The organism is Paraburkholderia sp. EB58 (genome assembly GCF_050436665.1).
Lineage (GTDB): Bacteria > Pseudomonadota > Gammaproteobacteria > Burkholderiales > Burkholderiaceae > Paraburkholderia.
The window spans coordinates 1-110,550 of sequence record NZ_JBNDMQ010000010.1 but is presented as its reverse complement, the minus strand read 5'-3'; the positions used below and the strand labels follow the sequence as shown (position 1 = coordinate 110,550).

The following is a 110,550-nucleotide window of genomic DNA, read 5'->3' as shown; positions in this document are numbered from 1 at the left end:
CGCCGCCGTGCGCAAGGAGTCACAGCATGAGCGACACGAAACAAGCCCGACGACCCGACCCGGCAGAGGTGGAGTCATTTCAGCGCGTGAGTCTCGGCCTGCTTGAGGCGATTATTCGGGGCCGCCAAGAGCATGTCGTCGGCGACGATTTCATGAACTCGTTGCGCGAACTCGTCATCAACCCCGTTCGTAAGGATCTGCGATGAGCGAAGTCAGCGGCGTGGCCTGGGGCAAATGTGCGGCGTACGGCTGTCCTTTGGCCGGCTCGATGGGCAGCGATGGCAAGTGGTACTGCTTTTGCCACGTTGGGCGGCCGTCATCGGATAACGACCGCATTTCGCGGGCGATTCAGGATCTCGATTTCATCGCGCAGAGCACGCTGGACATTCGAGGCGGCCGAGGCACGCGCGACTGGGCGACGATCTACCGGAACATCCAGCAGCGCCTGATTCGCGCTGGCCGTGATGACCTTCTGTTCAATCCCTCCAAGGACATCCCGGGTCTGACGGGCTGGCTGATGCGCCTCGAGCGCGAACTGATCGAGGCCACGAACTCCAAAGACGGACGGAAGGTAGGCGCGACCGTACCGACGGCGACCGTGATCGGACCGACGCATTCGGATTCCTTCAACCCGTACGCCGGAGCCGATGCATGAGCCCAATCAAATTCACGATCCTCGGCGAACCTGCATCAAAAGCGAATAGCAGGGACATCGTCAAGATCGCCGGACGGCCAGCCAGCATCAAGAGCGAGAAGGCGCGCGACTTCGAGGCGAACGCATTGCGCCAGATCCCGCCGGCGGCCCGCGTGCGCATCGCCTGCCCAGTGCGCGTCACGCTGCACATCTTCTACGCGAGCGAGCGGCCCGACCTCGACGAGTCGGTCGTGCTCGATGTGCTTCAGGACCGCCACAAGTCCATCAAGTTGACCAAGGCGGACCGCGAGCTGGGCGTCAAACCGCAGCGCTTGCTGATCCAGAAAGGCGTGTACGTGAACGATAGATTGGTGCGCGAGAAGCACGTTTATCACGGCATCGATAAGAAAAATCCGCGCGTCGAGGTGATGGTCGAGCCGATCGACGGCCGTCAAGGCGAGTTATTGGGAGCGTTGGCATGAGCGGCAATCACTGGAGCCCTGCGCACCTCGAATACCTCTCGAAGCACTACGAGACCGCGCCGACGATTGAGGAGGTTGCGAAGGCAGTAGGCCGCACGCGTGCGGCCACAAACCATAAGGCGTGGACGATGGGACTGAGCCGCCCCGACCAGGGCGATGAATGGGCCGCGCGCCTGTTAGCTGCGCTTGGCAACGAGCCCAAAACATCGGGCGAAGTCGCCGCCATTCTCGGCATACACCAATCTTCGGCGTGCGGTCTTTTGAGGCGCAATGCCGACCGCGGGATTTGCCATATCGCCGGCGCGCAGCCGCGTAAGGGAGCCGGTCGAGCTACCCCTCTGTGGGCGGCCGGCAAGGACGTTAAAGAGACCGTAAAGGTAGCGGCCGGCAAGAAAGCGGCCGAGGCGCCCGCAAAGCCGCAAACCGTGGTGATCGTGCGTCGCGACCCGCTGCAGGAAGCCCTGTTCGGCCCCGCGCCACATATCAGCGCGTCGGCGGTACCGGGCCGCGTCATCGCGCAATCGATGGAAGTCACCGAAGACGAAGTGGAGGTCGCTTGACCGAGCTCAACAAACTAAGCCGCCAAGCGCTTTCGGCGGCGATGCGCGGCGGTACGGACGGCTGGGGGCAGTTCGGCTCATCCGTCGACCACGTGCGGTACAGCGAGCCTATGAAGAAGCGCCCAGGACGGCCTAAGCGGTGTTGGTGCGGATGCGGAAATGCCCGGACCCATCTCGGTAAGGCGAACGGCGTTGCGCTTACCAGCGCTTGCGAGCTTGGCATTGCGCGCTGGGTGAAGACGGGCAGCGTGAAGGCACTGACTACAACACCGAAGGCGAAGGCATGAGCGAAATCACCCTCGTGAAGCGCACCGACCTACAGCTCAACGACGAGCAGCGCGCGACGTTGCGCCTCGCATTGTTCGAGATGATCGACGGCCTAGCAGAGACCGATCAGAAGTCATGGCGTCGCTTCTGGCAATGGATCACGCGCGCGGGCGCCGGCGAGATATTCAGCATCGAGACGTGGACGGCCAGGCACGGCGGATTCCATCGTCGGCACATGGTGCTCGAGACATCGGTCTTCAAATCTCAGGAGCGGATTCGCAGCTTCGAACAGTTCCGCACGTGGCTGAAGATCGGCGCGGGCTTCGTCGACTGGATGGCCGGGCCGAAAGGTGGCGTCGTGCCGGTGCCACGCTCGATCAGCTTCAAGAAGTGCGACGAAGACGCGATGCGCCAGTTTCACGATGACGCGATTGCGTTCCTGCGCACGGAGCACGCGACGAGATACCTGTGGCCGCACCTCGATGCCGCTGGTGGTGAACGGATGATCGAAGCGATTCTCGGGGAGTTTGGCGAATGAAGCGCACTCCAATCCAACGCCTGCGCGCCACCGGAAAGCTGACTGTCGATGACTTTTGCGAGGTCTGCGGATATTGGCGCGGCCATCTTATCTGGGTCAAGCTGGAAGATACCGACGGCCTTTGGTATATCCGCGTCAACCATCCGGACGGCGGTTACCTGTACGACGGCTATTGGCGCACGTACCGCGATCGCACTACCGCTGATGCCGTGGCTGAAGCATTTCGCGGCGCTGAATTGGGGGGATCCGAGTCATGAAGCGCTCCGCACCCCCTGAAGCGTACCGGCTTCTCCCGAAAAGGCTCACCCAAGCCCTTCGCGCTCGCCGACCGCGCGACAACGTTGCGCCGCACGGCGATCAAATCGCGCACGAAGAAACCCACCGTCGCCGAGGGATCGAAGTATCTGGCGGCATGTCGTGGTGAGCCGTGCTACGCGCGCATCGTCGGCGTGTGCTGGGGTGATACCGAAAGCGTAGTCCCGGCGCACAGCAACCAGGCCAAACACGGTAAGTCGATGGGCCGCAAGGCAGATCACATCTTTACCGTGCCAATGTGTTTCGCGTGCCATCAATGGACCGACCAGGGTAAGGCGACGCGCGAGCAGAAGTTTGCGGCGTGGGATGCGGCGTATGCCGAGTGGGAGCCGGTGCGGGCGCGGAAATTGGGAATTGAGGTCAACCAACTGGAGGCAGCTTGAACACGTTCGTCAAACGCTTCGCCCGAAACACAGTGGGCCGCGACTTCGCCGTCGGCGACATCCACGGCCATTTCTCGCGCCTCGCCGCCGCGCTCGTAGAGATCGGCTTCGATGAGTCGACGGACCGCCTGTTTAGTGTGGGCGATCTGGTTGACCGCGGTCCCGAGTCGCACCTCGCGCTCGACTGGATCAACAAGCCCTGGTTCCACGCCGTGCAGGGTAACCACGAAGACATGGCGGTCCGGTGGCCGAACGGCAACATGGACGCGGTCAACTACACGGCCAACGGCGGCGCATGGAACGTCGCCAATACGCCGGATGTGCAGCGGCAGTTTAGCGATGCGTTCGGGGCCCTGCCGGTTGCCAATCAGGTTGAGACCGAGACTGGGCCGGTGGGCATCGTGCACGCCGATTGCCCGTTTCCAACGTGGCGCGATTTTGTTGTATCGCTTGAAGATCCAGGTGTCTCCAAGGGCATGCACGGGCGCATCACGGACGCGGCGATGTGGTCACGCGAGCGGATTCAGTCCGAAGACCAAACCGGCATCCCTGATGTGCGTGCCGTGATCGTCGGCCATACGCCACTCAAGCGCCCCGCCGTGCTCGGGAACGTCTATCACATCGACACCGGCGGCTGGCTGCGGGACGGCTATTTCACCTTCATCAACCTAGCGACGCTGGGGACCATTTCGGCGGTGCAACAGAAGATCGATTGGAGCGAAGCGTGAACCAAGACACCAAAACCTGTGGCGACTGCGAATACTTCGACCGCTTCACCGACGACTGCCTCAACAGCAACGGCACGCGATTCCAGACGACCGGTGCGAATGAGGCGTGTATCGCGTTCTATCCCGATACGACGGCGCGCACGTGTCTGGCTTGCGGGTCGCCGGCGGACGTCAATCACTGTGGGCACTAATGAGCTTGCAAATCGTCCCGATCAGCCTCGCCGAGGCGAATGCCTTTGTAGCCGAGCACCACCGCCATCACGCGCCGGTCGTCGGACACAAGTTCAGCATCGCGGCCGCGCGCTACTACGCGCCTGAGGTCGACGATCCGGTGATCTGTGGTGTGGCAATCGTTGGCAGGCCTGTTGCGCGCGGCAATGACGACGGATGGACGCTTGAAGTGAACCGTTGCTGCACCGACGGCACCCGGAACGCGTGCTCGATGTTGTATCGCGCAGCTTGGCGCGCCGTAAGCGCAATGGGCTATCGCCGCCTCATCACGTACACGCTGCCAGCTGAGGGCGGCGCGAGTTTGCGCGGTGCCGGTTGGCGGCTCATCGGCGAGCGCGGCGGCGGCAACTGGAACACGCCGGCGCGGCCGCGCATTGATACCGACGCCACGCTGCGCGGGCAGAAGCTGCTCTGGGAGGTGTCTTGAGCGCCAATTGGCCCGCAGCTGATGACCCGGTGATCGTCCTGCAACGCAAGCAGCGCGAATGCTGCCACGGCTGCCGGTTCAACGATCAGGACCGCACGCCGGGCTTTGAGAAATTCGTTTGCAGGAAAGCAATGAGAAAGGCAGTGACCGACCTATATGAGTCGGAACGGTGTTTGAAGTACAGCGAAAAAGAAGCCGCCAATAAGGCGGCTAAAAAGTCAAAGCGCCCATATTCTACCCGAAAGGACTACTAATGGACGCGATCGAATTTAAATCAGCCTTTGATGCAGTGCGGTTCGCTCTTTGCTATTCGTCGCAACAGTATGGCGAGACGCCGATGGCAAAGCGATTGCGCGGTGAGTCAACCGGCACAGGAATGGGACTGGTTGGATTGGACGGCGCCGGGCAGGCGGGCATCATCCGGCGAGAGCTGTGGGAACTGTCCGACCTGCAGCTCGCCGTCGTCGTCGCTGGAGCGGCATTGCCGGATGTGCCGTGCGACTGTAGCCGGGCCTGCTGTTCCGGGCGCACGCCTAACCCGGAATGGAACGCGGCCATCACCTACCTGACCGAAATCTCGCGCGCGTACTGCGACGGCTTCTCTCACTATCGCGTTCGGTGGGCTATCGTTGAAAAGGTCTTTGGGGTGAAACGCTCGCTTGAGGATGTGGCGAAGGATTGCGACGCCGCCGTCAAGACGGTCAGCAACCATCACGCATCCGTGCGGCGGTGGATCGATGGGAACAAGAAGACCGACGAGAAAGGCATCCGCGCCGGGATCTGGGAGATAGTCGAGCAGCGTCTCGACGAGATCGGCCTCATCAAACGGGAAATTGCGGCCACCGCATGATTTTTCTTGAATTTTCCGGAAAAACCGGTAAAAATCGGCCTTACTCGATACACGTCGAAATTGTCTCCAAGCCCCGCCCTCACCCGGCGGGGCTTTTCCGTTTACGCCCTTTGATGGAGGAAAGCATGACCGTCCGAGCAAAGTTTCGTCTCAGCGATATCACCGAACATCACTGGCCGTGGACTAAGGCACCCGCGAAGACGCTGAAATTCACCGCCGATTACGATCCGTCGATTCCTGAAGATCAACGCTTTCAGGAAGCTACACCGACCGGTCAGTTCGAGATGCTGTGCACGAACCCCGTCGCGCTCGCTCAATTCGAGCTTGGAAAGTCGTACTACTTCGACATGACGCCGGCCGAGTAACCACCGTGGATGACATCGCTGAAGCATTCGCAGGCGGTCTCGCCCTGGCGGCGCTTTGGCACCTTGCTTGCGGAACGCTGCTTACGGAATGGGCCGACTGGCTATTGGAGTTGTGATCTATGAAATTCACGCATCAAGCTAATCCTGTTCGCGTCAATGCGAAACGGATCGTCGAGTTGGAAGAGCGGGACGATTATTCGATGGACGTGCGCCTGGATGAGGGCAATGGCCAGTTCTCCGCGCAGCATCTGACCAACGTGATGCTCTCGCGCTACAAACCCGTCATTGGCGATTATGTGGTTACGCAGGAAGATTTCTACGTCTATGTGAATCCAAAGGATGTATTCGAGCGCAAGTACAGCGCAATCGACTGATGTCCCGCTTTCGCCGTCACGCGCAGGTTGGCTGCGCAGAGTAGATCCGGACGGCGGGAGCACCCTCGCGCATTGCGCTCAGCTTAATCTGCTGAGGGGTCGTTCCGGAGCGGCATTAACCTGGGGCTGCTGGGCGCAATACGTGAGGGCACGCACCCCGAAGAGCGCCCCACCGGGTCAAACAGGCTGCCGCCATACGACTTGTCGGGGTGCGTGGCTCTCTTCATATTGGAAAGACGCATGCACGGAATGATCCTCAAGCCAACGGACATCGATTACTCCGATCTGGAGGAATTCGGCCGAATCACGATCGATCACACCTCGCGTGGGGTTGAGATCACGGTCGACGGATTTCAGTTCGCTGGCGCTGGCACCTGTCGGCAGCACAACACGAAGGCGCTTGCATGGGCACGTGACGTGCTGGCCGCCAAGATCGAGGCAAACGCGCTGGTGCCGGGCGGCTTCATCATTTCGATCGCCGATATGGATCAGGGGCAACTCGACGAAGAGCGGTCCGCGAAATAGTTTCCCTGTTGCGGGGTGGCGCAATTGGCAGCGCGCCGGGCTCATAACCCGGAGGTTGGAGGTTCAAGTCCTCCCTTCCGCAACCACCCTGTCTCCTCCAGCGATCCTCGCGCTGGATTCGCCCGCATGGCTTCGGCCATCGCGGGCTTTTTTATTACGGCTTCTGGCGTTGCATAATCGCTGCTGTCTCGTGGGGCAGACCTCCAAGCCTTAGATTCATCAGTTCGGCGTGCAGCTTCAGCGCCTCGATGATGAGTTTTGTGTCCAGATTCCCTCCCTTGGCGATTAGATCGTCGAAGCGTTTCCAGATGTCCTGAATTTGCTGGGTCATGACAACTCCTTTTGTGTGTGGAGTATTCATCCTAGAAGAAAACCGGCAACCGTGTTCCAAGTAGTTGGCGTCGTGAAATTTCCGGCGAAATAACTTAGTTGACAAACATTGCTTTCATCCCGCAAGCCGTGAGTGCGGACAACCGCGGCAGCCAGCCGACAGTTTTGGAAGCCCACCTCCTTTCCCGGCGCAATGCCGGTTTCAAGCGGCGCTGGGCGGCTGGCAACCATTCAACCTCAACCAAAAGGTAAAAGCGCATGAGCAAGTCTCTACTGGGTTTCACCTTCCGCGATTCCGTGACGGGCTTCGAAGGCGTCGCAACTGGCCACGTCGAGTACATCACCGGTTGCGATCAACTTCTGTTGGTGCCGAGCGTCGACGAGAGCGGAAAACTCCGCGACTCGAACTGGTTCGATACGCAACGATGCGTCATGGTCCCGGCGAAAGAGCGGGTCGTCGTCGACAACTCGGAATTCAACGGCCCGGACAAAGCTGCGCCCAAGCGCTGAGCGGCGGCCCACAACCCTTTAACCTCCAACCAAAAGGTAATTGTAATGAGCTAAGCAGCCATTGAGAAAGAGATTCAGGACAAGGGGCTGAATGCGCCGCGCGTCACACCCGCCAGCATCGATGCACTAATCATCGACGAGTTGTACTTCACGGCATATGAGGCGTCGATCGGTCAGGATGTCTCGCCCCAAGAGCGCCCGCTAGTCGCCATGCAGGCTCACGGCCTTCTGACGTTCTGCGTCCTCACGCTGCGCAACGGCTTCACCGTGACCGGCGAGAGCGCGTGCGCGTCGCCTGAGAACTTCAACGCCGAGATCGGCCGCAAGATCGCGCGTGAGAATGCCCGCGCGAAGGTTTGGCCGCTCGAAGGCTATCTGCTGAAGCAGCGGTTGGCGGACGCACTGTAGAGATGGATCATGGGCCGCAAATCAGTTTTGACGCCCGAACAATGGGCTGAGATTGAACGGCGACATCTGGTCGATGGTGAGTCAATCAACTCCCTCGCAAAAGAGTTCGGAGTTAATGAAGGCACGATTCGGAAGAAAATATATCCGAATAGATCCGAACGGCCGAAAGCAGAGAAACCCTTATCGGATCTGGCTCGCGAGAAAGTTGAGGCCGATAAGCGAGTCAAGGATATTTCCGAAAAGATCGCCGAACTTCCGATATCGCGCCAGCAGATCGTGAATGATCTGGCTCGCAAGCTGACCAACATCAGCGAGCATCTCGCATCGGCGGCTGAACACAGCGCAGCTTCTTCGCATCGCCTCTCGATCCTCGCCAACCAGCAGCTCGAGAAGGTTGACGATGTGAATCCGATGGCGAGCATGGCCGAGTTAGGCCTCGCTGTGACGCTCCAGAAGATGGCGAACACATCGAGCGAGATCGGACTAAATCTGCTGCGCGCGAACAAAGACACGGTTGACGAGCTCAATCGCCGCGGCGCGGATCCTGATACGGGCTCCGGCGTCGCCATCTATGAGTTACCGAACAACGGACGCGGATAAATGGCTATCAGGCCGCAAGCTGGGCCTCAGACAGCCTTCCTATCAACGCCCGCGGATATCGCCATCTATGGGGGTAGTGCCGGCGGCGGGAAAACCTGGTCGATCCTGCTCGAGCCGCTTCGTCACATAGGCAACGGCGACTTTGACGCGGTTATCTTCCGGCGCAACCTGACGCAGGTAACGAACCCGGGCGGCTTGTGGGATGAGGCCGGGAAGCTGTACCGAGCCATACGCGGCACCGACTCGGTAAAGAACCCGCTTCAGTGGACATTCAAAGCTGGCGCACGCGTGCGGTTCGCGCACCTGACGAATGAGGACACGGTTCTCGATTGGCAGGGGTCGCAGATCCCGCTGATCGCGTTCGATGAACTGACGCACTTCACGCGCGCGCAGTTCTTCTACATGCTGTCGCGCAACCGCTCGATGAGCGGCGTCAAGCCGTACATTCGCGCGACATGCAACCCGGACGCGGATAGCTGGGTCGCCGAGTTCATTGCGTGGTGGATTGACCAGGACACGGGTCTGCCGATCCCCGAGCGCTCCGGCGCGCTGCGCTATTTCGTGCGCGTGAACGATGCGCTGATCTGGGCGGACACGGCCGATGAGCTAACCCACCATCTGCCGCAGATGGATGAGTTGCCGGAAGGCACGGAACTGAGCGACCTGATCAAGTCGGTTACGTTCATTCCCTCGAAGCTGACCGATAACCGCGCGCTGATGCATGCGGACCCCAGCTATCTCGCTAACCTGCTGTCGTTGCCTACCGTCGAGCGCGAACGCCTGCTCGGCGGCAACTGGAAGATCCGGCCCGCTGCCGGCATGTACTTCCAGCGCTCATGGTGCGAAGTGGTCGACGCGGTGCCTGCGGGGCTCTCTGTCGTGCGCTACTGGGACCGGGCGGCCACGGAGAAGAAGGAGCACAACGACCCGGACTGGACCGTTGGCACGAAGCTGGGCTATGACGCCGAGCACGGCATCTATTACGTGATGCACGTTGAGCGCATGCGTGTTGGCCCGTTCGAGGTCGAGAAAGCCCTCAAGAACACCGCGTCGGCTGACGGCTCATCCGTGCGCGTAGGCAGTGCGCAGGATCCCGGGCAGGCCGGCAAGTTTCAGGCGCAACACACCGCGAAGCTGCTCGACGGTTACGACAGCTGGTCGGAGCGCGAGACGGGCGACAAGGTGGTGCGCTTTGGTCCTGTCAGCGCTCAGGCGAAGGCCGGCAACGTGAAGGTGCTGCGCGGGACGTGGAATGACGTGTGGTTCTCGTCGCTCGAAGCCTTCCCCGAAGCCGCGCACGACGACGACGCGGACAGCCTGGCCGGTGCGCACCGCATGCTCAGCACCGGCTACAGCGGCGAGGCAATGACGCGCCATTACGCGAAGCTGATGGAGCAACGCGCGCAGAAGTCGCCGGACGCACCGAAGGCGCCCGCGCTGCCGTGGCACAAACCTGCGGCTGAAGAGCCCGAGCCGAACGAAGCGCTCGACGCGTATCTGAGCACCACGAACCGATACACCGGAGTCTCGCTGATGTGCGCGCGTTGCGGGCACCCGCTCGGTGATACCAAGATAAGCGACGGCGTGAGCGCGTGGCACCCCGAATGCAGATAGGACATCCATGCGCAAGAGCAAACATCGCAACCTGACGAAGGGCCCGGCAGTGACGCCTGGCTCACTGTCAGGTCCAGTGAACGCCAATTTTGGTCAGCCGGGACGCGTCGGTGCGCCCGGTTCGATCCCGGTGGCCACTGAATCGCGATCGCAGTATGCAAACCTGCGCCCGATCCAGCCGCCCAATGAGATTAATGATGTCGACATCAATCTCAACTGGTTCAGCCCGTTCCAGCCGATCACGCCATTCGGGCCGCCATACGTCGATAGTCCCAGGGAATTCGACTACGAGGTTGGCTATAACCTCCAGTACGTCCCGGCCCGCATCCAGCTATTCGGTGCGCTTCAGGCGATGTCGACGTGGGGCATCCTGCGCGGGCTCATCGAGCGCCGCAAGGATCGGTTCCTGCGCCAGCCGTGGGAGATTCGCCTAATCGGCAAGGAAGGTGTGCACGACCCGCGCATCGACGAGTTGAACAAGTTCTTCCGCAAGCCGGACGGGAAAAACCGTTTCAGCAAGTGGGCGCGTCTGCTGCTCGAGGACCTGCTGGTGATCGACGCGCCGTCTATCTTCCTGCCGCAGACCCGCGGCGGTAAGCCGCTGCGTGCCGAGATTCTCCAGGGCGACAGCATCTTCCCGCTGATCGACGATCTGGGGCGCCGGCCGGACTACCCGCAGCCCGCGTTTCAGCAGCGCGTTAAGGGGTTGCCTATGGTCAACCTCAACGAGCGCGAGATGATCTACGCGCCGATGCGCCCGCGCCCGCAGATGCCGATCTACGGCTATTCGCCGGTGGAGCAGGTCCAGCAAGAGATTCTGCTGGGCATCCGGCGCACGGTGTACCAGAACAACTTCTACACCGAAGGGTCGATGCCGGAGACGATCATCGGTGTGCCCGAAGCATGGACGCCGCAGCAGATCGCCAACTTTCAGGGGTTCTTCGACGCCCTGCTCGCCGGCAACCAGCACGACAAATCGAAGGTGCGCTTTGTGCCGGGCGGCATGAAGCCGTACGACATCAAGAATGCCAACGGCGAGTCGTTGAAGTGCGAGATCGACGAATGGGTCGCGCGTATCTGCTGCTTCGCGTTCTCGGAGTCGCCTGAGCCGTTCATTCGCATGATGAACCGCTCGACCGCGGAGACCGCCGACGAGGCTTCCGAGGAAGTTGCGTTGCAGCCGCTGAATCAGTGGTTCACCGAAGAGGTGATGAACGAGATCATCCAGGATCGTTTCGGCTATGACGACATGGAGTTCGCGATCAAGAGCGCGCGACAGGTCGATCCGAAGCTGCAGGCTGAGACGCACGTGATGAAGGTCGACGCTGGCCTGATGACCCGTAACGAGGCACGCAAGGAAGACAATCTGCCGCCGATGAATGGCGGCGACGACCTGACCGTGACCACGAGCAAGGGCGTGTTCCGCCTCGAGGACTCGATCGCCACCGGCGAGGCGCTGGCCGATCAGGCAGCCAACCCACCGGAACCCGCCGGCAAACCGCAAGGTAAATCCAATGAGTGACACGATCAACGTCTTCGTTCCGATCCGCAAGATCGACGAAGAGAACCGGCTTGTCTATGGCGTGGTGACTGAGGAAGTCCCTGACAAGGACGATGAGATCCTCGATTACGCGTCGTCGAAGCCGTATTTCCAGCAGTGGTCCGACGAGATCTCGAAGGCCACCGACGGCAAGAGCCTCGGCAACATCCGCGTGATGCACGGACCGAAAGCGGCCGGCAAGATGATCGACCTGCAGTTCATTGACGCTGACCGGCGCATTGAAACGTGCGCGAAGATCATCGACGACGAGGAGTGGCAGAAGGTCAAGGAAGGCGTGTACACCGGATTCTCTGTCGGCGGCCAGTACAAGAAGCGCTGGGACGACCCGACGCAGCCGAAATTCACGCGCTTTACCGCCGTGCCGTCCGAAGTCAGCCTTGTTGATAACCCGTGCGTGCCCACTGCGCATTTCACGGTGATCAAGGCCAACGGCATCACTGAAGACCGCCTGTTCAAGACGCAGGCGCCCGCCGAGGTGACGCCTAAAGCACCAGCCGTGACGATCGACGAACAGGAAATCGGCCTGCTCGGCAAGCTGCTGCGCAAGCTGTTCGGCAAGAGCGCCGACGACTATGCGCGCGATGGTTTTAGCCGTCCGGCGCCTGACGTTGAAAAGCGCGAGTTCTCGAGTGCGGAGCGCCAGCACGATGCATCGACGGGTGCCGCGCTGCCTGACGGTTCATTCCCAATCGAAAGCGAAGGGGATCTGAAGAACGCGATCGATGCCTACGGCCGCGCCAAGGATAAGGGAGAAGCCAAGGCGCACATCGAGGCGCGCGCCAAATCGCTCGACCTGACCCACCTGCTACCCGAAGACTGGGGCAGCAGCACGAAGGCCGCACACGACGAGCTGGAAAAGTCGCTGCGCCTGCTCTACCCGCTTGCCAGTGCGTTCGAAGGCATCCGTGACGCACAACGTGACCGCCTCCGCGAGGGGCAGGTCGAAAACGATGCAGGGGACGACGCCATTGCTAGAGACCTTGGTGACGTCGCCTCGAAGCTGGCCTCCGTAATGGGCCAGATTGCGGAGCACGAGGGCGCTGAAGCCACCGCGTTGACCGACGCGGACGACATTGTCTTCGCTCAACTCTATGGTCTAACCCTTAACGGAGCATCAAAGATGACCCCCGAAGAAGAACTGCAGAAGCGCGCCAGCGGCAAGGCGAATATCGAAAAGGCCAAGGGCCACCTCGCGAAAGCGATGGGCTGCCAGAAGGACTGCATGTCCGCAATGGCGAAGCTCGCGGGCCTGCACGTCGAGCACCACAAGGCCGCGAAGGCTGACGGCAAGAGCGAGTTCGATCACGGCACGGCCGCGAAGCTCATCGCCAAGGCGCACGGTCACCTGACTGAAATGGCTGATCACCACGAACTCGCGCACAGCGCGCTCGAGCGCGCACATTCGGCGGGCGGCAATGCTGCCGATCATGGCGGCCAGGGTGGCGGCACGCAAGCCAATAGCCCGGCACCCGGCACGAAGGTACCGGAAGGCGAATTCACCGACCTCGACCTCGCGCGTCTGACTGAGGGTTTCGTGCCTGACTACGACGCCACGCAGCCCTACGCCGGCAAGGCCGCGGGCTCGAACGACGAGCTGATCAAGGCGCTGACCGACGCCGCATACCTGCGCGGCAAGGTCGAGGCGCTGGAAAAGATGCCCGCCACCACCGCGCAGCCGTCGCGCTTCGTCAGCAAGGGCGCATTCCCGGCCTTCGGCGAAACGGTCGACGACAAGACCGCCGCGCTGATGAAGGGCGTCAACTTCGATCCGAACGACGAAGACTCCCGCAACAACGCAGCAGGCAAGGCGATCGGCAACATGATCGGCAACCCGGCGATGTTCGGTAAATCGCTGCTGGACCCCAGCTTTAACGGGCAAGCCGGCGCCAAACGGTAGTCCGGTCTCCAACTCCCAAGAGGGCGTCTTCGGACGCCCTCTTTGCTTTTATCACCAGCGCCCCGAGCGGGCGTCTTCTTCGCCAAAACCGGGCCTCCGGTGAGGCATTGCCACACGGAGCAAAAAAATCATGGGTATGACGCAGAACGACTTCCTGAACGCATTGTTGAAGAACGATGAGTTCATGAAGGGTCTTGGTGACAAGCTTGGCCACCTGGCCAAGGCCGACACGATCTCGAACGCAACCAACCTGCTCTGGTACGACCTGCGCCCTGTGGTGCAGATGCTCTACCCGTTCAAGGAACTGATTCCGCTGATCTCGCGCCTGCCGCGCACGCCCGCTGACGGCGGCAATGCATTCCACTGGAAGCGCATCACCGGCGTGAACGTGAATAACGTCGCGCTCGGCGTTTCCGAAGGTAACCGCGGCGCGCGCATCGCGGTGTCCGAACAGGACCAGATGGCGACGTACAAGACGCTCGGCCTGGAATCGAGCGCCACGTTCGAAGCGCGCCTGGGTTCGAAGAACCTGGAGCCGGAAGCGCTCGGCATCGCGGTCCAGTCGACCCTGCGCTCGACCATGATCGGCGAAGAACAGACCCTGCTGCTGGGCAACGCCAACACGGCACTGGGCACGACGCCGACGCCGACGCTGGTTGCCAGCGGCACGACCGGCACGATCCCGACCGGCAATCTGTATGTGCGCGCCGTTGCGCTTTCAGGCTTCGGCTTCCTGCAAACCACGCCGTACAACAGCACGACGCAGACTGGCGGCGTGCCGGCACAGATCACCAAGAACAACGCCGACGGCAGCGTCGACACGTTCGGCGGTGGTTCGGCCGCACCTTCGGCAGAAGCCAGCGTTGCGGTCACTTCCGGTCAGGTCGTGACCGCCAGTGTGGCCATTGTGCCCGGCGCTGTCGCTTACGCGTGGTACGCGTCGACCGCAACCGGCACGGAAAAGCTGGCAGGCCTCACGCGCGGCAATCAGGCAATCATCGCCTCTGTGCCCGCCAGCACCGCGCAGCCCGTCACGGCCCTGCAGGTCGGCGGCAGCTATCAGGACAACTCGACCAACACCCTGCTGCCCGACGGCATCCTGAGCCAGATCTACGGCAATCCGTACGGCACGGCGTACAGCACCAGCATGGGCACGAATCCGACGTTGCCGAACAACGTCAGCGTGTCGAACGGCGGCTCGCTGATCTACTACTCGCCCACCGGCAACACGGGCCTGACGATCAGCGGCACGAACATCGCCGAGTTCGACGCGATTCTCGAAGCGGCGTACGACCAGTACAAGGTCGGCTACAGCCGCATCCTGATGTCCTCGCGCGATATCTCGGCCTTCATGGGCTCGTTCTTCGGCGAAGGCGCTGCGTCGCAGTTCAAGATCCTGTTCGACGCCGAAGCGCAGACCGGCCGCATCGTCGCGGGCCGTCGCGTGACGTCGTACCTGAACAAGTTCTTCGGCAACACACTCGATATCGACATTCACCCGTTCGTCCCGCCTGGCACGGTCATCTTCTGGTCGGACCGCGTGCCGTACGAACTCTCGGGTGTCGCGAACATCCTCGAAGCGCGCGTGCGGCAGGACTACTACCAGATCCAGTGGCCGCTGCAGAGCCGCCGGTACGAGTACGGCGTGTATGTGGATGAAGTGTTTGCGAACTACTTCACCCCGGGTTTCGCGGCCATCACGAACCTGAACACGCCGAACGGTACGCCGACGATCTAAGCGGCAAGCCGACGATGCAGATGGCGCGCTGTTTAGCGACGGCGCGCCGATCAAAAGGAGTCAGAGATGTCCACATTCAAGGCGCCGGAAGGCGCTACAAGCGTGTCCACCCAGCAGCAGGAATTCGAAGTAGTCAACGGCGTGTTCGCCGTGCCCGATCAGTTCGACGTCCATCTGCTGGCCGTGGGCTTCAAGCGTACCGCGCCCGTCGCGGTCGTCGAACCGGTTGATCCGGTCGAGCCAGTCGAGCCGCTCGATCCGGCTGCGGAGCCGCAAAACACTACCGGCACCACGCCGGCAAAGAAGAAGGGTTGACATGCTAGGCGACCTCACCACGCTCGGAAACGTCACGGCCTATCTGCAGGGTGGCGACAGCGCCGTGCAGACGTCAGACCAGGCGATGGTGCGGCGCCTCATTTCAGCGGCGAGCCGCGCGGTGCTCGGGTATCTCAACCGGGCATCTCTCGTCTCAAAGACATACACCGAGGTGCGCGACGGTACCGGCCAAAGCTCCATGATGCTGCGCCAATGGCCCGTCACGTCGTACACGTCGCTGACGATCGAGAGCACCCCTGTTCCGGCGTCGCCTCCGCCTGCGCAATACGGCTGGCGCGTTGCGACATGGGACGGGGAACTGCCGGGTGCACCGTCGATCCTGTCATTCGTGAGTGGCTATCTGCGCCGCGGTGCGCAGAACATCACGCACGTGTACACGGCAGGCTATCTGGTCACTGGCGAAGCGCAGACGGTCCCGAGCGCGGCGCAGTACCAGATCCCGACAACGTCGCTCAACCAGCAGTTCGCGGCGGATGCAGGTGTGACCTATGCGAACGGCGCGCCACTGGCGAAGGTCACCGGCACGCCAGCGCAAGGTCAATACGTCGCGCCGACAGACGTCGATGGCAACTATGTGTTCGCCGCAGCGGACGCCAGCGCAGGTGTGCTGATCAGTTACAGCTTCACGCCGGCGGATATCCAGCAGGTCGCGATTGAACTGGTCGCGGAACGTTATGCCTACCTGCAGCGCATCGGCGTGTCTTCGCGCGCGGCTGGCGACACGAAAGAGACGTACTGGCCGGTCAAGTTTGACGACCTGATGGCCGAAACCCTGCAGCCTTACCGCAACGTGGCGCCGATATGAGTTTTCTCTATCCCCGCACGATTGCGATCACGCGGCCGAACAACGCCGTACAGGCCGGTTACAACCCGTCCTATAGCGGACTGTCGCCATCGCAGGAAACGCCGATCGCCTCAGATTTGCCCGCGTCGATCCAGTTAAAGAAGGATCGTGGCCGACCCGATACGGGGTTGCCCGGTGACACGTCGGCGAAGTCGCAATGGACGATCCTGATTCCACGGAGCAAGGCTGCGCTCGGCACGATCGAGACGTGGGACGTGATCACGGATGACCTGAATGTCCGGTATCAGGTGCTGGCGCCCTACTGGAATTCGCTCGGATACGCCCTCCTTGCCGAGCGGCTGGAGGTGTAATGGCGAGTTCCCTTGATGTGATGAACGTGATCGCCGAGCAGGTGGCCGCGTTCGTCTATCCGAGTGGCACATCTGAGCCATCGGTTACCGGCGGACTCGTTTCGTGCGTAGCGGGCTGGCCGATAGCGGAGCAACTCGAAAACGGCGTCGACTCGACGACGAGCATAGTCTCCGTCTACTGCCTGCCAGGCGGCCAGAACACAACCCGGTACCCGACGCGGAACCATCGCATCGGCACGACGCCGGTCACGCTCAGCTGGGCGGTCTCCGGCATCACGGCGACGCTCTCAGGCACGGTCTCGACGCCGCAGAACGTCGCGATCATCGTCGACAACGTTGCGTATGTGTACGGCGTGCAGGCCACTGACACCCTGGCAAGCATCGCCGCGGCGCTGGCCGCGCTGATCGTGGTCGACCGGCCGTGCACGTCGTCGGGCGCCGTCATCAGCATTCTGAACGCGCGGACCATCGTCGCGCGCGCGGGCTCTGTATCGAACGTGGCCGCCGAATGGTCGCGTCAGAGGAAGCGGTTTCAGGTCCGCGTGTGGTGCGCAAGCCCGACGTCTCGCGCGCAGATCGTCGACGCGATATTGCCGGGCTTCGCGCCCATGCACTTCATCACGATGCCGGATGGCTACGGTGCCCGGATCCGTTATCAGGACGACGCGCCGATTGATATCACGCAAAAGTCGCTCCTTTACTGCCACGACCTTTTCTACGAGGTCGAGTACGCAACGACCGTGAGCGCGACGGTGCCGCAGGCGATCGTCTGGACCGTCAACGCGTATGGCGGTTCGGCTGTCGACCCGGGCGCCGAGCAGAGCGGCTCACCCAGCATCACCTTCAACTTCTAACGACGCTCCGCGCCACATCACCAGCCACCTTTTTCGGGTGGCTTTTTTATTGCCGCCTCGCAGAGGACCTGAATCGTGAGTACACAATACAGCTTCACTGGCGCGTTCAACGCCGCAACGCTCTCAGTGCCCGGGGCGTACATCAACATCCAGCCGCCGGGCCAGGGACTCATCACGCCGGCGCAAACGGGCCTCATGGCCATCGCCGGCGTCGCGTCGTTCGGGCCAGTGAATCAGGCGACGCCTACTAGCGCGAACTCGCTCTCGCTGTTCGGCAACCCGGTCGTGCGCAATAGCGATCTGGTCACGCACGCGTCGGTCGCACTGCAGGCGCAACAGGCAGCAGGTGCCGGTAGCCTGCTGCTCACCCGCGTGACCGATGGCACCGATACGGCGGCAACCAGCTCGGTTCCGGTCTCCGCGACGGCGGCAACCGGCTCCATTGCATTCTCCGGCCAGCCAAGCCCCGGCGACACCATCACGCTGGGGGGCACTGCGGTGACGTTCGTCTCGGCGCTGACGACCGGCAACCAAGTCCTGATCGGCGGCACGCTTCAGGCGACGCTTGCCGCTGCGGTTGCGTTCCTGTCGGCTTCCGAAGACACCAACCTGGTCAAGTTCACGTATTCGGCCAGCGCGACGCAACTGAATCTCGCCGCGGCAGCGACGGGCACCGCCGGTAACTCGCTGACGCTGGCGAAGACGGGCACCGTCGAAACGGTCTCCGGCGCAACCCTGTCGGGGGGCACCGCAGCCACGACTGGCATGTCGCTGGCCAACAAGTACACCGGCACGACCGGCAACGGCGCCACGTGGAACATCACTCCGGGCTCGAGCTCGACGCCCAGCACGCCGACGTGGAAATTGACGCTGCAGGTCGGCGGCTTCCAGTCCGAGGTCTACGACAACATCGGCGGGACCGGTGCCGCGTTCTGGACGAACGCCGTCAATGCAGTCAACAACGGCAATTCGATCCTGCGCCCGAAGTCGCAATTCTTCGTGGCAACAGCCGGTTCGAGCACGGTGACGCCGACCGTCAGCAACGGCACGTTCAGCGGCGGCACCGACGGCGCGACGACGGTCACGTCTTCCGTGCTGGTGGGCGTCGATACCGCAGGCGCTCGCACGGGCATCTACACGTGGCGCAACAGCGGCGCCGCAGTGGGTGTCGTGGCCGACCTGTGCGACAACACCCAGGAAGCCAACCTGATCGCGCTCGGGCAATCCGAGGGCATTCTTGTCCACGGTGCGGGTGAACCGGGAGAAACAGCGGCGGAAGGCGCGACGAACAAGCAGGCAGTCGGCACGAACAACGTGTGGTATCGCCGGTGGCTCGGTGACTGGGCCTACTGGATGGACAACTACAACGGCCAGCTGCGCCTCATCTCGCCGGCGACATTCGAGGCGGCCCTGCAATCGACCCTGCAGCCGCAGCAATCGACCCTGAACGACGCGACCTACGGCATCGTTTCAACGCAGCGCAGCCAAACGGGAATCCCGTACGCCAGTGACGAGCTGGGCATCCTGATGTCGAACAGCATCGACGTGATCGGCACGCCGTGCCCGGGCGGCTCGTACTTCGGCAGCCTGATCGGCCGCACGTCGTCGTCGGACGCCACGCGCAACACGGACAACTGGCCGGTGCTGACCAACTTCCTCGCGCGCAGCGTGGGCGGCCCAACGGGTGTTGGCACGCTGATCGGCCAGGACATCACGACCGACTTCTGGACCGACGGCTACGACATGCTGCTCGACTGGGCTGAGAACCTGGCCGAAGACAATGTGATCCAGGCTTACCAGATCATCTTCGGGCCGACCGCTTCGCAAAATCCGCAAAGCCAGACCGCACTCGGCGAGGTCGTCGCGCAGGTGAATATCCAGTACTTCGGTATCGCCTCGGTGTTCCTCGTGAACATGCAGACCGGCGCCACCGTCGTCATTCCGCCGACCACCACGACCACCAACGCTTCGTAATCCACCGCAACGCAGATCAAGCCGCCTCGGGCGGCTTTTTTATTGCCTATCGCAGGGAGCTTGAGCCATGCCTCCAGTCAATGATTTCAACGTAGGTAGCGACACTACCATTTCGATCATCAACAGCGGCCAGATCATGAGGTCGTCGATCCTAACCAGCTTCGAGGCTCGGCAGATTACCGCGAGCCTCAAGTCGACAGCCATCGACGGCGTCAACCGCTACGACGAGATCGAGCAGGGTTGGGAGGGCACGCTAGATTTCGACCGCGCCGACTCGATCCTCGATGACTTCTTTGCCGCCAAGGAAGTCGCGCGGTACGCGGGCAATACGCTGCCCACCATCTCCATCACGGAAACCACGACCAACGTCGATGGGACCGTCGTGAAGTACCGCTATCCGCGCTGTGCGCTCAAGTTCGACACCATCGGCGCGCGCAAGGGCGATTCGAAGGTCGAAGAGCGCGTGAGTTGGCGGTCTGGGCGGCGGATCAAGGTGCAGTAAGCACGTCTCTATGCGTGCATTAGGACGTATATGAGAAAGCCAAAAACTGTGAGCGCGCCCACCGAGATGAACCCAATGAAGGCCCAAAACGCCCTCCGAACAGCCTTGCGGTGCTGATATGCGCCACATGCTGGACAGGTCGCGGCGTCCGTGCTGATTTGCCTGCTGCAGTCGATACATTCCCTGAGAGCCACCACACTCCTCCTTCGCTGTTTTCAGATCTTAATTCGGCGCCAGTTTAACGCGGGGCGCACATAGCCACGCCTGACACCCTCTTTTACGTCCAATACGGACAGGAATCGTCAGTAATTGACAGGAATTGACATGACAGAACCGAAACTCAAAAACGTGCGCACTGGCGCGGCCCAAGCCGGCGATGCGCCCAAGCAAGCCGTCGCTGCGGCAAAGAATCAGGTCGAAGTGACCGACAAGAGCGGCCGGAAGATTGTCGTGCGGCGCCTCAACGCGCTCGAAAAGATGCGTCTGTCGAAGATCGCAGGTGCTGACGGGGCTGCCAATCCTACCTATTTCGGTTACGTGATCCTCGCGGCGTCTGTCGCGTCGATCAACGGTGAGCCCGAAGAGTTTCCGATGACGCCGCGCGCGATCGAGGCGCTCATCAGCCAGCTTGATGACGATGGCCTTGCCGCTGTGAGCGAGGGAGTTGCCGAGTTGAACGGCACAACGACCCCGGCGAAGGAAGTCGAACACGCAAAAAACTAGCTGGCTCCGCCGAGTTGCGTGAGCTGACGATGCTCATGATGAACGGCTTCGATCCGGACTTTGCATTGGGCCTAGATCGAGCGGAGCGGCTGGCTTTTTGCGTGATGGTGGGCGAACTCAACGGCGGCCAGTACAACTGGGTGAAGCGCAAGTGGGATAAGTGATGCCTGATTTCAATTCCTTCGGCGATCTGGCGAAACACCTCGAGCGCGTGGCGAAGGCGATGCCGAAGGAAACGGCCAAGACCCTCGAGAAGATCGGCAAGCACGTCGAGCAGGTCGCCAAGGAAAAGATCGGCCACATCCAGGACGCCTCCGGCGAGTTCAATGCGTGGGAGGACCTCGCGTACGACACTCAGGTGGAGCACTTCAGGACGATCGAGCGCGGAGATGCGGCGCCGGATGCTGACGTCAACTCCGCGTTGCTCCTCAAAGGTGATTTGCGCGAGGGTATCGGGCACTCGGTAGAGAAGAGCGGACACGAGCAAACGCTAACGGTGGGCTCCGAATCCGATATCGCGTACTGGCAAGAGATGGGCACCGAAAAGATCCCGCCGCGTCCCGCGATCGGGCCGGCGATGTTCGAAAGCGAGCAGATGGGCCGCGATCTGTTGGGCGAAACGGTTGAATACGTGTTCCGAAAGGCAGTTTAAAAATGACCGTCAACTACAGCATTGCCTCGACGCTCACCGTCAAGGACGAGCTCACCGCCGTCCTGGAAAAGATCGCCTCGATCGGCCGGCAGGTCAACGCCGAAATGACGAATCTGACGAAGAATCTCAGCAAGCTGGGCACCGTCTTCGAGAAGTCGTCTACCAGCGCTGGCAAGTTCGCGGAGACGCAGGGCAAGGCGTTTTCTGACTTCACTGCTGACGCGACAAGAGCGGCAGCTGCGGCAAGCAACCTGAATCAGGAACTGTCGGCGCTGAGCCGGCAATCCGTGCAGCCTATTCGCGCGCCTAACGTTGGCGGTCTCGTGCCGACCAGCGGCGTGCTCCTGCCGCAGCAGCCCCGCCGCATTGACGACGAGGGCAACATCGAGAGCGCGCCGCGGCGCATGATCGATATCGGTGGCCACTCCACCACTGATCCGTACTGGGTGCCTCCTAACGGTGGCGCGGAAGGTGGGCGAAGCGCTGGCTTCGTCCCGGGTCTGCCTGGCGCAGGTAGCGGCTCGGGCGGTGGTTCGGGTGGCGGCCAGAACGTCGGTTTTCTCCCTGGTCAGGGTGGCAATGGCGGGTCGGGTGGCCCGGGCATTGTTCCTCATGGTGGCGTGCCCGGCGGCACTCCGCCTGGCGGTGCTGGCGGCGGCGGTGCGGGTGGTGGCACGCCAGGTGCTCCCGGTGGTGCTGGTGGTGCCGGCGCAGGCGGAGCGGGCGGCGGTAATTGGGCCATAAATGGGATGGCCGCAATGTACGCTGGCGGCATGATCCGCAACTTCGGGATGGAGGTTGGCGGCGTACTCGCTGAGGCCACGAAAGACGCATCCGAATACACGCATCAGCTCGAACTGATGAGAGTCGCCGGCATGTCCGCAAAGGATGTTGCAGAGGCGACAACCGCTGCATGGAAAACGTCGCGCGAGGTCACAACGACCACCGCGACGTCCAACCTGCAGATGATCGGGGAACTACGTTCGGTGCTGCCGGACGTGAATATGGGCATCAGCGAGGCCGTCCGCTTCCTGCCGCAGATCGCTCACCTGAGCGCGGTAATGGCATCGGTCAACGGCGGCAAGGCCCCGGAAGGCCTCGCGTACACGACGATGCGCGCCGTGGAAATGTTGGGTGGCACGGTTAATCCGCAGACCCACCAGCAGGATCCCGAGCGCGCGGCCAAGATGCTTGACGCGATCACGCAGGCCACGATCATGAGCCACGGCAGGCTCACGCCAGCCCAGTTGCTCGGGTTCGCGCAACAGGCCAGCGCGGTCGTGAAGAACATGGACCCGACGAAGGTCATCAGTCAGAACGCGCCGCTCATCATGGAAATGGGCGGCAACCGCGCCGGTACTGCGCTGACCTCGATGAATCAGCAAATCGTCGGCGGCGTGATGCCGCAACGCGTGATTGCCGACTGGGAAAAATACGGCCTCATCGATCCGCACAAGGTTACTGCGACGCGCACAGGCGTTCGTCTCGAGCCCGGCGCGGTCAAGGGCGAAGATGTATTCAGGGGTCAAGGCGGCGCGCTCGACTGGCTGGAGAACGTCTTTATCCCCCAACTGCAAAAGGCGGGACTCAATAACACGCAGATCTCGGACAACATCATTCGGCTGTTTGGGCGGCAGACCACGCAGCGCGAAGCGGGGCTGATGGTCACCCAGCAGCAGCAGATCCGGCGCGACATTGAAATGCAGAAGCGCGCGTCGAACGCCGGCAGCGGGTACGCGGAACTTGTTCAGCAAGACCCGGATACGCTGAAACGAGCCTACGACGCCCAGAAGACCAGTATGATGACCGCCATCGGTCTGGTCGCAATGCCGATGGTTATCCCGATGATGCAGAGCATCACCAGGTTGTTCACTGCGATTGCGGAATTCGCGACGAATCACCCGGACGCCACCAAGGCCATCGTGATGGCGACCGCCGCCGTCGCGGGGTTTGCTGTTGTGTTTGGGTCGATTCTGGTTGTGGTGGGGACTATTGCGGCGGCGGTCGGCGCAATTGCAGCTTTAGGTGGCGGCGCTGCGGTGGCGGCAATAGCGGCAATTTCAGCCGGCATCGTGGCACTCGGCGCGGCCGTTGCTGGCATCAGCTGGAGCGGCATCCTTTCCACTGTCACCGGTTGGCTATCGAGCATCACGTCAGCCGTCTCCAACTGGATCTCGAATCTGGTCAATGTGGTCCGGTCGCATCTGCCCACGTGGCTCGGTGGGGTCGACAAGCCAACGACGCCCGGCGCCGCGAGCCCGGTCGCATCAGCCATTCCCGACGCATCGCGCGGGAGCGGGCTTGCGCAAAGCGACCGGAGCTCGAATGCGCAACTTGCCTCGATGCTTGCCGACAAGCTGAGCGGCCTGAAGGTCTATCTGGATGGCCAGGTCGTCGGCAGTTTCATGATGGATCACCTGAACCGCGAAGCGTCGCGCCCCTCAACCGGGCCTAGCGGCTTCGACACGCGCCTCTCACCGCTTCGTCCTGACTACGGCTCCTCATGAGCGACTTCACCCTCTATCTGGACTCGGTTGCTTTCCAGCACTTCGAGATCCCGGAAAGCATCAAGGCGGGCGGCGCGCAGGCGCTGTTCAAGCACAAGTACCCGGGCGGCGCGCGCACCATCGACACGCTGGGGCCGGACGACGACGACATCACCTGGTCGGGCACGTTCCTCGATGGCAACGCGCAGGACCGGTGCATGCAGCTTGACGTCATGCGCAAGCAGGGCAATCAGGTCGTCGTGACGTGGGGCGCCTATCAGTACCTGGTCGTTGTCGCCGAGTTCAAATGGGATTTCCGGCATGTCTGGGAGATCCCCTACACGATCACGCTGGCCGTCGTGCAGGACGAGACGCAGCCGCTGCAAAGCGATGCGCCGGACGTTGACAGCCAGACGAATTCGGATGCGCTCACCGCGGCGTCGGATACGGGTTCGATCAGCGATTCGGTCGCGACGCTGACACCATACCTCACCGGGGCGGTAACCGGTGCCGTGCAGAGTTCGCTTTCCAGCGCCGCGGCCGCGCTTTCGAGTGCCGTGGGCAGCGTCACGAGCGCGCTCAGTTCAGTCACGTCCATATCGAACGCCACTGTCGATGTTCAGGCGAGCATTGGCGGTCAGGTGCAAACGGCGCTCGCCGCTTCACAGTCCCTGCAGACTACGCTCGACACGACGCTGACTGCGGCCGGCAACCCCGCACTCTTTGCCAGCGGAACGCCTCCACAGGACATGATCGCGTCCCTGCAAAACCTCGCGGGCCTGTCAGGTGCGATGGCGGCAAGCGTCGATTGCTCGAACACCCTCGGGCGCATGTCCATCAACATCGGCCAACTGGGCAGCTAATGGCAATCACATCAGTCACGGTCTCGCCTGGCGACGACCTGTACCGGCTCGCCGCGCAGTATTACGGCGACGCGACGGCATGGACGCTGATCGCGCGCGCGAATGGCCTGACCGACCCGCTGATCGTGACGGATTCGACACTGGACATTCCAGCCTATAACGCCCCGCAGGCTAACGACGGCATTCTGGCATCGCAATGACGCTTCGCACCTCATCAGCGCGCCGGCCGCGCGGAATCGTCAAGGTCAATGGCACACCGATCAGCTTCCTGAAGGCGAGCGTCACCAGCAAATCGCACTTCGCGGCGGACACGTGGAGCGTGACGCTCGAGGCTTGGGGGCAGCCGCAAGGCTACGGCATGTCGTACTGGGCCGATGCGGCGAATGTGCAAGTCGAGATCCTGTATGGTTCGCTCGCCACCGGCGACGACGTTAGCGCCGCAGCCGGTAACCCGACATCGATCATTCTCGGTGTGGTCGACGATGTGGGTATCGATCCGCTCAGTCAGGACTCGCTGATCATCACGGGTCGCGACCTCTCGGGGCAACTGATCGACACGAAGACGACGAACAAATGGCCGGACCACGTGTCCAGTTGGATTGCAACCACGATCGCGCAGCAGTTCGGCCTGACGCCGGACGTGACGCCCACCACGACGCCGGTCGGGCAGTACTACAACGAGTCGTACGCCAGCATCACCCGCGATATTCCGACATGGGATCTGCTCGTTTTCCTCGCGCAGCAGGAAGGTTTCGACTGCTACGTGAGCGGAACCACGCTGTATTTCGGGCCGCCGCAGGCCGACAACGACGCGAATCCGCTCGTGATCACGGTGCAGCAGACGGACGGCATCATTCAATCGAACGCGACGCGCCTCAAACTGCACCGCTCGCTGACACTGGCCAAAGACATCACGGTGACGGTGCTGAGTCATCACGTGGGAAGCGGAAAAGCCATCAAGGCAACCGCGACGCGCTCCGGCACGAAAACCGCAAACTCATCGGCATCGAGAGCCGCCAGTAATACGCTGTCGTACATCATTCCCAGGCCGAACCTGACGCAGGAGCAGGCGCAGATTCTTGCCAACCAGACGCTGGCGGATATCAGCAGATTCGAGCGCGAGTTTGACGCGACGATGCAGGGCGACGAGCTACTGACGACACACAAAAAGGCCGTCATCCAGGGCACGCAGACGTCCTTCGATCAGGCTTATTACATCCAGCAGATCGCGCGAACCTTCGATTTCGAGGGTGGCTTCGATATGACTGTCACGGGCAAAAACATTCCGCCCGAACCTAATCCGGAAGTCTGAGGTATGGAGATACTCCAGAACAATATGCGTGCGCAGGCCGCGCGGCAGGCGCAGCTCATCGCCAATTCACGCATGGGTATCGTGACCAGCTACGACCCCGTCAAGTACGCGTGCATCGTCCAGATCATGCCGGAAGGAGCTTACCCGGCCGAGGGCGAAACCGGCTTGAGCGGATGGCTTCCCGTTCAGACCATCTGGTCAGGGCCGGGCTGGGGCGTCTACTGCCCGCCGTCCGCTGGTGATCAGGTGTTTGTTTCGCACGTCGAGGGCGATCCGGGCTCCGGGCAGATCATCGGGCGCGTGTATGACACCTCGCATCTGCCGCTCGCGGTAGAGAGCGGTGAATTCTGGCTGGTGCACGCGTCGGGCGCCTTCATCAAGTTCACCAACGACGGCAACGTCTCGATCAACTCGCAGGCGAAGCTGCTCATCACGGTCACATCGGACTGCGACCTGACGGTGGGCGGCAACGTCAATGCGGCCGTCGAGGGAAATGTCTCTGCGACCGTGAGCGGCAACCTGACCGGGACCGTGACCGGCACGACCACCGTTAACTCGACTGGCGACGCGACTATCCATACGGACGGCAACGCGACAATTACGGCCGCCGATGACATCAATCTGTCTGGTGCTAACGGGAGCGTTTCGACGTCCGGGGGAAATATGGCCATAACAGCTACGGGCACGATGAGTTTCGCAGCCCCGATCATCGTTATGCAGGCAACGCAAACCATCGGCCTGACAGCCGCCACGCAGATCACCAACTCGGCACCCGAGATAGAACTGGACGGCGCGGTCACCCAAGGGATTGGACCGAACGGTGGCGCAGCCACCATGCAGGGTCCGCTTGATGTCAACACCGACGTGGTGATTGCTGGCAAGTCTGTTGGCGGCCACTACCACACGCAGCCGAGCGATAGCCACGGCGATGCGGAAGAGCCTACCAGCACGATGGTTAACTGACCATGGCAGCCCTTTGTGATTTGTCTCACCTATATGGCGAGGACCTCGGCACGACCCCCTCCGGTGACATCGCCGTCGTCAGCGACCACGACCGGACTGTGCAACGCGTCATCCGGCGACTGCTCACCGCGGGGTATGTCTGGGAAAAGGGGTACGGCGCCGGCCTGCCGAAGTTGATCGGCGAGGAAGAGATCGACCCGGGCCAGGTGCAGGCCATCGTGCTGTCGCAGTTACTCATCGAGCCCACCGTGGCGCGCAATCCGCTCCCCACGGTCACCGTGACTGAGGCCCAGGGTACGGGCGTGACGACGATCACCATCGTCTACACGGACCTGAGCGGCACCCCGCAATCGTTCGCCTTCGACCTGGCATAGGACAGATATGGCAGCCATCTCATGGCAGGGATTTACCGACTTCGTTGCCGACAACGTCGCAGCGGTCCAGGCGGCCGCGACATCGATCATCGACGCGACCACCGGATCCATCACGCTGGCGTTCGCGCAGGCCGTTTCGGGTGTCGCACTGTGGTTGCAGGCGTACATCATCCAGGTGCTGCTGCTCACGCGGGCGGCGACGAGCAACAATACCGACCTCGATAGTTTCGTCGGCGATTTCGGCATGACGCGCATCGCCGCGAAGTTCTCGGTGCAGACGGCGACCTTCGCGAGCTTCAGCTACACGACGCAGCGACTGGTGACACCCGGCCAACTGATTTCGACGGGGCCTGGCGGCATTCAGTTCATGGTCACACTGGACGCGACCAATACGGCGTGGAATGCGACCCTGCAGGCCTACGTGGTGCCGGCTGGTACGCAATCCGTCACGGTGCCGATTCAGGCTGTTGTGGCGGGGACCTCTGGCAACGTTCTGAGCGGCACCGTCACATCGTTCGTGGTCCCGATTGTGGGCATCGACACAGTGACGAACTTCGCGCCGAGCCCGCAGACCGGATATAACGCCGAGTCGGACCCGGCTTTGCGGCTGCGCTTCGTCGCGTTCTTCGCGACCCTTTCGAAGGCGACGAAGACGGCGATTGGGCTCGCCATCATGTCGGTGCAGAACGGCATCACCTATTCGCTGGTCGAAAACCAGACGTATGCCGGCGCCTCGCAGCCTGGGTACTTCTATGCTGTCGTCGACGATGGATCGGGCGATCCATCGAGTTCCCTGATTTCAGCCGAATACGCCGCCATCGACGCGGTGCGGCCTATCTGCTCGACGTTCAACGTGTACGGCCCGAACGTCGTGAGAGCGGCTGTCTCGGCGACGCTGATCACGGGCCCGACATACACGCACTCGCTGGTCGTCGCGGCGGCCGTGACGGCGCTGACGAACTTCCTGAACACGATACCGGAAGGCACAGGCCTGCCGTACGGACAAATCTATTCGCTGCTCTTCTCGGTGCCGGGTGTCACGAACGTCACCCTCCTCCTGCTCAATGGCGGCACATCTGACCTGACGGTCACCGCCCAGCAGGTCGTCAAGGCAGGAACCATCTCGCTCCTCTAATGGCCAATCTGAACGTTTCTCTTGCCTCCGCAAATGCAGAGGCGGCGGCTATTGCTGCGCTCGCGTCCGGCGGCTCCTGGGTGATCTATGAGGGCACGCAGCCGGCCACGAACGAGACGACCATCGGCGAAAGCGTTGCACTCGCCACATTCGCACTCGGCTCCCCCGCGTTCAGCGATCCGGTCAGCGGGCAGATCACGCTGAACACGCCGACGCCCGCGACGATCACCACTAGCGGTACCGCGCAATGGTTTCGGGTCTACGCATCCGATGGCACCACGTCCGTAATCGACGGGGATATTGGCACGACGGTCGGCAGCGAATGGCTACCTGACACCCAATACGCTATCGGTGCGATCGTGAGCGCGAACGGCAATGCCTATCTTTGCTCGGCAGATGGCGAATCGGCCAGCAGCGGCACCGGTCCAAGCTCAACCGGCAACAACATCACCGACGGCACCACCGCATGGTCGTACCTTTCCATCGCGAATGGCGTGATCAATTTCAGTTCGGTCGCTTTCAATGCGGGCGGCACCGTCGCGCTGTCCTCGTACACGTACCAGATTCCCGGGGTCTAACTTGCTCAAATCCAGATTATTCGCAGCGTTTGCGCTGCTGTGCTTCTGCACGTCCGTATGGGCCGCCGGTTCGACCGTCAATCCGGCTGTCCCGGCATTTGGCTCCCTCATGTCATCGGCGCCGATCCGCAGCAATTTCGCGGCGGCGTATAACGACCTCACCGGCCTGATCGGACAGAACAACAGCGCGGCTGCTCCGGCTTCTCCGGTGCTCGGTCAACTCTGGTTGAACACGTCTACCGCACCGTATGTGCTCAACGAGTGGGATGGCGCAGAGTGGGTGGCGCGAGGCACACTGAATGCAAGCACGCACGTGTGGTCGTTTCCGCTCACTGGTGTGGTCCCGTGGGCCACGCTAACCGGCACGCCGACCACACTGGCCGGCTATGGCATCACGAACGGCGTGAGCAGTGTCGGGCTCACGATGCCGTCAGCCTTTTCCTGCACCGGAAGCCCGGTCACGTCATCCGGGACAATCGCGTGCGCGTTCGCCAGCCAGTCTCCCAATCTGTTTCTCGCATCACCCAATGGCTCGAGCGGTGCACCGACGTTCCGCGCGATCGTCCCGGCTGACATTCCGACGCTCAACCAGAGCACGACGGGCAATGCCGCGACGGCCACGACGGCTGCGACAGCGACCACGGCTCTTGCGGTCACCGGCGAGACATTCCCCTCCAGCGGCCAGATCGTCGGCACGACCGACGCGCAAACGCTCAGCAACAAGACGCTCGTCTCGCCCGCGCTCGGTACACCCGTTTCGGGTGTCGCTACGAACCTCACGGGTACGGCAACGGGTCTGACAGCCGGAAACGTGAGCGGCGTCGTTGGCATCGCCAATGGAGGCACCGGAGCGACGACGGCCGCCGCCGCGTACAACGCGCTGTCGCCGATGACGACGACCGGCGATACGGAATATCGAGGTGCCTCAGGCACGGCGGTTCGTCTCGGGATTGGCTCGAACGGCCAGGTATATACGGTCGTGGGCGGCCTGCCCGCGTGGTCTTATTCGTCGGCTGGGTTGACCGTCGTTCCGGGGTACATCAACGGCTACACCCTGTCCAACGACACCACGACTCCGAATACGGTGCTTGACGTGGCAGCGGGAGCGGCGGCGGACAGCACGAATGCCGCGATGATCAATGGCACGACCTTCACAAAATCGATCAGCAGCACGTGGGCGGCGGGCAGTGGTAATGGCGGCATGGGCGCCGGCCTCGCTGTCGCGGCATCGACCTGGTATCACGTTTTTGCCATCATCAACAATGGCTCGTTCGATGTGTATTTCGACACGAGCCCGACGGCAGCGAATGCGCCATCCGGCACGACGTACCACCGGTACATTGGCAGCATCAAGACGAATACCAGTTCGCAGATCACGGCCTTCACCCAGACCGGGCAATTATTCCAATGGGCTTTACCGACAACGGATTTAAGCGGCGGGACTGCTACATCGAACACCAACGTTACGCTGTCGACGCCGCCAGGCATAGTCACCTACGCGAAGTTGCTGGTTTCATTAACTTCCACGGCTGCTGGCGCTGCAGTCTATATCTGGAACACGGCAGAAACTTTCATAACGTTCAAGCTAAGCAACAATGTCGCCAGCCAGACTATCGAATCGCCATACGAGGCGGTGACAAGCACAAGTAGCCAGATTATCTACTTTGTAACGGGCACGAGCCCATCGGCAACCATACAGACCAACGGCTATATCAATCCCCACGTTGCTCCGAACTGGTAAGGACAGGAAATGAAAAATTGGGATGACGGTGTATCTCAGTGGGACGACGGCGCAAGCCGCTGGGATGAAATTTCTGGATCGGGCGCGAGTGTTCAGGCAGCGCCGGCCAGTTCCGGCGTAGGCCTCAATTCGAACATCGTGCTGCGGCTGCAGAAGTGGCTGCCGGACGGCTGGTTCCCGAACAACATCGGCACGCGCATTTTCGCGACGCTCGCCGGCTTCTCGGCGGACCTCACGCCGGTCTGGGCCCAGATCATTTACACGAAGCTGCAGACGCGGATCAAGACCGCGACCGATGGCTTTCTCGACCTGATCTCGTGGGACTTCTTTGGTCCCACACTGCCGCGCAACACGAACGAGATCGACACCGCGTTCCGCGCGCGGATCCTCGCAAACCTACTCCGGCCGCGCGTGACGCGTCAGGGGATGATCACCACACTGACGCTGCTTACCGGCCGCGCGCCGCGCGTGTTTGAACCGAGACGTCCTATGGACACGGGCGGCTGGGGTGGCAATCCGTTTGGCGGGTATGGCGTGGCAGGCGGCTATTCGAATCCGGCGATCCAGCCTTTTCAGGCCATGATCACCGCGTACCGCGGCAACAACGTGCCGGACGAAGCGATCTACGCGGCCATCGACGAGGCAAAACCGATCGCCACGATCATGTGGACAGCGCTGAGCGATTGAGCGGCACAACCAGCATTCACAAGGGCACCTCTCGGGGTGCCCTTTTCTTTTGAGGGCCTATGGATCGCGTCACAGTTCAATTCGGGGCGAATCCCCTCGATACCGACATACTGAATTCCAATCGCTATCCAATGATTGGTCTCGGTATGGCGCTGCAGGCGCTGCTCGGCGCCGGGCCGAATGTCGACGGACTGCCCTGCGCGCCGGGCACCGGCCTCGCCGTCAATATCGGGCAGGGCTCGATCTACGTTTCGGCGCCGATCGACGAAACCGATTACGGCAGTCTGCCCGCCGACACTACCGACATGATCGTCCAGCAGGGCATCACGTTCGGTGAAACCTCGCTGAGCGTGCCCGCCCCGACAACGGCCGGCCAGTCCATCGCCTACCTCGTCGAGGCGCAGTTCCAGCAGGTCGACTCGGACCCGGTCCAGCTTCTCTACTACAACTCGACCCCCGGCCAGCAGTTGCAGCCGATTCTTGGCACCGCGACCAACACGAAGCGCGGCGGCGTGTGCGCGCTGCAGGTCAAGGCCGGGACACCCGCGACCACCGGCACACAGGTAACGCCGACGGTCGATGCTGGTTGGACCGCGCTCTACGTGGTCACGGTCGCCTACGGCGCAACTTCGATTGTCAGCGGCAACATCGCGCTTGCGGCCGGCGCGCCGTTCGTGCAGGCAAAACTCGGCAATCTGATTCAGGTCTGCTCCGGCAATCCGAACGGGGTGCTGGCTGGCAGCGCGGGCGTCGTCGGGCTCTCCGCACCGTCGCTCGCGTGGGACGCGGCCGAAAACACCATCTGGGTTTGCTCGACCACCGGCACCGCTTCGGCCGCCGTGTGGGTGCGCAACTCGCTCATGCAGGTCTACGCAGGCAACCCGAACGGCAATGTCGCTGGCAGCGCTGGCACGCCGGCCGGGCCATCGCCCGCGATGGTATGGGACACCGCTGAAAACGCGCTGTGGATCTGCGTGACGACCGGAACCGCATCGACAGCGGTGTGGTCCCGTAACTCGTTGCTACCGGTGTACGCAGGCAACCCGAACGGTCACGTTGCAGGCACTGCCGGGACAGCGGGTGGTGCATCGCCTTCGATGATCTGGGACACGACCGAAGCGACGCTCTGGATCTGCACCGCCTCCGGCACGACCACGACTGCGGTCTGGTCGCGCAACTCCCTCATGCAGGTGTATGCGGGAAACCCCAACGGGGTGGTTGCAGGTTTAGCGGGTGTTGCTGGGGGCGCCTCACCGTCGATGATCTGGGACACCTCTGAGTCTGTTCTGTGGATCTGCACGACGGCAGGGACCGCGACCACGGCGGTATGGTCCCGCAGTTCGCTGATGCAGGTCTATGGCGGCAATCCGAATGGCGCAGTCGCGGGTAATGCGGGCGCGATAGGTGGCGCATCGCCCTCAGTGATCTGGGACGAGACCGACACTGCGCTCTGGGTCTGCACGACGACTGGCACGGCGACAACGGCAGTCTGGACCAAGATAACCGGTCCCCTTTCTGGACTCGGCATCGGGCTCGGTCTCTACGACAACGCGGGAAATCTCGCGGTCTTAATCGCCGATAGCAGCATTCGCGCCACCACTGCAGGTCTGCAGACGAGCGGGCCCGTTGTGGCTCTCTCGGGGACGGTCGCCGTCGCCGCAGCGAATAACGCACAAAAGTTCGTCGGGATAGGAACGCTGATGCTGCCAGCAGCCGCGTCGCTGTGGAACGGCTTCCGCATTTCTGCTGCCGCACTCGGCGGCGGTATCACGCTGACACCTAACGGCACCGACAAGATATCTGGCGGTACGCCCGGTGCGGCTTACCCTCTGGCCAACGGAGTCAGTGCGGAGTTTGTCTGCGACGGCGTAAGCAACTGGAATGTGCTTTTCCTGACGCCTGTGGGTGGCGGCTCGAGCATCCAATACATCAATGCCGCCACCGTCCTGACGAAGGGCGATTACCTGGTAGATACCTCTGCCAGCCGGTTCACCTGCCTGCTACCCGCCAGTCCGACGCAAGGGACGATATTGACCTTCGCCGACGCGAACGCGAGCTGGGGGCGAAACCCGTGGGTGCTGGGCAATAACGGCGCAACGATTATGGGCCAAAACAACAGCCTGACGGTCAATGTCGCGGATCAAAATTTCACTATCTGGTTTAACGGCGCAACCTGGAGGCTGGATTAATGCAACTCAGTGACTTCTTCTCAACCGGGATGGGAAACATCCCGCTGGGCGGCTTTGCCTCTGTGTTTGAGAGTGGTTCGTCGTTCGAGGCGACCAAGACGCCAGTCGCGCGGGCTGTGTACACCGCTCTGTCGGCGCTCTACCCAACCAATGCCACGACCTACGAGGCGATCTATAACGCCACGCCCTTCGCAGGCGTGTATGCGTCGGCGATTGAATCCGGGAACGGTATCTTTGTGGCGGTGGGTGCCACCGGCTCGGCCCAGACGAACTGTCAGGTCAGCGTAGACGGCTATAACTGGCGTCAGTACCAGATGCCGAGCAGCCAGCAGTGGTCGAACATCGTATTCGGCAACGGCTACTTCGTCGCATTCTCCTCGAGCGCGGCGGTCTGCGCGTACAGCCCGGATGGTGTGAACTGGACGCAGATCGCGACGCCCGCGATTCTCGCCAACGTCACCTACGGTAACGGCATGGTGGTCGGCACGATCGCGACGGCTTCCAGCTCCGCGTATTACCTGCCGGTTGGTCCGGGCGCGTCCTTTACCTGGGCGACCGCCACTTTGCCGAACTCGTGCATCTGGACGGGCGGCGCATATGGAAATGGACTCTTCACGCTGATTGGCAACGGCTCGTCGAGCGGCATGTTTGCTGCCTACAGCACCACCGGCACGACCTGGAGCGCGGGTAATATCCCGAGCACATTCCTGAGCTTCGCGGCGGTGCAATACGGCAATAACATCTTCGTCGCCGTCTCGACTACGGGCGCGATCCTGCGCAGTCCTGACGGCATCACGTGGCTCGCCTACACCGCCATCTCTGGTGTGACGGGTACGCCGATTTCGATGGCGTACGGCAATGGCCTGTTTGCCTTCGTGGCAAGCGGCACCGCCAATGCGACCATGTACACGAGCCCGGATGGCATCACCTGGACCTCGCGCACCCTGCTGGCCTCGGGGCTCTGGACCTCGATCACATTCGGGCTGGGCCTGTTCCTGCTGACGCAGTGGACGGCGGCCACACCCGCTGCGACGATCGCTGCTGTCTGGGCTGAATACACGTCGACAGTGACGCAGGTCGTGCCGTTCACCTCGACGACGGCTGAGACGATGGCGACGTCGGCCACGTGGCAGGACATCGCGTATGGTAACGGCGTGTGGTGCGCGATCGCGGGCGGACCGGTCAACTCGACGGTCTCCAACTACAGCGCAAACGGCACAAGCTGGACCGCATCAACGCTGCCGAGCTCGCAGAAATGGACCTCGATTGCCTTCGGCAATGGCGTCTTTGTGGCGATGGCGGCTGGCTCGACAGCCTATGCAACCTGTACGGACGGCCACACCTGGACGGCAGGCACGCTTCCCGTTGCCAATGCATCGGGATATGTCGCGTACGACCCGGCGACCTCGGCGTTTTACTATGTCACGGCCTATTCGTCAGGGACGGGGAACCAGATCTATAGCAGCTCGACAGGAGCAACCTGGGCGGCTGGCAGCCTTTCCCAAATTGGCCTGCCGCTGGACGGTAACGGCTTGCCGGACTACTCAGCCGCAGAAGGCATATGGACCTGCAGCAACGGCAGCAAGTACATACTGGACACGCTTCACGGGTCTCTCTACGGTTTCGACCAGACAACACTGCTCCCTCCGGCGACCCCTTGGACGACACAGACAAGCAACCTGTACGATTCCTACGGCAACTACGCGAATGAGATTGCGGCCGGTCCCCTGATCAGCGGCATTACTGGCATTGCATACGGCAACGGCGTGACCGTTGCAGTGGCCAACCAGATCACCACGACGTCGTGGTCATCTTCCGCCCACCCAGCGTGTGCGACAGCAGCCAGCGGCTACCGCACGAGCGGTAACTTCATGTACCGCCTCGACCCGACCCAGATCTTCGTCGGTACGCCGAGCGCATCGACCGATGCTCAGAACGGCGGCTGGCAAGTGGGAACATTGCCGGCGAATGCGGCATGGACCGACATCATCTTCGCCAATGGGCAGTTCATGGCGGTCGGCACATCGTTGACGGGCGGCGGCAATGCCGTGGTCGCGGTCAGCACCAACGGTATTAACTGGTCCGCCGTCGCAGTCGCATCAGCATCCTGGACGGGCGTCGCAAGCAGTGGCACGGTCGCAGTGCTGGTGTCGGGTCTTTCGACGGCCACCACCGTCGCCTCGATCATCACCGGCGCTGTGTGGACGGGCGCCGGTCCCGTGAGCCAGTATGTGTACCTGACCGGCAACGCAGGTCAGTTCGTTCGTATCCAGTGAGGTAGACCATGCCAGTCCAGTACATTTACGATGCGAACGGGTATCTGACGGGGGTCGTGGACAGTTCCTATATCCACGACAACAGCACCGAACTCGTGCCCACTATCACGCCGGGTGTGACGCCCCAGTTCGTCGACGGTGCATGGGTAGGCGACGGCTCCTATGCGACGCTCACGCCGATCCAGTTTTATCTGGCGTTCACGACGAGCGAGCGGATGCTGCTGAAAGCGATCGCGACGACCGGCGTAGCTGTGGGTAGCACGCTCGTCACCCCCGCGCCGACAACGGCCATCCCCGTCGATCCGGTCATCGCAGAGTTCTGGGCGACGTATCAACTCGCGGTGCAGTCGAATGCGAAGATCGACCCTAACCTCGATTCGATCCAGGAGGGGCTGACGTATCTCTCGGCACCGACTGCGCCGACACCGCCCATCATCGCAGCGTCGCGGATTCCGCAGATATCGGCGGGCATCGCCCAGTAGCTCCCGAGCACTCAGCCATCAAGCCACCTTCGGGCGGCTTTCTTTTTTCTGTGGAGCATCTGTGACGACCCACGACAACACACAGGCCATCGCCGAGAACGAGAAGCGCATCGAGGTACACGAAGCCGTGTGCGCGGAGCGATACAAAGGGATTCTCGATAGCTTCAGGCGCGGCGACAAGCGCATGCAGCGGATTGAATACCTCATCTATTTCCTGCTGCTCGTGGCGCTGCTCGGGCCAACGGGAGCCCTGAAAGCGCTTGAGGCATTCATCAAATGAACCTCACCGCTCAAATCATCGCGGCCGGATGCGGCTCGTCTGCGCCGCTCGCGCAATCGTGGCTATCGCCGGTTCAGGCTGCGTGCGATCGCTTCGAGATCAACACGCCGATACGCGTAGCCGCGTTCCTTGCACAGGTCGGCGTCGAGTCTGCCCGGCTCACGGCGGTGTCGGAGAACCTGAACTACAGCGCGGCGGCATTGCTCACCGAGTTCTCCGACCACTTCACCTCGGAGGAGGCGCAGCAATATGCGCGGCAACCACAGCGCATCGCGAATCGCGTCTACGCCGGGCGCGAAGGCAACGGCGATGAGGCGAGCGGAGACGGTTGGCGTTTCCGCGGCCAAGGTCTGATCCAGATCACCTTCCACGACAACTACGCGGTGTGCGGACCCGGCATCGACCTGCCATTGCTGGAGCATCCGGAGTTGCTGCAGCAGCCAGCGAATGCGGCAATGTCCGCCGCATGGTACTGGAGCAACCGCAACTTCAATGCACTGGCCGACGCCGGTAATTTCCTCGGCATCAGCAAGGCGATCAACCTTGGCAGTGCGACCAACCCCGGCACGCCAGGTGGCTACTCTCAGCGCCTCGCGCTGTACGGAGCCGGAAAAAGAGCGCTCGGCTTTGCATGACTTGCCTATCAGGGATTCGAAATGACAGATTTTTCGTTGATGTTTGCGGCCGGCCGAGACTACTCCGCCAACAAACCGGCGCTGCCCGCCGTCGGCGCCGCGTTCGGCGGCTCGGGCCCGTATGCAAATTACGTGCTGGTCTCAACCATTCCCGCATCCACGGGCCGCAACAACGTCGATATCGAGAACACCAGCGGCGCGCAGATCGCTGTGGTGCGCGATGACGGGACGGCCGCCGCTGGTGCTGCGCCGAACAATGCGAGCGTGTTTGCACTCGTCGGCGGATCGGCTGCCGGTGCGCAGGGTGGTGCGTGGTCATCGGCCACATTCAAGGGGCGGCTGCAGATTTACGCGCCCGTCTCGACGGCAATCGTCTCTGTGATGGTGGACTGATATGGCATCTTCACTTCCTCCGGTAACACCCTCCGTCATCCAGCAAGCAGCAACGCCCACCTATCAGGGCTTCACCCCTCTCGCATTTCCGCGCTGGCGCAAGGCAATGGGCGGCGTGCGTTCGGGTACGGCCCGCGCGCGCCTGTGCTGCCTCGGCGACTCAACGACATTCGGGCTAGGCTCCGTCGGTACCCCTGCGAGCTATTCGAATGCCAAAGCGTTTGGTTATCCGACGCAACTCGCACAGGCCCTCGGCGCGCAAAAGAATCTTGCGGCGCACTGGGATTCGTTCTGGTGCGATAACGGACTCGATTCTGTGGCCGGCGCAACGCTGCCGCTTGCGGATCCACGAATTGCACTCGGTACCGGATGGTCCAACACCGGACAGACGTCGATGGGCGGCCTATCGCTGTTCAATAACACGACGACTAACCCCGTATCGTTCACGCCTATCAATGCGTTTGACACGTTCGATATCTGGACCGTGTGCAATAGCGGGCTAGGAACTGTCACGGCAGATATCGGCGGCGCCGTTCTCGCGACAATTAGCACGTCGACTGGCACGCATGGCGCTACCAAGACGACCGTTTCGACGGGCGCCGCGCCCGCGACGGGAACAATCAACGTCAGGCTAAGCGGGACGCTTGCATCGGTGTTCCTTATCGGCATCGAGGCATACAACTCGACGTTGCCGAAAGTGAGCGTTTGGAATCAGGGTTGGTGCGGCGGCACGACGGCAAACATCACCGGCAACGCATCGCCCTGGTCAACGCTCCCTGCACTCGTCGCCGCCGCGCCCAATCTGGTGATGTGCGGTATCGGCATCAACGATTCACGCACGGGCGTGACGCTGGCGCAATACATCGCGAACTATCAGGAACTGATCACGGCTATTACAGCGGTGTCCGACATGGTTCTGTTTGTCGAGAACCCACCAGAAATTTCTGTTGTGACCACTGCGTTGTGGACGCAGTTTCAGCAAGCCGTCTATCAGCTCGCCGCGGCGAACAACCTGCCACTGATCGACCTAACGCAGCGCTGGGTATCGTGGGCGTACTCGAATGCACTGGGGTACTACTACGATGCGCTTCACCCCTATGCAGCGGGCTACGGGGACATCACCCAAGCCTTTCTGGACGCGCCCCTCCTGTTCTGATCACCAGCTGCTGGTGTTCGCCCATTCGAATTTGTCCCATTCGTCCTGCCAAGCCTTGTGACGCGGCGTCCCAACAGGAAATGGGTTGATTCGATCGCCCTTATGCCACGCCGCGTAGCCCAGTTCTGCGGCCCGCTTCTCTTCTTCGGAGAGAGCATCGTCGGCATCTTGGCCTGAGCGGGGCGTCGAGGGAAACAGCGCGGAAAAGATGCGCGCAAGAGCTTGCATGACTGGGCCTTGATTCGTTCTGCGAGATAGGGTCGATTCCGCACAGGATACGCATACCGATTTGTCCTAATCCGCCGAAAGATTGACTGATTCGGACGACGTGAAGCCCGAATCCCTCCCGCTCCAACCACACAAACCCGCCTTGTGCGGGTTTTTTTACGCCTGTCGAAAATGACCGTTGAAACCACACACGAACTCAAAGACACGTTGACTGCGGATTACTTCGTCCCCGGCCACGACGAGCGCGAGACCACCGCGCTATTCAGGCACACGAAGCAACTACTGATCGAGCGCGAGGGCGGCCGGTGCTTCGTCACCAACATGACGGCCGAAGAACTCGGTGCACCTCTGCAGGCCCATCACCATCCCGTCGAACGCTGTTTCGCAACGGCATGGGACTGGCCGCGCTTCGCTGAGGACTGCAAGAAAGGCATGTGGGGGCCGCACGCGCAGGCATTCGACTGGGATTCGTTCCTGTCGGCGCAACCCTTCGACCCATACCGCTTCGTCGACGACATGACGGTCAACGGCATGTTGCTCGGCCCAGGCCAGCACATCGGCAAAGACGAGGGCCTGCATCGGCTTCCGCTCCCCGTGTGGCTGTTCACGAAGTACGCGATCGAGGGCTATCAGTTCTCTCCCACCGAAGTGATTCACCACGACCCGGAGCACTTATGAACGAAACCTCGCCTATCGCGACTGGCACTGCCACCGCAGCAATGACGATCGTCGTCCCGATCCTCTCCTGGGTCGCCGATAGCTTCCACGTCTCGATCCCTGAGAACGTGCAGCTATCGCTCGCCGTGGTGATCGTGACTGGCGCTCACTGGCTATCCCGTACGCTCGCCGCGCGCGCCGCTGCAAAGCATGCGACTGCGCCTACGGTGTCGGCACCGTGACCCGCGCCCTCCTCTGCCTGCTGCTGGGTGGATGCACGGTGTTTCCCGAGCATCTTCAGGTGCTGCCTACGGTATCCGAGGGCGCGCAAATCGGGTGCTGCGTTATCGAGGCTGAGCTGCCGCCCTCAACCAATCTGTCTCTCACCGTCACAAAGCCATCAACGTCGCTGGAAATCAAGGCCGGCGCCAAGTGGAAGTTCTAAACCCCTCCGCAGTTCATCCCTGAAGGAAATCACCATGAAGAAGCTCTTTGCCGCTATCGCGGTAGGTATCGCTGCGCTCGCTCTTTCCGCGTGCTCGACCTCACAAATCCAGACCGCATCGACCAACGTCGCCGCCGTGAATAGTGCAGCAGTTGGTGCGCTCACGACTACCGCGGCGTCGGTGGCTGCTGCGTGTCCGGTCGGTCAGGCCGTCGTCACCGCGGCGGCTGCGGCAGACCCGTCGCTGACCGTCGTCGAGGTGGGGAACGGCGTGTTTTGTGCCGCGAACAAGGCTATCGCGGCGGCGGCTCCGGCCGCCCCGTCGACGCCGCTCGCAGGCGCGCCGCTGCAATGACCCCGCGCGACTACGCGGCGCTGGCTCAAGAGGCCTACGACGCGCCGCCCGACATCGGGGAGGCAGATAGCGCCTCGCGCGCTATCGTGCGCACGACTGAAGACGGGTTGTGCGTGGCCTTTCCGGGTTCGAATGACCTCGACTGCTGGCTTGCGGACCTCGATGCTATTCCGGTGTCGGTGCCGGGAATGGGCGACGTGCACAAGGGCTTCTACGGGGCATGGGAAGCCATGTCGGCTGATGTGCTGGCCGCGATCGGCGATAAGCCGGTGACGCTGGTCGGTCATTCGCTGGGAGGCAGCCTGGCATTGCTCGCTGCTGCGGCGCTCACCCTGGCAGGCAAACCACCTGTCGCCGTCTGGGCGTTTGAGCCGGCCCGCGTGAGTTTCGACCTCACCTTGCGAAACCTGCTCGCCAAGGTGCCGAAGCATCTGTATCGCAACGGTCTGGACTTGGTCCCTGATCTGCCACCGGGCGGCGTGCATCCGGGCTTGCTGACGCACATCGGGCCAGAGCTTCTGCCTATCCCAAACGTCCAGGATCACCTGTTGCCGCGCGTCACTGAAGATTTGCCGCAGGCTTGAAGCGGTATCCGGCGGCGCAGTCTATCGGCTGTGCTGCCCACCCCTCTCCGCGCCTACTGGCGCACATCAATCAGCCCGCCCCGGCGGCGCTTCATCATCACCGGCCGTCTCGCGCATCCAGAACGCACATCCGCGATCGGGAAACGAATGCATGATCACCGTCTTCCCATACAGACATGCTGCGCTACGTGGGCGCGGGTATTCGACTTCCCAATGCGTGCAGGTCCAGCAGCAACGTGCGCTATCCTGCTTTGCGAGGGAACCGAAGCCGGAGCCGATGGGGGTATTCATCCCCGCAGTTTATCAATCTATGACGACGCGGAGACGTCATCCAAAACCCGCTTGTACATCGTTGATTTTACTACTCCTACCAACTCCGAAATTATACATTCAGAAGACTATTCCCAAGTGACGTAACCTTTTGAATGCACGATAAAAACGGCAGTTTAGCCAGATATACTTCTGACTGACGTGAAGCGCGAAAACTGGGCAACGGGTGGGAAGCTTTGGAGTGAGGCATAGGGCGGCAAGCGGGTGCGCCCAACATAAGAAAGGACTCCGGCACGGCGTCACGGCAATGCCCGAGTATCATGAAGATGCGTACGGTCAAAAGTTTTCGTAGCGCTTTTCGATCAGGTTCGCGTTCTTGAAGAAGAACATGACATGAAGCTGCCCGGATACGCCACCGACATAGTCCCATCGGGTGAGGTCTCCAGCGGATTTCTCGCCGAACGGACTGCCGAGTTTTTCCAACACCTGCGCCTTCGACGTCCCTGATGGGAACCGTTGGTCCATGCTCTCACGCGTCCAGTTACGCGTATGTATCTGGTCATAGGAGTACGTTGGTGTCACGCAGCCACTCAGTCCAACCAGGCAGGCGGCAACCACCGTCAGAACCGCTAACTTTTTCATCTTTCTCTCACTCGGATCGGAATACGCTTACGATCACACGCGCAGATTTGAAGGACGATCAGACACATCCCAATCCGCCCCGAGCGTGGCAATTTGGCGCACGAGCGATGCCTGTGTTGGCCGGCGCGTCAGAACACACCGGAAAACAAGGCATAAAAAAACGGCGTCAGCGCCTTGAAGCAGGACGCCGCGAGAACCACACTCGCATGTCGGGGTCGATCACACGAGAGACCCGACAATATCCGCTGCCCGCGCGTTCCTCAAGATGAAAAAGCTGCGTTTGTAACCGCGGAGCAGGTACTCCTTACGTCCGAGGAAAGCAAGCCGAAGCGCATCCCGTGTCGCGCGGACCTGCCTGCGCCAGGTTGTATTGTCCAGACGTATTGTCAACTTACAGATTCAAACATCTCTTACGAACGCGTAGGACAACACACTGCGCAGAAACCCGTTCTGACCCGCTTGATGCCGCCCCAACCCGGCCATTCGGTCGATGCCTAGGGCGAATTCAATCCGTTATCCTCACTTTCGTCCGGTAGCACAAAGCGCTGCGCTGCGCCGCGCCGTCCCCTACGCATGCCATGTGCGCCACGACCCCATGTTGTCACCACGATGCCGCTGCGATCGCGATTCGATCGGCCATACGGTGGCTTGCTGATAAATAACATATTTGTTATGATGGAATCCAATGGCATTTGAGATCGACTTTTATAGCGAGAAGGTCAAAATCCAGGTCGCTTCGTTGCCCAAAACCCTACTGGCGCGCTTTATTGCGCTAGCTGATCGCATGGAGCAATACGGCCCGAATCTCGGGGAACCGCCCACTAAATCAGTGGGCGGCGGCCTCTTCGAGATGCGGCTAAAAGGAGCCGAAGGGATCGCCAGAGTGTTCTATTGCTCGGTCATGGACTGTCGGATCGTCATGCTTCACTCCTTCGTGAAGAAGTCGCAAGACACGCCGCGAAACGAGCTCGAGGTGGCTCGTACAAGATTGCTGGAGGTTAAACGTGTCAACGTATAAGGAATTGCGGAAACTGGCCCTGGCGGACCCCGAAGTCCGCGCGGAATTTGATCGGCTGAATCGCGAGGAATTCGCCCTGCTCGACCAGATGCTCGCGGCGCGTCACGCCGCTGGGCTGAGCCAGGCGCAAGTCGCCGAGCGCATGGGTACCCAAGCGCCAGCAGTAACGCGGCTCGAGCGCGCACTCGCCTCGGGTCAACATTCACCGTCCATCGAAACCTTGCGTAAATATGCCGCTGCGTGCGGCAAGAAGCTCGTCATTTCGATTGCATGATTTGAAACGGCCTGCGTGCAGCCCCTGCTGCAGCGCGGTGTATTGACGCAGCGTTTGTTTCGGGAGCCGCATGGTCGTGTGCAGCGCTCCCACAAAAACTTGATGCTGATCAACGATTTAGCATCTCTAAATCGCCACATCAGCATTTTCCGCGCGTCTTTTCGACGCACGGCGCAACGCAACAAAAAGCTGCGCATTCCCCTACTCTTGCGCCATCTGCAAATCGCAGAGCGCGTCGACAGCGGTCGACGCGCGTTGGTTGTTTCCCGCATCAACGCTATGAACCCCGCACCCGCAATCTCCGCATTTGACCTGGCGCGCATCCAGTTCGCGTTCACGGTTTCGTTTCATATCGTCTTTCCCGCACTGAGCATCGGACTCGCCAGCTTCATCGCAGTACTCGAGTGGCGCTGGCTCAAGACCCGTAAGGCCTACTACAAAGTTCTGTGTCTGTTCTGGTCGAAGATCTTTGCAGTGGCATTCGGCATGGGCGTCGTTTCCGGCGTCGTGATGAGCTACGAGTTCGGCACCAACTGGTCGGGCTTCTCCAGCTTCGCCGGTCCGATCACCGGGCCGCTGCTGATGTACGAGGTCATGACCGCGTTCTTCCTCGAAGCCGGCTTCCTCGGCATCATGCTGTTCGGCTGGCAGCGCGTGGGGCCGCGTGCGCACTTCGGCGCCACGCTGATGGTCGCCATCGGCACGTTGATTTCGACCTTCTGGATTCTCGCCTCGAATAGCTGGATGCAGACGCCGCAAGGCTTCGCTGTCGAGAACGGCCATGTCGTGCCGCTCGACTGGTTCAAGATCGTCTTCAACCCGTCGTTCCCGTACCGGCTCGCGCATATGGTGCTGGCTGCATTCATCGTCGCTGCGCTGGTGGTGGCTGCCGTCGGAGCATGGCATTTGCTCAAGGGCCGGCGTGATCCGGCCGTGAAGAAGATGTTCTCCATGGCGCTCTGGATGCTGTTGATCCTCACGCCGATCCAGGCCTTCGTCGGCGACCAGCACGGCCTGAATACCCGCAAGTACCAGCCGGCCAAGATCGCGGCCATCGAAGGTCTGTGGAACACCGAAAAAGGCGGCACGGCGCTCAACCTGTTCGGCATCCCCGACATGAAGGCCGAGACGACCCGCTATGCGGTATCGGTTCCTCACCTGGGCAGCCTGATTCTCACGCATAGCTGGGACGGCGAGATCCGCGGTCTGAAGGAATTCCCGCCCGAAGACCGGCCGAACTCCACCATCGTGTTCTGGAGCTTCCGCGTGATGGCGGGGCTCGGCGTGCTGATGATCTTGATGTCGATCACCGCCTGGGTGCTGCGCCGGCGCGACAAGCTGTATGACTCGAAGTGGTTCCAAAAGCTCGCGGTGGCCATGGGTCCGAGCGGTTTCATCACGCTGCTGGCCGGCTGGGTGACCACGGAAGCCGGCCGCCAGCCGTGGGTCGTCTATGGCGTGCTGCGCACCTCGCAAGCCGTGTCGCCGCTCACCACGCAGCAAGTGGGCATCTCGCTGATGGCGTTCGTGATCGTCTACTTCCTCGTGTTCGGCACCGGTATCTACTACATGCTCAAGCTGATGCGCTCGGGCCCTGCGTTGCCCGGCCAGACGCCGCATGGCGCGCCTGATGCCTTACCTGGCACACCCGCGGGCACACCCGCTGGCACACTCGCCAGCCGCGCTGCGCGCCGCCCCATGTCGGCCGCCGACCAGTTGGTCGATGCAACCTGAACCAAACCCTACCGAGGTTAGAAAATGGATGTCACCGTAGTGTGGGCCGGGATCATCGCGCTGGGCCTATTCATGTATGTGGTCCTCGACGGCTTCGATCTGGGCATCGGCATCGTGTTTCCGTTCTTTCCTGATGAAAAAGAGCGCAATCTGATGATGAACACCGTCGCGCCCGTCTGGGACGGCAATGAGACCTGGCTAGTGCTCGGCGGCGCCGGGCTGTTCGCCGTGTTCCCCGTGGTCTATTCGACCGTGTTGTCGGCGTTGTATCTGCCGTTGATTTTCATGCTCGCCTGCCTGATCTTTCGTGGCGTGTCGTTCGAGTTGCGCGCCAAGGCGAACCGGACCAAACATCTGTGGGATCTGGCGTTTATCGGCGGCTCGACGGGGGCAGCGTTCTTCCAGGGCATCGTGCTGGGGGCGTTCCTGCAGGGCATTCCGGTCGTGGACGGCAGCTATGCCGGCAGTGCCTTCGACTGGCTCACGCCGTTCAGTCTGTTGACCGGTCTCGGACTCGTTGTCACCTACGCGCTGCTCGGCTGCTGCTGGCTGGTCGCCAAAACGGAAGGCGATCTGCAACGCCGCCTGCATCGGGTCGTGTGGCCGCTGACGATTATCCTGCTCGCCTTCATTGCGATAGTCAGCCTCTGGACGCCGCTGCAAGACCCGAATATCGCGCAGCGCTGGTTCGCGTCGGGGCTGCTCTATCGTCTGCTGCCCGTGCCGCTCCTCGTCGCCGCGTGCGCGTTCTTCATGCATCGGGCGGTTCGCGACCGGCATCACAAGACGCCCTTCGTGCTGGCGCTCGCGCTGGTGCTAATCGGCTATCTCGGCTTGCTCGTAAGCCTCTGGCCGTACGCGATCCCGTCGAGTATGACCCTCTGGGAAGCGGCCGCGCCGCGTTCGAGTCAGATGTTCACCCTCGCGGGCGCCGCAGTGATCATTCCCATCATCCTGACCTACACGACGCTGGGCTACTGGGTATTTCGCGGCAAGGTGAGCCATGACGACCAACATCACTATCACTAAGCCGCAACAGCCACCCGCCACGCCCATGCGGCGCACGCTGCCTGGTTGGATCTGGTTTATCGCGCTGTGGTGCGTCGGCGTAGGCGGTGCAATGTCGCTCGGCTTCGCGTTCAAGATCCTGATGAACCTCACGCTCTTCGCCGTGAAGTGATGCACGCCCGGCCGCCATGCGGCCACGTGGGCGGCGAGGCGATTGTTAAACCTTGCATCCCGCGCTTCAAAATCGGGCGGCCGTGCACGTCTATGTTGCAGACTGCAGCAACAACAGTCGTCAGATGAATGGAGGCGAGCCGGCGTGCGGAAGAACGCACGATTGTGCCGACCCAGGGTCCGCACTGGAGACCTCCTCGGCGCCGACACTGTTCGCTGCTCCGCGGGCAACCGCGCATGAGTCAAAGGCGCCGCCCGAGCGCCCTGAGGGACACCCGTTGGCGCCGATCAAGCATATGATCGCGACATCAGGTGGTGTAACACCGGCAGTGCACAATAAGCCTTGCAGTCAGGGAGGCACGCGGTAGACGGCCTCGCTTGCAGAGGCGGTCTGACGGGACGGATGGCGTAGGACGGGGGACGCGCCATCCGCGTCCGGCACCGGCGAAATAACGGTGGGAAATACCAACGCGCAGGGCCGACACGCGGAGACATCATGAAGTTTCTTGTGGCCGACGACCATGAACTGATCCGCCAGGGCGTCAAGGGATTGCTCCGCGGACTCGACCCGGATGCGCAATTCGACGAAGCCGACAGCTGGGAAACCCTCGCCGCCGCCGCGCGGCCCGACGCCGATCACGATCTGGCGATCGTCGATCTGCACATGCCCGGAATGAGCGGCGCGGCGTCCCTCGAACTCCTGCTGAAAGAGCATCCGGCGCTGCCGGTGGTCGTGCTCTCCGCCGAAGAATCGCCCGATGAGATGCGTGCGGTACTCGCTGCCGGCGCGCTCGGCTTCGTGCCGAAACGCCAGCCTGCCAGCGTCATGCTGAAGGCTATCGAGCTCGTGCTGTCCGGCGGCGCGTACGTGCCGATGGAAGCATTGAGCCTGCTCGGCACGCGTGAAGCGGTGGCGCAAACCTCGCCCGGCAATGCGGCCAGCGCATCCGCCGCGACGGCAGTGACCGAGCCGATCGTCCAGCTCACGGTCCTGCAGCCGCATCAGCAGCATCTGCTGGAAAACCTCGCGCCGCGGCAACAGGACATCATGCGGCTGGTGCACCGCGGCTGGACCAACAAGATGATTGCGCGTGAGCTGGGTGTCGCGGAGGGAACCGTCAAGGTGCATCTGTCGGTGATTTTCCGGGCGCTTGGAGTTCACAACCGGTCGACTGCGATTGCGGTCATCAACGGATGGCTGGAGGCGGGGAAGACGTTATAGCGGCGAACTAGACCGCCGCCCTGGCCCCATCCCGCTCCGCCTGCTGCCACAGCGTTTCCAGCGTGCGCCGCAAGCGCGCCGGCGTGACCGGCTTATGCAGCACCGGAATCCCCTGCATAGCGAGCGTCGCCAGTTCGCCCGATGCCATGTCGCCGGTAATCAAAAGCATCACCGCGCCTTCATGTCCGCTGCGCTGCAACGCGTCGCGCACCGCGGTCAGCGCCTGCGCGCCGGTGCGGTGGTTCGCTAACTGGTAGTCGCATAGCACGGCGTCCGGTACAAAGCCCTCGGCTAGCGCTCGCAGCGCCAGCCCTTCGTCCCGCACACCACGCGCCACACAGCCCCAACGCCCAAGCAGGCTCGTCAGCCCTTCGAGAATCGATGGATCATCGTCGATGCACAGCACGTGCCGTCCTTGAGCCGACGGGCCACCCACCGCCGTGTCGCTCAGGATCGCCACAACCCCACCCGGGTCGCCCGCCCGCACCGGAAAGCGGAACACCGAGCCGCGTCCCGGCGCCGAGCGCAAGCTCAACTCGCCACCCAGCAATCCGACGAGCCACCTGACCGTCGGCAAACCGAGACCGTGTCCCTGGCGTGCGTCGCGCTGCGGATTTGCGACCTGATAGAACTCCTCGAAGATGCGCTCCTGCTCGGCAGCCGGAATGCCGATACCGGAGTCCCGCACCTCGACATAGCCGCCGCCCCGCCGGCCGGCGCGTCGCAGGCCCACCCAGATCGCCCCCTCCTCGGTATATCGCACCGCATTCGAGAGCAGGTTGCTCAATACCCGTTCGAGCAGCACTGGGTCGTCATACACCACCATCGTGGTAGGCGCGATGCGCAGCGCCAGCCCCTTGGCCGCCGCCTGCGGCCGGTAATGGCTGCCGACCCGCTCGAACAGTTCATCTAGCCGGAAATGCAGCCGGATCACCTGCGTGACACCGCTTTCGAGCCGCGCCAGATCGAGCACCTGATTGAACAACTGGTTGAGCGCCTCGACGTTGTTGACGATGTGATCGACGGTTTTGCCGTGTTGCGCGGACGTCACGGAAGCGTCGTTGAGCGACGCCGCGAGCAGGCCGATGGCGTGCAGCGGCTGGCGCAGATCGTGGCTCGCCGCGGCAAAAAAGCGTGTCTTGGCGAGACTCGCCTCCTCGGCGACCTGTTTTTGCTCGGCCAGCGATTCCGCCAGTTGCTGCTGATCGACGCGTGCCTGCACCACGCGCTGGAACAGCTTGCGGTAGCTCACCGCATAGATGTTGATGGCGCAAAAGAAGAACGCGAGGACGATCGCCAGAATGGTGCGGTCGAAATTGTGGCTCCCGAACAGCAGCACGATGGCCGGCAACAGGACGAAGGTGATGCTGGTGGAAAAGTTGAGTACGTCGAAACCGTTCGACATGAACACGCCCGCCGCCAGCGTCACCAGCATGACGGTGTGCAGCACTGGCAGATCGGCCTGGTGGGTATGGAACGCGAACCAGATCGCGAGCCCCGGCGCGCTATACAGCAGCGCGCCGCGCAGCGCGTGCAGCCTGATCCAGTTACGTGCGGTCAGCGCATCGGGCCAGCGGCGCCGGCAGAGCCACAGCCCCAGTGCGGCGCAGTTCGCCACGGCGTAGAAGACGAAGCACGCGACGAACCGCTGCGGATACGGCATGTCGTCCCAGTAGATCGAGACGAGCACGACGATCGCGAACCAGTGCGTAAAGAAAGCGATGGCGTCTTGTGCATACAGCACGCGCACCAGGTCTTCGTCGATCGCTCGCTGGATGGGATCGTCCCGCATCGTGCGGTCTCCTTGGTCAACCGGAGTTGGCGCTTCACGCTGCCGACGATGCCCAACGTGGTGCATGGAACCGCAGGCGATGGCGAGCTTGGCGAGATTGGTTTACCCGGCAGTTTACCTGTCAGCTATCACTTAATCCATATAGGCGCAGGCACCTACAAAAACCATACTGAAGTCACTTTCCAGCGCGACCAAGGGTCTCTCCAGACTGCCTTCGCCGCCCCGTTTGCGGGGTTTGCCGCGCTCCTTGCCCCATCCTTCGACGGAGGCTTTCATGGGCGCTGTACCGAGCCGCGAGTTCGTCCGCAATCTGGACAATACGATCCTGCCAGATCTGTGGCGCCGTCGCACCCGCCTGTCCGGCGACGAAATGGTATCGATGGTCGAACTGGTGAAGCGGGCGCTGCGCACCTACCATCCGCTCGAATTGCAGGCGCTCGGCGAGGACAAGGAAGAACTCGTCGCCCAGTTCATCTTCTCCCGGGTGCTGCGCCTCGCCCCCGGCCATTCCGACACGCACGCCTGCCCGGAAAGCGCGCCGTCCAACGGTTACGCCCTCTGCGCGTATTTCCGCCGTTACCTGATCGACTGCCTGCGCAGCGCCGGCCATCAGCGCAACGTCTCGATGGAAAACGAAGGCATGGAACAGGAAATCGACCTGCACGCCCATGCGCTCGAAGACCCGGTCGAAAGCGTGCTGATGCAATACGGCCTCGACGAAGCACGCGTGCGCCTCGCTGCGCGTACCTTCATCGACGGGCTCGACGAGCCGGAGCGGATCGTGCTGGCCGGCAGCCTCGGCTGGTGCTCGGAATGCAAAGGTGGACTTTCGGCCGTGGCTGCACAGCATCGCGTGCCCTCGTATCACTATCGCGCCGTCAAACTGGGCGTCACAATGAAAAAGACGGGCGACGCCGGCGATTTTTCCAATACGAAGATCGGCCGCTGGCTGATCGACGTGCTCGGCATCGAGATCGAGGTCGAAAATCGCGCGGCCATTCTGATTGCGCTGAACCTGCTCGCCGCCGAATCGAGCGATAGCGAACTGAATGAAGCGGCTGCCTAATTGCGCATAACCGCGCTCGCGAGATGGTCATGATGAACCGCTTATCCAGCGCCATTGGAGCGCTGCAGCCCCACTACGAAATCGTGATTGTCGGGTCCGGCTACGGCGGCGCCATTGCGGCCAGCCGGATGGCGCGGGCGGGGCGCAACGTGTGCCTGCTCGAACGCGGCCGCGAATTCATGGCGGGTGAGTTTCCTTCCACGCCACTCGAAGGCGCAAGCCACGTGCAGTACAACACCGGGCTCGCGCAGATCGGCTCGCCGCTCGCGTTACTGGAAGTCCACGTCAATCCGGACGTCAACGCAGTGGTCGGCTGCGGGCTGGGCGGGACCTCGCTGATCAACGCCAACGTGGCCCTCAGGCCCGATCCGCGCCTGTGGCACGATCCGCGCTGGCCCGCTGCGGTGCGCGCAGACGAGGCCGGGCTCGCCGCCGGCTATGCGCGCGCCGAAGCCATGTTGCAGCCGTCGCCCGTGCCCGCCGACTTCCCTTCCCTGCCCAAGCTCAATGCGCTCGCGCAGTCGGCCCAGGCGCTCGGCATGCAGGACCGCTTTTCGCGGCCGCCCATCACGGTCACCTTCAAGGACGGCAAGAACGCCGCCGGTGTCGATCAGAAGCGCTGCGTCGGCTGCGGCGACTGCAACTCGGGCTGTAACTACGAGGCAAAGAATTCCACCCACATGAACTACCTGCCCGACGCGGTCGCCCACGGCGCGCAGATTTTCACGGGCGCAGCGGTGCATTCGGTCGTGCGTGACGCGGCCACCCAGCAATGGCGCGTGCGCTACCAGCTGGTGGGCCTTGGGCGCGAAAGCTATGACGCGCCGGACCTCGCCGTCAGTGCGGACATCGTGATCCTGTCTGCCGGCACGCTCGGTTCGACCCCGATCCTGTTGCGTTCCCGCGATGCAGGACTGCCGGTGTCCGCCCAGCTCGGCCAGCACTTCACCGGCAACGGCGACGTGCTCGCGTTTGCGTACAACACCGATGTCCCGATCAACGGCATCGGCTGGGGTGCCCACAAGAGCGGCGAGATCGCGCCCGTCGGGCCGACGATCACCGGCCTGATCGATCACCGCGATACGCCCGACGTCAAGGACGGCTTCGTGATCGAAGAAGGCTCGCTTGCCGGACCGGTCGGGCTCGCCATGATGGGCGTACTGGGCATCGCCGCCCCGGCTGAGGGCGTGAAGGTGCCTGAGCCGGCATCGCGGGCAGGATCGCTGGATGCCGATGCCCGCATCGTCGAAAGCCTGCTGCGTGGCCCCTATCACGGTGCGATGAATCACACGCAGACCTATCTCGTGATGGCGCACGACGACGACGGCGGGCAGATCCTCGTCGAACGGGGCCGGCCGCGCATTCGCTGGCCCGACGCCGGCAAGCAGCCCATCTACGCCACCATCGAAAAGACCCTCGAAGCGGCCACCGTCGCGTTAGGCGGCGACTATGTGCGCGACCCGATTTCCACCAGGCTGCTTGGCGACGGCCTGGTGACGGTCCATCCGTTGGGTGGTTGCGCAATGGCGGACGCGGCGGAAAGCGGCGTCGTCGATCAGGCCGGCCGCGTGTTCTCGGGCGCGGCGGGCACTGCCGTGCATCCCGGCCTGTACGTGATGGATGGAGCGGTGGTGCCGCTCTCGCTCGGCGTGAATCCGCTCTTGACCATTTCGGCGCTGGCCGAGCGCAACTGCGCGCAACTGGCCGCGGCGCACGGCTGGCAGATCGACTACGCGTCGCGAGGCGATGCTGCCTCGCCGCCACAGCAGAGAATCGGCCTGCGTTTCACCGAAACCATGCTCGGCAGCTATGAACCAGGCGCGCAAACAGACGCCCCGTCGCCCGGCAGTGGCAGCAGCCCGATGACATTCACGCTCACCGTGGAGTCCGACGATCTGGCAGATATGCTCAGCAATCCGCAGCATGCCGCGCGCACGGTGGGCACGCTGACATGCCAAGCCTTGTCGGCCCAACCCATGACGATTGCCGACGGCCAGTTCAATCTGTTCGTCGTCGACGAAACCCAGGTCGACCGGCGCGACATGAACTACCGGATGACGCTCGAATCGGTGGAAGGCACGCGCTATTTCCTGTTCGGACAGAAGATCATCACCCGTTCGTCGCTGCTCGAACTGTGGCCGCAAACCAATACACTGTACGCACAGATCCGCGCCTCCGAGGCAGCGGACGCGCCCGTCATCGGCAACGCGACGCTCATCATCACGCCCGAGAATTTCCTCAAGCAGATGCGCACCATCGAAGTGACGAACGCTCCGGATCTCGAGACGCGGCTCGAATGGACGCTGAAATTCGGCAAGTTCTTTGCCGGGGTGCTGTTCACGGAATATGGCGGCATCGCGGCACCGTTGCAGTTCCTCAACTCAGACAGCACTGCGCCGCGTTTGAAGCGTGCGTTGCGGGCACCAGCACCGGAGCTGACCTGGTTCAGCACGCCTGAACCCGCCAGCAAGACATTGAAACTGACGCGCTATCACGGGGGAAACAAGGGACCTGTGCTGCTGATTCACGGTTCGGGCGTATCGAGCCGGATCTTTGCAACCGACCTGATCGAGACCAACCTTGTCGAGTTCCTGTGTGCGGCCGGCTATGACGTGTGGCTCGTCGACCTGCGCGTGAGCATCGAGCTGCCGAGCGCGCTCGAGCCCACCACGGCGGATGCGATCGCCCGTGAGGACATCCCGGCTGCCGTGGCGCAAGTCCGGCAGCGAACGGGCGCCGAGCAGATTCAGGTCGTGGCGCACTGCTTCGGCGCAGTGGCATTCACCATGTCCTTGCTGTCGGGGCTAAAGGGCGTGCGCTCCGCGCTGCTGTCCCAGGTGTCCGCGCATCTGATTCCCGGCGCGCTGCAGCGGATCAAGGCGGGCCTGCACATGCCGGAGATTCTGCAACACCTCGGGGTCCGGGACCTGACCGTCCTGACGCGCGCCGACAACTGGCCGGACAACCTGCTCGATGAGGCGCTGCGGGTTTATCCGGTCGGGCACGACGAAGGCTGCGGTAACGCGCTGTGTCATCGCGCAACCTTTCTCTACGGCCTCCTCTACGAACACGCGCAACTCGGCGAACAGCTTCACGCCAATCTGCAGGAATTGTTCGGTGTGCATGACGTCGAGCTCTTCAGTCAACTGGCGGCGATGGTGCGCGAGGGACACGTCGTGGACGCGCACGGCGCGAACGTTTATCTGCCCAACCTCGAGGGTATGAACCTGCCAATCGGTTTCATTCATGGCGCCGAGAACCGCTGCTATCTGCCAGTGAGCACGGAGACGACCTACAACATGCTGGTGGAACGCTTCGGCGCGCAGCAATACGAGCGGCATCTGATTCAGGGGTATGGGCATATCGACTGCATCTTCGGCAAGAATGCCGCGGTGGATGTTTATCCGGTGATCGCGCGGTATCTGGATGCGCATTGATGCGTGTGTTGTCAGGCTGATTCGTTTGTGGATGCCGACGGTGCCTTACAGACCACGCGGGCGAATTGTTTTATGATCCGAACCATTCGGCGCGCCATGCCGCCCGAGTGCGGACGCATCCAGGCCGCATCAATCCAATAAGCCCATACAACCACGCCAATCACACAATGGAACAGTTGACCTTCGGTACTTGCGTCAAGAGAAGCTGGATCAGCACCTGGCAAGCCATCGTTCAGATGCCGGGACTTTTCCTCGGTGTATTCGTCGTCATCACCTGCACATCTCTGCTTTCCGCGTCCTTTCAGCAACCACCCTCTGGTGCCGACTTTGACCCTGCAACGGCCACCAGTCATGCCCTTGCCAGACTGGCGCTGTCGATTCTGCAACTTGTCGTCTACGGTTGCCTGACGATCAAGGTCAATCGTTTCGTGCTGCTAGGCGAAGGTACGCAACCCTTGCTGCCTCTCGGCGGCAAACCGCTTGGCCGCCACCTGCTGTTCACCTTGGGCGTGGGAGTCGGCACGATCATCATCACAATTGGAGCGGCATTGGTTGCGCACCGGGCGCAATCGGCGAAGCTCGCCCTGATCGTCATTCCCGTGCTGCTGGCGTACCTGTTCGTGATCGTCCGTTTGAGTTTGATCTACCCGGCGGTCGCGCTAGGCAGCCGGCTGACGCTGCCCACAGCGTGGAAAGACAGCCGAGGTCATTTCTGGAACATCGCCGGCATGGGACTCATCGCGTATCTGCCTCTCCTTCTCATCTGGATCTTCGCGCTGCTGGCGGGAGGCAAGACGTTACTGACGGCCCTTCTGGAGGGCTCTCTCGTGGCTAATGTCGCGCAGGCGTTCGTCAGCACGGTGTTCCTCGTGCTTTCCGGCGCGGTCATGTCGTGGGTCTACCGCCGCTATGCGAACGGTTTGCTGGAGCACGTGGCCCAGTGATATGCGCCGGGCGGCACGCCATGCCGCCCGCGCTGCCAACACGTGTGCCCTCGCGCCGTTTGCGCCGTTGCCTTCAGAACAGCTTGCCCGGATTCAGAATCCCGTGCGGGTCGAGCGCCTGCTTGATCGCCGCCATCGCGGCCAACTCTTCACGCGAACGCGAGATCGGCAAGAACTCGCGTTTCAGCGAGCCGATCCCATGTTCCGCCGATACCGATCCGTGTAGCGGTCCCAGCATTTCATAGACGAACGCATATACCGCGTGGTGCGCGACGCCCGGCACCGAGTGGCCATCCACGGTGAGGTGCAGATTCGAATCGCCGATATGGCCAAAGAAATACGACTGGTTACCCGGCCACTGACGATCGAGCGCCGCGCGGCAGCGGTCCACAAACGTGCCGATCTCGCCGATTGGCAGACTGACGTCGAAGTTGACCGGGTCCAACTTCACCGGAAACTCAGCCGTGCATTCGCGCACCGCCCATAAGGCACGCGCATCGGCCAGCGACTGCGCAATGACGGCATCGCGAATGGCGTGCGCGTCCAGTGCTTCGGTCAGCGCGGCGGCAAAGCGTTCACCGTCGTCGGCCGCATCGAAGCTGGCGTGTTCGATCAACGCGTACAGCGGATGCGCTTTGGCAAACGGCGAGCGCGTGCCGGTCAAGGCGACGCCGAAATCGTAGAAGTCCGGCCACATGATTTCGAACGCGCCAATGTCGTTGCCAAAGCGCGTCGACAGGCGGCGCAGCAAACTCACCGCAGCATCGTAATTGTCCAGCGCAACAAGCGCCGTATGCCGCGCCGCACGCTGCGGATGCAGGCGTAGTACCGCGCGGGTAATCACGCCGAGCGTGCCCTCCGAACCGATGAACCAGTGCTTCAGGTCGTAGCCGGTATTGTTCTTCACCATCTTGCCGAGCGAGCTCAAGACCGCACCATTCGCCAGTACCACCTCCAGCCCAAGCACCTGATCGCGCGCGGTGCCCGACTGGATCACGCGATTGCCGCCCGCATTCGTGGCGAGATTGCCGCCAATCTGGCACGACCCGCGGGCGCCGAGGTCGAGCGCGAGTTCGAATCCCGCTTGCGTGGCGGCCTCCTGCGCCGTCTGCAAGGTGGTCCCGGCCCACACGGTCATGGTTGCCGAAGCGGGATCGATTTCTTCGACGCCCGTGAGACGCTCGAGCGACAAGGCAATATCCGTGGCGCGCGGAATCGCACCGCCGGCGAGGCCGGTCATGCCGCCCTGCGGCACCACCGCTTGATGCGCCGTGTGGCAAATCGCCAGCGCCTGCGATACCTGTTCTGTCGTGCGTGGCAACAACAACGCTGCGGCACGCGTCGGCTCGTGACGCGTCCAGTCGGTCATCGAACGCTCGCCAATCTGTTCGCCCACGCGCACCGCGTCATCCCCCAGCGCCTCGTGTAGCGCGGCCAGCGTGATGGAAAGCGCGGCGCTATCCCCGTTCGTCATGCGGTCGTCCCCTGTGCGGCCTGCTTCTTTCGATAGCCCATAGAATCGTTGATGCGCCCAAGAATGTAGTCGCCTGCTGCGACCGGTTGATATTTGAGGTCAGCATCGCTCGTGCCGAGTTCGCGCGGATCCACTAACGCGCCGTAGGTCGGATCATAAAACGTGGCGATCGAATAGCGCTCGCGTCCGGACGCGTTGATCACGCGATGCAGCGTCGAGCGAAAGCGGTCGTTGGTCCAGCGCGCGAGCAGATCGCCGACGTTGACGACGAAGCTGCCTGGAATCGGCGGCGCGTCGACCCACGTGTTGTTGGCGATCTCGCGCACCTGCAATCCGCCCACCTGATCCTGCCACAGCAGCGTAATGCAGCCATAGTCGGTGTGCGGCGCCACACCGAACTGATCCGCATCCGATTGCGGTGGCTGCGGCGGGTAGTACACCATCTGGGTGCGCTGCATCCGCTTGGTATAGCGCGGCGCAAAGAACTGTTCGTCGACGCCGAGACTCACGGCCACCGCGCGCAACAGGTCAGCGCCACATAGCGCCACCGCTTCGTAGTAACCGTACAGTGCCGGGCGCAACCCGGGCATGAAGTCCGGCCAGTTGTTCGGCCCGCGCAAAGCCTGGCCTGCGAGCACATCGGGATCGTCTTCCGGCAACTCCAGCCCGATGCTGAAAAACTCCTTGTAGTCGGGGCGCTTGGCCTGATACATCGTCGCGTCGCCGAGCGCATTGAAACCGCGATGCCGCTGGTTCACCGCAGCGCGCCGCTTGGTTTCAACCGGAAACGCGAAGAACGTGCGCGCCGCCTGTTCGGCCACATCAATGGCCGACTGCGGCACACCGTGATTGACGATGTAGAAAAAGCCGATCGTCGTGCACGCGTCGCGAATCTCGCGGCCGACACGCTGCATGGCGTCTGGATCGCCGGTGCGTACACCGGCAAGGTCGATGATCGGAATGCGAGTGACCGGCTGCATATCGCGACGCTCCTGAAAGGCCCGACGGATTGGACGGGTAAATAAGCTGATGAACAATCAGATCAATAAGCTGACGAATGCGCACATGGCCGATACTTCGAACACCTTTCCAAACGACGCCGTAACGCCCGCTTCCTCAGTTGTATATACCGCCAAAAGCCCCTTCGCAAGCCGCCTCTTCACTCTGCCTCAACCGTCACGAGCGCCCTTTGCAGCGCACAACAGGATTATTTATTTCGCACGAAAACTGCGGTATATACTGCCCCGCATACCGCGCGCCACCGCACCCCGTCTCGCGCGACACCGCTTTGCCAACCGGAGATTCTCATGAGCATCCTTGCAGGCTGGAAGTGTCGTTTCATGGTGTTAGCGTTGTGCACTGCGAGCGTCGCCGCGCACGCGGATCAGCTTGCCAAAGTCAAGGCGGCGGGCGAACTCGTCGTCGGCACGGAAATGCAGTTTGCGCCCTTCGACTTCCTCGAGAACGGCCAGCAGGCCGGTTTCAACAAGGACCTGTTCGCCGAGGTCGGCAAAGAACTGGGCGTGAAGGTACGCTTTATCGACCTGCCCTGGCCTAGCGTGTTGCCGGGTCTCGAAGCGGGCAAGTTCGACATGGTCGGCGGTCCGCTGACGGTGACGAAGGCGCGCATGGAACGCTATGCGTACACACTGCCGGTCGCCGACGCCACCGACGCGCTGCTCAAGCGCGCGAGCGATACCTCGCTCAAGCAATCCTCGGATATCTCCGGCAAGACGGTTGGCGCGGGCAAGGGCTCGGCACAACTCGACCAGCTGAAGGCTTATATCGCGACGCTGCCCAAGCCGCCTGAAGTGCGCGAATACGTGGACAACAATCAGGCCTACGCGGACCTCGCCGCCGGCCGGATTGCCGCGGTCGCCAACTCGATGACGAACATCGCCTACGTGGCGAAACAGCGGCCCGACACCTTCGCCGTGGTGCAGCCGCCGTTCGGCGCCAAGGTGTACTTCGCCTATTGCATGCGCAAAGACGCGGACAGCAAGTCGCTTGACGACGCGTTCAATGCCGCGCTCGTCAAGATGCACGATGACGGGCGGCTCGCCGCCTTGCAGAAGAAGTGGTTCGGCGTCGCAATGGACGCGCCGACCACCATGCCCACGCCGAACTACTAATGCCTTGAGGCAGGCGCCGCCGGCCGTACGGATTGCGGCGACGCCTGCCGGTTTGCTCTAGCGGGTGCCCGACACATGTTCAGCATGACTGTCTTTCTTCAGGGTCTGCCGCTGCTGCTGCACGCGGCGATCGCCACGGTTGGCATTTCGCTCACCGGGCTCGTGATCGGCTTCTTCGTCGCGATTGGCGTCTGTTCGGCGCGGCTATCGGCGCATCGCGCGGCACGCATGTTCGGCGGCGCGTATGTGTTCTTCTTTCGCGGCGTGCCGATGCTGGTGCAATTGCTGCTGGTGTACTACCTGCTGCCTTTCGTCGGCATCAATGTGTCGCCGCTCGTTGCGGCGATTAGCGCCGTGTCGCTCTGCTCCGCCTCGTATATCGCCGAGATTTTGCGTGGCGGCTTCCTGAGCATTCCTCCTGGGCAGATCGAAGCCGCGCGCATGCTCGGCATGTCGCCGCTCGACATGCTGAGGCGGATTCAGGTGCCGCAGGCCTTCCGCCTGACGTTGCCGTCGTTGGTCAACGAGATGGTGCTGCTGATCAAGGCGTCGTCGCTGATTTCGGTGGTCGGCGTCGCCGAGCTCACGCGCACCGCGCAGAACATTGCCGCCAGCACCTATCGCCCGCTCGAAGCCTATCTCGCCGCAGGGCTGATCTATTTCGTCATCTGCGGAACGCTCGCGCTGGTCGCGCATGGCGCCGAACACCGCTTGCAGCAAGCCTGAGCAAGAACGCCGAGTTCAGCCTGAGAGCCCGCCTGAGACCCAAACGATGCAGCAATTCGACCCTACCGTCATTACCCACAACCTCCAGCCGATTGCGGCGGGCCTTGCGACCACCATCGGCACGTGGGCCGCGGGCGTTGTCATCGGCATTCTGATTGGCTTTCTGATTGCTGTACTGCAACTCTTCTGCGGGCGATGGGTGCGCGGGCTGCTCCGCTTCTATATCGAACTCTTTCGTGGCACGCCGTTTCTCGTGCAGCTCTTTCTCCTCTACTACGGCGGTCCTTCGATCGGCCTCACGCTCGAACCGATGACCGCCGGTGTCCTCGGCCTCGGCCTGTACGGCAGCGCGTACTTTGCCGAGGCATTCCGCTCCGGTTTCCAGTCGGTGCCGCCGGGTCACCTCGAGGCGGCGTCGTGCCTCGGCCTGTCGCGCTGGCAAGCGGTGTTGCGCATCCAGGTCCCGCAGATGCTGGTACTGATTGTCCCGGCGCTCACTAATCTGATCATCGTGCTCAGCAAGGAGACCGCCGTGCTGTCCATCGTCACCGTGCCCGAACTGACCTTCGTCCTGACCGGCATCGGTTCGGCCACCTTTGCATTCGTCGAGACGCTGCTGGCGCTGTGCGTCTGTTATCTCGCACTCGTCGAACTCACCTCGCGTGCCGGCATGTGGGCAGAAGCCCGCATTGCGCGGTTCATGGCATGAACGAACTCCGGATCTATCGATGAATGCCCTTGCCGATATGCCAACTTCTGAGCCCACTGCAGCCGCAGCACAAACCCCCAGCGCGCCGCTGATCGAAGTGCACGACCTGCGCAAACGCTTCGGTGAAGTCGAAGTGCTGCGCGGCGTCGATCTGGAGATCGCCAAGTCCGAAGTGGTCTGCATCATCGGCCCGTCGGGGTCTGGCAAGAGCACCTTGCTGCGTTGTCTCGCCGCGCTCGAAACCTACGATCAGGGCGACGTGCGCATCGAAGGCGAACTGCTTGGCTACGTCGAGCGCAACGGCAAGCGCATGCGGGCCCCGCAAGGCGAGATCAACCGCGTGCGGCGCAACGTCGGCATGGTGTTCCAGCAGTTCAACCTGTGGCCGCATATGACGGCGCTCGGCAATGTGATGGAAGCGCTTTTGCGCGTGCGCCATCTGTCGCGCGACGACGCACGGCGCCGCGCCAATGCGATGCTGGAGACCGTAGGGCTCGCGCAGAAGGCGGACGCGTATCCAGCCAAGCTATCGGGTGGCCAGCAGCAACGCGTAGCGATTGCACGGGCGCTTGCCATGGAGCCGCACATCATGCTGTTCGACGAGCCCACCTCGGCGCTCGATCCGGAACTGGTCGGCGAGGTGCTGCAGGTGATGAAGCAACTGGCCCGCGACGGCATGACCATGGCGGTCGTCACGCATGAAATGGGCTTTGCCGCCCAGGTTGCCGACAAGGTGGTCTTTATCGATCAAGGCCGCATCGCCGTCGCAGGCAAGCCGCGCGAAGTCTTTCACGATGCCGGACAGCCGCGCTTGCGTCAGTTCCTGCAGAATTACTTCGACCGCAACGCCTTCTGGACGCAAGGCGCCGACGAGGCAGGCCCGCAATGAATGCGCACGCTTCCCGCGGTACGGACATCCACGACCCTCCCACCGCACGCTACGAACAGGTCAAAAGTCACATCCGCCACACCATCGACTCGGGCGCGCGCCAGCCCGGCGACCGGATTCCTTCGGAACTGGACCTCGTCGCGGCGTTAGGCGTGTCGCGCATGACCGTCAACCGGGCATTGCGCGAACTCGCCGAGGAAGGCCTCGTCACGCGCGTCTCAGGGGTTGGGACCTTCGTCGCGGTAGCGAAGCCGCAATCGACGCTGCTGATGATCGCCCACATCGGCGACGAGATCCGCTCGCGCGGCCATGAATACAGCTACGAAACGTTGCTCAAGCAACGGGAAACCGCGCCGGTTCTGGTATCGAACGCGTTGGGCCTGGCGCCGGGCACCTCTGTGTTTCACGTCATCTGCGTTCATCGCGAGAACGGGCTGCCCGTGCAACTCGAAGACCGTTACGTCAATCCGGCCACGGCACCGGAGTTTCTGCAGCAGGACTTCGCGGCGATCCGGCCGTCCGAATATCTCTACAACGTCGTGCCGGTGCACGACGTCGAACATGTCGTCGACGCGTGCTTGCCCACGCCTGACGAAGCCGCGTTACTGGAAATCCGCGTAGAGGAGCCGTGCCTGACGCTGGTGCGGCGCACGTGGACGAGCGGCGTGGCGGTAACGTTTGCCCGCTTCGTGCATCCGGGTTCGCGCTATCGACTGGGCTGCCGGTTCGGGCCAGCCGTTTCGCAGCGACAGGGTTGAGCAGAACCGCCTAAGCGGCTCCCGTATCAGACGTTCCCCGCCAGATGAAAGCGTGACGCCGGATGCCACAGTTGCACCGACGTCGCCACCGACTCGCCAACCCACGTGCGGCGCCACAACAGCAGGCACGGCTCGCCGATCTCCATCGCCAGATAGCGGCGCACATGCGCGTCGGGCTTTTGCGCGTAGATGCGAAACTCGGCACGCTGGATGGGCGCGAGCCGCACCATGTAGTGATTCGGCGTCTCGAGCGCGAAGTCCTGTAGCAGATACTCGGGAAAGACCTTGGGATTGACGTAGCGGTCTTCGTATTGGATCGGCTCGCCCTCTTCGCTATGCACGATGCGCGAATGAAACGCCGGTCCTGCGGACAGACCGAGCGCATCGAGCGCCTGCGCATCGTCACTGGGCTCGAGCGCCAGCACCTGAGCCATATGCCGATGACCGCGCGCCGCGATCTCGTCGGCGATGTTGCGAATCTCGAGTACCGTCGATTCATAGCGCTGCGGCGCAACGAAGGTGCCCGAGCCCTGAACGCGCGTCAGCACCCGCTCGGCAGTCAGCTCGCGCAGCGCGCGCGAGACCGTCATGCGCGCCACGCCGAATTCCTTGACCAGTTCGGTCTCCGATGGAATCAGACCGCCCGGTTTCCAGTCCCCTTCCGCGATCCGCTTCACGACATAGCGCTTGATCTGCTCGTAGGCCGGCATCGCTTTTGTGGACGTCTCACTGGCATTGCCCGTACGCGATGCAGGGCTGGTTTCCAGTGGCGCGTTTATATTCATATTCACGTCGACCTCGTGGGTGGTACGCAATATCCCGGCACGCCGGCGGATGGGCCTCGCGCGCCGGCTCGTAGGCCGCTTACGGGAAGCTTATGGATTAATGGCCCCCGTCATGCCGCCGATTGATGCTCATTCGCTGCGGCGTCGTGTGTGCCGGCCGCCATATGCAGTGTGGCATCGACCGGCGTATAGCCGGGCTCTTCAGTTGTGCGGGCGACTGCAGGCCGCATCTTACCCGGGTTCGGCAGCGGTGGCGGCGCGGCATCGGCAATCATACGAAACGCGACTGCCATGTCCTCCGCGAGCGGGCGGTCATCGCAATACGTCGGCACCACGCGGCGCACGCTTCGCCACAAGGAATCCGTATAGGGCGCGCGCGGCATATCGCCGGTCTGCAAATCATAGGCTTGGGCCGCGGCAAGCAGTTCGATGGCGACGATCCGGCCGGCGTTGTCGACGATCTCGAGTGCCTTCAAGGCAGCCGGAGTGGCGTGACACAGGTGGTCCTCCTGCAAACCGGATGTGATCCCGCCGTCGAGACTCGCAGGCAGCGCGAGACGCCGGTTCTGCGCGACCAGCGAAGCCGCCGTGTACTGCGCGATCATGAAACCCGAACAGGTGCCACCGGGTTCGGCCAGAAACGCGGGCAGGCCACTGACCAGCGGATTGACCAGCCGGTCCAGACGGCGCTCGGCCATCGCCGCGACTTGCGCAATCGCCGTCGCGAGACTGTCCATCGCCAGCGCGATCGAAGCGCCTACGGCATGCGCCTGCGAATAGACACGCGGGTCCTCCGGTGTGCCGGCGACGATCGGGTTGTCGGTGATCGAAGCGAGTTCGCGATTGACCACCACGGTCGTCGCGCTCAGTACGTCGCGCACGGCGCCGTGGACGTGCGGAATGGTCCGCATGCTCAGCGGGTCTTGCGTGCGCTGGCCGACCACTGCGGCGAGAATGCCGCTATCGGCGAGCGCGCTGCGCATCCGTTCACCGACCAAGGTCAGGCCCGGCGAAATGCGCAGCGCCAACGACTCGGCGTCGAAAGCGGCGAGTTGGCCGCGCAGATTCTCGAAGCTCATCGCGGCGACCACGTCGGTCCAGTCGAGCAGACGTTCGGCGCGCGCCAATGCGAGCGCCGCGAGACCCGTCACGCAGGGCGTGCCGTTGACGAGGCTCAACCCTTCTTTCGCTTCGAGCACCAGCGGCTCGAGGCCGAGCATCTGCAACGCGTCGCGTCCGTTGATCCGCTCGCCGCGATAGCGCACATGGCCCTCGCCGATACACACGAGTGCGATATGCGCCATATGACTCAGATAGCCGACCGAGCCGAACGCGGGCACTTCCGGCAGGCAATCCGCATTCAGCAGCGCGACGAGTTGATCGACGACTTCGAGGCGAATACCCGAGTGCCCGTGCGCGTAATTGTTGACTGCCGCGGCCATGATCGCACGCGTTTCAGCGACACCCAGCGGCGTGCCGACGCCCACTGCGTGGCTCATCAGAATGTTGCGTGACAGCGCGCGCTGCTCGGTGCGCGAGACGGTCACGTCGCACAACGCCCCAACGCCGGTGTTCACGCCATAGGCGCGAATCCCTCGCTCGACGATCTGTTCGACGAGCACGCGCGCCGCCGCGATACGCGCGCGCGCCTCGGCGGAAAGCTCAAGCGCTGCGCCGGCGGCGACGGCTGCCACCTGAGCCAGGTCGAGAGGACGATCGGAACGGATCACGGCCATGATAGTTATCCTTAACGTGTTAGTTGGTGCTGCGGTCCTGATGGCTCGACACGAATTGCCGGAAGCGCTCGGACTTGCAATCGACGAACACTTCGTCCGGCGTGCCATCGGCTTCCACCTGGCCTTGATGCAGGAACATCACGCGGTTCGACACATGGCGCGCGAAGCCCATTTCGTGCGTGACGACCAGCATCGTGCGGCCCTCTTCGGCAAGCGAGCGCATCACACGCAGCACTTCGCCGACCAGCTCAGGATCGAGCGCCGAAGTCGGCTCGTCGAACAGCATGACCTTGGGATGCATCGCGAGCGCCCGCGCAATCGCGACACGTTGCTGCTGGCCGCCCGACAGATGCGCCGGGTAATGGCCGCGCTTTTCCGCGAGTCCCACTTTGGCGAGCAGCGCTTCGGCTTCTTCGACCGCCTCGGCGCGGCTGCGCTTTTGCACGCGCATCGGACCTTCGATCAGGTTCTCGAGCACCGTCATGTGCGACCAGAGGTTGAAGTTCTGAAACACCATGCCGAGTTGCGAACGGATGCGGTCCACCTGGCGGCGGTCGCTCGGCTGCAGCTTGCCGTCGCCGCGGCGCTTCATCTTGAGTTCTTCACCGGATAGCGCGACCGAGCCGTCATCCGGCGTCTCCAGCAGGTTCAGGCAGCGCAGGAAGGTGCTCTTGCCTGAACCGCTGGCGCCGAGGATCGAGATCACGTCGCCCTGGTGCGCGTCAAGCGAGATGCCTTTGAGGACGTGGTGGTCGCCGAACGACTTGTGAATGTTCTTGACCGACAATGCAACGGGTGCCGTAGCGTTCATGTGATTCTCCAGAATGAGCGGCCGGTCAGTGCGCGGCACGACGTGCTTCGGTGGTAGCGGAAACCGGGCGAGCGGCAGCCTGGACGGGCGCCGCGCGTAGATGGCGCGACAAACGCACTTCGAGCAGGCCCAACAGGCGCACGATGACGAAATTCAGGAACAGGTAAATCAGCGCGGCGCAGATGAAAACTTCAGTTGTCCGATAGGTCTGCTGGATGATCTGCTGCGCGACGCCGGTCACTTCCCACACGGTGACGAGGCTCGCGAGTGCGGTCGACTTAACCAGCAGCACCGCTTCCGTCGAATACGCCGGCAGGCACTGGCGCAACGCAATCGGTCCGATCACGCGGCGCAACAACGAGAAGCCCGACAGGCCGATGGCATAGCCCGCTTCGATCTGTCCAACCGGCACGGCCATCAAGCCGCCGCGGATGATCTCAGCCGTGTATCCGGCCGTACACAATGCCAGCGAGAGCACGGCGCACATATACGGTTCGCGCAGTACCGGCCACAGGAAACTCTCGCGGATCACGCCGAACTGGCCGAGTCCGTAGTACACGAGGAACATCTGGATCAACAGCGGCGAGCCGCGAAACACGAGGATGTAGGCACGCGCGAAACGGTTCGGCAACCAGTGCGGCGAGACCCGCATCGTGACGATCACGAGCGACAGCAGGCCACCCAGCACCAGCGAAGAGAAGAACAGACCCAGCGTAGTCGGCACGGCGCCAAGCAACTGACGCAGCGTGTCGAGCAGGAAATCGAAGTCGATATGCATGATGGCGCGGGCCTCCTCAGTTGCGGGCGAAATTGCGGCGGAACGACCGGCCCACGCGTGCTTCCGCGTGGTTGAAGACCCGGTTCGAGATGCTCGTCATCAGCAGATACAACGCGCCGCCCACGACGAAGAACGTGAAATATTGATGGGTCGAACCGGCGGCCACCTGACTCGCCCGCAGCAGTTCGGCAAGACCCGTGACCGAGATCAGCGCGGAATCCTTCAGGCTCAACTGCCAGACATTGCCGATGCCTGGCAATGCGAAGCGCAGCACCTGCGGGATCAGAATGCGGCGCGCCATCGTCAGGGTGGGCATGCCGATCGAACGGGCCGCTTCCAGTTCGCCGCGCGACACCGCCAGCACGGCCGCGCGGTAAACCTCGGCTTGGTACGCACCGGAGATCATCCCCACCGCGAGCGCGCCGATCACAAAGGGCGGCACGCCGACAAAGCCGTCGGCGCCGAACCACTGGCCGATCGTCGTCACCAATGTCGAGCCGCCGAAATAGAACAGATAGATGACGAGCAGTTCGGGCACGCCGCGAAACACTGTCGTGTAGAAGTCGCCGACGATGCGTAACGTGCGAAAGCGCGACAGCTTCGCCGCGGCCACCAGCCCCCCGAACACCGCGCCGACGGCAAGCGCCGCAAGCGTCAGTGCGACGGTCATCAAGGCCGCCAGCAGCACGACGCCACCCCAGCCATCCGGCCCGAAGCCGAGCATCCCGATCAGAGCCATACCGTACCCCTCGTCCAATCTGTTGGATCAATCAGCCAGGCATGCGCTAGTGTTGCCACGCATGCTGGTACATCTTTAGTGCGCCTCACTTGACGCCCCCACGCGAAGCGGCCAGGCCGCCTCACATAGTCATTGCCCAGCAATCGCCCAGTTGCCGCTCAAGGCGTAACGTCAGTCTTGAACCACTTCTCGGAAAGCTTCTTCACCGTGCCGTCGGCCAGCGCCGCGCTAATCGCGGTGTCGAACTTCGCCCTCAGGTCGGCGTCCTGCTTGCGGAACGCGAGGCCTTCACCCGGCCCCCAGATCGGGCCGCCGATCTTCGGTCCGGCCATCACGATCGAAGCAGTCTCTTTCTTGTCGGTGTTGGCGGCGTAGTAGGTCACGTCGTCAAAGGAGGCGTCGATCCGGCCGTTCGCCAGGTCGAGATCACGCTCCGGCGAGGTCTTGTAGACACGGATGGTGGCGACGTCCTTGAAGCCGTCGTTGATGAACTTGGTGTAGACCGTGCCCGACTGGATGCCGATGGTCTTGCCCTTCAACTCCTTACGCAACGAGTCGACGGTCGGCTGGTCGGTCTTCGCGTCGCCGGTCAGCTTGAGGACAGCGCTGGTCGGGCTGGCCTTCGGCAGGATCTTGGTGTCGGTCACGGCAAACGTGGCCGGCGTCGCCGCATAAGGGCGCGAGAAAGCGATGATCTTTTCGCGCTCCGGCGTGATCGAGATTGCGTCCATCAGCACGTCGAACTTGCCGGCCTGCAGACCCGGGATCATGCCGTCCCAATCTTGCGCGACGAGATTGCATTGCAACTGGATGCGCGCACACAGATTCACCACCAGTTCAGGTTCGAAGCCGCCCAGCTTGCCGCCTGGCAGCGTCAGGTTCCACGGTGCATAGCCGCCTTCCAGCGCAATGGTCACGGTTTTCCATTCTTTCGCCTGCACGGGGGCCGCGAATATGGTCGCTGCGCCGAGGACGGCGCCAATCAATGCTTTAGCCAACGTAGTGCGCTTTACCTTCACGTCGAAACTCCTTTGATTGAGGAAACACCATCCAGCTAGTCGAGCGACTTATTCACTCGCCTAAATTGACTAGACAAGTCTGCATGAGTAAAAAAATCGTAGCAAGTGGAAATGTGAAATTTCGGCGGAATCATCGGGTAAGCCCTATGTATAAAGGCTCTCAGCCTGACTTTGTACGTGAAACGTAATTTCTGACCGTGGCTCAGGCACGCCGCTTTGGTGCATTTTGTCTAGACAGGTTCACTGAATGACGCGAGATGCCTCTTCCTGGTGCGAGGGTGCACAGGAGCGGTTTGAGGTGAACGGCTGGGTACGCAGCCGTGAGTCGGGCGGTGAGGCCCGCTACCAGATATACGGCACGAACCGATAGCGCACGCGTGTGGCGTATTCGGCATAGCCATCGAGTTGTTCGGCCAACATGCGCTCTTCCCGCACGGCGCGGTAGCCGATGCCGGCTATCAGCAATGGCGCGCAGAGGAGCCCCCACCACGAACCCAGCAGCAACGGCATGCCGGCGAGGAACGGCAGCGCGGCTGCGTACATGGGATGTCTGACGTAGGCGTACGGCCCTGTGTCGCTGACTTTGTGGCCGCGTTCGGACTGGATCTTGACGACCGGCGCGGCGAAGCTGTTAGCGCGAAACACCGAACGGCATGCGTAGATACACACAAAGATCCCGAGCGCGCCGACGACACCCAGCCATCCCGGCATGGACGACCAGTGAAAGCGGCCGGCGTCGAGTCCCATCAGGATCAGCCAGCACGTCCAGACGACGCCCACATAAGCCATGAAGACCCGGTCCCAGCCGCTCTGCTGCCGCTGGACGATGGGTTTCAGCCGTTCGGCGAGTAAGGCGGGATCATGCCGGGCGAGCCACAGGCCCAGCCATAGGCCGAGCACCGCCCATTCGAGCAGAAACCACCAGCCCGCGGCCCAATGCAGCGTGCCTGCCGCGCCGAACAATAGGACCGCCATGAAGGCAAACCAGACCGCCATTTGAACGAATAGGTTCTTGACCATCGCATCAGGCTCCGCAGGTTTGGCCCTTCATTGGCCCTTCATTGGCCCCTCATTGGCCCCTCATTGGCCCCTCGTAGCCGCGTCAGCGTTTCTCCCGGATCCGCTCGAAGAGCTGCGGTATGTCGAACTCGCCGACCGGCAAGCCGAAGCGTTCGCCGAGGCACGCCGCGAATTCAGCCGCGTTGCCAATCACCTCTTCGCGCACAGCCTTACCGTCAGCCGCGCGCTCGGTCAAACGGTCGTTGAGCAACGCGAGGCGTCCGTGCGGCAAGACGCGGCAGACAATCAGCGAGTTGACGAAATGCGACTGCGGCCAGGTGGAGGTGTACCAGTTCGCCACCTCGTAGTCGATCCATTCCGCGCGGTGCAGATCGAAACGGTAGACCTTCGCCCAGCCATCGCCCGACTGCACCTCCAGGTCAAGCGCGCCGTGCGACGCATCGGCGAGGCGAAACACTTCGAGATGAGTGCTTTGCGGCATGCCCGGCTCGAGGCGTAAGGGCGCGGTGAGCGACGCGCTGCCGAAACCGATGTCCGCGAGCCATTGCGTGTCGTCGATCTCGACGCGCAACAACATGTGGGTGCGGGCTGCGACCGCGTCCGCCTCGCGCCCCCACAACACGCGTGCAATCAGCGGTGTCACGTGAAAGCCCAGTTGCATCAGCACATGGGCGAACAACTTGTTCTGCTCGAAGCAATAGCCACCCCGCCGGTGCTCGAGCAGCTTGCTGACGATAGCCGGCAATTCCAGCGAGACGGTACGGCCGGCCAGTGGATCGAGATTTTCGAAGGGGATCGCCCGGGGATGCAGGCGGTGCAGTTCGCGTAGCACGCCAAGCGTCGCAGTGCGCGGTCCCTCATAGCCGATGCGGGAGAAATACAGGTCGAGGTCGAGTGCGTTTGGCATGAAATGGTCCTGGAACGACTGTGGCAACGGTAGCGACATTTTCGCTGCTGAACTGGGACGGAGTGAGGTGCGCGTAAGACAAGCTGCTGACAAACACCCCTGCACTGGTCAGCAACGAAAGCTAAGGACGTGTCGCTTCGTGGACGCGCCTCCTGACGATGGGCTTTCGTTGTATTTGTGCACTTCGACAGCGCACTCCGGCACGGATTCGACCCATCTGCCGCACGAGCCTTGTCCTGAAAGACGACTGGCGGTCCATCCTCCCTGGAAAACCTCACCGCTCGCGCGTCCACACGAATCAAAGTGGTCGAAACAGGCCGCGGAATCCATACTTATTACTTACGTTTAAATTACTTATAAATAACAAATAGGTAATAAAAACCTAGCAGATGTAAAAATACCAATTACACCCCAGTAATATTGTTGCGAATCGTTCTCATTTGTATTGACGCACCTATTCCGCATGCGTACGATCTCGACATTGCTACCTGAGGCGTCGCGAACCGCAGCGGCAGTGCGCGGAGGTCCGCTATCACCGCTCGATGCGGATAGCCGGAACAGTCGATACAACACAATAAGGATTTCGATGAAGTTCGCCCAGTCCGAAGGACGCGTGTCAGACGCCCGTCCTTTCAAGAATGCTACACCGCGCGGTCGCGCCGCACGCACGCTACGTCTGCCCACGATTCGCAGCGTGGCGCTTTGCTCAGCGTTCGCATGGGCTTCGCTGACCGCCGCCACGGCGATGGCTGATGTCACGATAACCAATCCCGACGCCACGCCGAACGACAACCCTGAAGCCGATTTGAGCATTCAGGCCAAGCCCACCGGCCAATGGACCGGCGTCTGGAACCGGGGCAATCTGCTCGGCGACATCGGCGGTTTGCGTCCGTGGCTCGGCAAGTACGGCGTCTCGTTCGCCCTCACCGAGACCAGCGAATACCTCTACAACACGCGCGGCGGCCTGAACACGGGCGGCACCTATGACGGCCTGACGACGGCCACGGTCCAGTTGGATACGAAGAAGGCATTCGGCCTGCCGGGCGGTCTTTTCAACGTCAGCGCGCTGAACATCCACGGCCAGAACCTGAGCGCGGACAATCTCGGCACGCTGAATACCGCGAGCGGGATCGAAGCGCAGGATACGACCCGCCTGTGGGAACTGTGGTACCAGCAGTCCTTCCTGAACAACAAGATGGACGTCAAGGTCGGGCAACAGAGTCTCGACCAGGAGTTCATGGTCAGCCAGAGTGCCGGCCTGTTCGTCAACACGATGTTCGGCTGGCCTGCGCTGCCTTCGTATGACATGCCATCGGGCGGCCCGGCCTACCCGCTCGCCGACCTCGGCGTGCGCTTCCGCGGCCAGATCACACCGACCTTGACCGCGCTCGCAGGCGTGTTCGATGGCGACCCGCTCGGCAACAATCCGAACAACATCAGCGGCACGAATTTCAACCTGCATACCGGCGCACTGTATATCGGCGAGTTGCAGTATGCGTTGAACCAGCCTGGCGACGGCGAGATGGTCGGGGCCGGGAACACCGGCCTGCCTGGCAGCTACAAGCTCGGCTTCTGGTACAACACCGGCAGCTTCGCCGACCAGCACTTCGACAACACCGGTCTGTCGCTGGCGAACCCTAACTCGACCGGCGTTGCCCAGCAGCATCGCGGCGACTACAGTTTCTATGCGGTGGCCGATCAGATGGTATGGCGTCCCGACCCGGACGAGCCGCGCAGCATCAACGTGTTCACCCGGGTGATGGGCGCGCCGGGCGACCGCAACCTGGTCAACTTCTCGGCCAACCTCGGCGTGGTGATGAAGGCGCCGTTCGCCGGACGCGACAACGACACCGTGGGCCTCGCACTGACGTACATCAAGGTCAGCAATAGCGTGGAAGACCTCGATCTGGACACGCGTGCGTTCTCCAACGGTCCGTACGGCGTGCGCACCCAGGAAACCACCCTGGAGGCGACCTATCAGTTTCAGGTCAATCCCTGGTGGCAAATCCAGGCTGACGCGCAATACACGTTCAATGCCGGCGCCGGACAGAACCCGAGCGACCCGACCCAGCCGCTGCGCAACACGTTTGTTGTGGGCGTGCGAACCAATATCACGTTCTGACCGCATTCATAACCTGGACATCATGCTTTCGATCATGACCGCATTCAACGCTTTGTGCGCAGGCACGGAGGCTCAATCATGAATTACCCCAAGCGCAAGTCTCTGCCGCGCGCTACGCGGGCACTGATGGCAGCAGCGGCGAGTACCGCTCTGCTGATCGCGGCCGGCACCGCGTACGCCGATCCGCAAGGTTTCCTCGAGACGGTGCATAAACACACCACGCTCATCAACACGGTGCCCGACAACGGCGACCAGAATCCGTACGCGCTCGTCGTCGCGCCCGTTTCGGCCGGCACGGTGAAGAAAGACGACGTCCTCGTCGATAACTTCAACAACTCGACCAACCTGCAAGGCACCGGCTCCACGATCGTGGACTACCATCCGGATACCAGGCAGATGACGGTGTTCGCAACGATTCCGCGCGATCTGAAGGAATGCCCGGGCGGCGTCGGCCTGTCAACCGCGATGACCATGCTGAAGTCGGGCTGGGTGATCGTCGGCAGCACGCCGAGCAATGACGGCACCACCGGCACCAAGGGCGCCGGTTGCCTGATCGTGCTCGATCCGCAAGGCAAGGTTGTCTCGACCATCAACAGCCCGAACATCAATGACCCATGGGGCAACATGGCGGTCGTCGACAACGGCAATAGCGCTACCCTGTTCGTCAGCAACGCCGGCTTCGGCGTGGGCTCGGCGGCGGGCGATCCGCCGGTGTTCAAGCAGGCCACCGTGCTGCGTCTCGATCTCGACATTCCGGACGGCAAGCCGCCGGTCGTGAAGAAGGAAACCGTGGTCGGCAGCGGCTTTGGCGCTCAGGCGGACAAGGGTGTGTTCCTCGTCGGACCCACGGGCCTCGCCCTGTCGTCCGACCAGAAACTGCTGTATGTTTCGGACGCGATCGGCAACCGCGTCAACGCAATCGAAGATCCGATGACGCGCGATACCAGCGCCGGTGTGGGCCGCCAGCTCACCGCCGACGGCCTGCTGCACCGGCCGCTGGCAATGGTCACGGCGCCCAATGGCCACCTGCTGGTGACGAACGCGTTGAATGGCCAGGTCGTCGAGATCGACCCGGCGAGCGGCAAGCAGATCTACGCACGCTGGATCGATACCGACAAGGCGCAGTCGCCCCCGGGTAACGGCGACCTGTTCGGCATCGTCATGACGCCGGCGGGCGATGGCTTTTACTACGTGCAAGACGACGTGAACACTTTGGTACTAGCGAAGTAATCATGGCAAACGATACAAATCCCCCCACACGGCCTGCCCGACGCGGCTTTCTGAAGGCGGGGGGGGCGGCGGTCGCTGCGGGCGCGAGCCTCTCTGCGACCGGCGTCGCCCACGCCACGCTCAGCAAGTCGCAGGCGCACGCCGACGACCCCTACCTCGCCGTCGAACCGTTCTTCGGCGAACATCAGGGCGGCATCGTCACGCCGCAGCAGGCGCATATCTACGTCGCAGCGCTCGATCTCACGACGACCAAACGCGAAGACGTGATCGGCCTGCTGCGCACGTGGACCGACGCCGCCGCTCGCATGGCCCAGGGCCAGCCCGCTGGCGCGCTGCCCGGCGCCGACGGCAAGGCCGCGCCGGATTCCGGCGACGTGCTCGGCCTCGGTGCGGCCGGCCTGACGGTGACCTTCGGCTTCGGCCCGGGCCTGTTCACGTCAGACGGCAAGGACCGCTACGGCATCGCCAATCGCCGCCCGGCTGCGCTCGTCGATCTGCCGCGCTTTAACGGCGACCAGTTGCTGCCGGAAAAGACCGGCGGCGACCTCTTCATTCAGGCCTGTGCAAACGACGCGCAAGTGGCCTTCCATGCCGTGCGCCAACTGGTGCGCCAGAGCTACGGCATCGCGGCGATGCGCTGGGGCCAGCAGGGCTTTCTGTCGGGTCCGCGTGGCCAGACGCCGCGCAACCTGATGGGCTTCAAGGACGGCACCAACAATCCGTCGACGAAAAAGCCTGAGCTGATGAATCAGTTCGTCTGGGCCAACGGCACGGATGCTCCGTGGATGCAAGGCGGCTCGTATGGCGTCGTGCGGCGCATCCGCATCACGCTCGAGCACTGGGACAACACCGAGGCCGATTTCCAGGAACAGGTATTCGGCCGTCACAAGTACAGCGGCGCGCCGATCGGCAAGAAGAACGAATTCGAGCCGCTCGATCTCGACGCGCAAGACAAGGACGGTAATCCGGTGATTCCGGAGAACTCGCATGTCCGACTGTCGAACCAGGCCACCAACAACGGCGCGCAGATTCTGCGCCGCTCGTACTCGTACAACGACAGCTCGAATTTCTATATCGAGCGCTGGCCGCCATGGCGCCAGGAAACGGAGTACGACGCCGGGCTGATTTTCATTGCCTATCAGGGCGACCCGCGTGCCGGCTTTATCCCCATCAACGAGAAGCTCTCGAAGTTCGACATGATGAACCAGTTCACGACGCACGTCGGCAGCGCGGTGTTCGCCTGCCCGCCGGGCGCCAAGCCAGGTTCGTACATCGGCGCGGGGCTGTTCGAAACGTAAGGTGTGAACGCCGCACTCGCGGCGCTCACCCAGCAGGTTTGGCTGAACTTGATTGAACTTGATTGAGCGCGCGGGAACCGCAGCATCGGCGCCGCGACCGGCACCCGCAAGGGGTCGGTCGTGGCTCGCCGCGCGTGAAATAGATCGATACCATCACAAAAGGAATTTTGAATCATGACTCATTCCTGGCTTGGCAACCGTGTCCGCGTAATCAGCGGCGCGGCAGCTCTTCTGTTGGCGACGCTGGGTGCAGCACCACTCGCCGCCCACGCTGCATCGATCACGCTCTATAGCGCGCAGCACGAGCAGGTCGTCAACGCGCTCGCGAAGGACTTCGAAAATCAAACCGGCATCTCCGTCAAGATCCGCACCGGCGAAGGCCCCGCGCTGGCAGCCCAGCTCGTCGCGGAAGGCACCGCGTCGCCCGCCGACGTGTACTTCACGGAAAACTCGCCTGAACTGATGCTGCTGGAAGAGAAAGGGTTGCTCGGCAAGGTGGATGCCGCGACGCTGTCGACCGTCCCGGCGCGTTTCGATTCGCCGACCGGCGTATGGGTTGGCGTGACCGCACGTGAAAACGTGCTGGCCTACAACACGGCCAAGGTCAAGCCGGACCAGTTGCCGCAATCGCTGTTCGATCTGGCCAAGCCGCAATGGAAGGGCAAGGTCGGCATTGCCCCGAGCGACGGCGACTTCCTGCCGCTCGTGAGCGCAGTCATCGCATTGAAGGGCGAAGCGCAGACGCTCGACTGGCTGAAGGGCCTGAAGGCCAACTCGCAGATCTTCGACGACGACGAAGGCGTGGTGGCGGCGGTGAATCGCGGCGCAGTGGAAACCGGCCTCATCAACAACTACTACTGGGCGCGCCTGCATGCCGAAATCGGCGACAAGGCCACCCGTAGCGCGCTCTATCACTTCAGCAACGGCGATGCCGGCGCACTCGTCAATGTTTCGGGTGCAGCAGTGCTGAAGTCCGCCCACAACGCGGACGGCGCACAGAAGTTCCTGGCTTACCTGGTCAGTGAACGCGCCCAGGAACTGATGGCGAAGGGCCACGTCGACTTCGAGTACCCGCTGCATAGCGGTGTCGCACCGGATCCGATCCTCAAGCCGTTCAACGAACTGAGCCCGCCGACGCTGACGGTGCAGCAACTCGGTGACGACAGCCAGGCCGGCAAACTCCTGCGTCAGGCCGGACTGCTGTAAATGAGCGACGCCGTGTCAGCCGCCGCGCCGGCTGTTGCCTCTGAACCGGCGCGTGGCCGCAAGCGCGCGCCGGCTGGTTTGTTCGCAGCTGCCGCGCTGAGCGCGCTGCTGGTGTTGCTGCCGCTCGCCTTTACCGTCTGGCGGGCGGCAAGTTTTGGCTTCGCTGAGGCGGCCGAACTGGTGTTTCGGCCGCTCGTCGGCGAACTGCTCGTCAATACGCTGATGATCACGGTGTCGGCCACGCTCGCTTCGGCCGTGCTGGGCACGGCGGCCGCCTGGTTTGTCGAACGCACCCGCTTGCCCGGCCGCCGCTTCTGGGCCGTGGCAATGGCTGCGCCGCTTGCGATGCCGCCGTTCATCACGAGCTATGCCTGGGTGTCGTTCAGCCTGGACCTGCAGGACTTCAACGGCGCCTTGCTGGTTATTACGTCCTCCTATTTTCCGCTGGTCTATTTGCCGGTGGCCGCTGCGCTGCGCAGCATGGACCCGGCTCTGGAAGAAAGCGCCCGCTCCCTCGGCTGCGGCCGTTGGACCACATTTTCCCGCGTGATCCTGCCGCAACTGCGCCCGGCACTGCTCGGCGGCATGCTGCTGGTCGCGCTCGGCGTGATGGCCGAATTCGGCGCGTTCACGCTGCTGCGTTTTCATACCTTCACGACCGAAATCTACGCCGAATACCGCACCAGCTTCGATGGCCCGGGTGCCTCGCTGCTCGCCTGCCTGTTGATCGTGATGTGCCTCGTGGTGCTCGCGTTCGAATTTCGCGTGCGCGGCGCGGCGCGTTATGAGCGCGTCGACCGCGGCGCGCGGCGCGCCATCTTGCGCTATGACCTTGGCGCGTGGCGCTGGCTGGTGGTCGCGGGCTTTGTCGCGCTGACCATCGCCACGCTGGGTGTGCCGCTCGGCATGATCGGCTACTGGCTCACGCAGCCGGGTGCGGCCGCAGTCACGCCGGCCGACGTCTCGCCCGAACTGCTGTTCAATGCGACGCTTACGTCGCTCGGCTTCGGACTCGGTGCCGCCGTCCTTACCACCCTGCTGATTGTGCCTCTGGCGTTCCTGCTGGTGCGCTACCCGGGACGACTCGCTACGCTGTTCGAGCGCACCGTATTCCTCGCGCAAGGCATCCCTGGTCTCGTCATCGCGCTTGCCATCGTGTCGCTGGCCGTGCATTCGTTGCAGCCGCTCTATCAGAGCACCACGCTGCTGATCATCGCCTACTCGATCCTGTTTCTGCCACTGGCTTTGGTCAGCGTGCGCGCTGCGTTGATGCAGGCGCAGCCGCGTCTTGAAGAAACTGCACGTGCGCTTGGATTAGGCTGGTGGCAAACGCTGGTACGGGTGCTACTGCCGCTTGCCGGGCCGGGTCTGGGCGCAGCGGCCTCGATGGTGTTCATCTCGGTCGTCACCGAACTCAACGCTACACTCCTGCTCTCGCCCGCCGGCACCCAGACGCTCGCCACCCAGGTCTGGGCCGATACGTCGACCATGGCCTTTGCCGCCGCCGCGCCCTACGCGGCGCTGCTCACGGGCATCTCGCTGTGCGCCTCGGGCCTGCTGTTCACGCTGCTCGGCCGCTCGGCGCTGCTCGGCGAACGCAGCTGAGACTGCGTCGTCATTCCCGCTTTCCCCATCGGATTCTCATGAGCGAACTTCGTATCTGCGGCCTGCAAAAATCGTTCGACGGCAACCCGGTGCTGCACGGCATCGACCTGTCCGTCGAGCGCGGCACGCTGCTCGCCCTGCTCGGTCCGTCCGGCAGCGGCAAAACCACGCTATTGCGCGTGCTGTGCGGCTTCGAACGCGCGGACCGCGGCACGGTGGAAATCGACGGCCGGCGCGTCGCCGGCGATGCGCTGCACGTGCCGTCGGAACAACGCCGCATTGGTTATGTGCCGCAGGAAGGTGCGCTGTTTCCACATCTGTCGGTGGCGGACAATATCGTCTTCGGTCTGCCTCGTACGCAACGGCGCGCGCGGCATCGCGTTGCCGAACTGCTGGAACTTGTCGGCTTGCCGGCCTCGTTTGCCGAGCGCGCCCCGCAGCAGCTCTCCGGTGGCCAGCAACAGCGGGTGGCACTGGCGCGCGCGCTGGCACCCTCGCCCACGCTGGTGATGTTAGACGAGCCGTTCTCCTCGCTCGACGCGGCGCTGCGCCTCGAAACCCGTCAGGCTGTGGCAAGCGCGCTGGCGGCAGCCGGCGCCACTGCCGTGCTGGTGACGCACGATCAGTCGGAAGCGCTCTCGCTCGGCCATGAGGTCGCGGTACTGTGGCACGGCAAGCTGATCCAGACGGCGACGCCGGAGATGATTTACCGCCGACCGGTCACGCGCGAGCTGGCCTCGTTTATCGGCGAGGCGGTATTGCTGCAAGGCGTCGCTGCGCGCGACCGGGTAACCTGCGAACTTGGCGAACTGACGCTGTCCGCGCCTGCGAAAGATGGCGCCGTGGACGTGATGGTCCGCCCCGAGCAGATCCGTCTGTGGCGCGCCGACGAAACCACGCCGGACGGTACAGCTTCGTTCGATGCCATCGTTCAGGACGTGATCTTCCAGGGACAGGACGCAGGGGTCGGATTGCAGTTGCAGTCGGCGGCGCGCACTGTGGTACGCGCACGCGTGCCGGGCTACCGGACGCCGCAGCCGGGCGAGCACGTCAGGCTCGCCATCGACGGTGACGTGACGGCTTACGCGCGCGCCTGAACGTCGGAGCCGCGCTCGTCGCGCGGCAAGGTGGAGGGTGTTGAGGACGCAGCCGCCGAAGCGCGCGGCTGCGAGCGCACCGACAAGTCCTGAATCATCTGGGCAGCGAGGTAATCGCAGGTCGGCCGGTCCGATTTCGCGCTGCGCGCCACCACAATCTCCAGCGGTTCGATCTTCGGCAAACCCTGCGCATCGCCCAGTATCGCGAGGCGCGACGGCACACTGCAGCGCGTGAGCGCAATCACGGCCAGCCCCGCATCCACGGTCGCCACGAGACCCAGCAGACTGGCGCTGCTATAGGCGGCACGGTAGCGAATCCGTGCCGAGTCCAGCGCAGCAAGCGTATGGCTGCGCGCCACGCAGCCCGGCTCGTACAACCCCACCGGCAACGGCGACGCCGCCAGCACCGGCGTCTCTTCCGACGCCCCCACCCACACCATCGGTTCGCTGCGCACGTATTCGCCGCGCAGCTTGCGGTCGCGGGTGACGAACGCGAGGTCGATCTTGTTGTCCGCCAGCATCGGCGCGAGCGCCGTGCTTTGCGCACAGACAATCTCAATCTCCACATGCGGGTACAGATTTGAAAAGCGCCTGAGCACCGGGGACAACAACGACGACACGTAGTCGTCCGGCGCCCCCAGCACGACCCGCCCCGTGACCTCGGGCCGCACGATCGCCGACCACGCTTCCTCATGCAGATCGATGACGCGCCGCGCGTATTCGAGCAGCGTATTGCCCGGCCGGGTCAGTGCCAGATTGCGGGTATCGCGGGCAAACAGCGTGGTGCCGAGCATGCCTTCGAGCCGTTTGATCTGCATGCTGACCGCTGCCTGCGAGCGATGCACGGTGGCAGCGGCTTTCGTGAAGCTGCCCGCCTCCACCACGGCGACAAAGGTGCGCAGCAGATCCACGTCAAATTCAGGGTGCATGATTTATAAGCCCGGCTTATCGAATTTCTCAATTTTATTCGTTTGCCGCCTGCCGGCAAGTCCCCGATACTCGACTTCATTACCGTCACGGAGCGTTTTGCATGTCACTCACCACTCGTCAACAGGGCGCCATCACCCTTGCCAGCGGCGGTTTGCTGATGGGGACGATCGGCATCTTCGTCGAGGAAGCACGGCTCGATGCCATGACGATGGTGTTCTTCCGTTGCCTGTTCGGTTTTCTGGCGCTGGCCGGTTATTGCGCGTGGAAGGGATTCTTCAGGGCCCAGCGTTTTACGCTGCGCATGGTGTTGCTCGCGGTGCTGTCCGGCGTGCTGATGGTGACCCAATGGGTCTGGTTCTTCGATGCGATTCACCGCACCAGCATCGCGGTCGCGACGGTGGTGTTTCACGTGCAGCCGTTCTGGGTGGTGCTGATGGGCGCGGCGATCTTTAACGAACGCCTCGGAGGCGACCGGCTCGGCTGGATCGCGACTGCATTTATCGGACTCGTGCTCGCCTCGGGCGTGGCCACGAGCGAAAACCTGCAGGGGCACGCCAGTTATCTGATCGGTGTGGGCGAGGCGCTGGCCGGCTCAGTGCTCTATGCGAGCGTGACGCTGATCGCCAAGAGTCTCGGCAAGTTGCGCCCGCATCTCCTGACGCTCGCGCAGTGTCTGGTCGGAGTGGTATGTCTGGCGTTCATCGCGCCGCTGCATTCTGTGACGCATATCGGCCCGACGCAATGGTTCTGGCTGGTCGGCATGGGCGTGCTGCATACGGGGTTGTCGTATGTGCTGATCTATGGCGCGTTGCCCAAGCTGACCACGCCCGTCATCGCGGTGCTGCTGTTCGTGTACCCGCTTACCGCGATCATTGTCGATGCGGTTGTTTATGGGCGGGCGCTGTCGGCGCCGCAACTAGCCGGTATGGGGCTCATCGTGACGGCGAGTCTTGGTGTCAATCTCGGCTGGCCGCTGGTGTCTCTGCTCCGTCGCGGAGCGCGGGTCAGGCATCCGGTGGATTGAGTCGTCGCGTCGATGCCGGGCATGATGCCCGGCATCGACGCTTCAGTCGTAGTGAAAACGGCAGGCTGCGACGTAGATCAGTCCCTCCTGCGGGAGATAGACGAGACGGTCGGCGTGGGTCACGCGACGCGACCAGAAACCCGTCAGATTGCCGACCAAGGGTTCCGGCTTGCCGGCACCCTTGAAGGGATCACGCCGGCACTCTTCGAGTAATTCGTTGACCTTCTGCAAAACCCTGGGGTCGACCTTCTGCCAATGCAAATAGTCTTCCCAAGCTTCATCCGTGAAGACGAAAACGCTATCAGACCTCACGGCCTCCTTGTTGCGGGCTTTCTGTTTGCTCATCTTTTAGCAGATTACGCGGCGTACCCTTGCGTGCATTGATTTGGGCGACAGAACGTACAAGCCGCTCGGCATTCTTCGGAGAACTCAACAGATACAGGGTCTCCTGCATAGCGCTGAAGTCCTCGAGCGAAACCATCACCACGTGATCGCCGCCTTGCCGGGTAATCAGCATGGGCGTGTGGTCGCGGCATACGTCGTCCATCGCTTGCTTAAAGCCAGCACGGGCCTCGCTGTAAGTAAGGGTGTTCATGGTTTATCCGGCCCGAGGGCATACCCTTCGGCCGCTCCTGATAAAAAAATTAGCGGTATTGAGCGTGCTGAACAAAACCCGCCGGCAAAGGGGCAAGTCCGCTGACCAACACGAGTCGAAACGCACGGATTACGAGATCATTGTACAGAAATCCGTACAACATCTCAAGCGCGTTGCCAGAATGCTGAACACCGTCTAACCAGACCAAAGCATGCCGCGTATCGCGGCCGAATACCACCCAGCCAATCGGCCAACACGCGGCGCGCGAGATAGCGCGCCGCGGATACCCACTCACTGCGGCAACACCTCTCCCTTCGTCTCCGGCGCAAACGGAATGATGAAGAGTCCGACGACAAACGCGAGCGCAGTCAGCGCGACCGGTATGCCGAGCGTATGCATATGTAGCACCGCCGCACCCAGCAGGAAGTTGACGCCCGCGCCGACAAAGCGTCCGAACGACGTACAGAACGCAAATGCCGTCGCCCGCACGCGGGTTTCAAACTGCTCCGGCAACCAAAGGCTGAACAACGCAAAATTGCCGCCGAAGAACCCCAGCACGCACAGCCAGGCGATGAACGGCACCAGCCCGTTAGGCATATAAAACGACCAGCCGAAGCTGCCGGCAATTGCCACCGCCATCCCCGCGAAATAGATCGCCAGAGTGTTTTTACGGCCGATCCGTTCGGCTAGCGGCGGCAGTGCAAGACAGCCGAGAACCGTCGAGATGGACAGCAATCCAGTGGCGATCGACGCCGTGCGGATCGCATCCGGCTTACCCATTCCGGCGCGGGTTGCGAGCTGAATCACCGCCGACGGTTCATAGACCGCTCCTGCCCACAGCCCGATGATCGCAATCGTCAACAAGGCACACGCGACCCAGGTACGGCGCCGGTACATAGGTCCGAGAATCTCGCGTAACGGCTTGGTGCGCACGGCGTTCGGTTCTGCCTTCTGCCACTTTTCCGGCTCCTTCACGCGCAGCAGAATCAGAATCGCAACGACCACCGGCACCGCGCCGGTCAGGAACATCGCGCGCCAGCCGTAATGCACCCCGATCGTGTAATTGAGCGCGGCAGCCAGAAAGAAGCCGGCGTAATAGCCGGTTTGCAGATAACCCGCGCCCATCTTGCGACGGTCCTCCGGCCAGGCCTCCGCCACATAGGTCCCCGCCAGCGCCCATTCGCCGCCGATCCCGACACCCGCGATAAACCGGAAGATGGCCAGCTCCCAGACATTCTGTGAGATAGCCGAAAGTCCCGTAAAAATTGCAAAAGTGAAGATTGTGCCGGCCAGCACCTTGGTACGACCAAAGCGGTCAGCGAGCGGCCCCCAGATGAACGACAGCCCCCAGCCGACCAGGAACAGCGCAAACAGGATTGATCCGGCGAGCCCCACGTTGGCAGGTGTCGCTGCGTAGCCCGAACGCGGCAATAGTTCAGTGAGCGCGGGTGTGAGAACCAGTGCGTAGATGAACGAATCCATCCCGTCCAGCGTCCAGCCCGCCCATGCGCCCCAGAACCCTGAAATCTGCGAGCGGTTCAGTGGCGTGCGATGCCGCGCGACACGCGCGCGGTCCGAGATTGTGTTCATCGTGCTCCTCCAGCCCTACGGTTGAATTGCCAATTGCGAATTGCCTATTCTTAACAACGAGTTAGCGTACGTGCGGTGCTTCAGCGGGCCTTCGCCCGAAAGTCCTGGATACGTCTTGAAGGCGGCGTCCAAGGGTCACGTCCCGCCCGGACCCCGGATTTACCATCTTGCAAACTCACCGTTTTATATATAATATTTGAAATCATGAACGACGCAACCGATGGTTTTCCCCTGGACAGCGCAGCGCGCGTCCCCTTTCTGCCTGTAGCGGTCACGCCGCGGGCGAGCACCTCACGTGTCATTGCGGAGGCGCTGCGCGCGGCGATTGTCGAAGGCACGCTGGCGCCCGGCGCCCCCTTGCGGCAAGACGCGATTGCCCGTCACTTCTCTGTCAGCGCAATTCCCGTGCGCGAAGCGCTGCGGCAACTGGAAAGCGAGGGCTGGGCGAAGGTGGCCGTGAACAAGGGCGCGACGGTCGCGCTGCTGTCGGCAGAGGAAGCCCGTGAGATCTACGAAATCCGCTCGGCGCTGGAAAGTCTTGCCATCGGCCTCGCCATTCCGCGGCACACCGCGGCGACGTTGAGCGAGGCGGAGCAACTGTGCCGCGCTGCGGAGGCCGAGATGGACCCGTCGCTGTACGTCGCCCGCAACGAGGCGTTCCATATGAGCCTGTATGCGCCTGCCGCGCGGCCGCAACTCGAAGAAATGATCACCACGCTGCACCGGCGCGGCGAGCGTTATTTGCGGCTCAAATTCGGACTACCCTTGTACAAGGACGAGTCCGATCGCGAACACGCAGCCATTCTCGACGCGGTGCGCCGCGGCGACATCCCAGCCGCACGCTCGCTCGTCACCGAACATCTGCTTGGCACTGGCGAGCTGCTTTATCGTTTCCTGACCGAACGCGCGCAGGCCGAGGCCGCGCAAGCCAACGGCCGCAAGCCGCGCGCGAAGCGCGCGCGCACCACCCCTACAGGGAGTTGAATCCGCCGATGAATCCACGAGCCGAACCATCCCCCCACTCCGCCAGCGCCCCCGCTGCACGGTCCTGGACCACACTGCGTGACGAAAAAGCCCGGCGGCTTGCTGCCATCGCGCCGTGGCTTGAAGACGGTGTGTTGCCCGCCGCGCGCATCGTCGATGCGCTGGAGACCCTGATTCGCCCCGGCGACCGCGTCGCCCTCGAAGGCGACAACCAGAAGCAGGCCGACTTTCTATCGCGTTCTTTCGCCAAAGTGGATCCGCAAAAGATTCACGACGTGCATCTGCTGATTTCGAGCATTAGCCGTCCTGAGCATCTGACGCTGTTCGAGCGCGGCATCACACGCAAAGTTGACTTCGCCTTCGCGGGAGCGCAGAGCCTGCGCGTCGCGCAACTGCTGGAAGACGACCAACTCGAAATCGGCGCGATCTATACCTATGTCGAGCTGTACGCGCGGATGTTTGTAGACCTGACGCCGAACGTCGCGCTGTTGTGCGCAGACAAAGCGGACCGCCACGGCAATCTCTACACCGGGCCGAACACCGAGGACACGCCCACCATCGCGGAAGCCGCTGCGTTCCGGCACGGCATCGTAATTGTTCAGGTGAACGAAATCGTCGACGAGTTGCCGCGCGTCGATATTCCCGGCTCATGGGTGGACGTGGTCGTGCAGGCCGACCGGCCGTTCGCGGTCGAGCCGCTGTTCACGCGCGATCCGCGCCACATTGGCGATCTGCAGGTGCTGACCGCGATGATGGTGATTCGCGGCATCTACGAAGCGTATGGCGTGACCTCGCTCAATCACGGTATCGGCTTCGATACCGCGGCGATCGAACTGCTGCTGCCCACGTACGGAGAAGCGCTCGGGCTGAAGGGCAAGATTTGCCGCAACTGGACGCTCAATCCGCACCCCACACTGATTCCGGCCATCGAATCGGGCTGGGTCGAAAGCGTGCATTCTTTCGGCAGCGAAGTGGGCATGGAGCAATACATCGAGGCGCGCCCCGACGTTTTCTTTACCGGAAGCGACGGCAGCCTGCGTTCGAACCGCGTGCTGTGCCAGTTGGCCGGGCAATACGGTGTGGACCTGTTCATCGGTTCGACGCTGCAGATCGACGCGGATGCGAATTCGTCGACAGTCACACGCGGGCGGCTCGCCGGCTTCGGCGGTGCGCCGAACATGGGCCACGATCCGCGCGGACGCCGTCATCCGAGCGAAGCGTGGCTCAAGCTATTGAAGGACCAGGGGCCGGTTTCGCGTGGGCAAAAGCTGGTTGTCCAGCTCGCCGAGACGTACAAGAAAGGCGGTGAGCCGACCTTCGTCGACGAACTCGACGCGGTCGCCGTCGGCGCAAAGAGCGGCATGCCGATCGCGCCGGTGATGATCTATGGCGACGACGTCAGCCATGTCGTCACCGAGGAAGGCATCGCGCATCTGCACAAGGCTGAAGGCATCGACGAACGGCGCGCCGCGATAGCGGCGGTAGCGGGCGTCACGCCAATCGGTTTGCGGGCGAAGCCGGAGAAGACGGCTGAGCTGCGCCGGCGCGGCATCGTTGCTTATCCCGAGGATCTCGGTATCCGACGCGGCGAAGCGAAACGCTCGTTGCTGGCCGCGCGCAGCATCGACGATCTGGTGACCTGGTCAGGCGGGTTGTATGCGCCGCCGGCACGTTTCCGGAGCTGGTAACGATGGCCACGCCTGCACTTGTGCCGGTTACGGCTATACGTGGTTCGAGCGGGTCGAGGGTGCCCGCGGGTGAGGAGCTACCGGTCAATGCGTGTGTCGCGGCGCCGTCGGTACGCGTAGCCGAAGCCGGAGCCGGCTGGGAAGCTAGCCTCAACACCGACCTCGAAACCGGCGCCGCCGATGCGCGCCTTGCCCAGTTCGCCGTCACGGCACTGATAGACGAGGCGCAGCTGACACCGAAGCCCGCATTGGTGGACCGGCGCGGCAGCGGCGCGCACCGCGACCTCGATCTCGCCACGATGTTGCGCTCCGCGCAGGCGCTTGAAACGACCTTCGCGGCGCTCGCCGCGGCCGCGCGCCACAGTGCACCCTCAGCGGTCCTGCGCGCCGAACTGGCGCGGATCGGCCGCGTAGGTGAGCAAGCCATGATGCAGGCCACCGGCGGCAGCAACGCGCATCGCGGGGCGATCTGGATTGTAGGCTTGCTGGTGGCGGGAGCGGCGCTGGTCGACGGCGGCCGGAGCACACAGGGGCGTTACGTGCAGCGCAACGTGCAACCCGCTGCGAGTCATGCAACCGCCGCTGGTCGTTCCCAGACGCTCACGCCGATGACCGATGCTATTGGGGCCTCAGGTGCTGGCGCAACCGAAGGCACTGCCGGTTTCAACCTGGCCTCGACAGCCTGCGCGCTGGCCGCCCAGATCGCCTGCTTCCCCGACCGCTTCGCCGCGCCCTCGGACAGCAACGGCGAACGGGCGCGCCAGCGCTATCAGGTAGGCGGCGCGCGGCGCGAAGCGCAGGACGGTTTTCCGCACGTCGTCGCCGTAGGCCTGCCTGCGCTGCTAAAGGCGCGCGCTAACGGCGCGCCGGAAGACGCCGCCCGCCTCGACGCGTTGCTCGCGATCATGGCTTCTCTAGACGACACGTGCCTGTTGCACCGAGCCGGACTTCCCGGTCTGCAAGCCGGGCAGCAAGGCGCACGCGCGGTGCTCGAACTTGGCGGCAGCAGCACCACCGACGGCCGCGCAGCACTCGCCGAACTGGACCGTAGGCTGCTGTTCCTCAACGCATCCCCCGGCGGCGCAGCCGATCTGCTCGCCGCCACCCTTTTCATCGACATGCTGGTGCGTCTCGGCACCGGCGGGAGCCAAGTCTCATGGAAAATCTGACCTTTGATTACCCGGCGCAGCGCGCCGTCACGACCCGTGCGCATGTCGGCGTGGTCGGCTCGGGCGACCTCGAAGTGTTGTTGTCACCGGCCAGTTCAATGACGGCACAAGTTGTCGTGCGGACTAGCGTCGACGGCTATGGCCATATCTGGAAAAGCGTGCTCGACCGCTTCTTTACGCGCTATGACGGCGCCGCGCAGATCGAGATCAACGACTTCGGCGCAACCCCCGGCGTGGTGGCACTGCGCCTTGCGGAAGCGGTCGAGGAAGCAGAACAGGGAGATCAGGCATGAGCACCGTTGCATCCCCCGTGGCTACGCCTCAACCCGCGCTCGTGCTGCATGATAGCTTTATCGAGCTGCCGGCGCGCGAACGCGCCCGCGCCCTGCTCGACGCCGACACGTTTCGCGAACTGCTTGGGCCCTTCGACCGGATCGAGTCGCCTTGGCTGCCGTTGCAGGGCATCGTCTGCCAGGCGGACGACGGCTGCGTGATCGCCCGTGGCACGATCGATGGCGAACCCGCCGTGGTCGCCGCGATCGAGTCGGCGTTTCAGGGCGGCAGCATCGGCGAGGTTTCCGGCAGCAAGATTGCCGCAGCGCTCGAACTTGCCTTGCGCGATTGCGAACGCGGCAAACCGGTCCGTCCGGTGGTGTTGTTCGAAACCGGCGGCGTGCGATTGCAGGAAGCCAATCTGGGCCTCGCCGTCATCGCAGAGATCCAGGCGGCGATCGTCGCGCTGCGCCGGCATGTGCCGGTGGTCGGCGTGATCTCGGGCATGGTGGGTTGCTTCGGCGGCATGTCGTTAGCCGCCGCGCTGTGCTCGTATCTGGTTGTCACCAAACAAGGCCGCCTCGGCATGAACGGGCCCGAAGTGATCGAACAGGAAGCCGGTATCGACGAGCTCGATTCCAGCGACCGCCGCCATGTGTGGCAACTGATCGGTGGCGAACAACGGGCCCTGACGGGCTTTGCAGATGCCCTCGTCGAGGACGATCCGGATGCGCTGCGCACAGCCGTGCGGCGCGCTTTCGCCCAAGGCGTCCCCGCAGCGCATCGGACCGAACAGGTCGACACCTATCTCGACGGACTCGCACAGATGGATCCGGCGAACGTCACACCTGAAACCATGCGGGCGGTGTTTCATCCGACCGCTGCGAACCTCTCCTCCAAGGAGGAAGCATGAACGAACCCTCTCTCACCCGTGGCGCCCGCTGGTTCCGCGCGCTAGCCGGCGAGACGGCCACGGCCGCGCCCGTGTGGAGCGGAGACGCTCCGCTTGGCAACGAAACCGCGCACTTCTTTGCGGTCGTCCCCGATCCGCAGAACCGCTTTCCGCGCGCGACCGATAACGTCGTCGGCCTCGATCAAGGCTGGCTGCTTGCGCGCGCCGTGCGCAAGGCGATCGCCGAGGATGCGCAAAGCGGTACGCGCCGCCCGATCGTCGCGATCGTCGATGTGAAGAGCCAGGCCTACGGCTACCGCGAAGAGACGCTCGGCATTCACCTCGCCTGCGCCGCGGCGGTCGACGCGTATGCATCGGCACGCGACGCCGGTCATCCGGTCGTCGCACTGATCGTTGGTCCGGCGATGTCCGGCGCGTTCCTCGCGCACGGCTACCAGGCCAACCGGATCCTCGCACTCGATGCGCCCGGCACGCTGGTGCATGCAATGGGCAAGGAAGCCGCAGCCCGTGTCACCCGCCGGACGGTCGAAGACCTCGAAGCGCTCGGCGAAACCATCGTGCCGATGTCGTATTCGATGGCCTCGTTCGCCAAACTCGGCCTGCTCGACGAGCTGATCAAAGGCGTCGACGCCGATGCCCCCAGCGACGCGCAGATCGAACAGGTGCGCGACGTGCTGAGCGCTTCAATTCGCAGCGCACGCGAGGACAAGCCCGGTCTCTCGCATCGGCTCCAATCCGATACTGCGAAGAAGACCCGCGCGGCCTCCGTGGAAGTGCGGCGGCGTCTGGCCGAACAGTGGGACGCTGCCTAATGGGGACTTGTGCAGCGCCGACTTGCGCAGCGCCGCCGTTTGCGGCCGACAGCGAGCTTCAACGCGACGTCCGCTGGCAGCCGCACGATCTGCTGCGCTTAAGCCGCTTGCCTTCATTCGACGGCGAGCCTGACTGGGTTCGCACCGCCTTCGCAAGCGCGCCGTTTGCGGTGGTCAGACGCGCGCAGTCAGCGCCGGGCTACATCGCAATCGGCTTGCGCGGCAACGGTCGCGCACAACGCTACGGTACATGGGCCGAAGTCGGCGATGTCGAAGCCGCTATCGCCCCCGAGGACCTCGCAGTCAGTTTGCCTGCCGACGCCGAACGTCGTGCCCTGCCCGCGTTCGCCCTCTACGCCGCCTTGCGCCACGAAGCACTGTACCTTGACGCGTTTTCTTGGGGGCCCACCGGCAGCGCAGGCTTCGAACTGGTGAGCGGCATGCCCACCGTCACGGCGACCAGCGATCTCGACCTGCTGATCCGCACGCCGCGAACCCTCTCGCGCGAGCGCGCCACGCAGATGTTGACCGAACTCGAGTTGCATGCGCAACACGCCGGGATTCGCGTCGACGTCCAACTCGAAACGCCGGCAGGCGGCATTGCGCTCGCGGAATGGGCCGCCGGCAAGCCGCGTGTCATGGCACGTCATGCTCAAGGTCCACGGCTGATTGCCGACCCATGGGCCGTACTCGCCACACACGCGTGATGCTCGCTTACCAGTTTCCCGGCCAGGGCGCGCAAACTGCAGACTTCCTGCATCGATTGCCGCAGCAGGCCGTGGTCACCGCCACGCTCGACGAAGCCTCACAGGCACTCGGTATCGACGTACTGACGCTCGATACACCCGACGCGCTGCGCTCGACGGTCGCGGTTCAGGTCGGGCTGGTGGTGGCTGGCGTCGCGACGGTTCGTCTGTTGGCCGAAGCCCAGGTCACGCCCGATATCAGCGCCGGCCTTTCGGTAGGCGCTTATGCGGCGGCGGTAAGCTGCGGCGCGCTTGAGTTCGCCGACGCGCTGCGCATGGTGCGCAAGCGGGCCCAGTTGATGGAGACCGCGTATCCGTCCGGGTACGGCTTAGCCGCTATTGCCGGCTTGACTGAGCGGCAGTTGGAAACGCTTGCCGAGCAACAGGCGCGGGACGGTCTTCCGCTGGTCTACATCGGCAATGTCAACGCGCCGAGGCAGATCGTCATGGCCGGCGCAGACGCCGCGCTCGAGGCGTTGATAGAACGCGCTTTGGCGGCCGGTGCACGCAAAGCCACGCGTTTGGCTGTAAGCGTGCCGTCCCATTGCGCGTTGCTCGCGGATGCAGCGGACGAATTGATCGACTACGCACGTGATGTGCCGTTTCACGCGCCACGTAGTATCTATGTCGGCAATCGCGGCGGGCGGCCGTTGTATACCGCGGAGGCGATCCGCGACGATCTCGCGACGAACATGCGACACACGGTTCGCTGGTTCGACGCGCTCACTGTCATGCTTGAAATGGACGCGCGCGTAGTAGTTGAAGCGCCGCCGGGTCAGGTATTGACTGACATTGTCCGCGAGCAGTGGCCGCAGACTACGGCGCTAGCCTTGAGCAGCATTGCGCCGGACCGCTGGGTGGCGACGGTACGTCGCCGGGTCGCTGCGGGCGAAGGCTGAACGACGTTGCTGCGATGACGCCATCGCAGCATGGAAACATCACTCGACAAAAATCTCCTGCAACGTCGACAACGCGTTCGATAAAGCCAGATCCGACACTGCCCCTGCTTTCTTTACCAGCCGCGTCTTGTCGACGGTGCGGATCTGGTCGAGCAGGATCAAGCCCTTCTTGCGCAAGAACGTGAGCGGCACGCGAAAAGGCGCGGCTTTGCCGGCGGTTGTCATAGGCGCGACCATTACCGTGCGCAAATGATCGTGCAGCTCCGGTGGCGACACCACCACGCACGGCCGCGTCTTTTGAATCTCACTGCCAATCGTAGGATCGAGCGCAACCAGCCAAACGTCGCCGCGCGCTACCACACGAGCCCCGCGTCATCCGCGTTGGGAAACTCACCCATCACGAGGCTGTCGTCCCCTGCCGCCGCCAACGAGCGGCTCGCGTCCGCCCAACCCGTACGGGCCGGCTTCTGCGGGCGGCGCAATACCAATGCGCTCCCCTCTACTTGCATATCCACTTCGTCCTCCAGTCCTAGTTGGGTCAAGATGGGTTTCGGAATCAGTACACCATGGGAATTGCCCATTCTGCGGATCGTTGTCTTCATGGCGCTACCTGAACAGGAATGCTAAGGGGTTAACGAACTAAAGTAAACACAATGTTATTACATGATAGCACAGCAAATGGCATAGGACGAATCTCACTGCCATGCATTGGGATACGCGCGTCAGCCGCTCGGCTTCTGCGCGTCGGGGACTTTTCGGGGATGTGGCGTGATGGCGTCGCTTATCGTCTGGCTGCGATACGAAACGTGGGCGCTTTGCCTTTGCGCGGGCCGCCCACCTCGCTTCAACGCCCCAGGGCCTTGGGCAAGCCTTCCTGCGGCACGCGCCCAGCCGCTTGCGAGTCCGTAGCGGCCGAGTCGTGACGTGAGCGCTCGCGCGATGGGGTCGACACCACTGCACCCGCAGGACCGCCCGGCCGCCGCACCGAACGTGCATGACGTTCGATCAGGCGTTGCAGCAGGCAGAACGCGCACAGCAGCGCGCCGATCACAATGCGTGTCCACCACGAGCTCAGCGTGCCGTCGAAGGTGATCAACGTCTGGATCGTGCCGAGAATGCCAACGCCGAACAGCGAGCCGATGACATAGCCGACACCACCGGTCAGCAAGGTGCCGCCGATCACAGTGGCCGCGATCGCGTCGAGCTCCATGCCCTGCCCCTGCAATCCATAGCCGGACAGCACGTAGAACGTGAAGACCGCGCCACCGAGCGCCGAACAGAATCCGCTCAGCGCATACACGCCGATTCGCGTATGCGCGACCGGCAGCCCCATCAGCAACGCCGAACGCGGGTTGCCGCCGACCGCATACACATTGCGTCCGAAGCGCGTGAAATGCGCGACGAAAATCGCGGCAACCAGCGTCACCAGCGCGATCAACACATTGGCGCTCACCGAACCGGTGCCTATCGGTAGACGGTACGACGAGATGGCCTTGAAGGTCGGATCGGTGATCGTGATCGACTGCGTGGTGATCAGGAAGCACAGCCCACGTGCGAAGAACATTCCAGCCAGCGTGACGATGAACGGCTGCAAACGGAAAAAGTGAATCAACGCCCCCTGCACCGCGCCGAATAACGCGCCCATCACCAGCACGATCGGCAGGATGACCCAGACCGAGGCATGCATACGTTCAGACAGCACCGCCTCGACGATCGTTGTGAGCGCAACCACCGAACCCACCGAGAGGTCGATCCCACCCGAGACGATCACGAACGTCATGCCGATCGCGACAATCAACAGGAACGCGTTGTCGATCAGCAGATCCAGCAGCACCTGTAGCGAGAAAAAGCCGGTGTACATCACCGAGCCGAAGCCAAAGAGCGCGCAGAACAGCAGGATGGTGACGGCGATCGGCAACGTGCGCGGATCGAAAATACGAGCCCAGATTTCGACTAGCCGTTTCATCGTGCCACCCCGCGCGAACTGAACAGCGACATCGCCAGCGCACGCGCCGAGGGCGACTGGATCACGCTGACCACCAGCACCACTATCGCCTTGACGACGAGCGTCGCTTCGGGCGGCACACCGATGGAATAGGTGGTGTAGGTCAGCGTCTGGATAATGAGCGCACCGAGCACCGTGCCTGCGAGACTGAAGCGGCCGCCGAGCAGCGAGGTGCCACCCAGCGTCACCGCGAGGATGGCGTCGAGTTCCAGCAGCAGTCCGGCGTTATTACCGTCTGCACTGCGTACGTTCGAACTGATCAGGATGCCAGCAATCGCCGCCGTAAGTCCGGAGAAGCCATACACGGCAAACACAATGGCTTTCGAGCGCAGACCCACCAGCCGCGTCGCCACCGGATTCACCCCGATCGCGCGGATAAACAGTCCGAGCGCCGTACCCTCGATGAGCAGCGCCGTCAGCAACACCGCGGCTGTCGCAATCCACACGGAAAACGGCACCGCCAGCAGATAGCCGCCGCCGACGAACAGATAGCCCGCCGCTCCGATTGGAATGATCTGGCCGCCGGTCAGCAACTGCGCGACGCCACGGCCGGCCACCATCAGGATCAAGGTAGCAATGATTGGCTGCATGCCGACGTAAGCTACCAGCATGCCGTTCCACATGCCACTCAGGATCCCGACAATCAGCGCCGCACCCAGCGCCTGCCCAATCAGCCCCGCACTCGGGAAGGGCTGCGTGGCCAGCATGGTGGCCGCTGCGGCGCCAGCAATCGCCACCACGGCGCCGACGGAAATGTCGATGCCGCGCGTGGCAATCACCAACGTCATTCCCGTGGCGACCAGAACCAGCGGCGCCGCCCGATTGAGAATGTCGATCGGCGCGCCGAACAGATGGCCGTCAAGCATGCGTAGCGACAGAAAATGCGGATTGACCCACAGATCGAGCAGGAAAAGCAGTGCGAGTGTCACGCACGGCCAGATCAATGGACGCTCCGCGCCATCACGAGCGAACCAGTTCGATAGCTTCATTCGGCGCTCCCCGCGATCAGTCGATAGATGTTGTCCTCGTTCGACGCGTTGCCCGCCACTTCCGCAATCTTGCGGCGATCGCGCAGCACTGCGACGCGGTGGCTCACCCGCAGCACCTCGCTGACCTCCGACGAGATGAATAGAATCGCGAGGCCGCCCGCGCACAGCGCGAGCATCCGGTCCATGATGTCGAACTTCGCGGCCACGTCGATGCCGCGGGTCGGCTCGTCGAGAATCAGCAGTCTGGGTTCGGTCGCGAGCCAGCGCGCGAGCAGCGCCTTTTGCTGGTTCCCGCCGGAGAGCAGGCCGATCGGCTGTTCAGCGTCCGAGGCTTTGATGCCGAGCCGCTCGATCCACAGATCGGCCAGCTCACGGGCCCGGGAACCGCTGATCTTGCGCAGCCAGCCGCGCTGCGCCTGCAGCGCCAGCAGAATGTTTTCGCGGATCGACAGCTCGGCGACAATGCCCTCCTTCTTGCGGTCTTCCGGACAGTAGCCGATGCCAAGCGCGACGGCATCGTGCGGCGAACGCAGGCGCACCGCTTTCCCGTCTATGGTGATCGTGCCGCTATCGGCACGGTCCGCTCCGAACAGCAGGCGCGCGGTCTCGGTACGTCCCGAGCCGAGCAGCCCCGCCAGACCGAGAATCTGTCCCGGCTGGACGTCGAGATCGACCGGCTGCATCATGCCGCGCCGCCCGACCCCGCGTAACTCGACGAACGGTGGCACGGCCTGCCGCTCTGCAGGCGTTTCGTGCTCGGCCTCCCGAAGCCGGGTCCTCATGCGTTCGTGTCCGACCATCTTCGCGACCAGTTGATCCGCCGACAGATCGCGCGCCAGGTATTCACCCTCGCACTCCCCATTGCGCATTACGGTGATGCGATCGGAAATGGCATAGGTCTGCTCGAGAAAATGCGTCACGAACAGAATCGCAATACCGGATTGCTTAAGATACCGAAGTATTTTGAAAAGCTGTGCCACCTCGCTGTCATCGAGGCTCGAGGTGGGTTCGTCGAGAATCAGCACGCGCGCGTCGACTGAAATCGCCCGCGCGATGGCCACCATCTGCTGCACGGCAATCGGATAGGCATCGAGCGACTTGGTGACATCCAGCGAAACGTCGAGCCGGGCGAGCGCCGCCTGCGCGCGACGCCGGATTTCGCGCCAGTCGATGGCACCGAAACGTTTCGGCTGGCGGCCCGCGAACACGTTTTCCGCCACCGACAGATTGGGACACAGATTCACTTCCTGGTACAGCGTACGCACACCGGCTGCCTCGGCTTCCTGCGGCGAACCGAACGCCACCGGCTGACCGCCAAGCCGCACCACACCGCTATCGGGAGCGACGACCCCCGTCAGCACATTGATCAAGGTGGATTTACCGGCGCCGTTCTGCCCCATCAGCGTGTGCACCTCGCCCGGGAACAGACGGAAGTTGACGTTTTGCAGCGCCTTCACGCCGGGGAACGTTTTGCTGACACCAGCAGTTGCCAGAATTGGCTCAATTTCTCCCGTCTGGGCGCTCGAATCGGCATGCGGCGCCGCCGCCAGGCCGCGACCACGGACGGGGTCGGACGGATCAGGAGTCGGGTGGGCCATAGACCTCGCTCGATGGGTGGAAAAGAGGCCGCCTGCTGCAATCGCAACCGGACGGCCAGGCACCGCTGGAGAAACTTGTTACGGCCTGTGGTTCAGTTAATCGATTCTCTCATCGATTCGGCTTAGGTTCAGTACTTGCGCGTCGGCAAGGTCTGCGCCGCGACGCTCTCCGGGAAGACCGTCTCCTGGGTCAGAATCCGCTTCGGCAATGGCTTGCCGGCCACCACGTCCTTCACTGCTGACATCAGTTGCGGCCCGAGCAACGGACTGCACTCCACGTCGACATTCATCTTGCCCGCGGCCATCGCCTGGAAGCCGCCCTTGGTCGCATCGAACGAGACGACGGTGATGTCTTTGCCGGGGTGCATGCCGGCCTCTTCCATCGCCTGGATGGCGCCGAGCGCCATATCGTCGTTATGCGCATAAACTACATTTATTTTATTTCCATAAGTTTTTATAAAGGCTTCCATCACCTGCTTGCCGCCGGCCAGCGTGAAGTCACCGCTTTGCGAGGCAATGATCTTGAATTTAGGATCGTTCTTGATCACTTCCATGAGACCGGAATGCCGGTCATTGGCAGGCGCAGATCCGACGGTTCCCTGCAGTTCGGCGATGTTGATCGGTCCCGGGTTATTTTTAAAGTTGTCTTCGAGCCAGTGACCGCCGCGTCGCCCTTCTTCCATGAAGTCCGAGCCGATCATCGTGACGTAGAGCGAGGTGTCCTTCACGTCGATGTTGCGGTCGGTCAGGATCACTGGGATCTTCGCGGCCTTGGCCTCAAGCAGGATCGGCTCCCAGCCGGATTCCACCACCGGCGAAAACGCGATCACGTCGACTTTCTGCGCGATATACGAGCGGATTGCCTTGATCTGGTTTTCCTGCTTCTGCTGGGCGTCCGAGAATTTGAGGTTGATCTTTGCGTCGGCAGCGGCCGATTTGATCGATTCGGTATTGGCGGTACGCCATGCACTCTCGGCGCCGACCTGCGCGAAACCGAGGGTGATGGGTTTGTCCTGGGCATATGCGCCGGGCGCCGCGAGGCTGAGAGCCCCGATTCCCGCAGTGAGCGCAAGCGCGCCCAACGCACGACATACCATGCGTCGTGAATTCGCCATGACTGTCTCCTGATCGTTGTTGTGTTGTCGATCCGTGGCGGCCTGAAGCAAGCCCTCAGCAAGGATCGTGATCAAGCGTAGTGGCTGGCGCCTTCAGCGTCCAATCATATGATTCGCGCACTCCATACCAATTTTGGTATAGCGACTCGAAGCTGGGCGCACAGTCGCGCATACCCGCGCGGCGAGAGCCCCGTGCAGACCGCCCAGTACCCCGGCACTTTTTTAATGCGATTTTTATGCGCTTGCAGGCACTCTTTAGACGCTCGGTACGCGGCTCCCGCTACGCTGTAATCGATCCTGTTGCGCATCCGCAGACAGATCTAACGGTCAACTGATAGACAACCGATCATGCTGAAACTGCTGGTTCCCGTAAGCCATTCGACGCGCTCGCTGCAAGCGGTCCGGCACGCTGCGTTCCTCTATAACGAGCGATGTGCGTCCGAAGTCGTGTTGGTCAATGTGCTGCCGCCGCTCGGACCGACACGTGTCGAAGCCTTTTATACGCTCGCGACATTGCGCGCACACGAAGAGAGTTATGCCGAGGCAACGTTTAGCCGCGCCAAACGCATCCTCGAGGATGCAGGCGTCAAGTACTCCGTAGAAGTCAGAGAGGGTCCGCTCGTGCCGACCATCGCGGATTGTGCAGAACAAAACGATTGCGACGAGATTGTGGTTACGGCGCCGCGCAGGGACCTGTTCCACGCCGTCGTTCGACTGGTGAATCGCAGCGTGCTGGACCGTCTGGTGAGCGTTTCCCGCGTGCCCGTTACGGCAGTCAACTGAAACAACGGCAGATCGCCGCCGCTAGCGCCCGGGCGTCACCCAGCGAAACGTCAGATTGATCCGCTCGCCGCTCACACGCGGCTCTTTAGGCACCCGGTGGCGCCATTCCGCCTGCGTGTTGCCCTGCATGACGAGCAGGCTGCCGCCTTTGAGCTGGTACGACTGCACCACTCCCGTCTTGTTGTGGCGTAGATCAAAGGTGCGGGCAACGCCCAGACTCACTGACGCAATCAGCGGCTGCGGCCCCAACTCGCGCTCGTGATCGGCGTGCCAGCCCATGCTGTCCATCCCGCTGCGGTAGCGGTTGAGCAGCACGCTATTGAAGCGGCATCCGCAGATCGTTTCGGCCCCCGTCTTCAGTTCCTCAACCATCGGTGTCCACGCTTGCGGCACGTTGCGGATCCCGGAATAGACGTAGATCGCGTCCGCCTCGCCTTGCCACGCCGTGAGACGCGGCAGCGCCACGCGCCCGGCCGGCGTGCCCATCGATTCCTGCTTCCACGCGACTTCGTCGAGAAGTTGCTGCAACGCGCGCTCAGCCGTTTCCGGCGCAAGCCAGTCGGGATACCAGGCAACGTCAGGCTTGGGAAGATCGTCGAACAGGTCGTTCATGGGATAGCATGTCGCATGCGCACCAGCGCGCTCTAGTGGGAAGTGGCCTTGTTATTATGGAACGAGTCGCCGGCTTGGGTCACGCACCCGGCTTGCGCTCTCTTTCGGCCAACCAGCATCAAGCCGGCCTTGCCGTGCGGTGCCACCGCGACCCGATTTTTCTCTTCAGCTAACTGACCATCATGACGCTTTCCGACGACGCACTCGACCAGCTCTTTCGTAACGCACGTACGCATAACGGCTGGCAAGCCAAACCGGTCGACGATGCCCTTCTCAAGCAATTGGTCGAACTTGTCCTGCTCGGGCCGACGTCGGCCAATTCGAGCCCAGGCCGGTTCGTTTTCGTCAAGTCGCCGGAGGCGAAGGAAAAGCTGCGCCCCGCCCTTTCGGCCGGCAACCTCGAGAAGACCATGGCTGCGCCGGTGACGGTGATCGTGGCTATGGATATGGCTTTTCACGAGCACTTGCCAAAGCTGTTCCCGCACGCCGACGCCCGTAGCTGGTTCGCCGGCAATGACAAGGTCATCGCCGACACCGCGTTTCGTAACGCGACGCTGCAAGGTGGCTATCTGATCATGGCCGCACGCGCGCTCGGGCTCGATACCGGCGCCATGTCGGGCTTCGATGCCGCCAAGGTCGACGCGGCGTTCTTCGCGGGCACTACCGTGAAGGCGAATTTCCTCATCAATCTGGGCTACGGCGACCCGTCGAAGCTGTTCGCGCGAAGCCCGCGCTTTACGTTCGACGAAGCCGCCCAGATCGTCTGATGCGAACTCCGGAGCACCTGGTGCGTGTCAGGCTTCAGATGTTCAGGTGAACAACGCCACGTAAAACACGACGGCGCCGATCAACGCGCCGGCAAAGCAAAAGCCCTCTTCGGCCTCGTCGCCGCGCGAACGCAACCACGCACCGACGATGCCGAAGAGCCCTGCGATGCCCAGAGCCACGAAGACCATCACAACATCGAATAGCGCGTCTCGGCCCAATTCCGAAATGTCGAAGCTCCGCACTCCGTAGTAGACGCCGATAGCCATGAGCGACAACACCACCATCGGCAACATCACATGACTACCTTCGTGGCCGACGTGATGCGGATGATGGCCTGTTCTGGTCAGTTTCATGATGCATCTCCTACCACTCGCTCTCAACGGGCGATCAGACCGAACCACGTCATGCGACCGTCGTGCCTGACAGGCCTTGGACATCCAGACGGATATAAGGCGCCGGAGAGGCCGGTTGCATCAGGGTTCTCTTTCAGAATAGTCCACTCGCAAGCCCAATTCAAAACCTGTTTAATTCGACTGTTCAAAATCTCTTTCCAGCCAGTTTCCAGTCCTGTCGCCGACCGTGCGGGCCCGTCCAGCGGACGGCAACGCAAAAAAGGGAGGCCGGATGAATTCGCAGTCCCTTGTCCCTGGAAAAGGAAACCGGGCAGCGTCGGCAAGCGTGACGACATGCCGGTAGAATGATCTGCCTTGCCGGCAAATCTGCACAACACGCGCCAAAGCCTCTGCGCGTTCGTCCGGCACCCCCTTCCGCCTTTCGCCACTTATGCGCCGCTCATCGTTCTTTGTTCGCTTTATTTGCATTGGCGTCCTGTTCCACATTTACGTTGGGTTCCGAGTCATACCGGACCTGCCCATCAATTCCACCGGCCGGTGGCTGGCAGTCCTCTGGCTCGTGCTGTCGTGCCTGTTGATTCCGCTCGGCATGGTGGCGCGCACGATCAAGCGCCAGCCGCTCGCCGACCGGCTCGCCTGGATCGGCCTTCTGGGATTGGGCTTCTTTTCGTCCTTGCTGGTGCTCACCTTCGTGCGCGATCTGGCGATGGCCTCGCTGCTGACGATCGATGCGATCTGGCCGCACGCCATCCCGCTGACCGCGTGGCGCATGGACTCCGCTGCGGCGGTGCCGCTGCTTGCGTTGCTGTCCACGGCGGTCGGCCTTTTCAACGCGCGGCGCCGCGCTCGCGTCGTCACGATCGAGGTGCCGATAGACGATCTACCGCCCGCACTCGACGGCTTCACGATCGTCCAGATCAGCGACATCCACGTTGGTCCGACCATCAAGCGTCGCTACGTTGACGCGATCGTCGATGCCGTCAACCGCCTCAAGCCCGATCTGATTGCGGTGACCGGCGACGTGGTCGACGGCAGCGTGCCGCAGCTGCGCGACCACACGCGACCGCTGTCGCGCCTCAGTGCGCGGCACGGTGCGTTCCTCGTCACTGGCAATCACGAGTACTACGCGGGCGCGGACGCATGGATCGACGAGTTCCGCCGACTCGGCTTGCATGTGCTGCTCAACGAGCACGTGGTGGTGGAACACGAAGGCGCACGTGCGGTGATCGCGGGTGTAACCGACTATTCGGCCGCCCATTTTGATCCGACCCACCGCAGTGACCCTGCGGCAGCGCTTGCGGGCGCCCCGGGTGACGTGTTGATCAAGGTGCTGCTGGCGCATCAGCCACGTTCGGCCGAAGCCGCTGCCGAAGCGGGTTTTACCCTGCAGTTGTCGGGCCACACGCACGGTGGCCAGTTCTTTCCGTGGAATTTCTTTGTGCGCTTGCAGCAGCCGTTTACGGCAGGGCTCGCGCGGCTAAACGGATTGTGGGTTTATACGAGCCGAGGAACCGGCTATTGGGGACCACCCAAGCGGCTTGGCGCGCCTTCGGAGATTACCCGGCTGCGTTTGGTGCCGGGTGAAATGAGCTGAAACCGGGATGTGGAAAGCAAGGGCACCGCGCCACGCGTCGAGCAATCAGGCGCGATGAAAGCAGCGACAACCGCAGCGATAAGCGACAACAATAAAAGCGGCCATAAAAACGAAATGCGCGGAACGCCCTTAAGGACATTCCGCGCACAGATTCACGCGAAGCAGACCGCGGAAGCTTTACTGCGCCGCAGGCGCGACAGCGACGTTCACTTGCGGAGCATAGGCCACCTCGACGTGCATACCCGGCTGCAGGTTGCCGACCTTGACCGGATCACGCCCCTGGATATGGAACACCGCGCCGTTGGGACCCTTCAACTCGACCACGCCGGACGCGCGATCGAGCGCCACGACTTCGGCGGTCACGTTCTGCGGTGATGACTGAACGCCGGCCGCGCCGTGCGTCGGGCTCACGAGCGCGCTACGCACCATACGAACGTGGACCTTGCTGCCTTGGTGAAGCTGGGCAAAGTTGCTTGCGTCGGTGACGGTGAACGATGCTTCGCCGCCATGCACGTCGACGACGGTGACCGCGTGCTTTGCCTGGTCGATACCCTTCACGACGCCGTCGGCCTGCAATACGCTGTTGCCTTCGAACGGTGCGGGCAGCGAATCAGCCGCCGACGAGACAAGCGGTGCTGCTGCGATCAGTGCGCCGGCAACGATGCCGAGAGCTTTCTTGTTCGTGCAATCCTCAATCAGGTAATAACGAAAAGAGAATCAGGCCGCGGGCGGATGCACCAAGCAGCGCCCCCGATTGCCGGAAGCGCTCACGCTGGGTTATGTGGGAGGGCACCAAAGTGCAGTCGCCACATGTGAAATGACGCATGGGCTGCACGACATGATTCAACGCATAGGTCAGTTTGTTTTCCGGGATGGACCTTGTCAAGCTTCGTAGTCCATATTTATTTTGAGATGGAATTGGATTTATTTGGGATAGCGTCTGAGCGGACACCATGAGTTCATTTTTATGTTCAAGCGAACAACGCGACGCTTGACGACCCTTGTTTGCGAACCTGCTACTGCTTGCTTCCGTATCTGTACCACCTGTAGTTCCGCTGAATGTCGCGGAGCAGCGCTTCGCTCAGCCCACGGACAGCCGTGGCTTCATGGTAGCGCCTTACCATGGCGTAGGCATCGCGCAAGGCGAGTGTTTTGAAGATGATGGCGAATCGGAAGCCTGGCGCTCCGGAGAATACAGTTGCTGGAAGGTAAGCGTCGAAAGCGACGCCGCGACGCCCACCATCACGGTCAACTGGACGGGGCAGTAACGGCGGCCGTTCGACACGGCGGAAATCTTCATCCCCGCCGCCGATGCCCGCCGCATTGTCGCGATCGGCGCAACGATAGACAGCGAAAAGCGCGCCGCAGGCTGGACTCGGCTCGTTCTCGCTCTGCCAACCGCACCCACAGCGCTACTCGACGGTTGACTTCACATCGTGCCGCTGCCTAAAATCCGTCCACCCGTCTAACCGGAATCCCCATCTTGGACAGTAGCAGTTATCGATCTCCGTTTTACGCAATTGCCTGATCGGCAAGTTCGCCGCGCCAGTCTCATCCCTGCCGCCGTCTTGCCATCTGGGCAGACGGTGCGCGCCGTAGTGATCCCCGTGCACCTGTGATTCGCCGCTGCAAGGCCTGACGCCTCGCCGTGGCCATAGCATTCGCGTCGCGAGCGGGAGCCCGCGCGCCCTGTCGCGCGTAGCGCTTCGCGTATTGTTAGCGGGGCTGTCACGCGTATGGTTCAAACTATGCGTCTAAGCACGCCTTGATTACTCATCCCATGACGCTTGAATTTGTCTGGCGGCTGCTCGCTGCCTTCGCTTGTGGTGTCGCAATCGGCATCGAACGGCAAATCCGCCAGCGTACCGCCGGTCTGCGCACCATCACGCTCGTCGCAAGCGGCGCGTGCCTGTTCGTCACGCTCGGGGTCCTGACCGGCAATGGCTCGGCTGGGGTGACGCAGATTGCCGCTTACGTGGTGTCCGGCGTGGGCTTCCTCGGCGGCGGCGTGATCATGCGCGACAAGGGCTCCATTCAGGGCATCAACACGGCGGCCACCTTGTGGTGTTCGGCGGCCGTCGGCGTGTTGTGCGGTGCGGGACATTTCGGCCCGGCGCTTGCCGGCACAGCTATAGTGCTGCTGACCAACACCGTGTTGCGCGAAGTCAGCCGCACCATCAATGCGACGCCGGTTTCAAATGCCGATCTCGTGCGCGAGTACGTGCTGACCGTGGTCTGCCGCGACGAGGATGAGATTCATATCCGCGCGGCGCTGTCGAATTCGATGTATTCGATGCCGCTGTCGTTTCAAAGTCTGACGAGCGAGGACGTGATGGAACAGCCTGGCCGCATGCGCGTCACGGCGACCATGAAACTGCATCCGAAGGATCAGTCCAAACTCGAGTTGATGGCAAGCCGCATTAGCATGGAAACGAGCGTCTCGAGCGTCAGCTGGATTGCCAAAGAAGCGGAACCGACGCCGGAGTAGCACGGCATCCTGGATTATCGCGGATCGCAGTGGCCGGCACACGGCGCTATCTTCGCCTTCAAACCGCCGACAACGAGGCGCACGCCGCATAGCGGCAAGTCAGCGCCTTGCGCCCGGCGACGGCTTCATCTATAACAACCGTAGACGAAGTGTCGGCCTGCGTCTTGCCTCGGCGAGGGCGAAGTGCGCCGTGTGAGTCGATGCTTTGTACCCTGTGCAGCCCGAGACCGAGAACGAAATGAAACGAGCGACTGCGCCTTGCATGCCACTGCCTCCCCGCCATGGCCGCTGCCGCCATGCGTCCCGTTCCGCGCTATCGCCTGCCTCATTGCCGGTTCCGCCGCAAAACATTGAGACAATGTTAATTCTGTATCCCGAATATGGACTGCACCCCACCCTTGGACTAAGCTCTGTCACCGTGAATTTTTCACGCTCAACCATGGAGTCTTGATTATGGAACACGGCATCATTGCATGGCTCATCATCGGCGCGATCGCTGGCTGGCTGGCGGGCGTACTCGTCAAGGGCGGTGGTTTTGGGTTGATCGTCGACATCATCGTCGGCATTGTCGGCGCGTTTATCGGCGGCTGGCTTGCCGGTGTCCTGCACATCTCGCTCGGCGGTGGCTGGATTGGCTCGATCATCACTGCGGTGATCGGCGCAGTTATCCTGTTGTTTATCATCCGGCTGATCAAGCGAGGAGCCTAGCGCTTGCCGCGTCAGGCGACTCCGGTCGCCTAACCTCCGCCGCATCCTTCTTTAGTTGCGCGGGCAATCAAACCAGCGCAGCGGCCTCTTCCAGCATCGAACCGGTTTCGTTCAGGCGTGTATGCCAGGCGAATGCCCGCTCCAAGCTGTGAGGCGTTTGGCCGCCCCGCTTCAATGCATCCTTGTAGTAGTCGCGCAGCATGTCGCGATAGAGCGGATGCACGCACTTCTCGATGATCAGCACGGCGCGTTCACGCGGCGCGAGCCCGCGCAGATCGGCCAAGCCCTGCTCCGTGACCACCACATCCACGTCATGCTCATTGTGATCGCAATGAGGCACCATCGGCACAACGCTTGAAATACGTCCGCCCTTCGCAATCGACTTCGTCGCGAAGATCGCGCACGACGCATTGCGCGCGAAATCGCCTGAGCCACCGATTCCGTTCATCATATGCGTCCCGCCCACGTGGGTCGAATTGACGTTGCCGTAGATATCGAATTCAAGCGCGGTATTCAGCGCAAGCAAACCCAGGCGGCGGATCACTTCGGGGTGGTTGCTGACCTCTTGCGGGCGCAACACCAGACGATCGCGATAGTGGTCCAGGTTGTCGAATACCTGCGCGTGCCGTGCGGCCGACAATGTAATCGACGCGCCCGATGCGAAGGTGACCTTGCCCGCATCCATCAGGTCGAACGTCGAGTCTTGCAGCACTTCCGAATAGATTTCAAACGCGTCGAATGGCGATTTGACGAAGCCGGCCAACACTGCGTTGGCGATCGTGCCGATGCCGGCCTGCAACGGTGGCAAGCGCGACGGCATGCGTCCACGCGACACTTCGTTCTGCAGAAATTCGATCAGGTGACCGGCGATCTGCTCCGTTTCTTCGTCGGCGGGCAACACCGTCGACGTGCTGTCTGGCATGTTCGTGATGACGATTGCGGCGATTTTCTCAGGCGGAATCTCAATGGCCGGTGTGCCGACCCGGTCGCTCGGGTGAACGATCGGCAACGGTTCACGGTTCGGCCGGCGAGCGGGGATCCAGATGTCGTGCAGGCCTTCGAGCGCCAGCGGTTGCGCAAGGTTGATTTCGACAATGACCTTGTCGGCAAGAATCGCGAAGCTCGCCGAGTTGCCCACCGAGGTGGTGGGGACAATGCCACCGGTTTCCGTAATTGCCACCGCTTCGATGATCGCGACATCGAGTTTGCCGAGCTGGTTGGCGCGCAACATCTCCACCGTTTCGGACAGGTGCTGATCCACAAACATCACTTCGCCGCGATTGATGGCATCACGCAAGGTCTTGTCGACCTGGAACGGCAAGCGGCGAGCCAGCACGCCCGCCTCGGTCAGCGTCCGGTCTACGTCGTGGCCGAGCGAGGCGCCCGTCATCAACGTAATGCGCAATGGTTTGCCCTCCTGACGAGCCCGCTCGGCCAGGGCAACGGGCACGGCCTTCGCGTCGCCTGCGCGCGTAAAGCCGCTCGCTCCGACGCGCATGCCATCATGAATCAGCGATGCGGCAGCAGCGGCAGAGGTGATTTTGCCGCGCACCGCGGCACAACGAATCCGGTCTTCGTACATGCTATTAGTCTCTCCACAATCAACCCGCTGGTTTATCCCGATGCGCACGTCTTCTGCGTGTCCGGATCAGGCGTCGGGTTGTCGCACCCTTCAGCGGCGCCTCGCGATGAAACGCGCCGCTACAAGGTATGCATCGCACTACAGATCAGCAACAGCTGATGGCTCTTTCTAGCTGCCGAAGAACAGGTTGCAGAAGCTCACCGGCCCGACGCACTCGCCGGCCTTTTTCGCCGGCGCGGCAACACGGCCTCGCTGGGCGGCGCTAGTCGCGGGTTGCTCATGCAATTGCTCCTGGAATTGCGCCTGGTTTTGCGCAAGCTGTTGTGCGCCCGCAGCGGGATCCGAGGTTTGTGCGTGAGCCACGGCGGCTGCGGCAGACAAGGAACAGGCAATCAGGACCATCTTCAACGCTTTCATTCTGTCTTCTCCGGTACTTACGATCACGCCCCGTATGAAGTCCGCTTGGGGGCCGCGAGGCAGTGATCAAACTATAGGACCGGCATGTGCACGGATAAACCGCCGCGGCAAGAAGGCATTGTTCCATCCGGCAGAAGGATTGAAATCTCACATTGATTAACGCGCGTTAAACGGCGCGTCTTTATCGAGCAAGGCTGTGCGAATGAAATGCAGGGAGCCGAGCATGCGCTGCAGGTCGTGCCGCCGTTCGCGATCCGTGTGGACGGTTTCAAGAACCGCCTGCGCGATCCCGATCGTCTCGCGCACCGACGCCAGCACACGCTCGAGATGACGTGGTATAGGCTCCTCGAACAGCGCCGCAACATCGCCGTTCATCTGCTCGAGGCACGCGCTCCAACGCGGATGCAATGCCTCGACATAGGCCGCGTTAGCCGCTTCGTTGCGCAGGTCGATAACCGCGTGCCCTACTTCGAGCGTGATGAGCATCCAACGCAATGCGTCGCGATGCTGGCGCGAACGCTTCGTTAGCAGTACGCGCAATTGCGCCATCAGATCGTGAGTACTCGACTGGAAATATTGGTTCAGTCCGCGTAGTTCACCCTTGCACGCCAGCACCACCTGAGATCGTAAGCTGCCTTTGATTTTGCCGATCAGCCATGGCATCTGCGCAGGGAAAATCACTGCAAATGCCAGCGCAGCAACCAGCATCGCTGAGACGAGCGCAATGCCGTTGTTGATCAGCAGGTCCGGCTGGTAACTCACCACGTTGTCCGGGCCCGCGAGCAGGCAAAAGAAGACCGAAAAACCCACGCCGTAGCCGGAGGTGCCAGGGCGCATCGCCAGGAACGCACCGAATGCCAGCACGGGTGCGAGCGTCACGCAAAGCAGTGGGAAGCCGTCGATGTTCGGATACACGTAGCAGGTGTACAGATAGCCTGCCATCGTGGCGAAGACAGCGCCAATGGCCATCTGCAGGGTCAGCCTGGACGGATTGGGCGCGGTCGAAGTCAATGCACACGCGAGCGCTGCGCCGATGACGGCCAGGCCGCCGCTTGGCCAATCGGTTTCGATCCAGAACCACCCGACGATAGCCATGACGACCACGGTCCGCAGGAAGGTGAATCCGACCACCAGACCGTTCGTTTTGTTGACGTAGCGGACGGTCTGCCGCTCTTTCGCGGGCCTGTGTTGTCCGAGCGACGCATAGGTCTCCGTATAACGAATGAACTCGTCTACAAAACGATAGAGCAGTTCTGCCGAGGTATCGAAATCGGCCAGCAGATCGGGCACCGATGCTTCCAGTGTCTGACGCGTCTGCCGTACGCGGCGCGGCAGCATGGCCTGAAAGATCCGCAGTTCGACGGCAGTGCGAGCCGCATGCGCCGCGTCGACGGTCTTCGCATCCTGGCGGACTAACAGGGCCGATAGCTCGTCGAAATACGGCGTCGTTGCGTCAACTACCAGGCTTGGGCCGCCAGCCTGCAACCGCTTGAACAGTTGACGCAACGCATGCAGGCGGGCGCAGACGTCCATGAACTCGCTGTTCAGGCGAGCCAGACGCCGGCTGTGGGAGCGCATACCTGGGTCTTCGAATGCGGCGAAGGTGCGGGTCGCCTCGAAGCCCACAATTTGATCGACGAGGTCGGCAAAGCGCCCTTCGAAGACGCCCCGCTGAACCTTGCCGCCGAGCACCTGCGCTGCGAACGCAGTAAAATCGCGATATCTGTTACGCAGTGTGCGTTGCAGCGCAAGGCTCGACCTTTGGGGCACGATCAACGCGCTGACAGCGCTCGAACACACAATGCCGACCGCGACCTCCGCGGCGCGCGTGAGCGCTGCGAGAAACAGAGCGTTCGGCTCCATCACTGTGGGAATGCCGATCAGGGCGGCGGTGTAGCCCGCCAGCACGAAGCCGTACCACTGAAAATGCCGATACCGGACCGCCGCAGCAATACAGGCACCTATCCAGCATGTCAGACCGAGCATGTAGAGTTCGGGCTGCTGCACGAATACCGCTCCAAGCACGAGCGCGACAATCGTCCCTACCGCCGTCCCGATGATCCGATAAAAGCTTTTGGCGAGCACCATGCCGCTGAACGGCTGCATCAGGACGAACACGGTCGTCATGGCGGTGCGGGGTTGTTGCAGGTCCAGCAGCATGGCAATGCCCAGCGCGAGCAGCGCGGCGGTCACCGTTTTGAACAGATGAAGCCAGATGAGGCCGTCGCCCGTTGCCCAGTCCCGGCCGGCCGCAGCCGTCGCGCGCAGTATCGGGGCCCACTGCCGATGAGGGCCGGGCGTTGGCTGGATCAGATGCTGGCGTTTCATGAAAGCAAAGCCGCGCCTTGGGCTGTCATTCGGATTGGAAAGAGTGCCGAACGTGGCAATGCGCCCGCCCGGCTGGCAAGGGACCGATTTTAGGAGCCTTGGCGACGCACATTAATGGCACAAGCCGGGAACGATCATTCCAGATCGAACAACAATAGCGTTGCGCAACAGGCGGACAATACGGGTTCTCTCTCGAAAATGTCGAACAAGAAGGACTGATGGATACGCTACAAAATATGCGGGTGTTCGTGCGCGTGGTGGAAGCCGGCAGTTTCACCGCCGCTGCACAGTCGCTCAATTCGACGACGGGCGCCATGTCACGCGCGGTCTCGGAACTCGAGGCCCACCTGCGCACCCGCCTGATGAACCGCTCGACCCGGCGCCTCGCGCTCACGACCGCCGGCGAACGCTATCTGACGCGTTGCCGGCAGATTCTCGCTGACGTCGACACGGCTGAAGAGGAAGCGAGTTGCGCGCATGAGCGCCCCACTGGCGCGCTACGCATGCATAGTTACGCCAGCATCGGGCAGCATTACGTGCTGCCGGCAATCTCGCGCTATCGCGCGCTCTATCCGGAGGTTACCGTCGAGCTCACGCTGTCGCAGCGCATGCCGGATCTGTTCGAAGGCAGCGCCGATGTGGCTGTGGTCACGGCCTCGAGCTTGCCGAATTCGGATCTCGTATCGCTGCTACTGGGCGCTACGTTCAACATCCTGTGCGCATCGCCCAGCTATCTGCGCGCCCACACGGCGCCGAAGCAACCGCGCGATCTCGTGAATCACGAGTGTCTGATCCTGCAGACCCCCGCCTTTCCGGCCAAAGATTGGCTGCTCGAAGGCCCCAACGGTAGCGAGTTGATGGAAGTCAGCGGGTCCGTTCAGGTGAATATCGCGGAGTCGCTAGTGGTGGCTATCCGCGAGGGCATGGGGATCGGCATGCTGCCACTTTACTCGGCAATCGACGGGCTGCGCGACGGATCCATGGTGCGGGTTCTGCCGGAACACACGCTGCAGAAGGCAAACATTTACGCGCTCTATCCTTCGCGCAAGTACGTCGACGCAAAGACTCGCACGTGGGTGGAATTCCTCCGAACGCATATGCCGAAGGTGATTGCCCGCGACGAGGCGTTGCTCGCCGAACTGGGACAGACCGATCCGGTCGACGGTCTCCTGCCGATGCGCGCCGGACCGGACATCGAACCGGGTGAGCAATTGGAGCATTGACGCGCCGGGCTTAGGATGCGAGGCACGCGTCGTTGAGTTTGCCTCGCGTCCATGTTGCATTGCAAACCTGACCTACCTGCGCCGGCCGCGAATATGCTTATTCCGGAATGAGCTTTGCGTCAGAGTTAAAACTACTACAGTTCATGATGGCTAGTTGTGCCACCCCGATTCGCAATTCAAATCGATACGGAGGAGGAACACCATGGGCATCTGGAAGCCGGACCCGAGCTTTTACCCCTCGCCGCGCCTTGCCGCGCAGGCGCCGCCCGAAAAGCTCGCTTATGTAGCCGCGTTCGATCCCGATCGCACACGGCCCGATGCGATCGCCGTGGTCGACGTCGACCCCGCTTCCCCGGCGTATTCACGGATCGTCGGCAATCTGTCGATGCCGCACGCGGGCGACGAATTGCATCACTTCGGCTGGAACGCCTGCTCCTCCTGCCTTTGCCCTAACGCGCCGCACCCGCATACTGAGCGGCGTTACCTGGTCGTGCCGGGGCTGCGCTCCTCGCGCATCTATATCCTCGATACGAAACCCGACCCGCTGAACCCGACCATCGTCAAGGTGATCGAACCGGAGACCATTGCCAGCCGCACCGGCTATACGCGTCCGCACACGGTGCACTGCGGTCCAGGCGGCATCTATGTGACTGCGCTCGGGAACGCCGACGGTGGCGCGCCCGGCGGGATTTTTCTGCTGGATCCGGAAAGCTTCGAGCCGCTCGGGCGCTGGGAAGTCGACCGCGGACCGCAGCAGTTGGCCTACGACGGCTGGTGGCACCTGGGATATGACACGCTCGTAACCAGCGAATGGGGCACGCCGGACACCTTTGAAAACGGCTTGATTCCGGAAGTGCTTCTGGGTGCGCGCTATGGCCGTCGACTGCACTTCTGGGATTTCACACGCCGCAAGCATTTGCAGGAGATCGACTTCGGGCCGGAGTATCAGCTCGTTTTCGAACTGCGCCCAGCCCACGATCCGACCAAAGCGTATGGTTTCGTCAATTGCGTGATCAGCCTGAAAGACCTGTCGTCGTCCATCTGGACCTGGTATCGCGACAAGAACACGTGGGCCGTGCGCAAGATCATCGACATTCCGGCCGAGCCTGCCGACCCTGCCTTGCTGCCGCCGGTGCTCAAATCGTTCGGCGCTGTGCCGCCGCTGGTGACCGACATCGATCTGTCGATGGACGATCGCTTTTTATATGTGTCCTGCTGGGGAACGGGCGACCTGCTGCAATACGACGTGTCCGATCCGTTCGCGCCAAAACTGGCGGGGAAGGTGCGGATCGGCGGCATAGTTTCGCGCGCGACGCATCCCGGCGCATCGAACGGTGCGCTCAACGGCGGTCCGCAAATGGTCGAAGTCAGCCGCGATGGCAAGCGCGTCTACTTCACGAACTCTCTTTACGGCGCGGTCGATCCGCAGTTCTATCCCGAGGGCATTGACGGCTGGATGGTCAAACTGGATGCAGGAACCGACGGCGGCCTGGCGTTCGATGAGAAGTTCTTCCTGGCGTGGCCCGAAGGTCACAGACCGCATCAGATCCGGCTGCAAGGCGGCGACTGTTCGTCCGATTCGTACTGCTATCCCTGAACAGAATGACTTCGCCGACCTCCTCATTGTGGACATGGCTCGCGGTCGCCGCGCTCGGCACGTTTCACGGTCTCAACCCGGCGATGGGATGGTTGTTCGCGGTTGCGCTCGGACTGTATCGGCGCAGTCGCCGGGTGGTTTTGTTGTCTCTCGTACCGATTGCGCTGGGGCATGCGCTCGCGGCCGGCAGCATGTTGATGGCAGGACTATCGCTAGGAATGGTGATTGACCATACGGTGTTGAATCGGGTGTGCGGTACGTTGCTGATCGGTTGGGCGACGTGGCATGCGCTTCGTGGTCATCGGATGCGACCGCTGGTTGGAATGCAAACGGGCTTTGCCGGCCTGACGGTTTGGTCGTTTGTAGTGGCGGGTTCGCATGGCGCCGGCCTCATGTTGATTCCCGCGCTGATGCCAATTTGCAGTGCCTTGTCTAACGCAACCGGGACTGTGGCCGCTGGCGCCGATTCTACCGCTACGATTGCGGCAATCGCTCTGTGCGTGCACAGCGCGGCAATGCTTTTGACGACCGGGGTGATTGCGCTAGCCGTTTATGATCACTTCGGTGTAGCGGGCCTGCGCACCAAGTGGCTTAATTTCGATCTGCTCTGGACGGGTACGCTGGCGACATGCGGGTTGGTACAGCTGGCGCTTTAAGGAAGCAAGTTTTGAGGGCTGGTGTTGCAGCGGTTTGTTTGATTCGTTTCCGGACGCGTAAACGCAGAAACCCCACCTTTTGCGGGGTGGGGTTTCTGTTTGCTGCTGGGGAGCCTGACGATTACCTACTTTCACACGGG

Annotated in this window: 123 protein-coding genes and 1 tRNA gene (1 of these 124 only partly in view); 93 read left to right on the top strand and 31 right to left on the bottom strand. The window is 62.5% G+C overall.

Annotated elements, in window-relative coordinates:
* From P3T40_RS16850 to P3T40_RS16770, 17 genes are all read left to right on the top strand, one after another.
* Positions 1-30, top strand: partial view of a DUF1376 domain-containing protein gene (locus tag P3T40_RS16850; RefSeq protein WP_429268857.1) — the end only. Its footprint begins 1,074 nt before the window's first position; only the last 30 of its 1,104 coding nucleotides appear in the window; its start codon lies beyond the left edge, outside the window; the stop codon is at positions 28-30.
* Complete coding sequence (locus tag P3T40_RS16845) at positions 27-206, top strand: hypothetical protein (protein WP_429268856.1); 180 nt, start codon at positions 27-29, stop codon at positions 204-206. Before P3T40_RS16850 ends, P3T40_RS16845 begins: the two co-directional genes overlap by 4 nt.
* Positions 203-655: a hypothetical protein gene (locus P3T40_RS16840; RefSeq protein ID WP_429268855.1), complete on the top strand. Its 453-nt coding sequence runs from the start codon at positions 203-205 to the stop codon at positions 653-655. The genes P3T40_RS16845 and P3T40_RS16840 overlap by 4 nt, the downstream gene beginning before the upstream one ends.
* Positions 652-1,116 (top strand): hypothetical protein, encoded by a 465-nt coding sequence (locus P3T40_RS16835; RefSeq protein ID WP_429268854.1) that lies wholly within the window; start codon positions 652-654, stop codon positions 1,114-1,116. The genes P3T40_RS16840 and P3T40_RS16835 overlap by 4 nt, the downstream gene beginning before the upstream one ends.
* Complete coding sequence (locus tag P3T40_RS16830) at positions 1,113-1,676, top strand: hypothetical protein (protein ID WP_429268853.1); 564 nt, start codon at positions 1,113-1,115, stop codon at positions 1,674-1,676. The genes P3T40_RS16835 and P3T40_RS16830 overlap by 4 nt, the downstream gene beginning before the upstream one ends.
* Positions 1,677-1,959: 283 nt before the next feature.
* Positions 1,960-2,481: a DUF1367 family protein gene (locus P3T40_RS16825; RefSeq protein ID WP_429268852.1), complete on the top strand. Its 522-nt coding sequence runs from the start codon at positions 1,960-1,962 to the stop codon at positions 2,479-2,481.
* Positions 2,478-2,738 carry a hypothetical protein gene (locus tag P3T40_RS16820; protein ID WP_429268851.1) on the top strand — a complete coding sequence of 87 codons (261 nt, stop codon included), beginning with the start codon at positions 2,478-2,480 and terminating at the stop codon, positions 2,736-2,738. The genes P3T40_RS16825 and P3T40_RS16820 overlap by 4 nt, the downstream gene beginning before the upstream one ends.
* 15 nt (positions 2,739-2,753) lie before the next feature.
* Positions 2,754-3,179, top strand: coding sequence for a nuclease domain-containing protein (locus tag P3T40_RS16815; protein ID WP_429269017.1), 426 nt, complete (start codon positions 2,754-2,756; stop codon positions 3,177-3,179).
* Positions 3,176-3,907 (top strand): metallophosphoesterase, encoded by a 732-nt coding sequence (locus P3T40_RS16810; RefSeq protein WP_429268850.1) that lies wholly within the window; start codon positions 3,176-3,178, stop codon positions 3,905-3,907. The genes P3T40_RS16815 and P3T40_RS16810 overlap by 4 nt, the downstream gene beginning before the upstream one ends.
* Positions 3,904-4,098 (top strand): hypothetical protein, encoded by a 195-nt coding sequence (locus P3T40_RS16805; RefSeq protein ID WP_429268849.1) that lies wholly within the window; start codon positions 3,904-3,906, stop codon positions 4,096-4,098. Before P3T40_RS16810 ends, P3T40_RS16805 begins: the two co-directional genes overlap by 4 nt.
* On the top strand, positions 4,098-4,565 hold the full coding sequence (locus tag P3T40_RS16800) for an XF1762 family protein (protein WP_429268848.1): 468 nt from the start codon (positions 4,098-4,100) through the stop codon (positions 4,563-4,565). The genes P3T40_RS16805 and P3T40_RS16800 overlap by 1 nt, the downstream gene beginning before the upstream one ends.
* The gene (locus P3T40_RS16795; RefSeq protein ID WP_429268847.1) at positions 4,562-4,819 is read left to right on the top strand and encodes a hypothetical protein; all 258 of its coding nucleotides are present in this window, start codon (positions 4,562-4,564) and stop codon (positions 4,817-4,819) included. Before P3T40_RS16800 ends, P3T40_RS16795 begins: the two co-directional genes overlap by 4 nt.
* Complete coding sequence (locus P3T40_RS16790) at positions 4,819-5,415, top strand: DNA-binding protein (protein ID WP_429268846.1); 597 nt, start codon at positions 4,819-4,821, stop codon at positions 5,413-5,415. The genes P3T40_RS16795 and P3T40_RS16790 overlap by 1 nt, the downstream gene beginning before the upstream one ends.
* A gap of 125 nt (positions 5,416-5,540) precedes the next feature.
* Positions 5,541-5,780, top strand: coding sequence for a hypothetical protein (locus tag P3T40_RS16785; RefSeq protein WP_429268845.1), 240 nt, complete (start codon positions 5,541-5,543; stop codon positions 5,778-5,780).
* Positions 5,781-5,899: 119 nt separating this feature from the next.
* Positions 5,900-6,154, top strand: a complete 255-nt coding sequence (locus tag P3T40_RS16780; protein ID WP_429268844.1) for a hypothetical protein — start codon at positions 5,900-5,902, stop codon at positions 6,152-6,154.
* A gap of 240 nt (positions 6,155-6,394) precedes the next feature.
* Positions 6,395-6,679: a phage capsid protein gene (locus tag P3T40_RS16775; RefSeq protein WP_429268843.1), complete on the top strand. Its 285-nt coding sequence runs from the start codon at positions 6,395-6,397 to the stop codon at positions 6,677-6,679.
* Positions 6,680-6,688: 9 nt separating this feature from the next.
* A tRNA-Met gene (locus tag P3T40_RS16770) sits at positions 6,689-6,765 on the top strand.
* A gap of 68 nt (positions 6,766-6,833) precedes the next feature.
* On the opposite strand, the gene P3T40_RS16765 is transcribed toward P3T40_RS16770, so the two are convergent.
* Entirely contained in the window at positions 6,834-7,010 is a 177-nt protein-coding gene (locus P3T40_RS16765; protein ID WP_429268842.1) for a hypothetical protein, read from the bottom strand.
* 257 nt (positions 7,011-7,267) lie between these two features.
* Here P3T40_RS16765 and P3T40_RS16760 point away from each other — a divergent pair, with 257 nt between their 5' ends.
* From P3T40_RS16760 to P3T40_RS16600, 33 genes are all read left to right on the top strand, one after another.
* Positions 7,268-7,519 (top strand): hypothetical protein, encoded by a 252-nt coding sequence (locus tag P3T40_RS16760; RefSeq protein ID WP_429268841.1) that lies wholly within the window; start codon positions 7,268-7,270, stop codon positions 7,517-7,519.
* A 60-nt stretch (positions 7,520-7,579) separates the two neighbouring features.
* Positions 7,580-7,927: a Gp49 family protein gene (locus P3T40_RS16755; protein WP_429269016.1), complete on the top strand. Its 348-nt coding sequence runs from the start codon at positions 7,580-7,582 to the stop codon at positions 7,925-7,927.
* Positions 7,928-7,936: 9 nt separating this feature from the next.
* Entirely contained in the window at positions 7,937-8,527 is a 591-nt protein-coding gene (locus P3T40_RS16750; protein ID WP_429268840.1) for a helix-turn-helix domain-containing protein, read from the top strand.
* Entirely contained in the window at positions 8,528-10,141 is a 1,614-nt protein-coding gene (gene terL, locus P3T40_RS16745) for a phage terminase large subunit (protein ID WP_429268839.1), read from the top strand.
* Between the two features lie 7 nt (positions 10,142-10,148).
* On the top strand, positions 10,149-11,663 hold the full coding sequence (locus P3T40_RS16740) for a phage portal protein (RefSeq protein WP_429268838.1): 1,515 nt from the start codon (positions 10,149-10,151) through the stop codon (positions 11,661-11,663).
* Positions 11,656-13,599 carry a hypothetical protein gene (locus tag P3T40_RS16735; RefSeq protein ID WP_429268837.1) on the top strand — a complete coding sequence of 648 codons (1,944 nt, stop codon included), beginning with the start codon at positions 11,656-11,658 and terminating at the stop codon, positions 13,597-13,599. The genes P3T40_RS16740 and P3T40_RS16735 overlap by 8 nt, the downstream gene beginning before the upstream one ends.
* 130 nt (positions 13,600-13,729) lie before the next feature.
* Positions 13,730-15,337, top strand: a complete 1,608-nt coding sequence (locus tag P3T40_RS16730; protein WP_429268836.1) for a hypothetical protein — start codon at positions 13,730-13,732, stop codon at positions 15,335-15,337.
* Between the two features lie 66 nt (positions 15,338-15,403).
* On the top strand, positions 15,404-15,652 hold the full coding sequence (locus tag P3T40_RS16725; RefSeq protein WP_429268835.1) for a hypothetical protein: 249 nt from the start codon (positions 15,404-15,406) through the stop codon (positions 15,650-15,652).
* A gap of 1 nt (position 15,653) precedes the next feature.
* Positions 15,654-16,478 (top strand): hypothetical protein, encoded by an 825-nt coding sequence (locus P3T40_RS16720; RefSeq protein ID WP_429268834.1) that lies wholly within the window; start codon positions 15,654-15,656, stop codon positions 16,476-16,478.
* Positions 16,475-16,828, top strand: a complete 354-nt coding sequence (locus P3T40_RS16715) for a hypothetical protein (RefSeq protein WP_429268833.1) — start codon at positions 16,475-16,477, stop codon at positions 16,826-16,828. Before P3T40_RS16720 ends, P3T40_RS16715 begins: the two co-directional genes overlap by 4 nt.
* Positions 16,828-17,682 carry a hypothetical protein gene (locus tag P3T40_RS16710; RefSeq protein WP_429268832.1) on the top strand — a complete coding sequence of 285 codons (855 nt, stop codon included), beginning with the start codon at positions 16,828-16,830 and terminating at the stop codon, positions 17,680-17,682. The genes P3T40_RS16715 and P3T40_RS16710 overlap by 1 nt, the downstream gene beginning before the upstream one ends.
* A 75-nt stretch (positions 17,683-17,757) precedes the next feature.
* Positions 17,758-19,656 (top strand): hypothetical protein, encoded by a 1,899-nt coding sequence (locus P3T40_RS16705; RefSeq protein ID WP_429268831.1) that lies wholly within the window; start codon positions 17,758-17,760, stop codon positions 19,654-19,656.
* A 67-nt stretch (positions 19,657-19,723) separates the two neighbouring features.
* A complete protein-coding gene (locus P3T40_RS16700; RefSeq protein ID WP_429268830.1) occupies positions 19,724-20,158 on the top strand; it encodes a hypothetical protein in 435 nt (144 codons plus the stop codon).
* Between the two features lie 324 nt (positions 20,159-20,482).
* Positions 20,483-20,881: a hypothetical protein gene (locus tag P3T40_RS16695; RefSeq protein ID WP_429268829.1), complete on the top strand. Its 399-nt coding sequence runs from the start codon at positions 20,483-20,485 to the stop codon at positions 20,879-20,881.
* 38 nt (positions 20,882-20,919) lie between these two features.
* On the top strand, positions 20,920-21,045 hold the full coding sequence (locus tag P3T40_RS16690) for a hypothetical protein (RefSeq protein WP_429268828.1): 126 nt from the start codon (positions 20,920-20,922) through the stop codon (positions 21,043-21,045).
* Entirely contained in the window at positions 21,045-21,533 is a 489-nt protein-coding gene (locus tag P3T40_RS16685) for a hypothetical protein (protein ID WP_429268827.1), read from the top strand. Before P3T40_RS16690 ends, P3T40_RS16685 begins: the two co-directional genes overlap by 1 nt.
* 2 nt (positions 21,534-21,535) lie before the next feature.
* Positions 21,536-24,040: a hypothetical protein gene (locus P3T40_RS16680; protein WP_429268826.1), complete on the top strand. Its 2,505-nt coding sequence runs from the start codon at positions 21,536-21,538 to the stop codon at positions 24,038-24,040.
* Positions 24,037-24,882: a hypothetical protein gene (locus P3T40_RS16675; protein ID WP_429268825.1), complete on the top strand. Its 846-nt coding sequence runs from the start codon at positions 24,037-24,039 to the stop codon at positions 24,880-24,882. Before P3T40_RS16680 ends, P3T40_RS16675 begins: the two co-directional genes overlap by 4 nt.
* A complete protein-coding gene (locus P3T40_RS16670; protein WP_429268824.1) occupies positions 24,882-25,082 on the top strand; it encodes a LysM peptidoglycan-binding domain-containing protein in 201 nt (66 codons plus the stop codon). The genes P3T40_RS16675 and P3T40_RS16670 overlap by 1 nt, the downstream gene beginning before the upstream one ends.
* On the top strand, positions 25,079-26,194 hold the full coding sequence (locus P3T40_RS16665; protein WP_429268823.1) for a hypothetical protein: 1,116 nt from the start codon (positions 25,079-25,081) through the stop codon (positions 26,192-26,194). The genes P3T40_RS16670 and P3T40_RS16665 overlap by 4 nt, the downstream gene beginning before the upstream one ends.
* A gap of 3 nt (positions 26,195-26,197) precedes the next feature.
* Positions 26,198-27,157 carry a phage baseplate assembly protein V gene (locus P3T40_RS16660; RefSeq protein ID WP_429268822.1) on the top strand — a complete coding sequence of 320 codons (960 nt, stop codon included), beginning with the start codon at positions 26,198-26,200 and terminating at the stop codon, positions 27,155-27,157.
* Positions 27,158-27,177: 20 nt separating this feature from the next.
* Positions 27,178-27,531 (top strand): hypothetical protein, encoded by a 354-nt coding sequence (locus P3T40_RS16655; protein WP_429268821.1) that lies wholly within the window; start codon positions 27,178-27,180, stop codon positions 27,529-27,531.
* A 7-nt stretch (positions 27,532-27,538) separates the two neighbouring features.
* Positions 27,539-28,666, top strand: a complete 1,128-nt coding sequence (locus P3T40_RS16650) for a baseplate J/gp47 family protein (protein WP_429268820.1) — start codon at positions 27,539-27,541, stop codon at positions 28,664-28,666.
* Positions 28,666-29,244, top strand: coding sequence for a hypothetical protein (locus tag P3T40_RS16645; protein WP_429268819.1), 579 nt, complete (start codon positions 28,666-28,668; stop codon positions 29,242-29,244). Before P3T40_RS16650 ends, P3T40_RS16645 begins: the two co-directional genes overlap by 1 nt.
* A 1-nt stretch (position 29,245) precedes the next feature.
* Positions 29,246-30,985, top strand: coding sequence for a hypothetical protein (locus tag P3T40_RS16640; protein ID WP_429268818.1), 1,740 nt, complete (start codon positions 29,246-29,248; stop codon positions 30,983-30,985).
* A gap of 9 nt (positions 30,986-30,994) precedes the next feature.
* The gene (locus P3T40_RS16635; protein ID WP_429268817.1) at positions 30,995-31,672 is read left to right on the top strand and encodes a hypothetical protein; all 678 of its coding nucleotides are present in this window, start codon (positions 30,995-30,997) and stop codon (positions 31,670-31,672) included.
* A 59-nt stretch (positions 31,673-31,731) separates the two neighbouring features.
* A complete protein-coding gene (locus P3T40_RS16630) occupies positions 31,732-33,861 on the top strand; it encodes a hypothetical protein (RefSeq protein ID WP_429268816.1) in 2,130 nt (709 codons plus the stop codon).
* Positions 33,861-36,137: a hypothetical protein gene (locus P3T40_RS16625; RefSeq protein ID WP_429268815.1), complete on the top strand. Its 2,277-nt coding sequence runs from the start codon at positions 33,861-33,863 to the stop codon at positions 36,135-36,137. Before P3T40_RS16630 ends, P3T40_RS16625 begins: the two co-directional genes overlap by 1 nt.
* Before the next feature lie 8 nt (positions 36,138-36,145).
* Entirely contained in the window at positions 36,146-36,619 is a 474-nt protein-coding gene (locus P3T40_RS16620; RefSeq protein ID WP_429268814.1) for a hypothetical protein, read from the top strand.
* A 61-nt stretch (positions 36,620-36,680) separates the two neighbouring features.
* The gene (locus P3T40_RS16615; protein ID WP_429268813.1) at positions 36,681-36,899 is read left to right on the top strand and encodes a hypothetical protein; all 219 of its coding nucleotides are present in this window, start codon (positions 36,681-36,683) and stop codon (positions 36,897-36,899) included.
* Complete coding sequence (locus P3T40_RS16610) at positions 36,896-37,534, top strand: glycoside hydrolase family 19 protein (protein ID WP_429268812.1); 639 nt, start codon at positions 36,896-36,898, stop codon at positions 37,532-37,534. Before P3T40_RS16615 ends, P3T40_RS16610 begins: the two co-directional genes overlap by 4 nt.
* Before the next feature lie 21 nt (positions 37,535-37,555).
* The gene (locus P3T40_RS16605) at positions 37,556-37,927 is read left to right on the top strand and encodes a hypothetical protein (RefSeq protein ID WP_429268811.1); all 372 of its coding nucleotides are present in this window, start codon (positions 37,556-37,558) and stop codon (positions 37,925-37,927) included.
* A 1-nt stretch (position 37,928) separates the two neighbouring features.
* Positions 37,929-39,083 (top strand): SGNH/GDSL hydrolase family protein, encoded by a 1,155-nt coding sequence (locus tag P3T40_RS16600; RefSeq protein ID WP_429268810.1) that lies wholly within the window; start codon positions 37,929-37,931, stop codon positions 39,081-39,083.
* Here P3T40_RS16600 and P3T40_RS16595 read toward each other — a convergent pair whose 3' ends face one another.
* Positions 39,084-39,311: a hypothetical protein gene (locus P3T40_RS16595; RefSeq protein ID WP_429268809.1), complete on the bottom strand. Its 228-nt coding sequence runs from the start codon at positions 39,309-39,311 to the stop codon at positions 39,084-39,086.
* Between the two features lie 171 nt (positions 39,312-39,482).
* Between P3T40_RS16595 and P3T40_RS16590 the strand changes: the two genes are divergently transcribed.
* Genes P3T40_RS16590 through P3T40_RS16570 form a run of 5 tightly spaced genes read left to right on the top strand, consistent with a single transcriptional unit; the run spans position 39,483 to position 41,352 of the window.
* Positions 39,483-39,989, top strand: a complete 507-nt coding sequence (locus tag P3T40_RS16590; protein WP_429268808.1) for a hypothetical protein — start codon at positions 39,483-39,485, stop codon at positions 39,987-39,989.
* Positions 39,986-40,210, top strand: coding sequence for a hypothetical protein (locus P3T40_RS16585; protein WP_429268807.1), 225 nt, complete (start codon positions 39,986-39,988; stop codon positions 40,208-40,210). The genes P3T40_RS16590 and P3T40_RS16585 overlap by 4 nt, the downstream gene beginning before the upstream one ends.
* Positions 40,207-40,413 carry a hypothetical protein gene (locus P3T40_RS16580; RefSeq protein WP_429268806.1) on the top strand — a complete coding sequence of 69 codons (207 nt, stop codon included), beginning with the start codon at positions 40,207-40,209 and terminating at the stop codon, positions 40,411-40,413. The genes P3T40_RS16585 and P3T40_RS16580 overlap by 4 nt, the downstream gene beginning before the upstream one ends.
* A gap of 34 nt (positions 40,414-40,447) precedes the next feature.
* Complete coding sequence (locus P3T40_RS16575) at positions 40,448-40,768, top strand: hypothetical protein (protein WP_429268805.1); 321 nt, start codon at positions 40,448-40,450, stop codon at positions 40,766-40,768.
* Positions 40,765-41,352, top strand: coding sequence for an alpha/beta fold hydrolase (locus P3T40_RS16570; RefSeq protein WP_429268804.1), 588 nt, complete (start codon positions 40,765-40,767; stop codon positions 41,350-41,352). The genes P3T40_RS16575 and P3T40_RS16570 overlap by 4 nt, the downstream gene beginning before the upstream one ends.
* A 606-nt stretch (positions 41,353-41,958) precedes the next feature.
* On the opposite strand, the gene P3T40_RS16565 is transcribed toward P3T40_RS16570, so the two are convergent.
* Positions 41,959-42,264 (bottom strand): hypothetical protein, encoded by a 306-nt coding sequence (locus P3T40_RS16565; RefSeq protein ID WP_429268803.1) that lies wholly within the window; start codon positions 42,262-42,264, stop codon positions 41,959-41,961.
* Between the two features lie 685 nt (positions 42,265-42,949).
* Here P3T40_RS16565 and P3T40_RS16560 point away from each other — a divergent pair.
* From P3T40_RS16560 to P3T40_RS16535, 6 genes are all read left to right on the top strand, one after another.
* Positions 42,950-43,282 carry a type II toxin-antitoxin system RelE/ParE family toxin gene (locus P3T40_RS16560; protein ID WP_429268802.1) on the top strand — a complete coding sequence of 111 codons (333 nt, stop codon included), beginning with the start codon at positions 42,950-42,952 and terminating at the stop codon, positions 43,280-43,282.
* Positions 43,269-43,556 (top strand): helix-turn-helix domain-containing protein, encoded by a 288-nt coding sequence (locus P3T40_RS16555; protein ID WP_429268801.1) that lies wholly within the window; start codon positions 43,269-43,271, stop codon positions 43,554-43,556. Before P3T40_RS16560 ends, P3T40_RS16555 begins: the two co-directional genes overlap by 14 nt.
* 279 nt (positions 43,557-43,835) lie before the next feature.
* Positions 43,836-45,290 (top strand): cytochrome ubiquinol oxidase subunit I, encoded by a 1,455-nt coding sequence (locus P3T40_RS16550; protein ID WP_429268800.1) that lies wholly within the window; start codon positions 43,836-43,838, stop codon positions 45,288-45,290.
* Positions 45,291-45,314: 24 nt separating this feature from the next.
* Positions 45,315-46,319, top strand: a complete 1,005-nt coding sequence (cydB, locus tag P3T40_RS16545) for a cytochrome d ubiquinol oxidase subunit II (RefSeq protein ID WP_429268799.1) — start codon at positions 45,315-45,317, stop codon at positions 46,317-46,319.
* Positions 46,294-46,470 carry a hypothetical protein gene (locus P3T40_RS16540; protein WP_429268798.1) on the top strand — a complete coding sequence of 59 codons (177 nt, stop codon included), beginning with the start codon at positions 46,294-46,296 and terminating at the stop codon, positions 46,468-46,470. Before cydB ends, P3T40_RS16540 begins: the two co-directional genes overlap by 26 nt.
* A gap of 495 nt (positions 46,471-46,965) precedes the next feature.
* Positions 46,966-47,691 (top strand): response regulator transcription factor, encoded by a 726-nt coding sequence (locus P3T40_RS16535; protein WP_429268797.1) that lies wholly within the window; start codon positions 46,966-46,968, stop codon positions 47,689-47,691.
* A 7-nt stretch (positions 47,692-47,698) separates the two neighbouring features.
* On the opposite strand, the gene P3T40_RS16530 is transcribed toward P3T40_RS16535, so the two are convergent.
* Both P3T40_RS16530 and P3T40_RS16525 read right to left on the bottom strand, forming a co-directional pair.
* Positions 47,699-49,483, bottom strand: coding sequence for a hybrid sensor histidine kinase/response regulator (locus tag P3T40_RS16530; protein ID WP_429268796.1), 1,785 nt, complete (start codon positions 49,481-49,483; stop codon positions 47,699-47,701).
* Between the two features lie 132 nt (positions 49,484-49,615).
* Positions 49,616-49,759 carry a hypothetical protein gene (locus tag P3T40_RS16525; protein WP_429268795.1) on the bottom strand — a complete coding sequence of 48 codons (144 nt, stop codon included), beginning with the start codon at positions 49,757-49,759 and terminating at the stop codon, positions 49,616-49,618.
* On the opposite strand from P3T40_RS16525, the gene P3T40_RS16520 reads away from it, so the two are divergent.
* From P3T40_RS16520 to P3T40_RS16510, 3 genes are all read left to right on the top strand, one after another.
* The gene (locus P3T40_RS16520) at positions 49,758-50,549 is read left to right on the top strand and encodes a hypothetical protein (RefSeq protein WP_429268794.1); all 792 of its coding nucleotides are present in this window, start codon (positions 49,758-49,760) and stop codon (positions 50,547-50,549) included. The two genes, P3T40_RS16525 and P3T40_RS16520, sit on opposite strands and share 2 nt — an antisense overlap.
* A 32-nt stretch (positions 50,550-50,581) precedes the next feature.
* Entirely contained in the window at positions 50,582-53,986 is a 3,405-nt protein-coding gene (locus tag P3T40_RS16515) for a GMC family oxidoreductase N-terminal domain-containing protein (protein WP_429269015.1), read from the top strand.
* A gap of 167 nt (positions 53,987-54,153) precedes the next feature.
* On the top strand, positions 54,154-54,930 hold the full coding sequence (locus tag P3T40_RS16510; protein WP_429268793.1) for a hypothetical protein: 777 nt from the start codon (positions 54,154-54,156) through the stop codon (positions 54,928-54,930).
* A gap of 73 nt (positions 54,931-55,003) precedes the next feature.
* Here P3T40_RS16510 and P3T40_RS16505 read toward each other — a convergent pair whose 3' ends face one another.
* Both P3T40_RS16505 and P3T40_RS16500 read right to left on the bottom strand, forming a co-directional pair.
* Positions 55,004-56,404 (bottom strand): FAD-binding oxidoreductase, encoded by a 1,401-nt coding sequence (locus tag P3T40_RS16505; protein WP_429268792.1) that lies wholly within the window; start codon positions 56,402-56,404, stop codon positions 55,004-55,006.
* Positions 56,401-57,384: an isopenicillin N synthase family dioxygenase gene (locus P3T40_RS16500; protein ID WP_429268791.1), complete on the bottom strand. Its 984-nt coding sequence runs from the start codon at positions 57,382-57,384 to the stop codon at positions 56,401-56,403. Before P3T40_RS16500 ends, P3T40_RS16505 begins: the two co-directional genes overlap by 4 nt.
* A gap of 327 nt (positions 57,385-57,711) precedes the next feature.
* Between P3T40_RS16500 and P3T40_RS16495 the strand changes: the two genes are divergently transcribed.
* The 5 genes from P3T40_RS16495 (at position 57,712) to hutC (P3T40_RS16475) (ending at position 61,618) form a co-directional block, all read left to right on the top strand.
* Positions 57,712-58,536, top strand: a complete 825-nt coding sequence (locus P3T40_RS16495) for a transporter substrate-binding domain-containing protein (RefSeq protein WP_429268790.1) — start codon at positions 57,712-57,714, stop codon at positions 58,534-58,536.
* 75 nt (positions 58,537-58,611) lie between these two features.
* Positions 58,612-59,262, top strand: coding sequence for an amino acid ABC transporter permease (locus tag P3T40_RS16490; protein WP_429268789.1), 651 nt, complete (start codon positions 58,612-58,614; stop codon positions 59,260-59,262).
* 46 nt (positions 59,263-59,308) lie between these two features.
* Positions 59,309-59,971, top strand: coding sequence for an amino acid ABC transporter permease (locus P3T40_RS16485; protein ID WP_429268788.1), 663 nt, complete (start codon positions 59,309-59,311; stop codon positions 59,969-59,971).
* 19 nt (positions 59,972-59,990) lie between these two features.
* Positions 59,991-60,860: an amino acid ABC transporter ATP-binding protein gene (locus P3T40_RS16480; RefSeq protein ID WP_429268787.1), complete on the top strand. Its 870-nt coding sequence runs from the start codon at positions 59,991-59,993 to the stop codon at positions 60,858-60,860.
* Positions 60,857-61,618: a histidine utilization repressor gene (hutC, locus tag P3T40_RS16475; RefSeq protein WP_429268786.1), complete on the top strand. Its 762-nt coding sequence runs from the start codon at positions 60,857-60,859 to the stop codon at positions 61,616-61,618. The genes P3T40_RS16480 and hutC (P3T40_RS16475) overlap by 4 nt, the downstream gene beginning before the upstream one ends.
* 26 nt (positions 61,619-61,644) lie before the next feature.
* Here the strand turns inward: hutC (P3T40_RS16475) and hutC (P3T40_RS16470) are convergent, their stop codons facing one another.
* The 8 genes from hutC (P3T40_RS16470) to P3T40_RS16435 all read right to left on the bottom strand — a co-directional run bounded on the left by hutC (P3T40_RS16470) (position 61,645) and on the right by P3T40_RS16435 (position 69,413).
* Positions 61,645-62,403 (bottom strand): histidine utilization repressor, encoded by a 759-nt coding sequence (gene hutC, locus P3T40_RS16470; protein ID WP_429269014.1) that lies wholly within the window; start codon positions 62,401-62,403, stop codon positions 61,645-61,647.
* 110 nt (positions 62,404-62,513) lie between these two features.
* Positions 62,514-64,139 carry an aromatic amino acid ammonia-lyase gene (locus tag P3T40_RS16465; RefSeq protein ID WP_429268785.1) on the bottom strand — a complete coding sequence of 542 codons (1,626 nt, stop codon included), beginning with the start codon at positions 64,137-64,139 and terminating at the stop codon, positions 62,514-62,516.
* A gap of 19 nt (positions 64,140-64,158) precedes the next feature.
* A complete protein-coding gene (locus P3T40_RS16460) occupies positions 64,159-64,950 on the bottom strand; it encodes an ABC transporter ATP-binding protein (protein WP_429268784.1) in 792 nt (263 codons plus the stop codon).
* 25 nt (positions 64,951-64,975) lie between these two features.
* Positions 64,976-65,728 (bottom strand): ABC transporter permease, encoded by a 753-nt coding sequence (locus P3T40_RS16455; RefSeq protein WP_429268783.1) that lies wholly within the window; start codon positions 65,726-65,728, stop codon positions 64,976-64,978.
* A 16-nt stretch (positions 65,729-65,744) separates the two neighbouring features.
* Positions 65,745-66,467: an ABC transporter permease gene (locus P3T40_RS16450; protein WP_429268782.1), complete on the bottom strand. Its 723-nt coding sequence runs from the start codon at positions 66,465-66,467 to the stop codon at positions 65,745-65,747.
* Positions 66,468-66,625: 158 nt separating this feature from the next.
* Positions 66,626-67,486, bottom strand: a complete 861-nt coding sequence (locus tag P3T40_RS16445) for a transporter substrate-binding domain-containing protein (RefSeq protein ID WP_429268781.1) — start codon at positions 67,484-67,486, stop codon at positions 66,626-66,628.
* A gap of 342 nt (positions 67,487-67,828) precedes the next feature.
* Positions 67,829-68,506 carry a methyltransferase family protein gene (locus P3T40_RS16440; RefSeq protein WP_429268780.1) on the bottom strand — a complete coding sequence of 226 codons (678 nt, stop codon included), beginning with the start codon at positions 68,504-68,506 and terminating at the stop codon, positions 67,829-67,831.
* Between the two features lie 82 nt (positions 68,507-68,588).
* Entirely contained in the window at positions 68,589-69,413 is an 825-nt protein-coding gene (locus tag P3T40_RS16435; protein ID WP_429268779.1) for an arylamine N-acetyltransferase family protein, read from the bottom strand.
* A gap of 586 nt (positions 69,414-69,999) precedes the next feature.
* Here P3T40_RS16435 and P3T40_RS16430 point away from each other — a divergent pair.
* The 6 genes from P3T40_RS16430 to P3T40_RS16405 all read left to right on the top strand — a co-directional run bounded on the left by P3T40_RS16430 (position 70,000) and on the right by P3T40_RS16405 (position 77,971).
* Positions 70,000-71,535, top strand: coding sequence for a carbohydrate porin (locus tag P3T40_RS16430; RefSeq protein ID WP_429268778.1), 1,536 nt, complete (start codon positions 70,000-70,002; stop codon positions 71,533-71,535).
* A 78-nt stretch (positions 71,536-71,613) separates the two neighbouring features.
* Positions 71,614-72,765: a hypothetical protein gene (locus P3T40_RS16425; protein ID WP_429268777.1), complete on the top strand. Its 1,152-nt coding sequence runs from the start codon at positions 71,614-71,616 to the stop codon at positions 72,763-72,765.
* 2 nt (positions 72,766-72,767) lie between these two features.
* Positions 72,768-74,063 carry an iron uptake transporter deferrochelatase/peroxidase subunit gene (gene efeB / locus P3T40_RS16420; protein ID WP_429268776.1) on the top strand — a complete coding sequence of 432 codons (1,296 nt, stop codon included), beginning with the start codon at positions 72,768-72,770 and terminating at the stop codon, positions 74,061-74,063.
* A gap of 174 nt (positions 74,064-74,237) precedes the next feature.
* Complete coding sequence (locus tag P3T40_RS16415) at positions 74,238-75,269, top strand: iron ABC transporter substrate-binding protein (RefSeq protein WP_429268775.1); 1,032 nt, start codon at positions 74,238-74,240, stop codon at positions 75,267-75,269.
* Complete coding sequence (locus P3T40_RS16410) at positions 75,270-76,874, top strand: ABC transporter permease (protein ID WP_429268774.1); 1,605 nt, start codon at positions 75,270-75,272, stop codon at positions 76,872-76,874.
* A 38-nt stretch (positions 76,875-76,912) separates the two neighbouring features.
* Entirely contained in the window at positions 76,913-77,971 is a 1,059-nt protein-coding gene (locus P3T40_RS16405) for an ABC transporter ATP-binding protein (RefSeq protein WP_429268773.1), read from the top strand.
* Here P3T40_RS16405 and P3T40_RS16400 read toward each other — a convergent pair.
* Positions 77,956-78,900 (bottom strand): LysR substrate-binding domain-containing protein, encoded by a 945-nt coding sequence (locus P3T40_RS16400; RefSeq protein ID WP_429268772.1) that lies wholly within the window; start codon positions 78,898-78,900, stop codon positions 77,956-77,958. The genes P3T40_RS16405 and P3T40_RS16400 overlap by 16 nt on opposite strands.
* 101 nt (positions 78,901-79,001) lie before the next feature.
* Between P3T40_RS16400 and P3T40_RS16395 the strand changes: the two genes are divergently transcribed.
* Positions 79,002-79,925 (top strand): DMT family transporter, encoded by a 924-nt coding sequence (locus P3T40_RS16395; RefSeq protein ID WP_429268771.1) that lies wholly within the window; start codon positions 79,002-79,004, stop codon positions 79,923-79,925.
* Between the two features lie 42 nt (positions 79,926-79,967).
* Here P3T40_RS16395 and P3T40_RS16390 read toward each other — a convergent pair whose 3' ends face one another.
* From P3T40_RS16390 to P3T40_RS16380, 3 genes are all read right to left on the bottom strand, one after another.
* Positions 79,968-80,270 (bottom strand): Txe/YoeB family addiction module toxin, encoded by a 303-nt coding sequence (locus P3T40_RS16390; protein ID WP_429268770.1) that lies wholly within the window; start codon positions 80,268-80,270, stop codon positions 79,968-79,970.
* On the bottom strand, positions 80,227-80,520 hold the full coding sequence (locus P3T40_RS16385; protein WP_429268769.1) for a type II toxin-antitoxin system Phd/YefM family antitoxin: 294 nt from the start codon (positions 80,518-80,520) through the stop codon (positions 80,227-80,229). Before P3T40_RS16385 ends, P3T40_RS16390 begins: the two co-directional genes overlap by 44 nt.
* Before the next feature lie 291 nt (positions 80,521-80,811).
* A complete protein-coding gene (locus P3T40_RS16380) occupies positions 80,812-82,110 on the bottom strand; it encodes an MFS transporter (protein ID WP_429268768.1) in 1,299 nt (432 codons plus the stop codon).
* 204 nt (positions 82,111-82,314) lie between these two features.
* Here P3T40_RS16380 and P3T40_RS16375 point away from each other — a divergent pair, with 204 nt between their 5' ends.
* From P3T40_RS16375 to mdcH, 8 genes are read left to right on the top strand one after another with little or no spacing between them, the layout of a single operon-like run.
* A complete protein-coding gene (locus P3T40_RS16375; RefSeq protein ID WP_429268767.1) occupies positions 82,315-83,094 on the top strand; it encodes a GntR family transcriptional regulator in 780 nt (259 codons plus the stop codon).
* Positions 83,095-83,102: 8 nt separating this feature from the next.
* On the top strand, positions 83,103-84,782 hold the full coding sequence (mdcA, locus tag P3T40_RS16370) for a malonate decarboxylase subunit alpha (protein WP_429268766.1): 1,680 nt from the start codon (positions 83,103-83,105) through the stop codon (positions 84,780-84,782).
* A gap of 2 nt (positions 84,783-84,784) precedes the next feature.
* A complete protein-coding gene (locus tag P3T40_RS16365; RefSeq protein WP_429268765.1) occupies positions 84,785-85,951 on the top strand; it encodes a triphosphoribosyl-dephospho-CoA synthase in 1,167 nt (388 codons plus the stop codon).
* On the top strand, positions 85,939-86,244 hold the full coding sequence (locus P3T40_RS16360; protein ID WP_429268764.1) for a malonate decarboxylase subunit delta: 306 nt from the start codon (positions 85,939-85,941) through the stop codon (positions 86,242-86,244). The genes P3T40_RS16365 and P3T40_RS16360 overlap by 13 nt, the downstream gene beginning before the upstream one ends.
* Positions 86,241-87,137: a biotin-independent malonate decarboxylase subunit beta gene (locus P3T40_RS16355; protein ID WP_429268763.1), complete on the top strand. Its 897-nt coding sequence runs from the start codon at positions 86,241-86,243 to the stop codon at positions 87,135-87,137. The genes P3T40_RS16360 and P3T40_RS16355 overlap by 4 nt, the downstream gene beginning before the upstream one ends.
* Positions 87,134-87,949 (top strand): biotin-independent malonate decarboxylase subunit gamma, encoded by an 816-nt coding sequence (gene mdcE / locus P3T40_RS16350; protein ID WP_429268762.1) that lies wholly within the window; start codon positions 87,134-87,136, stop codon positions 87,947-87,949. Before P3T40_RS16355 ends, mdcE begins: the two co-directional genes overlap by 4 nt.
* Positions 87,949-88,656 carry a malonate decarboxylase holo-ACP synthase gene (locus tag P3T40_RS16345; protein WP_429268761.1) on the top strand — a complete coding sequence of 236 codons (708 nt, stop codon included), beginning with the start codon at positions 87,949-87,951 and terminating at the stop codon, positions 88,654-88,656. The genes mdcE and P3T40_RS16345 overlap by 1 nt, the downstream gene beginning before the upstream one ends.
* Complete coding sequence (gene mdcH / locus P3T40_RS16340; RefSeq protein WP_429269013.1) at positions 88,656-89,594, top strand: malonate decarboxylase subunit epsilon; 939 nt, start codon at positions 88,656-88,658, stop codon at positions 89,592-89,594. The genes P3T40_RS16345 and mdcH overlap by 1 nt, the downstream gene beginning before the upstream one ends.
* A gap of 39 nt (positions 89,595-89,633) precedes the next feature.
* Here the strand turns inward: mdcH and P3T40_RS16335 are convergent, their stop codons facing one another.
* The 6 genes from P3T40_RS16335 to P3T40_RS16310 all read right to left on the bottom strand — a co-directional run bounded on the left by P3T40_RS16335 (position 89,634) and on the right by P3T40_RS16310 (position 95,301).
* Positions 89,634-89,954 carry a type II toxin-antitoxin system PemK/MazF family toxin gene (locus tag P3T40_RS16335; RefSeq protein ID WP_429268760.1) on the bottom strand — a complete coding sequence of 107 codons (321 nt, stop codon included), beginning with the start codon at positions 89,952-89,954 and terminating at the stop codon, positions 89,634-89,636.
* Positions 89,948-90,196: an AbrB/MazE/SpoVT family DNA-binding domain-containing protein gene (locus tag P3T40_RS16330; protein WP_429268759.1), complete on the bottom strand. Its 249-nt coding sequence runs from the start codon at positions 90,194-90,196 to the stop codon at positions 89,948-89,950. Before P3T40_RS16330 ends, P3T40_RS16335 begins: the two co-directional genes overlap by 7 nt.
* A gap of 242 nt (positions 90,197-90,438) precedes the next feature.
* Positions 90,439-91,560 (bottom strand): galactofuranose ABC transporter, permease protein YjfF, encoded by a 1,122-nt coding sequence (gene yjfF, locus P3T40_RS16325; RefSeq protein WP_429268758.1) that lies wholly within the window; start codon positions 91,558-91,560, stop codon positions 90,439-90,441.
* Positions 91,557-92,588: an ABC transporter permease gene (locus P3T40_RS16320; protein ID WP_429268757.1), complete on the bottom strand. Its 1,032-nt coding sequence runs from the start codon at positions 92,586-92,588 to the stop codon at positions 91,557-91,559. Before P3T40_RS16320 ends, yjfF begins: the two co-directional genes overlap by 4 nt.
* The gene (locus tag P3T40_RS16315) at positions 92,585-94,186 is read right to left on the bottom strand and encodes a sugar ABC transporter ATP-binding protein (RefSeq protein WP_429268756.1); all 1,602 of its coding nucleotides are present in this window, start codon (positions 94,184-94,186) and stop codon (positions 92,585-92,587) included. Before P3T40_RS16315 ends, P3T40_RS16320 begins: the two co-directional genes overlap by 4 nt.
* A gap of 128 nt (positions 94,187-94,314) precedes the next feature.
* Positions 94,315-95,301, bottom strand: a complete 987-nt coding sequence (locus tag P3T40_RS16310) for an ABC transporter substrate-binding protein (protein ID WP_429268755.1) — start codon at positions 95,299-95,301, stop codon at positions 94,315-94,317.
* A gap of 348 nt (positions 95,302-95,649) precedes the next feature.
* Here P3T40_RS16310 and P3T40_RS16305 point away from each other — a divergent pair, with 348 nt between their 5' ends.
* Positions 95,650-96,084, top strand: coding sequence for a universal stress protein (locus tag P3T40_RS16305; RefSeq protein WP_429268754.1), 435 nt, complete (start codon positions 95,650-95,652; stop codon positions 96,082-96,084).
* A 21-nt stretch (positions 96,085-96,105) separates the two neighbouring features.
* Here P3T40_RS16305 and P3T40_RS16300 read toward each other — a convergent pair whose 3' ends face one another.
* A complete protein-coding gene (locus tag P3T40_RS16300) occupies positions 96,106-96,696 on the bottom strand; it encodes an alpha-ketoglutarate-dependent dioxygenase AlkB family protein (protein WP_429268753.1) in 591 nt (196 codons plus the stop codon).
* A gap of 182 nt (positions 96,697-96,878) precedes the next feature.
* Between P3T40_RS16300 and P3T40_RS16295 the strand changes: the two genes are divergently transcribed.
* Positions 96,879-97,463: a malonic semialdehyde reductase gene (locus P3T40_RS16295; protein ID WP_429268752.1), complete on the top strand. Its 585-nt coding sequence runs from the start codon at positions 96,879-96,881 to the stop codon at positions 97,461-97,463.
* 42 nt (positions 97,464-97,505) lie between these two features.
* Here P3T40_RS16295 and P3T40_RS16290 read toward each other — a convergent pair whose 3' ends face one another.
* Positions 97,506-97,817, bottom strand: a complete 312-nt coding sequence (locus P3T40_RS16290; RefSeq protein ID WP_429268751.1) for a hypothetical protein — start codon at positions 97,815-97,817, stop codon at positions 97,506-97,508.
* Positions 97,818-98,247: 430 nt separating this feature from the next.
* Here P3T40_RS16290 and P3T40_RS16285 point away from each other — a divergent pair, with 430 nt between their 5' ends.
* Positions 98,248-99,411: a metallophosphoesterase gene (locus P3T40_RS16285; RefSeq protein ID WP_429268750.1), complete on the top strand. Its 1,164-nt coding sequence runs from the start codon at positions 98,248-98,250 to the stop codon at positions 99,409-99,411.
* A 177-nt stretch (positions 99,412-99,588) separates the two neighbouring features.
* Here P3T40_RS16285 and P3T40_RS16280 read toward each other — a convergent pair whose 3' ends face one another.
* The gene (locus P3T40_RS16280) at positions 99,589-99,987 is read right to left on the bottom strand and encodes a hypothetical protein (protein ID WP_429268749.1); all 399 of its coding nucleotides are present in this window, start codon (positions 99,985-99,987) and stop codon (positions 99,589-99,591) included.
* 530 nt (positions 99,988-100,517) lie between these two features.
* On the opposite strand from P3T40_RS16280, the gene P3T40_RS16275 reads away from it, so the two are divergent.
* The 3 genes from P3T40_RS16275 (at position 100,518) to P3T40_RS16265 (ending at position 102,607) form a co-directional block, all read left to right on the top strand.
* Positions 100,518-100,679, top strand: coding sequence for a DUF5110 domain-containing protein (locus P3T40_RS16275; RefSeq protein ID WP_429268748.1), 162 nt, complete (start codon positions 100,518-100,520; stop codon positions 100,677-100,679).
* A gap of 512 nt (positions 100,680-101,191) precedes the next feature.
* On the top strand, positions 101,192-101,899 hold the full coding sequence (locus tag P3T40_RS16270) for an MgtC/SapB family protein (protein ID WP_429268747.1): 708 nt from the start codon (positions 101,192-101,194) through the stop codon (positions 101,897-101,899).
* Positions 101,900-102,352: 453 nt separating this feature from the next.
* On the top strand, positions 102,353-102,607 hold the full coding sequence (locus P3T40_RS16265; protein WP_429268746.1) for a GlsB/YeaQ/YmgE family stress response membrane protein: 255 nt from the start codon (positions 102,353-102,355) through the stop codon (positions 102,605-102,607).
* A gap of 67 nt (positions 102,608-102,674) precedes the next feature.
* Here the strand turns inward: P3T40_RS16265 and P3T40_RS16260 are convergent, their stop codons facing one another.
* The 3 genes from P3T40_RS16260 to P3T40_RS16250 form a co-directional block, all read right to left on the bottom strand.
* Complete coding sequence (locus P3T40_RS16260; RefSeq protein WP_429268745.1) at positions 102,675-104,189, bottom strand: acetyl-CoA hydrolase/transferase family protein; 1,515 nt, start codon at positions 104,187-104,189, stop codon at positions 102,675-102,677.
* Between the two features lie 168 nt (positions 104,190-104,357).
* The gene (locus P3T40_RS16255) at positions 104,358-104,606 is read right to left on the bottom strand and encodes a hypothetical protein (RefSeq protein ID WP_429268744.1); all 249 of its coding nucleotides are present in this window, start codon (positions 104,604-104,606) and stop codon (positions 104,358-104,360) included.
* A gap of 156 nt (positions 104,607-104,762) precedes the next feature.
* Entirely contained in the window at positions 104,763-106,934 is a 2,172-nt protein-coding gene (locus P3T40_RS16250) for an FUSC family protein (RefSeq protein ID WP_429268743.1), read from the bottom strand.
* Between the two features lie 218 nt (positions 106,935-107,152).
* Here P3T40_RS16250 and P3T40_RS16245 point away from each other — a divergent pair, with 218 nt between their 5' ends.
* The 3 genes from P3T40_RS16245 to P3T40_RS16235 all read left to right on the top strand — a co-directional run bounded on the left by P3T40_RS16245 (position 107,153) and on the right by P3T40_RS16235 (position 110,410).
* The gene (locus P3T40_RS16245; RefSeq protein WP_429268742.1) at positions 107,153-108,157 is read left to right on the top strand and encodes a LysR family transcriptional regulator; all 1,005 of its coding nucleotides are present in this window, start codon (positions 107,153-107,155) and stop codon (positions 108,155-108,157) included.
* A gap of 202 nt (positions 108,158-108,359) precedes the next feature.
* Entirely contained in the window at positions 108,360-109,754 is a 1,395-nt protein-coding gene (locus tag P3T40_RS16240) for a selenium-binding family protein (RefSeq protein ID WP_429268741.1), read from the top strand.
* Between the two features lie 5 nt (positions 109,755-109,759).
* Positions 109,760-110,410, top strand: a complete 651-nt coding sequence (locus P3T40_RS16235) for a hypothetical protein (RefSeq protein ID WP_429268740.1) — start codon at positions 109,760-109,762, stop codon at positions 110,408-110,410.
* The last annotated feature ends 140 nt before the right edge of the window (positions 110,411-110,550 follow it).

What these genes read in the sequence shown, in the direction of transcription:
- P3T40_RS16845 (WP_429268856.1), top strand. Translation starts at nt 27, where the DNA reads ATGAGCGACACGAAACAAGCCCGACGACCCGACCCGGCAGAGGTGGAG.
- P3T40_RS16840 (WP_429268855.1), top strand. Translation starts at nt 203, where the DNA reads ATGAGCGAAGTCAGCGGCGTGGCCTGGGGCAAATGTGCGGCGTACGGC.
- P3T40_RS16835 (WP_429268854.1), top strand. Translation starts at nt 652, where the DNA reads ATGAGCCCAATCAAATTCACGATCCTCGGCGAACCTGCATCAAAAGCG.
- P3T40_RS16830 (WP_429268853.1), top strand. Translation starts at nt 1,113, where the DNA reads ATGAGCGGCAATCACTGGAGCCCTGCGCACCTCGAATACCTCTCGAAG.
- P3T40_RS16825 (WP_429268852.1), top strand. Translation starts at nt 1,960, where the DNA reads ATGAGCGAAATCACCCTCGTGAAGCGCACCGACCTACAGCTCAACGAC.
- P3T40_RS16820 (WP_429268851.1), top strand. Translation starts at nt 2,478, where the DNA reads ATGAAGCGCACTCCAATCCAACGCCTGCGCGCCACCGGAAAGCTGACT.
- P3T40_RS16800 (WP_429268848.1), top strand. Translation starts at nt 4,098, where the DNA reads ATGAGCTTGCAAATCGTCCCGATCAGCCTCGCCGAGGCGAATGCCTTT.
- P3T40_RS16790 (WP_429268846.1), top strand. Translation starts at nt 4,819, where the DNA reads ATGGACGCGATCGAATTTAAATCAGCCTTTGATGCAGTGCGGTTCGCT.
- P3T40_RS16785 (WP_429268845.1), top strand. Translation starts at nt 5,541, where the DNA reads ATGACCGTCCGAGCAAAGTTTCGTCTCAGCGATATCACCGAACATCAC.
- P3T40_RS16780 (WP_429268844.1), top strand. Translation starts at nt 5,900, where the DNA reads ATGAAATTCACGCATCAAGCTAATCCTGTTCGCGTCAATGCGAAACGG.
- P3T40_RS16775 (WP_429268843.1), top strand. Translation starts at nt 6,395, where the DNA reads ATGCACGGAATGATCCTCAAGCCAACGGACATCGATTACTCCGATCTG.
- P3T40_RS16765 (WP_429268842.1), bottom strand. Translation starts at nt 7,010, where the DNA reads ATGACCCAGCAAATTCAGGACATCTGGAAACGCTTCGACGATCTAATC.
- P3T40_RS16760 (WP_429268841.1), top strand. Translation starts at nt 7,268, where the DNA reads ATGAGCAAGTCTCTACTGGGTTTCACCTTCCGCGATTCCGTGACGGGC.
- P3T40_RS16750 (WP_429268840.1), top strand. Translation starts at nt 7,937, where the DNA reads ATGGGCCGCAAATCAGTTTTGACGCCCGAACAATGGGCTGAGATTGAA.
- terL (WP_429268839.1), top strand. Translation starts at nt 8,528, where the DNA reads ATGGCTATCAGGCCGCAAGCTGGGCCTCAGACAGCCTTCCTATCAACG.
- P3T40_RS16740 (WP_429268838.1), top strand. Translation starts at nt 10,149, where the DNA reads ATGCGCAAGAGCAAACATCGCAACCTGACGAAGGGCCCGGCAGTGACG.
- P3T40_RS16735 (WP_429268837.1), top strand. Translation starts at nt 11,656, where the DNA reads ATGAGTGACACGATCAACGTCTTCGTTCCGATCCGCAAGATCGACGAA.
- P3T40_RS16730 (WP_429268836.1), top strand. Translation starts at nt 13,730, where the DNA reads ATGGGTATGACGCAGAACGACTTCCTGAACGCATTGTTGAAGAACGAT.
- P3T40_RS16725 (WP_429268835.1), top strand. Translation starts at nt 15,404, where the DNA reads ATGTCCACATTCAAGGCGCCGGAAGGCGCTACAAGCGTGTCCACCCAG.
- P3T40_RS16720 (WP_429268834.1), top strand. Translation starts at nt 15,654, where the DNA reads ATGCTAGGCGACCTCACCACGCTCGGAAACGTCACGGCCTATCTGCAG.
- P3T40_RS16715 (WP_429268833.1), top strand. Translation starts at nt 16,475, where the DNA reads ATGAGTTTTCTCTATCCCCGCACGATTGCGATCACGCGGCCGAACAAC.
- P3T40_RS16710 (WP_429268832.1), top strand. Translation starts at nt 16,828, where the DNA reads ATGGCGAGTTCCCTTGATGTGATGAACGTGATCGCCGAGCAGGTGGCC.
- P3T40_RS16700 (WP_429268830.1), top strand. Translation starts at nt 19,724, where the DNA reads ATGCCTCCAGTCAATGATTTCAACGTAGGTAGCGACACTACCATTTCG.
- P3T40_RS16695 (WP_429268829.1), top strand. Translation starts at nt 20,483, where the DNA reads ATGACAGAACCGAAACTCAAAAACGTGCGCACTGGCGCGGCCCAAGCC.
- P3T40_RS16690 (WP_429268828.1), top strand. Translation starts at nt 20,920, where the DNA reads ATGAACGGCTTCGATCCGGACTTTGCATTGGGCCTAGATCGAGCGGAG.
- P3T40_RS16685 (WP_429268827.1), top strand. Translation starts at nt 21,045, where the DNA reads ATGCCTGATTTCAATTCCTTCGGCGATCTGGCGAAACACCTCGAGCGC.
- P3T40_RS16680 (WP_429268826.1), top strand. Translation starts at nt 21,536, where the DNA reads ATGACCGTCAACTACAGCATTGCCTCGACGCTCACCGTCAAGGACGAG.
- P3T40_RS16675 (WP_429268825.1), top strand. Translation starts at nt 24,037, where the DNA reads ATGAGCGACTTCACCCTCTATCTGGACTCGGTTGCTTTCCAGCACTTC.
- P3T40_RS16670 (WP_429268824.1), top strand. Translation starts at nt 24,882, where the DNA reads ATGGCAATCACATCAGTCACGGTCTCGCCTGGCGACGACCTGTACCGG.
- P3T40_RS16665 (WP_429268823.1), top strand. Translation starts at nt 25,079, where the DNA reads ATGACGCTTCGCACCTCATCAGCGCGCCGGCCGCGCGGAATCGTCAAG.
- P3T40_RS16660 (WP_429268822.1), top strand. Translation starts at nt 26,198, where the DNA reads ATGGAGATACTCCAGAACAATATGCGTGCGCAGGCCGCGCGGCAGGCG.
- P3T40_RS16650 (WP_429268820.1), top strand. Translation starts at nt 27,539, where the DNA reads ATGGCAGCCATCTCATGGCAGGGATTTACCGACTTCGTTGCCGACAAC.
- P3T40_RS16645 (WP_429268819.1), top strand. Translation starts at nt 28,666, where the DNA reads ATGGCCAATCTGAACGTTTCTCTTGCCTCCGCAAATGCAGAGGCGGCG.
- P3T40_RS16635 (WP_429268817.1), top strand. Translation starts at nt 30,995, where the DNA reads ATGAAAAATTGGGATGACGGTGTATCTCAGTGGGACGACGGCGCAAGC.
- P3T40_RS16630 (WP_429268816.1), top strand. Translation starts at nt 31,732, where the DNA reads ATGGATCGCGTCACAGTTCAATTCGGGGCGAATCCCCTCGATACCGAC.
- P3T40_RS16625 (WP_429268815.1), top strand. Translation starts at nt 33,861, where the DNA reads ATGCAACTCAGTGACTTCTTCTCAACCGGGATGGGAAACATCCCGCTG.
- P3T40_RS16620 (WP_429268814.1), top strand. Translation starts at nt 36,146, where the DNA reads ATGCCAGTCCAGTACATTTACGATGCGAACGGGTATCTGACGGGGGTC.
- P3T40_RS16610 (WP_429268812.1), top strand. Translation starts at nt 36,896, where the DNA reads ATGAACCTCACCGCTCAAATCATCGCGGCCGGATGCGGCTCGTCTGCG.
- P3T40_RS16605 (WP_429268811.1), top strand. Translation starts at nt 37,556, where the DNA reads ATGACAGATTTTTCGTTGATGTTTGCGGCCGGCCGAGACTACTCCGCC.
- P3T40_RS16600 (WP_429268810.1), top strand. Translation starts at nt 37,929, where the DNA reads ATGGCATCTTCACTTCCTCCGGTAACACCCTCCGTCATCCAGCAAGCA.
- P3T40_RS16595 (WP_429268809.1), bottom strand. Translation starts at nt 39,311, where the DNA reads ATGCAAGCTCTTGCGCGCATCTTTTCCGCGCTGTTTCCCTCGACGCCC.
- P3T40_RS16590 (WP_429268808.1), top strand. Translation starts at nt 39,483, where the DNA reads ATGACCGTTGAAACCACACACGAACTCAAAGACACGTTGACTGCGGAT.
- P3T40_RS16585 (WP_429268807.1), top strand. Translation starts at nt 39,986, where the DNA reads ATGAACGAAACCTCGCCTATCGCGACTGGCACTGCCACCGCAGCAATG.
- P3T40_RS16575 (WP_429268805.1), top strand. Translation starts at nt 40,448, where the DNA reads ATGAAGAAGCTCTTTGCCGCTATCGCGGTAGGTATCGCTGCGCTCGCT.
- P3T40_RS16570 (WP_429268804.1), top strand. Translation starts at nt 40,765, where the DNA reads ATGACCCCGCGCGACTACGCGGCGCTGGCTCAAGAGGCCTACGACGCG.
- P3T40_RS16565 (WP_429268803.1), bottom strand. Translation starts at nt 42,264, where the DNA reads ATGAAAAAGTTAGCGGTTCTGACGGTGGTTGCCGCCTGCCTGGTTGGA.
- P3T40_RS16560 (WP_429268802.1), top strand. Translation starts at nt 42,950, where the DNA reads ATGGCATTTGAGATCGACTTTTATAGCGAGAAGGTCAAAATCCAGGTC.
- P3T40_RS16550 (WP_429268800.1), top strand. Translation starts at nt 43,836, where the DNA reads ATGAACCCCGCACCCGCAATCTCCGCATTTGACCTGGCGCGCATCCAG.
- cydB (WP_429268799.1), top strand. Translation starts at nt 45,315, where the DNA reads ATGGATGTCACCGTAGTGTGGGCCGGGATCATCGCGCTGGGCCTATTC.
- P3T40_RS16540 (WP_429268798.1), top strand. Translation starts at nt 46,294, where the DNA reads ATGACGACCAACATCACTATCACTAAGCCGCAACAGCCACCCGCCACG.
- P3T40_RS16535 (WP_429268797.1), top strand. Translation starts at nt 46,966, where the DNA reads ATGAAGTTTCTTGTGGCCGACGACCATGAACTGATCCGCCAGGGCGTC.
- P3T40_RS16530 (WP_429268796.1), bottom strand. Translation starts at nt 49,483, where the DNA reads ATGCGGGACGATCCCATCCAGCGAGCGATCGACGAAGACCTGGTGCGC.
- P3T40_RS16520 (WP_429268794.1), top strand. Translation starts at nt 49,758, where the DNA reads ATGGGCGCTGTACCGAGCCGCGAGTTCGTCCGCAATCTGGACAATACG.
- P3T40_RS16525 (WP_429268795.1), bottom strand. Translation starts at nt 49,759, where the DNA reads ATGAAAGCCTCCGTCGAAGGATGGGGCAAGGAGCGCGGCAAACCCCGC.
- P3T40_RS16515 (WP_429269015.1), top strand. Translation starts at nt 50,582, where the DNA reads ATGAACCGCTTATCCAGCGCCATTGGAGCGCTGCAGCCCCACTACGAA.
- P3T40_RS16510 (WP_429268793.1), top strand. Translation starts at nt 54,154, where the DNA reads ATGGAACAGTTGACCTTCGGTACTTGCGTCAAGAGAAGCTGGATCAGC.
- P3T40_RS16505 (WP_429268792.1), bottom strand. Translation starts at nt 56,404, where the DNA reads ATGACGAACGGGGATAGCGCCGCGCTTTCCATCACGCTGGCCGCGCTA.
- P3T40_RS16500 (WP_429268791.1), bottom strand. Translation starts at nt 57,384, where the DNA reads ATGCAGCCGGTCACTCGCATTCCGATCATCGACCTTGCCGGTGTACGC.
- P3T40_RS16495 (WP_429268790.1), top strand. Translation starts at nt 57,712, where the DNA reads ATGAGCATCCTTGCAGGCTGGAAGTGTCGTTTCATGGTGTTAGCGTTG.
- P3T40_RS16490 (WP_429268789.1), top strand. Translation starts at nt 58,612, where the DNA reads ATGTTCAGCATGACTGTCTTTCTTCAGGGTCTGCCGCTGCTGCTGCAC.
- P3T40_RS16485 (WP_429268788.1), top strand. Translation starts at nt 59,309, where the DNA reads ATGCAGCAATTCGACCCTACCGTCATTACCCACAACCTCCAGCCGATT.
- P3T40_RS16480 (WP_429268787.1), top strand. Translation starts at nt 59,991, where the DNA reads ATGAATGCCCTTGCCGATATGCCAACTTCTGAGCCCACTGCAGCCGCA.
- hutC (WP_429268786.1), top strand. Translation starts at nt 60,857, where the DNA reads ATGAATGCGCACGCTTCCCGCGGTACGGACATCCACGACCCTCCCACC.
- hutC (WP_429269014.1), bottom strand. Translation starts at nt 62,403, where the DNA reads ATGAATATAAACGCGCCACTGGAAACCAGCCCTGCATCGCGTACGGGC.
- P3T40_RS16465 (WP_429268785.1), bottom strand. Translation starts at nt 64,139, where the DNA reads ATGGCCGTGATCCGTTCCGATCGTCCTCTCGACCTGGCTCAGGTGGCA.
- P3T40_RS16460 (WP_429268784.1), bottom strand. Translation starts at nt 64,950, where the DNA reads ATGAACGCTACGGCACCCGTTGCATTGTCGGTCAAGAACATTCACAAG.
- P3T40_RS16455 (WP_429268783.1), bottom strand. Translation starts at nt 65,728, where the DNA reads ATGCATATCGACTTCGATTTCCTGCTCGACACGCTGCGTCAGTTGCTT.
- P3T40_RS16450 (WP_429268782.1), bottom strand. Translation starts at nt 66,467, where the DNA reads ATGGCTCTGATCGGGATGCTCGGCTTCGGGCCGGATGGCTGGGGTGGC.
- P3T40_RS16440 (WP_429268780.1), bottom strand. Translation starts at nt 68,506, where the DNA reads ATGGTCAAGAACCTATTCGTTCAAATGGCGGTCTGGTTTGCCTTCATG.
- P3T40_RS16435 (WP_429268779.1), bottom strand. Translation starts at nt 69,413, where the DNA reads ATGCCAAACGCACTCGACCTCGACCTGTATTTCTCCCGCATCGGCTAT.
- P3T40_RS16430 (WP_429268778.1), top strand. Translation starts at nt 70,000, where the DNA reads ATGAAGTTCGCCCAGTCCGAAGGACGCGTGTCAGACGCCCGTCCTTTC.
- P3T40_RS16425 (WP_429268777.1), top strand. Translation starts at nt 71,614, where the DNA reads ATGAATTACCCCAAGCGCAAGTCTCTGCCGCGCGCTACGCGGGCACTG.
- efeB (WP_429268776.1), top strand. Translation starts at nt 72,768, where the DNA reads ATGGCAAACGATACAAATCCCCCCACACGGCCTGCCCGACGCGGCTTT.
- P3T40_RS16415 (WP_429268775.1), top strand. Translation starts at nt 74,238, where the DNA reads ATGACTCATTCCTGGCTTGGCAACCGTGTCCGCGTAATCAGCGGCGCG.
- P3T40_RS16410 (WP_429268774.1), top strand. Translation starts at nt 75,270, where the DNA reads ATGAGCGACGCCGTGTCAGCCGCCGCGCCGGCTGTTGCCTCTGAACCG.
- P3T40_RS16405 (WP_429268773.1), top strand. Translation starts at nt 76,913, where the DNA reads ATGAGCGAACTTCGTATCTGCGGCCTGCAAAAATCGTTCGACGGCAAC.
- P3T40_RS16400 (WP_429268772.1), bottom strand. Translation starts at nt 78,900, where the DNA reads ATGCACCCTGAATTTGACGTGGATCTGCTGCGCACCTTTGTCGCCGTG.
- P3T40_RS16395 (WP_429268771.1), top strand. Translation starts at nt 79,002, where the DNA reads ATGTCACTCACCACTCGTCAACAGGGCGCCATCACCCTTGCCAGCGGC.
- P3T40_RS16390 (WP_429268770.1), bottom strand. Translation starts at nt 80,270, where the DNA reads ATGAGCAAACAGAAAGCCCGCAACAAGGAGGCCGTGAGGTCTGATAGC.
- P3T40_RS16385 (WP_429268769.1), bottom strand. Translation starts at nt 80,520, where the DNA reads ATGAACACCCTTACTTACAGCGAGGCCCGTGCTGGCTTTAAGCAAGCG.
- P3T40_RS16380 (WP_429268768.1), bottom strand. Translation starts at nt 82,110, where the DNA reads ATGAACACAATCTCGGACCGCGCGCGTGTCGCGCGGCATCGCACGCCA.
- P3T40_RS16375 (WP_429268767.1), top strand. Translation starts at nt 82,315, where the DNA reads ATGAACGACGCAACCGATGGTTTTCCCCTGGACAGCGCAGCGCGCGTC.
- mdcA (WP_429268766.1), top strand. Translation starts at nt 83,103, where the DNA reads ATGAATCCACGAGCCGAACCATCCCCCCACTCCGCCAGCGCCCCCGCT.
- P3T40_RS16365 (WP_429268765.1), top strand. Translation starts at nt 84,785, where the DNA reads ATGGCCACGCCTGCACTTGTGCCGGTTACGGCTATACGTGGTTCGAGC.
- P3T40_RS16360 (WP_429268764.1), top strand. Translation starts at nt 85,939, where the DNA reads ATGGAAAATCTGACCTTTGATTACCCGGCGCAGCGCGCCGTCACGACC.
- P3T40_RS16355 (WP_429268763.1), top strand. Translation starts at nt 86,241, where the DNA reads ATGAGCACCGTTGCATCCCCCGTGGCTACGCCTCAACCCGCGCTCGTG.
- mdcE (WP_429268762.1), top strand. Translation starts at nt 87,134, where the DNA reads ATGAACGAACCCTCTCTCACCCGTGGCGCCCGCTGGTTCCGCGCGCTA.
- P3T40_RS16345 (WP_429268761.1), top strand. Translation starts at nt 87,949, where the DNA reads ATGGGGACTTGTGCAGCGCCGACTTGCGCAGCGCCGCCGTTTGCGGCC.
- mdcH (WP_429269013.1), top strand. Translation starts at nt 88,656, where the DNA reads ATGCTCGCTTACCAGTTTCCCGGCCAGGGCGCGCAAACTGCAGACTTC.
- P3T40_RS16330 (WP_429268759.1), bottom strand. Translation starts at nt 90,196, where the DNA reads ATGAAGACAACGATCCGCAGAATGGGCAATTCCCATGGTGTACTGATT.
- yjfF (WP_429268758.1), bottom strand. Translation starts at nt 91,560, where the DNA reads ATGAAACGGCTAGTCGAAATCTGGGCTCGTATTTTCGATCCGCGCACG.
- P3T40_RS16320 (WP_429268757.1), bottom strand. Translation starts at nt 92,588, where the DNA reads ATGAAGCTATCGAACTGGTTCGCTCGTGATGGCGCGGAGCGTCCATTG.
- P3T40_RS16315 (WP_429268756.1), bottom strand. Translation starts at nt 94,186, where the DNA reads ATGGCCCACCCGACTCCTGATCCGTCCGACCCCGTCCGTGGTCGCGGC.
- P3T40_RS16310 (WP_429268755.1), bottom strand. Translation starts at nt 95,301, where the DNA reads ATGGCGAATTCACGACGCATGGTATGTCGTGCGTTGGGCGCGCTTGCG.
- P3T40_RS16305 (WP_429268754.1), top strand. Translation starts at nt 95,650, where the DNA reads ATGCTGAAACTGCTGGTTCCCGTAAGCCATTCGACGCGCTCGCTGCAA.
- P3T40_RS16300 (WP_429268753.1), bottom strand. Translation starts at nt 96,696, where the DNA reads ATGAACGACCTGTTCGACGATCTTCCCAAGCCTGACGTTGCCTGGTAT.
- P3T40_RS16295 (WP_429268752.1), top strand. Translation starts at nt 96,879, where the DNA reads ATGACGCTTTCCGACGACGCACTCGACCAGCTCTTTCGTAACGCACGT.
- P3T40_RS16290 (WP_429268751.1), bottom strand. Translation starts at nt 97,817, where the DNA reads ATGAAACTGACCAGAACAGGCCATCATCCGCATCACGTCGGCCACGAA.
- P3T40_RS16285 (WP_429268750.1), top strand. Translation starts at nt 98,248, where the DNA reads ATGCGCCGCTCATCGTTCTTTGTTCGCTTTATTTGCATTGGCGTCCTG.
- P3T40_RS16275 (WP_429268748.1), top strand. Translation starts at nt 100,518, where the DNA reads ATGGTAGCGCCTTACCATGGCGTAGGCATCGCGCAAGGCGAGTGTTTT.
- P3T40_RS16270 (WP_429268747.1), top strand. Translation starts at nt 101,192, where the DNA reads ATGACGCTTGAATTTGTCTGGCGGCTGCTCGCTGCCTTCGCTTGTGGT.
- P3T40_RS16265 (WP_429268746.1), top strand. Translation starts at nt 102,353, where the DNA reads ATGGAACACGGCATCATTGCATGGCTCATCATCGGCGCGATCGCTGGC.
- P3T40_RS16260 (WP_429268745.1), bottom strand. Translation starts at nt 104,189, where the DNA reads ATGTACGAAGACCGGATTCGTTGTGCCGCGGTGCGCGGCAAAATCACC.
- P3T40_RS16255 (WP_429268744.1), bottom strand. Translation starts at nt 104,606, where the DNA reads ATGAAAGCGTTGAAGATGGTCCTGATTGCCTGTTCCTTGTCTGCCGCA.
- P3T40_RS16250 (WP_429268743.1), bottom strand. Translation starts at nt 106,934, where the DNA reads ATGAAACGCCAGCATCTGATCCAGCCAACGCCCGGCCCTCATCGGCAG.
- P3T40_RS16245 (WP_429268742.1), top strand. Translation starts at nt 107,153, where the DNA reads ATGGATACGCTACAAAATATGCGGGTGTTCGTGCGCGTGGTGGAAGCC.
- P3T40_RS16240 (WP_429268741.1), top strand. Translation starts at nt 108,360, where the DNA reads ATGGGCATCTGGAAGCCGGACCCGAGCTTTTACCCCTCGCCGCGCCTT.
- P3T40_RS16235 (WP_429268740.1), top strand. Translation starts at nt 109,760, where the DNA reads ATGACTTCGCCGACCTCCTCATTGTGGACATGGCTCGCGGTCGCCGCG.